Raw genomic sequence first — 112,892 nt, 5'->3', positions numbered from 1 at the left:
CGCCGGAATGACTTGCTTAGCGGCGGATCCTGCCAAAGAACCCAGCTGCGGCCCAACCGATTTCAACAACTCAGCCGCCTGAGTGCCGGCCTTCATCGCAGCTGGCGTGTCCTTCAACCCAAAAGTCTTCATCACATCACCAGATTGCCCGGACACAAATGCGTTCGCTGCGTCCCCAAACCCACTCGAAGCCTTCTCCAACACCGACGACATCGCCGGATTCATCCCCGTCGGGGCAAACCCGGGGACCCCCTTATTAATTGACTCCAATAAGGGCTTGAATCGCCCCGCTGAAGCGGCATTAACTACATACTCCCCATTCGACAAAAACGCTGGGATCATATCCCCGATCGAAGAACCAGCACCAAGAACCGGCCCTCCATCAGCAAACTTACTAGCCAACCATTTCTTGGCCTGACCACCAGCCTTTACCGCCTTGCCGACCCCTTTCGCCGCAGGATCCCACGCTTTGTCCACAAGCTTAGTAGCTCCCAGACCCACTGCGGCGCCTACAGCGGCGCCGGCAAGAGTGCCGACTACGGGAACAGGAATGAGCGTGCCGACCGCCGCACCCGCAGCAATCGATGCGCCAAGACCAACACCATTCTTCGTGACCGACTTCGCGACAGAATCACCTTTCTTGATATCTGAATTTATGGCAAACGCGGTCGTAACGGGAGCCAGGAGTCTTCCGCCAACCTTTCCCGCAGTTGAATTCATAACTTTCGATGCGGCTCCGCCAATCGATGAGTTAGAAGCCTTTGCGGCAATTGCGCCAACACTCTTGGAAAAACCAGAATTCTGAAGACGACCCGGAATATTTCCTATAGCCTTTGCCGCGTTCGACGCACCGCTAGCAACACGGGTGTGCGCCGAGCTTGGAGTGCGCCTTGCCAATTGATCGCGATGGGGAGTGCCCGGACCGAATCTCGGGTTGCTGCGAACGCTTGGACCTGAGGCACCAGTATTCAACTGCTTTTCTGGATTATCCAGATCGGAGACCTGTCCGTCGAGCCATGCCTTCGCTTGAGCTGCGGACTTTCTGACCCTGCCACGCTTGTCCACCGCCGGGCCAATATAGTCGTCGAAATTGGCAGCGGCGCCACGCAAAAGTTTCTCCGTAGGAACAATCTGAGTATTCCATCTGAAGACACGAACGCCAGCAACAGTATCACTATTCAATCCGCCAGTAGACAATGCCCTATTGACGTTGAGGGCCAAATCCGGGCTTAGGCTGGTATTCAGACCGAGATTCCCCATGCCATAACGTGCGTACCCCAGAAGCTGTCGCGGCCGCCAAGTTGCTGTATTGAATTTGTTCTCATTCAGAAATATATGCTTGTCTTTGCCGACAACGCCGTCGGGTTTAAATGGCGTTCCCGTATCGTTCGGAACTGGAATTCTGGCCCGCTCCCCACCGCCAAAATATGCCGCCCCGGTACGGGCATCGAATTCTCTCGTAAACGCGTCGCCAAGAAATCCTCGTGCTCCGCTTGTGAGCTTGACATTCTTTCTGGATCCATAATCCGCGCGCAGATCTGTTAGCTTGTTACTACCATCAACACTAACCCGCGCCATATACCTTGGATCAAGTTCTGGAGAGATCTCCCAGGGCTTCGGTATTCTGTGGCTACGAAAGAAGCTAACTGGAATATTCAAGCCACCCAGAGAGCCACTATTTTCATTAGACATTTTGGACCTCAATTTGGTATCTGTTATCAACAGCGTCGGGAAGCACAACTCGTGCCGCACCGAATTAAATGTCGTCAAATGGCTGGAGCATCCGCTACCGCCCGAACGGGTGTCGCCCGGCGACCCTGATGTACCGAAAGAATCACAGTCGAAATGGCCTACTGGGGATGCCGAATTCATACTGATGCCATGTTTGGCTACCATCAGGACTTAAACGTTCTGTGCGATCACGCGCCGAGTGAATTCGCACGCCATCAGCATTGCCAAATTTCGCGCGACGGAATCTGGCCGGAGGTGATTTTGATTTTTGATCTTGAGTGGCGTACTACAGATGGCCGTGGCATGTCAGAGCGGCAAGGTTTTTGTTGCTGCACCATCCAGTTCTTGAGCTGGACGAACGCCCGCCCGCCTTACCACCAGCCGAGCGGGCGCGCGGCATGCCCATTCTGCGGCCGGCTTGTCGCGTCCCTCAAAAGGATCTGCGCATTAATGCCACGGAATAGACGTCAGCCCAAGCAGAACTGGTGATCAGCCGCGAGGCAATCTACCGCGACAACGGGTGCTAACAGGGGTCAGGTCGCCAACCTGCTTCTCAGACTTAGGGCTAGCGAGGAAATACGGAGTCGAAATCGCAACGGTGGCACCGCAGGGTAGGACGGCATAGGAAGCCATCTGGATCGATACGGGTGGTCACTGACGAGTCGCTCATACCTGATCCGATTGAATCAGGGATGGGCGCTGCTCTATACTCGTCTGGCTGACATTTCTCATAGCGCTGCCGCATAATCGAATGTCGAAAGCAGTTCAAGTATTCGATAACTGCCTCGATCGCGGGATAAGCAGTATGAACACAAAAGTGAAGTGTCGACTGTTACCGACATGTCAATCAGTCAATAGTGAGTTCAGGAAATTCGCGCTTCAAACCTTTTGTAAACTCCGAGAACCGCTCTTTGGAGTCAAAGAAATTGTAGCTACTGCGATTCCGGTACCACATAATTAGCCTGTCTGCAGTAGCATAATCTCCACCAATCGCACAAAGTGCTACCGTGGCCCGAAATAGGCCCGGAACGATATTGTCTGGAGTTCCAGGCGAAGGCTCTTGAGCAATCTCAACTAGCCGAGCTAAGGAGTTTCTCTTCTGAAACCAGTCCGTCGCCGTTGAAGACACAAAGGTCTCGACCCATGTGACCGCCGCGCCTAATTCGTCTTTATTGAATATCTCTGGCCCGGATATGGCAGAATTTGAACCCGTAAGCGAGGCTGCGGGTTCAATACAAACAGTGGAGTAGTATTCACCTGAATCTGGTTCTCCGACAAGCCGTTTCAGCTTGGCATCGTCAGGAAGATCTCGGAGGATCACACCTACGTCACGGGAAATAATCTGAACCGTGCATAGTGTGCCAACGCTATCGAGCCGACCCGGCACAAATATAATGCGCACCGATTCCTCGAGGTCCATCGCTCCCGCTGATCGCGCGAACCAAAATTCTCCATCGGCACCAAGGTCAATACGACGCTCGAATCCTAGAGCAGATAGAGCCTCGGTGACTTTTTCGATGAACGTCTTCCTTAGTGCTCGCTTGGAGGTCATGATGTTCGCCATTCGCTTAGTCGAATCGAGTGTTTTCGTACCATACCAGAATACTTGCTCTAGAGCGTTGGTACTCGCAGCCAGCCTTATCCACATCCCTGCGGTCAGTTCGCTCATATGTCGGCCGGTAGTCGCTCCTTTCACAGCCTTTCCCCAGCCGTATATTTTGACTTCTCAAAGCTCCACGATTTCGCCCCGGGATGTCTTCCTACATCCGTCCCGACTTTTCGTTACTCATTATTCAGTCGCAACCTTCCTGGCGCATTGATTCAATACGAAAGATGTAGTGGCGCCGAGAATTTCTCGCCTACCCACATGCCGACGCCGCGAGGTTACCTACGGCCATGCGAAACGAAGCCGATTCCGCTTCGGCGATATCCTTCCGACATCGAACCAAAAGGCCCGAAGCAAGTTTGGGATGCCCGACTCGCCAGCAATCAACACCACGCCGCGCCGAGTAGTCCGCCAGCCCCTGCGGAATCGCCCAAGAGGGGGCTGCCATTTGCTTCAGAGGACATTTGCCTTCAATCCGTGATTGGTTCTTGCATCGGTCAGGACTTGTGTAGCACCGGCGGGACGATGCACACTGGAGTCGCCTGAGTGCGAAACTTTCGCAAACTCGTAACATCCGAGGTGAACGACATGTCCGTCAGACTCAGCCGCCTACGCCGGGCGACCGAAGCGAGGCTAACCGCAGCGCTTGCCGCGTATGGATTCGAGCGCCGCGCCGAGATGGACGCTACCGGCCTGTCATTCTCATTAGGTTCCGAGATTAGGAATACGACTCAGATCCTGACCGCGTACATACTGGATGATGAGAATTCTTCCGTAGCTACGACCGCAACGATCGCACTACATTCATCGGGCGTAGCACAGATCATAGGTGCGCTGCCAATCGGCGCCCGCATCAGCCCGATCCTCCTGCCACCCGACCTCCTTGGTGACGGGGAGGTCGATTTTCCATCAAATGTCGACGGCGCCGGAGACAGTTTCTTTCAGCCTGGTCTCTATATTTCTAGCGAGAACGACATCGACAGATATATAGAATGGTTCTCGAGAACTGTTGAATCTGATGTAATTCCATGGTTCGCCGCCCGCAATAATATAGAGGTCCTCGTGACAAACGTCATGACACCGGAACGATACTCATGGTTCGAGAAGAATATAAATCCAGGAAAAGTTCGCGCGACAGTCGCTCTATGTCTCGTGAACGAAGAGTGGGAACTCGCCGCGCAGATAATGAAATGGTATCTCAGGAAACCGCGGGGCTTCAATTCTGTCGACTCTATCGTGAAGGCCGGACATTTCGACAAGGCAATGCGAACAATGTTCGCAGACTACTCGGCACTGAGGAATTGATCGTGGGGAGCACCATCTACTACGACGAGCTTCTTTTTTGTAGACCTCGATAGAGTCGATACTCGATAAATTCCGCCTTCAAGTACTCGTCGAATTCCTTCGCGCGAGCTTTTGAATTCAAACCATTCATGCCGATGGGCTTTCGCATATACCAGTCAATCGTGGCTGAACGGGTTGATATCTTCCAGTGTGAACACCCAGTATGAGCACGGCGCGTAGGCGAGTTGGGCGTATGTTCCACAGCGCAAGTGACACTCGTTCTCTTCGCCGAGCGAGGGCGAGAAGATCGTCAAATCCGGCCCGCTCGAGAAACCAGGTCGTCCCATGCTCCTCGACAGCACACACGTTCAGACTGGCGATACCCGCCGGAACAACATCAGTGCAATTATGGGGTCGTTCTTCATTTCCATCTCGCTGCCCGAAGAATCGTCCATGCGAGCTCTGGAATACCCGATCCGAGAGAATTCTGATTCAATGTCAGCTATCAGTCGCGTCAAGTAATTATGGAGTCATGTTAGCGCGGTTCTACTTGCTTCTTGGTCCGGTAGCACGAGCCCATGAGTTAATCAGGGAAATCGCGACTGGATCGAGCTTTCGACAGATATCTAGTCAACTGAGATTCCCCGGACTGAATTGCGCAATCAATGATTCGAGGCCTCGACGTCGGCGTTCCTCGCGAAGTTCGTCCAGTGCTGTCGTCGGTCGGCTCAAAGGCACGACGGGCGGCGGATCGACGCCCGCTGCGGCGATGACGGCTGCTTGAACGGCTTGCAGGTTGTCTACGATCGTCATCAGCAGATAGGTGTCGACAGTGAACCCTCGGGCGTCCCCGTTGACTTCGTCAGCTTGGGTGTCTGTGCTTTCGTCGCGGATAAACAGCTCGGCTAGCGAACGGTCGGTCGACAGCGCTGTCTTGTAGTGGGATCCGAGCGGGAGTCGGTCTTTGAGACGCCAGATCGTGCGCCAATCGCGGGTCCGGATTTCACTGGGCCCGAAGCAGTCCCGGACGTCGACGCCGCGCTCGAACAGGTCATATTCGAGCGCGGCACCGAACCTGTCCCAGAACTCTACGAGCCCTGAGATCCCCCCGGCAGCTCCGCGGCGCCTTCGCCGAAGAAGTAGGCGTTCAGGTCCTCCTGAAAGGCGAGCCACTCGTCGACCGGTCGGTCGGCGAACAGTTCCTCTACAGCTTCGTAGTCCTGGCCGAGAACGATCGCCAGCTGTTTGTCCTCGTCCTGCTCGTCGCGGATCGCCCGCATCTGCCGACGCGTGATCGGCTGGATGAGGATCTCCTCGGTGAGCCGATAGGGGCCGCGGCGCTTGCTGCTGAGCTCCTGTTGGATCTCGAAGAAGCGGCCGGCATCTCGTCCGGACTGGTCGCGCTGGTCGGTGTTCTCGGTGGTGGCTGCCATAGGGGATCTCCGGTTCATCTATCGGACGGGAGCGATCCCGCCCATATGGGTTGTTACTGGTCGGACTTCAGCGACTGCTCGGCGGGTTCCGCCAGGCGGTGGCCCAGGCTGAAGACCGCGTTGATGTACTGGGTCGCGTCGTTGACGACGTACTCATTGGTTCCATCCGTCATGAAGACCGGGTACTCAGTGGGGGTCATTTGCTTCCTCGAATATCTCCTCCGGTACCAGTGCTGTACTGGGCTTGCGCACAGGCCGGAGGATCGCTGCGCACGCCCATCGTGGATTCCGCTGAGCCGATCAGGCTGTCGCGGTAGCGATCCCGGCCTTGGTCAGCAGCCGCTTCCAGCCCAGACCACCGAAACCGTGTGCGACGGCGTAGCCGGCGGTGTCGTCCTTGAAGGCGGTGAGGGTCACCTTCTGCGACATCAGGTTGGCCGAGGTCCACTGCTCGCCGCCGTACTTGCTGACCGCGACCTTGGGCATCACCTTGAACACGTAGACCGGGGCGGCGTCGTTGCCGTCCTTGGCGATGACGATTGCCGAGTAGTAGGTGATCTGCTCAGCAGTCGGCTGCGCGAAGAACACCTCACCGGACTGGGCGTTCGCCTTGGCCTGGTCGAGGTTGGCGTTGGTGGTCAGTGCGAGCGTCAGCGCGTTGGTCTGCTGCGGTTCGAACTCGATAGTGCTGATGTCGCTGGTGATGTCGTTGCGCGACGGCTGAAGCTCACCGTAGGACTCGATCGGGGACGCGGTGATGCCGCGGGCGAACGCGATGCCGGTCTTCTTGTCGATCAAACCGACCGACTTGTAGGCGGCGGGCAGGGTCTGCAGCACGCTGGACGCGTCGGTGAAGGCAGTCGGTACGGGGGTGTACCAGGGCGCCAGGAAGACCGCGGCATCGAGCGGCTTGATGAGCAGCTCGTGCTGAGCATCTTTGATCGCGGTCAGGTTGGTTGCGGGCATTTTCTCTCCGTTTCGTTGGTTTCTTTGTTCACTAGCTCTGGCGTCGGGCGTGGACTGTGAATCCGAGCTCTACGAGTTGACTGACTGGGTCGAGGTTCGGCAGGTCAGCCGCGCCCTGACTCCGAGCTAGCGTGGGCGGGAAGTACTTGACTTCTGCGGGCGTCATTTCTTCTGCCCAGTCGATGAGGACCCCGTTGACTGATTTGCCTGGCGCAGCGAGGATCTCCACACGTGCACGAGCAGCAGCAGCCTGTGCCGCGGCCCGGTCGGAGGCAGCGGCAGTTACTCGAACCTTCGCGGTATAGGTGATCTCGTTGATATCGGTGCTGCCACCGATCTGCCGGACCCAGAAGAACGGGAACTGTGCCACCACCAGCTCGCCCGTGGCGGGCAGGGTTGTCAGCGTGGTCTCGATCGGGGTGAGCAGGTCGACAAGAAACTGCTCGAAGTCGGGGAACTCCCCAGGTTTGGGATATAGCGAAGTCACTGCTTCACCTCGACTTCAACGGCCAGGATGCCGGCGCCGACGATGTCGTCCGCATCTTCTCCGGCGTCGGAAGGCGCCATCATCGTCTCCATATCTTGTGTCGGTTGTTCGTCAGAGGCCGAGTAGCGGCAGGACCACCGGCGCGAGCACGATGGCCAGCTGAAGCAGTTCGAGGAGGACAGGGAGCATGGAATTCACCTCCTTTCGCTGTGCGGCAGACGGCCGTGGCGCGTCAGATACGGGGTGATTCGAGGGCCTTCAGGCGGTCCAGGATGTCGGCCAGGGCGTCGACCACGGTCATGCCGTCGAGCTGGTCCCAGCCGGCGAACATGCCCGCGTCGCGCTGCTGGCTACCGCACAGCTGCTCGCGGATGTCCTTGACATCGGTGCCGATCGGGCCGCAGAACGCGGTGATGAAGTCTTGGATCTGGGTTACTTCGGATGCGCTCATCGGAGCGTCCTCTCCGTCGATGAATGCCTGTACGTCGCGACGGAACTCGTCCATGTCGATGCCGGCGGGGTCGATTTTTCCTTCGTGGGAGTACTCGCGGTGGGCCACGCAGTCCTCGGCGTCGCGGCCGATGCGGGCCAGGATGGCCGCGCAGCCGCGCTGGTAGGCATCGAGTTGTGCTGGGGTCCAGTCGGTTCCGTCGCCGCGGGAGACGGCTTCGATGCCGATCACGTGGTAGTTGGCGTTGTCGGTGGGCCAGCCGGGCCAGGACCCGCGGCCCGCGTGCCAGCAGACGCCTGCGGCGATCACGCGGAAGGTGCCGTCGCGTTCGAGGACCAGCTGGGCCAGCGGGCCGGGGAGGTCGGCGCGGCCGTCCTGGACGATGCGCCAGTCGTTCTTGCCGCCGCCCGCGGTGTGGTGGCACAGCACGCCGCGCAGGTCACGGAAGTCGCCGTGACCTCGGTCGCGCCAGCCCTCGTGTTCGATGACGTCCAGCCCGGCAGCGCGCAGCACATCGGCCAGCCATACCGGGTCTCCTGTCCAACCCATGGGTGTCTCCTTGTGTGAGTGAAAGTTCGGGGTCCCGCCCTCGTGGACGAGGGGAAGCGCCGAGGGCGGGACCGTCACTCCTGATGCAGCGGCGACGTCTACGACCGCAGACCACCTGCGGGAGACTCCGCGCTTCAGGAGCGCGGCATGCGGCGGGCTCGAATCCCGCACCGTATCGAGTGTTCTCCGGGGGCCGACCGCATGCAGTTCGGGAACGGCGCAGTCGCCGTCAGATTTCTTCTTGAAGGGTGGCGGGGATCTTGTAGTCCGCCACCGGGGGCTCCATACCCGGGACGTGCAGGCGCAGGAAGCCGAGCAGTTCGTCGATGTGTCGCTGCAGTGCGCGGATCAGCCGGATCGCATCACGGAATCGGAGGTGATCGTCGGCGGCCTGCTCCTCGAGCGCGACCACCCGCTCGCGCAACTTGGCGACTTCGCGGGCCTGCCATGCTGTCACCGCGCCGATGACGGTGGCGAGGGCCATGCCGGTCGCCTGCACGAATTCAGGGCTCAACCACGATGTCATCGGGTTCACCCGCCGATCCGGTCACCGGAGTAACGGCGGGCCTGATCAGTACGCCCGCGATCAGCGGTGTCGCCAATCCGTAAAGGGTGAGCAGTGTTTCGATCCACGCCGCGTCGATCTCGCGACCGAGAAGGTAGGCGAGGACACCCGTCACAGCGACGAGTACCGACCGGACCAGCGCGGGCTCTGGGGTTCTACTGATTCTCATGATGTGTTCCTTCCCACAGGCTTTCGCGGGTCTCAGATGCGCCCTTCGGCGACATCGCGGTTCAGTACCTGGGCGAGTGCGCGGGCGTGGCCGTAGCGGACGTAGTCACTGGTGTGCCTGCCGTCGAACAGGTAGCCGCGGGCGTAGGCGATAGCGCCGGTCCAATGACTCCAGTTCGAGGGAGACCACCAGCGCTGCAATTGGTTTCGGGTGGCGGTATCGAGCATCCGCTGTGCCCAGCGAACCGCCGAGTTCGCGCTGGCGAAGCTGAAGAAGGCACTCAGATCCGCGATGGTCCGCAAGGGGTTGCCCGCGGGCAGTGCGGTGATGGGATCGCCGGGCGCCGCGGCCCAATAGGCGGGCATACCGTCGATGGGCCGCTCGCCGACGACGCCGTAGCCGCCGGGGTCGGTGTCGCCGAGGTACTTGCCCGCCGGTCTGCGCGGATCGGCGATCAACGCGCAGGCGATCACCTCACGGCCCGGATGCTCACCGCGGCCGATCTCCGCCGCGAGGTCACCGGCAACCGCCGCACCCTGCGAATATCCTGCCAGTACAACAGGGTTCGGCGATCGGTCGATAGCGGCCAGGAGCGCCCGCTTACCTTCGGCGACACTCTCGGCATAGCTCACATGCGACCCGTAGTCGGCGGGATAGGGGACCATCCGAGGGGTGAACATCGACTTGTTCAGCGCGTCGGTGAAGGCACCGGTGACGCCGTCGCCGCCAGGATTCCAGGTTCCGCCGACCACGAGTACATCGATCGTGCGGGGCGATCCTTTCGGAGACCACAGTGACATGTTCGTACCTCTCTGGGACGTGAGTGGAGGTCCCGCTCCGACGGAGTGCTCCGTCGGAGCGGGACCGATGCGCCCCTGCGCTGCGACAACGCCTTTCGACCACAGCGAGCTGCGGGAGACGGGCGCGTCAGGGACGGGCATGCGGCGGCGGCAAGCGCCGACAACAAAGCCCCCGTGCCGTTTTCACGGAACGAGGGCTGAGGAAGACTGTGGCTACCGGTGGTGTCGGCCGGGTGCCAGCTGGCGAAGCATCTCGCCCGAGCTGGATGTCGGCCACAAGCACCGATAGGGGTATTCGGAGGGCATCCCGGGCAGCCAGCCCAGGCGGTTCAGCAGGTGCACCGGTATCACCGCGAACTCCTCGTTCGCCAGGTGTTGCAAACGCCAACCGAGCAGGAACTCGGTGACGCCGAGGAGCGCGGAAACATCGGTGAGGTTGTCGCCGACCTCCAGCGCATCACGCAGGTGGGAGACGGGGATGAGGCGTTGTGCCACCACATCGTGCACCTGCATCTCGATCCGGCCGCGCCATCGCTCGCCGTCGAGTGCTGCTGCCAGTTCGCGTGATTCGGCCATCTCGATGTGGGCAACAGCGTGTGCGATGACTTCGTTTCGTACATGACCGGACAGGTCGGCCTGGATGAGGACTGCGCGGTCGACTACCGACCAATACGACACGAAGTCGAAGACCACGGCCGAATCGACCCGGATTCCCTGGTTGAACGCAGATTCTTGGGCGTTGAACCCATTGCGCTGCACCGCGATATCTTGTCGGTCCGGCATCGAGGCATCCGACTCACCTTCATCACCCATGGCAATACACAACTCTCACAACTCGGAACTGACCACGACCCGTCGCATCATCACCACCCCGACGGTGTCAGATGCCGTGTGTCAGGTCACCGAGAGGTGGTACGCGTCACCGTGGTCGGCGCCCGGAGCGAACGCCAACGATCCACCGCACCGGCGACGACTTGGAGGTCTTCTACGCAGATGTCGGAGAGATCGACATGGCCGACACGGTTCCTTCGACCTGGTATCGAGTCGTCTACTCGATAGAGGGGCTCGCCGCCTTCGCGAGTAGGTCTCTCACCGGTCGGCTTACCGGATTCATCGGGAGTAAATGCATCGAATGCACCTGACACAAGTAGAACCTCACCCAGCAGCCGAAATGTCGAGACTCTCGGTCGAGAGCACGCGCCCATTCTAGCGTTGACATGAACCGAGTCCCGGTCAGGATCTGCGGGGTCAGCGCTCGCTGACATCGAATCGCAGTGTGCCGAAACGATTTTGGGCACGACGAATCCCGCTGGCACTAGTTTGCGTCATCGGCCACAACTTGTCAACACCGACTTTCACAAGATGCCAAATCCCAGGTGGACGTATGTATTCCGATACACGGAGACGACGAGATCGGTCCGAACTTCGTGCGGCCTAAGCACTTCGGGCACCGGAATCCAGCCGTGTCGGGTCCTCACAACGCCAGCGGGGCGCCGGCAACAATCTGCCGACGCCCCGCTGGGTCACTCTGTTCGCTATGCATCTTTCGCCCGGTGCCGCGCCGGAAGGGCACGGTGCGCATCCAAGACCTCACCCACGATGAAGAGCTCCGGCCAGTCCGGCGACCAGGGCCCCGGGACCGGGCTGATCAGACCGGCCTTGCGCAGTGTGCGCACTCGCCGAGCGGTGAGGTTGCGGAAACCGTCACCCAGCTCTTCGGCGAGTTTGCCGATCGCGGCCGCATGGAGGCGAACCGCCCTGGCCCGCAGGACCAGAGCCGCATCGGCGGGAGCGAGATCGACCGGCGGACACACCACCGCTTCCGCGGCCTCGATCGCGGCCGCGAACTCAGCGGGCGCGGCCTCCACGCCTTCCGTCATCGCCAGCGCGATGATGTTGCGCTGCAACCACTCCGCCATTCCGCTGGTGGTCGCGGCCCCGGTGTAGTCGATGCCGCGCTGTTCGCAGACCAACCGAACCCAGGCCACCAAAACCGCGTGGAGATGGTCGGCCGCGCGAGCAGCGGCGGGATTGAACGGAAGTCGTTGTTCCCGTGCGCCATTGCGCGTGCGGTAGTCCACCGCGCCGAAGCGGGTCTGGCGCGTACGCGCGTCCGACAGATCCTCGGCCAGGTCGGGGATGTCCCCGAGCATCCGGGCCAGATCCCGCGCGGCTTCTCGATCCAGGTACAGGTGGTTGTCATCGGCCCACCTGTCCAGTGGGGTCACGCCGCATGAATCCTCACGAATGCGGTTCGACGCCGTGACGGCATCGTATGGGCCCATGTACTTGCTCCTTCGGTCGATAGCGGGCCGGAGCCCCGGTCGTACCCTGCTACGCGGCCGAAATCGAATGGCGCGCCCCCGGGCGGTGTCCAGGAGTGGCTCCTACTGGGACCCACAATCGGACACTCGTTGTATGCAACGTTGTTGCCACGCGTCTGTCAAGCCGAGTCGGCAGAGTGCTGTACCCAGACACCTACCACCACAAACAAACTCGTCATCTGCTGTTACGGTCTACAGCCGATGGAGGATTTCGATTCGCAAATTCGCAACCGGTGACTACATACACTTCATGCATCAGTGCAAACAATCTGCTACCCTCGATGCATGGTGAGACAACGGAGCGCGGTGGTCCCCGCCGAGGTCAGCGCCACCCTGCGACTTGCTCGCAAGGAGCGCGAGATGTCGATGGACCGCGCCGCGAAGGCAGCACGGATCAGTACGAGCCTGTGGACGCAGGTCGAGAACGGGACCCAGTACAAGCGCGGCCAGAAGGTCCCCGCCAGTACCACGGCCGAGACCTTGCAGGCCATGGCGGCGGCGGTCGGCCTCGATGCCGAACCGCTGCTGACGCAGGCGGGGCTGGACCCGATCGAGTCGGAGCACGTTCGACCGCAATCCACCGAGGGAATCGTCGATCTCTCCGGGTTGTCCGAAGGTGATCTGCGGATTGTCGCCGCTTACGTCAACGGACTTCGCGCGGCCAGACACAACTGAGCCCAAACGACGAATGCCCCGCTCATCGCGGGGCATTCGTCGTTTACGTACTACGTCAGGCAGCCGGGGGCGTTTCCACCGGCGTCTCCTCCGCCGCCGCCGAGCCGCTGGTGAGCGCCTTCAGGATCGCCGCCAGGCTGTCGGCCGAACCGGTGGTTGCCTCTTCGCCCGTGCCGCCGGTGCCGGGTTCGGTGACAACCGGCGGGACCTCGTCCGCGGTGGCGATGCCCGTGCCGAACATGGCCATCCCGGCGGCGATGACGATGCCGAAGCTGAGCGTGCGAATCTTCTTCATGAAGTGAAACCCCTTGGTATTAACCATGATTGCCGACTTTGTTGCCGACTGAAAGTTTCTAACACGGTCGGCGATACCTCCCTAGCCCGCGACATCCGGGGCATTCGCCGAACCATTGCTGCGCGTTTGCCCGTTGAGCGCTTGACGGCAGGACTCGATTCGGGGATCTCATATCGATTGCTCGAAGACCCTCGTTCGGCATCGCGAACGGGCACTCGAACAAGATCATTGCCGCTGGACAATCGATCGATCGCACGAACCGCGGCGAGATCCCCGCAGCGAAGGGACGAGGCAGAGCATCGCGCTTGTGCCGAACCTTGCTGCTTACCCAGTTACTGATCGGCTTAGTCCACGATTGATATCACGATGAAAACCTGTAACAGGTTCTTATGTGTAAACGATTGGGGCGCGGCCATATTCATGTTTTCCCGCCGCGCGCAGCACCTGCCGGAATATGTGCTGCCAGTTTTCTGCCAGATAGCTGTTTTACTCGGGGCCGCATACCTTTTCGGGCATGCGGCCCCCACACGTGCGATCTCGACCGGATGGAACGGTCGCGCTACGACGGGCAGTTGACCGTGTACTCCCACTGGGTGTCATTCGGTCCTGTGACCCGAACACTCACCGTCGAGGACGACCCCGCGGGCAACGAAACGGCCCGAGATCCGGTGCCCTGGTTGGCATTGTCACCGACGTAGCCGGTGTCGAGCACCTGCCCGCCTTCGTAGAAGACCTGGATACGGTCGGGAATGTTGAGGGTTTCGTAGGTCAGGACGAACGAGGTCGGTCCGGTGACGCCGAGCTGATGCGTCGTGTTGGTGACGCCGGCCCCGCCGGACTTGGTCGAGCGGTTGCACGGCTGCACGCTCTCGGACGACCCACCGCTCGAGCTACCGCCGAGGATTCCACTGCCGGTATCGAGCAGATCTCCCAGAATCCCACTGCCCGTGTCGATTACCCCACTCCCGGTCTCACCGCTTCCGGTGTCCGCGCCTGCCGCGCCGGCGCTCGCGACCAGCGACAGCGCCGCCCCCACGGCAGCGACCGCCCGAAGAATCCCCCGATTCGAATGACTGATCTTGTTCACAACGCTTCCTCCACAACACTTCTCGCCACGGATCTGGATCAGGTGAACCGCCGACGCGACCGAACGATCGCTGGGCAAGAGAAGTTCTACCCTCGTTTCAGAGGAACCGGAATGCTCGAAATTCGGGCACCACAGTGTTCAGATGCCGAATAGTTGCCCGGTGGTGCGAGCGCGCGATATTGGCGGCCGGGCAACACTACAAAGTCAGCCCACCGTGCGCCGGGCAATTTCTTAGCACGCAGAAGAAAACACCGGACGGTAGACCAGAACGGGCAGAAATGTGCTCTACGGCAATTGCGTAGCGAACCGATTCAGGCTGATGAGTAAAGTCACAGCAATTGCCCGTAACGACAACTATCGGGATGACGATCGACGAAGTCCTCGAAAGCGTAAGGCCCCGAACACAATCCCCCGTGACGACCGATTCTCCGTGCCCTGAAGCCGGCAAGGGCCGCACACCCCCCTGGAGTGTGCGGCCCTTGCCGGTAGCGACTCAGCGCAAGGTTGCGGTGAGGTGTGGGTACCCCTTTTTGGGATGCAGGATGGAGAGATCCCAGCCGGATCCGACCTGGTCGGCGTAGATGTTCACCGAGGACGGAAGGAAGATCGGCTTGCCGAACTTGACCGCGTAAGTGGCCTTTTCGGGAACACGACCCTCGACGGTGCCGAGGATCGCGGCGGCCGACCACATGCCGTGGGCGATGGTCTGCGGGAAACCCATGGCCTTGGCGCCGATCCCGGAGACGTGGATCGGGTTGTGGTCGCCGGACGCGGCGGCGTAGCGGTTGATCATCTTCTGATCCACGCGCTGCACGCGCAGCGGGGGCGGAGGCACCTCGTCGGCGGGAGGCGCCGGCTTGGGGCCGCCCGACAGGGACGTGCGCTGCTGGTGCAGGAAGGTGGTCACCTGACGCCAAACGAGTTCACGACCGACACTGATCTCCGTGATCGCGTCCACCAGAAGACCTTTCGGGTGTTCGCGGAGGTTCTCGATATGGGTGGAGAAATCGAGGGGCTCAGCGACCGAGATCTCGCGGGTGCGTTCGATGACGTTCTCGAAGTGCACCGCACCGACCGCGCTGAACGGGAAGTCCCGTGCGACGACGAGTTGCATCGCCAGCGGGAAGCTGAGGATGAACGGGTACGTCAGCGGCAGGGTGTCGCTGAAACGCAGGCCGGTGGCGTGGCAGTAGGCGGCCAGGTGGTCGGGGTCGACCCGCACGCCTTCAACGACTACGCGCCGGTCGGGCAGGGTCGGCTTGCGACCCGACAGCGCGGCAGGCAGCGGGATGGCGCCCAGCGCCGCCTTGGCGTACAGGCCGCCGTTCTTGGGGACCTCGGTGAGGGTGATCGTCTGAGTCATCAGGCGCCGATCAGGCTCTGACCGCAGACGCGAACCACGTTGCCGCTCACCGCGTTCGACGCGGGGCTCGCGAAGTAGGCGATGGTCTCGGCGACGTCGACGGTCTGGCCACCCTGCAGCAGCGAGCTCATCAGGCGACCGGCCTCACGGGTGCCGACGGGGATGGCGGCGGTCATCGCGGTCTCGATGAAGCCGGGCGCCACCGCGTTGATGGTGATGCCCTTCTCGGCCAGCACCGGGGACTCGGCGTCGACCATGCCGATGACGCCCGCCTTGGACGCGCCGTAGTTGGTCTGGCCGCGGTTGCCCGCGATGCCCGCGATGGAGGACACGTCGATCACGCGGCCGCCTTCCTTGAGCACACCCTTGGCGACGAGGCCGGAGGTGATGCGGTGCGGGGCAGCGAGGTTGACGTTGATCACCGAGTTCCAGCGGCCCTCGTCCATGTTGGCGAGCAGCTTGTCGCGGGTGATACCGGCGTTGTGGACGACGATGTCGATGCCGCCGAAACGCTCGGTGGCGAAGTCGGCCAGACGCTCGGCGGCGTCGGGCGCGGTGACGTCGAGGGCCAGCGCGGTGGCGCCGATCTTGTTCGCGGTGTCCGACAGCGCCTCGCCCGCGGCGGGGATGTCGGCGACGATCACGGTGGCGCCGTCACGGGCGAACACCTCGGCGATGGTGGCGCCGATACCGCGCGCGGCGCCGGTCACGACGGCGACCTTGCCCGCGAGCGGCTTGTCCCACGAAGCCGGGGCGACCGAATCGGCGGAACCGACCCGGATGACCTGACCGTCGACGAAGGCCGACTTGCCCGAGAGCAGGAAGCGCAGGGTCGACTCGAGGCCGGTCGCGGCGGCGCCCGCCTCGGGGTGCACGTAGACGAGCTGACCGGTCGCGCCGCGCAGCAGCTCCTTGGCGACCGAACGGGTGAAGCCCTCGAGCGCGCGCTGGGCGATCTGCTCGTCGACCGAGCCGACCAGTTCGGGGGTGGTGCCCAGCACCACGACACGGCCCGACGGCGCGAGGCTGCGCATGGCGGGCTGGAAGAACTCGAACAGCTGCGCGAGCTTGTCGATCGAATCGATGCCGGTGGCGTCGAAGACCAGCGCGCCGTACTTGGTGCCCGAGTCGAGCGAATCCGCGACGGTGTAATCCGACAGCAGCGCGCGGACCGGCTCGGCCAGGCGACCCTTGCCGCCGAGCAGCACCGGGCCGGGCAGCGCGGGCTCGCCCGCCTTGTAGCGGCGCAGTTCGGCCGGCTGCGGGAGGCCCAGCTTGCTCGCGAGGAACGCGCCGGGGGCGGAGTGGATGAAAGATCCGTAGAGGTTCGGTGCACCCTTGCTCTTGGCTGCCACTGTTCCTACCTTCTCTGTGCTCGACGAGTGTGTGACCGTGCTCCGCCCAGTGTCCCCCGTGTGAGCGCACACTTGCGGGTACGGTGTCGACAACGAACTTACTCCGGAGTAAGTTTAATGTAAACCGATACGACGCCGCGACCGCACGGGGGCCAATTCCACCGGCCGGCGTTACCCGGAACCGACGAGACCATGGAGAACTCGAGTGACCAGCAAAGCCCGCTCGGCGACGGCCAAGGCCAGCACTGCTAAGACCAGCACTGCCAACGCCGCCAAGACCCAGCGCCCGGTCGCCATCGTTGGCGGCAACCGCATCCCGTTCGCGCGCTCCGACAAGGCCTACGCCAAGGCGTCCAATCAGGACATGTTCACCGCCGCCCTCGACGGACTGGTCAGCCGGTTCGGTCTGCAGGGCGAGCGCCTCGGCATGGTCGTGGGCGGCGCTGTGCTCAAGAAGGTCGGCGAGCACAGCCTGATCCGCGAGAGCGTGCTCGGCTCGAAGCTCTCGCCCTACACCCCGGCCCACGACCTGCAGCTCGCCTGTGGCACCGGCCTCCAGTCGATCGTCACCGTCGGCGACGCGATCGCACTGGGTCGCATCGAGTCCGGCGTCGGCGGTGGCGCCGACACCACCTCCGACGCGCCGATCGGCGTGAGCGAGGACATGCGCGAGTGGATGCTCACCGCCAACCGCGCCCGGACCACCAAGGACAAGGTCAAGCTGGTCGGCCAGCTGCGCCCCTCGATGCTCGGCATCGAGATCCCACGCAACGCCGAGCCGCGCACCGGCCTGTCGATGGGTGAGCACGCCGCCATCACCGCGAAGGAATTCGGCGTCGCCCGCGAAGCGCAGGACGAGCTGGCCTACCTCTCGCACAAGAACATGGCGGCCGCCTACGACCGTGGCTTCTTCGACGACCTGATCACCCCGTTCCTCGGGCTGACCCGCGACGACAACCTGCGTCCCGGCTCCACCGTGGAGAAGCTGTCGACCCTGAAGCCGGTCTTCGGCGTCAAGGCGGGCGATGCCACCATGACCGCGGGCAACTCGACCCCACTCACCGACGGCGCGTCCGCGGTGCTGCTGTCCACCGACGAGTGGGCCGCCGAGCGCAACCTCCCGGTGCTGGCCCACCTGGTCGACTCCGAGGTGGCCGCGGTGGACTACATCCACGGCCCCGACGGCCTGCTGATGGCGCCCACCTACGCGGTCGCGCGCCTGCTGGCCCGCAACGGCCTGACCCTGCAGGACTTCGACTACTACGAGATCCACGAGGCCTTCGCCTCCGTGGTGCTGGCCACCCTGGCCGCGTGGGAGTCCGACGCCTACTGCAAGGAGCGGCTCGGCCTCGACGGCGCGCTCGGTTCCATCGACCGCAGCAAGCTCAACGTCAACGGCTCCTCGCTCGCCGCGGGCCACCCGTTCGCCGCGACCGGCGGCCGCATCGTCGCCTCGACCGCGAAGATGCTGGCGGAGAAGGGGTCCGGCCGTGCGCTGGTCTCCATCTGCGCCGCGGGCGGCCAGGGCGTGGTGGCGATCATCGAGCGCTAGTCCGCGCTGATCACACACAGCGACGGCGGGTGGCCTCCGATTCTTCGGAGACCAACCCGCCGTTTCGTTGTCAGACCTCAGCGGCACGTCGGGTTCGGGTGCGGCTCCGAGGACGCCCACGGCCCGCAGAGAATGAGCTTGAGGAAGCCGAGTGGAATGTCAATCGCGGCGGACCCGGTTCCGGCGGAACCTGATTCGGCCACTACAGCCGGTTGCGCGGGGGCGGCGAGCGCTGCTGGCGCGCCTGCGGCGATACCGGCGACAGCCGCGGTGGCAACAAGGACTCGGATCATTCGACGGTGCATAACAAGCCTTTCAATGGAAAACTGAGCGAAGCTAATAACCACATCGGGTGCCTCGATACGAGCGTTATCTATAGCTTCCATGGGCTTGACACCTCGAATTATTCAGTGCTACAAGACATTCGAGTTGCACACCGCACTGTCAGTTCGCTTCGATAGCGGCGGCGAGAAGTGGCCAGGAGTTGTGCAGGTCTTGTTCCCAGTACCGCCAGGTATGGGTGCCGGCGGCGCGGAATTCGGTATGGGCGGGGATGTTCAGTTCCGCGAGGCGAGCGGCGAGGCGCTGCGTGCACTGGTTGGCGGCGGCTTCGATGGCGCCGCCGAGCAGGATCTGGTCGGTCATGCCGATGACCTTTCCTGGCGTCGCGCCGGGCGGGAGAGTTTCGGCGGGGCCGGGGAGTCCGTTCGCGCTGGAGAGGTAGATCGCCTTGCCGCGCAGGCGTTCCGCGTTGAGGTAGGCGTCGTTCGCGCGCCAGGCGGGGTCACCGGGCAGGCCCCACATGTTGGCGGGGTCGGCCCCACCGCGGGCGAGCACGAAATCGATGTAGGCGCGGCTGACGGGGTCGTCGACCGAGGCGCAGCCGCTGTAGGAGCCGACGGCGCGGTAGCGGTCGGGGGCGGCGATCGCCAGGTTGAGCACCGCGGTGGCCGACATCGACAGGCCCGCGATGGCATTCACGCCCGTGGTGTTCAAGGTGGCGTCGACGATCGGCGGGAGCTCCTCGGTGAGGAACGTCTGCCACTTGTTGCGGCCGAGCTTCGGATCGTCGCGCTGCCAATCGGTGTAGTACGAGAACGCGCCCGCCGCCGGCGTGACGACGTTGACGTTCTTGTCGGCGAAGAACTGCACGATGTCGGTCTGGTTGTACCAGTTCGCGATATCCTCGCCGCCGCCCGCGCCGTTGAGCAGATACAGCGTGGGACGTGGCGCGCTGGTGTCGTGCGGCGTGATGACCTGCAGCGGGATCACCCGGTCCATGGACGCGGAGTACACGTGCAGCGTCTGCTGCCGCTGGCCGGGCCGCTCGATCCGATCCAGCCGCGATCCGTCCGCACCTGCGGTCCCGATGGCGACGACCGACAGCGCGATGACGGCGAGCGCGGTCAGCACCGTCCGCTTACAGGGGAACACGAGTCCTCACAGAGTTCGAAAAAGAGGGCGCCACAAAAAGAATGGTTCGCCGGGACGGCAGCGCGAGACCGTCCCGGCGACCAGGTGCTACGCGATCAGCTACCGATCAGATCGCCCAGCACGTCGGAGATGATGTCGCTCAGCGAGCCGGTGGAGCTCAGCTGGCCATCATCGGAACCCAGGCCGTTGTCACCGAGGCTGCCGATCACCGTCTCGCCGGCGTTGGCGCCGCGCGCGGTGAAACAGGCGGTGAGACCGGGCATTTCATTGCTGACGCCCACGGTGCCCGCGACCCCGACGCCACCACTGGTGACCATCTGGCCCACCTTGACGCCGCTGGGCACCGGGTAGGTGATCGTCAAGGTGACCGGGTTGCCGGAGTTGACGAACCAGCCGGTGCTCGTCACCTTCCAGCCGCCGGCGTTGGGCTCGGCGGTGACGTCCTCGGTGACCTGACCGCCGACCGCGTGATAGGCGGTGATGGTGGCCTTGGTCGGTGCGCCGAAGCCGACCGGCGGGAAGTCGGTGATGGTGTTGACGTAGGGGTTGCCGATCCCGGTGGTTCCGACGATCACCTTGTAGGTGACCGAGGTGCCGACGCCGATCTGCTCGGCGCTGGCGATCTTGTCGTAGACGTGGGTGACACCGACGGTGCTCCAGTCCTGTTTGGTGTCGTGACTGCTCACCGCACAGCCGGCGGCGGCGGCGACGCCGGATCCAAGGCCGACACCGACACCGGCGACGACCAGGGCGGTGGTGGCGACGCCCGCGGCGATACGCGAAGTCCGGAACATGCTTTTCCTCCAAAGCCCCGGGCGAGACGACCGGGGCGAATTCCTCATCAGGTGGGCTTTCCCCCCTCTGACCACAAGGTATAGGTCCGACTGGACGCTTGTCCTGGAAAAGAAGAACGTGTTCTTATTTTGTGGAACATCGTTGTTTTACTCTCCGGTCCGGGTAGCATCCGAGGATTTTCGATCTACTCGATCCGACCCGGAAACGCGACAACCGACCTCCGTCTGGCGACGAAAGGCCGGTTGTGGGCGTCTAGGGGGCTATTTTTGCGGCAGCTCGTTGTGGCCGCCGAAGGCCTTTCGCATCGCCGAGAGCATCTTGTCGGCGTAGAGGGCCTGGCCGCGGGAGGAGAAGCGCTGGTAGAGAGCGGCGGAGAGGACCGGGACGGGGACCGCGGTGTCGATGGCGGCGTCGATGGTCCAGCGGCCTTCGCCGGAGTCGGAGACGCGGCCGCTGTAGGAGTCCAGGTCGGGGTCACTCACCAGGGCCGACGCGGTGAGATCGAGGAGCCAGGAGGCGACGACCGAACCGCGACGCCACACCTCGGTGATGGCCGGAATGTCCAGGTCGTACATGTAGTACTCGGGGTGCTCCATCGGCGTCTCCTCGGCGGAGTGCTCACCGTGCAGGTACTCCGAGCCCGCGTTGGCGTGCTTCAGGATGTTGAGCCCCTCGGCGTAGGCGCCCATCGCGCCGTACTCGATGCCGTTGTGCACCATCTTCACGAAGTGACCCGCACCGTGCGGACCGCACAGCAGGTAGCCCTTCTCGGCCTGCGACGGCTCACCGGTGCGGCCAGGGGTGCGCGGGGCCGACTCGTAGCCGGGGGCGATGGTCGCCAGCAGCGGCTCGAGGTAGTCGACCTGCGCCTTGTTTCCGCCGATCATCAGGCAGTAGCCGCGCTGTAGGCCGAACACACCGCCCGAGGTGCCGATGTCGAGGTAGTGAATACCCTTGGGCTCCAATGCCTTCGCGCGCTTGATGTCCTCGTGGTAGCGGCTGTTGCCGCCGTCGATGATGATGTCGCCCGGCTCGAGCAGCTCGGCGACGTCCTCGATCACCTTGCCGGTGGCACCGGCGGGAATCATCACCCACACCACACGGGGCACCTCGAGCATGCCGATGAACTCGGCCAGGTCGGTCGTGCCGCGGAACTTGTCGCCGAGCTCGGACTCCAGCTCGGGGATCGGCCCTGGGTGGCGCTCGTAGCCGACGGCGGTGTGCCCGTCACGCACGATCCGGCGCACGATGTTGGCACCCATCCGGCCGAGGCCGATCATTCCCAGCTGCATCAGTTCTCCTCGTTGTCCGGTCCGTGGTGTCGAGTCTCACCCCGATTGTCTCGCGCCGCCGCGTCGTCGGTCCTGGCGGCGTCAGCCCGCGCGCCGAAATTCTTCCGAATGGGCTGTAACGCCCCGCTCCGCGCCCCGATAAACAGATCGGCTCCGTGTAGTTGCCAGACCCCCGACCCGGCAACTACGCGGAGCCTTTCTGCTGCCCCCACCCGGTTGCCGAGCTGCCGAGCGCGCCGAAGCGCGTTACCCTCGGGCCGGACCCCGCAAACATTCGGGGCCAACCTAACGGAAGGACCTCCGTGCCCAGCGAGTCGACCGCCGGACAACCGGCCGACCGAAGGGGCGAGGTCGGATTACGCAAGCTGCTCGAATCAAATCGCACTTTCGATCCGGACACCACCGCCCTTACGCAGCCCTTGAACACCGTGACCCGCGATCGCTGGTCACCCACCCCCGGCCCGGCAGGCCCGCCCCCGCCGACCCCGCCGGGCAACCAGCAGCTGGTCAAGCGGATCGGGATCGCGGTCGGCGCCGTGCTGGCCGTCGGGACCGCCGCCTACCTGGCCGACCTCGCGTTGAGCACGGGTGAGGTGGCGCGCGGCGTCGTCGTCGCCGGTATCGACATCGGCGGGATGGACCAGGCCGAAGCCGACGCGCTGCTGCACACCGAACTCGGCCCCAAGGCCGAGCGACCCCTGCCCGTGCGGATCGGCGATGTGCAGGCGAGCATGGTGCCCGCCACAGCCGGTCTGTCGGTGGACTACGACCGCACCTGGGACGCCGTCGGCAGCCAGCCGCTGAACCCGGTGAGTCGACTGATCTCGCTCTTCGGCACTCGCGAGGTTCCGGTGTCGAGCACCGTCGACACCGCGGCCCTCGACGCACAGCTCGAGACCTTCCGCGTCCACGACAACCCGACCGTCGAAGGCACGGTGCGGTTCCAGAACGGCAAGCCGGTCGCGGTCGCGCCCGTGCCGGGCCGGGTGCTCGACACCGAGGCCGCGCGCACCACCATCACCGACCGCTGGGCCGCCAGCAGCCAACTGGATCTGCCCGTGGTGGCCGCGCCCGTCGCGGTACGCGCCGACGCCGTGCAGGCGGCGGTGCGCGATATCGCGACACCGGCCGTAGCGTCACCGATCACTGTGTCCGGCAAGGACGTTCAGGCCACGCTGACCACCGATCAGATCGCCGACGTGCTCGGTTTCGTGCCCGACGGCAACGGCGGGCTGGCGCCCCAGTTCAACAACGACGCCGTCATCGCCTTGCTCGCACCACAACTGGCGAAGTCCGAGGTGGAACCCAAGGACGCCACCTTCACCGTCGGCGCGGGCAAACCGACCGTGGTGCCCGCCGTGGTCGGCGAGAAGGTGGACTGGCCCAAGACGCTGGAGAAGCTGCCCACGCTGCTCACGCAGCCGGGTCCGCGCACCAGCCCGGTGGTGTATCAGCGCATCGAGCCCAAGCTCACCACCGAGGCCGCGAACGCGCTCGGGGTCAACGAGACGATCGGCCAGTTCACCACCGGCGGCTTCAGCGGCCCCTCCGGGGTGAATATCCGCACGGTCGCCGCCAAGGTCGACGGTGCGGTGGTCAAGCCGGGAGATACGTTCTCGCTCAACGAGTTCACCGGCCCGCGTACCGCGGCGGAGGGCTATGTGGAGTCCGGCATCATCGACAAGGGCAGGCCGAGCACCGCGGTCGGCGGCGGCATCAGCCAGTTCGCCACCACGCTCTACAACGCGGCCTACTTCGCCGGGATGGAAGACGGCGGACACACCGAGCACAGCTACTACATCTCGCGCTACCCGGCCGCGCGCGAGGCGACGGTGTTCGACGGTGCGATCGACCTGGCGTTCCGCAATACCGGCACGACCGGTGTCTACATTCAGGCGGTCGCCACCGGCTCCGAGATCACCGTGCGGCTGTGGGGCACCAAAACCGTGAACGTGGAATCGATTACGGGTGAGAAGTCGAAGCCGACCGAACCCAATGAGGTCGTGCTGCCCAAGGGCAAGGACTGCATCGCCTCCGAGGGTGCGCCCGGTTTCACCATCTCCGACACCAGGGTGATCACCGACGCCAAGTCCGGCGCCCAGGTGTCGCGGCATACGCGGACCGTGAAGTACGACCCCATCCCGATCGTCAAGTGCGAGTAGGGGTTCGATAGCAGAAGGCTCGCGCGGTCGGCGGATTCGCCACCGCGCGAGCCTTTTTCGTCAGCAGCCGCAATCGCAGCCGCAGTCACCGCAGCAGCAGTCCTCGCCGCAGCAATTGCCGCAGCACTCACCGCAATCGCAGCAACTGCCGCAGTCGCAGTTCTTGGCCCAGGCGTCCTTCTGCTCGCCGGTGCACGGGCTGGTGTGGTCGACACAGCAGGCCATGCCGGTGCAGTAGACGCCGAGCACGAGTCCGCTCGCCTTGAACGGCCCCGGCCTGCTCGGGCGCCGTCCGGGCGGGGACGGGAACTCGTACGGCGAATGCTGTTGCGCTGTAGCGGGAGTGCGGCAGGCATGGCCGACCGCGATGCCGAGCCCTCGGCCGAGGCTCCGCAGCAGGCTCGCCAGCGGATCGAGCAGCGCCCAGCGAACCGTCGGCAGCTGGTCGAGTTCGGCCTCGGACGCGGCCTGCCGGATGCGGGATTCGCTCTCGCGCAGCAGATCATAGGCGCGGGGCATATCCGTGCCGGTGGCCTCCAGCGGGTTGAACCGGCCACGGGCACGGTCGCGCTCGAGGTCTTCGATGGCGTCGGCCAGATGCGCGATGCGGCCGACGTGTCGACCGATCTCCTGAAGAGCCGCAACGTTTTCCGGGCGCCCTGCCAATGTCGCGGTGTGTCCGAAGAGGGTCGCGGCACAGAGTTGAGTCGGCCCGGTGAGTTCCTCGAGCGTGATCACCTCGACCGCCGCGCGCGACTCCATCGAGGACTGGGTGGCGATCGCGTTCAGCATGGGCCGCACATCGAGCCCGATCAGATGAGCCTGCTGCTGGGCTCGTGCGGCCCAGGCGTTCGACACCCGCCGCATCGGGCGACGGGCGAGGACGGAGGCGTCGCCGTCCTCGACGTGATCGCCGATCTTGGCCGCGCCCAACAGCAGTGAGGCCGTGGCGGCCAATCGCACACCGGGTGCGTCCGCGGCGACCACCGACGCGCGCTTCATCCCGCGCAGCGGACAGGGACCGGCGGTCGTGCGCGCACCCGCACCCGACTGCGCCTCGGTGAGCACACTGAGCACGATCGCGTCGGTGTTGGTTGCCGCGCGGGCCAACTGACCGTGCCCGTCCCGCAGACCCAGACACAGCCCGCACATGTGCGCCTGCCACTGCCCCGGATCGATGCCATATTTCGCCGCGCCGTGCGCACACGGCTTCAACACACCGAACACTGCCACCCCGTCTGTCGTGAAACGTCAACCGTGCACGATCGCAGCCGACGGGGCGGGGCGCAACCGCTAGTCGATCTTCTTCCGGCCGGCCAGACCGCGCCAGGCGAGATCGTCGAGCAGGTCGACCGCCTCGGCCACTTCGATCCGCCCGCTCGCGACCCGGTCGGCGATGGCCTCGCCCGCACCGATCACCGCCGCCGCGACGACCTCGAAATTGGTGCCGGGGTCGGCGTTCTTGGCACTGGATTCGAGCAGTTTCGCGGTGAGCTCGATGACGCGTTCACGAGCATTGTCGATTTCGGAGGCGAAAGTTTGCTGACCGATAGCCTGACGGTAGAGAACCTGCCAGGACTGCCGATTGCGATCGACGAAATCGAGGAAACCCTCGAGCGCGGTGCGGACCTGTTCGTGCGGGGTCAACTGCGGGTTGCCCGCGGGCGCGACGGCCTCGATGAAACGCAGACCCTCGCGCTGGATGCAGGCCCGGAACAGCTCATCCTTGGAGCCGTAGTACAGGTAGAGCATGGGTTTGGAGATCTTCGCCTCGGCGGCGATGGCATCCATCGACGTGTCGTGGAAGCCCTTGCGCGCGAATACCTCGACGGCGGCATCGAGCATCTGTTGCTCGCGAACTGCCCGGGGAAGTCGCTTGGTCCCGCCTGCCATCCACTCTCCTACCGCAGGGTGAACCACCTATCTTACTCCAAGGTAAGTTCACCCGCGCTCATTTGCCGCACAGTCGCCGAGTGCGATCAGCAGCCCAGCGCTACGCCCTTGTAGCGCGCCATCCGCAGTACGGACGTGTCGACCCGGTCGGCGGGCAGTTTGCCACTCGAGACCGACTGTTCCAAACGGTCGAGTACCTGCGGCACCGCATCGCTACTGATCCACAGCGCGTTGTCGGCGCCCGCGACGAGCGTGGCCTCGACCGCGTCGGCGATGGACATGCGGGCGGTGATGGCGGCCATGCCGCTGAGATCGTCGGTGAAGATCGGGCCGTCGTAGGGCGCGGCGCCGTAGCCCTTGCCCTCGCGCAGCAGCGTCATCGCGGCCGGGCTGATGCTGGCGGGCACATCGGGCTCGGTCAGGCCGGGCACATCGAGGTGGCCGACCATCACTGCCGCACCGGAGTTCACCAGCTCGCGGAACGGCACCAGGTCGGTGTTCTGCATCTGATCCAGCGGCGGGGTGGTCACGGCGCCGGTGTGCGAGTCACCGGAACCGGAACCGTGGCCGGGGAAGTGCTTGATCACCGAACCGAGGCCGACCTCGTTGGCCGCGCGGATGTAGGCGCCCGCGTATTCGGTGACGACCTTCGGGTCGTCGCTGTAGGAACGGTCGCCGATCACGCTGTCGTCGGGCTGGCTGCTCACATCGACGTCGGGAGCGAAATCGACGGTGATGCCCAGATCCTTCAGCGCCTTCGACCTGGTCAGCGAGAACTGGTAGTACTGCTCGGGGGTCTGGGTCTGCGCGATCTCTCGAGCCGACGGCGCGGCGCCGATCACGTTCTTCGCGCGCGAGACCCGCCCGCCCTCTTCGTCGATGGTCACCATCAGCGGGACCTTGGCCTGCGCTTTCACCGCGTCGAGCGCCGACTTGTCCAGCAGGCTCGGATCGGTCCAGCTGCCGACGAAGATGCCGCCCACCTGCTCCGAACTCACCACGTTCGACGCGTCCGCCGAACCGGTGATGCCGACGGTCAGCAGCTGGGCCAGCTTCTCGCGCTGTGAGAGCTTGGCGAGATAGTCTGCGCCGCAATTGCTTTGGATCGGAGTCGCCGACGCGGGCGAACTCGACTCTCCGGCGGCGGAGGGAGCGGCCACTCCGCTGCTACTCGCCGCGGGCGTCGTCTCGTTCGACGAACCTCCCGAACAGGCGGTGGCAACGGCGGCGAGGACTGCGAACACGACCACAGGCGATTTCCGCATGCGCTCCACGGTAGCCCGCTCCCGGCGCGAACCCCACCACGGTGGTCCGGATTGATACGGACATCCGGGGGTAATCTGAGGGAAAAGCCGCTCCGACCAGCGCAGGAGGTCGTCATGGCATGCGATCGGATGCTCATCGCCTACGACGGTTCCGAACACGCCAAACGAGCCATCGAGTACGCGGGGCGATTCCTGACCGCCGACCGCGCGATCCTGCTCACCGCATGGGAACCGATGGTGCGCCAGGCCGCGCGCATCTCCGGGCTCGCCGGGGTGATGCAGCCGGACTGGGTGCCCGACGAGGAGGTGGAGGACATCGCCTACTCCGACGCTCGCAAGATCAACGCCGAAGGCGTGCACCTGGCGAAGCTGGCCGGAATCGACGCCGAACCGCGCACCGCCGAGTGCACCACCACCATCTGGAACGCCATCGTGGACTGCGCCGATGAGCTCGACGTCGACATCATCGTCGCCGGTACGCGCGGTGCTACGGGGTTGCGCGCGCTGTTGCACAGCAGCGTCGCCGAGGCCGTTCTCAAGCACGGGCACCGGCCGGTCTTCCTGGTGCCACCGGAGCAGTAGCGGTTCGCCACACCGGATCTTCGTGGCGCCGTCGAGCGGTGAGAGTTCCGTCGCTCTCCCGGATCGGCGCCACATCGGCGGCGTTATGGTCGAAGCACCATGAACGAATTCCTGCTCGCTCGACCCGACGCGGTGTTGCGGACGTCAGGGGTGCACAAGACCTACTCCGACCCGCGGCAGGCAGTGGCGGCGCTGCGCGCGTGGCGGAGACAGCCCGACCACGTCGCGGGTTCGGCCGAGAAACGGCATGACTCGCCCGGCGCGGCACCGACATTGATCGTCGGAGCGCTCCCCTTCGATCCGCGCGAACCCGCGGCGCTCTGGCAACCGGAGTCGGTGCTGCACACCGCGGGACCGTGGCGGCCCGCGGCGCTCCCGGAACTACCCGGAGTACGCGTGGCCGTCGAAATACCCAGTGCGGCAGAGCATGTCGCGCGCGTGACGAAGCTGGTCGAGCAACTGGGCGACCCGGCGAACGAGCTGCGCAAGGTAGTGGCCGCACGGTCGATCGTGCTGGAGGCCGACGCGCCGCTGGATCCCGAAGTGCTGGCGGCACACCTGCTGACCAGGCATCCGAATGCCGCGGTGTACGCGGTCGACCTGTCCGCGGCGGGTCGATCCGGCGAGACGCTGATCGGGGCGACACCCGAGGTGCTGGTCGCGCGGCACGGCGACCGCGTCAGCCTGCATCCACTGGCGGGGACCCTTCCTCGCCGCGCCGATCCGGCCGATGACGCGGCCCAGGCGCGCGAACTGATGTCCAGCACGAAGAATCACGACGAGCATGCCTTCGTCATCGACTGGATCCGGCAGCAACTGGCCCCCGTCTGCGCGGAACTGCACATCCCCGACGCGCCCGAGCTTCTCGGCACCGAACAGGTCTGGCACCTGGCCACCCCCGTTCACGGCGTGCTGCGTGACCCGTCGACCACCGCACTCGACCTGGCCCTGCTGCTGCACCCGACCCCCGCCGTCAACGGCACCCCGTTCACCGCGGCCCTGGAAACGATCGCGACCGACGAACCGCGACGCGGTTTCTACGGCGGCGCGGTGGGCTGGTGCGGTGATGACGGCGACGGCGAATGGGTCGTGGCGATTCGCGGCGGCGAGCTCTCCGCCGATCAGCGGACGCTGCGGGCCAGCGCGGGCGGCGGGATCGTCGCGGCGTCGGATCCGCGCGCCGAGCTGGCCGAGACGACCGTCAAACTTCGCACCCTGCTGAGTGCCCTGCGTTGCGAGCTGCCCAACGACTGACCGAGCCCGGTAGACCTGCTAGGTTGGCCGGAGACAGGCCCCGACGTCGAGCGTATTGGAGTGCGCGATGAAGTTTGCTGTTCCGGCTGTTGCCAGCGCGGTCGGCGGCGCCCTGCTGAGCGCGATCGCCGTCTTCGCCATCACGGCGGCGGTGCAGCAGAACACGGCGCCCTCGATCGACCGCAGCGGTGACAAAGACTCGTCGCTGCTCAACGCCCCTGAATACGGCAGCCGCTGAGGCCGACGCCCGCGCGTCACGCCCCGCATCGGGGCAACCGGACAAGGCGCCACTGGGTTGGCGCTGGCTCGTCGGCTCGGTAGTAGCCGCCTTCGTACTGACCTTCGCGCAGGCGCCCGGCCTCACCGTTGCCGACACCAAATACGACCTCGCGCAGAACCCCCTCGGTTTCCTCGCGCGAGCGTCGCACCTGTGGAGCAGCCAAGCCCCGATGGGCCAGGTCCAGAACCAGGCCTACGGCTACTTCTTCCCGCACGGCGCGTTCTTCTCCGCGGGTCACCTGCTGCACCTGCCCGCGTGGGTCACCCAGCGCGTCTGGTGGGCGCTGCTGCTGCTCGCCGGGTTCTGGGGAATCGTCAAGCTGTGCGAAACGCTCGGCATCGGCTCGCGCGGGTCACGGGTGATCGCGGGCATCGCGTTCGCGTTGTCGCCGCGCGTGCTGACCACGCTCGGCTCGATCTCCTCGGAAACCTTGCCGATGATGCTGGCGCCGTGGGTGCTGCTCGCGCCCGCGGCACTGGGCACGGCGATCAAACGACGGCGCGGGGGCCCGCTCTCACCGGCGGGAAGCGCGCTGGCGCTGGCGTTGATGGGCTCGGTGAACGCCGTCGCGACCGTGGCGGCGTTCCTGCCCGCGGCACTGTGGTGGGCAACCTATCGGCCGAATCGGCAGTGGTGGCGGTTCACCCGAGCGTGGATTCCGCTGCTGGTCCTCGCCACCTTCTGGTGGGTGGTGCCGCTGCTGCTGCTCGGCAAGGTGAGTCCGCCGTTCCTCGACTTCATCGAGTCGTCGGGGGTGACGACGCAGTGGGCCGCGTTGAGCGAGGTGCTGCGCGGGACCGACAGCTGGACGCCGTTCGTCTCGCCCGAACGAATCGCCGGCGCGGTGCTGGTGACCCAGCCTGCCGCGGTGCTCGCGACCGGCTTGCTCGCGGCGGCGGGGATGGCCGGACTCGCCCGGTCGACGATGCCCTATCGGGGCAGGTTCGCCCTGATCCTGTGTGTGGGACTCGCGGGGATCTGCGCGGGGTATGTCGGGACACTCGGTGGGCCGTTCGCCGAATCGGTGCGGATCTTCCTCGACTCGGGCGGTGCGCCGCTGCGAAATGTGCACAAGCTCGAACCGCTGATCCGGCTGCCGCTGGTGGTGGGGCTGGCGCATCTGCTCGGCCGGGTCGCCCTGCCCGCCTCCGTGCCGATGCCGGTGTGGCGCAGCTCCTTCGCCCATCCCGAGCGCGACCGAATCGTCGCGGTCGCCGCGCTGGTGCTGGCCGCGCTCACCCTCGCGACCTCGCTGGCGTGGACCGGTCGGCTCGCCCCGCGCGGCGCCTATGACCGGGTGCCCGCCTACTGGAGCGACACCGCCGACTGGCTGGCGAACAACGCCGCCGACACCCGCGCGCTGGTGGTACCCGGTGCGCCGTTCGGCAGCCAGATCTGGGGACTCACCCGCGACGAACCACTGCAAGCCCTGGCGAGTACCCCATGGGCCGTGCGTGATTCGGTTCCCCTGAACCCGCCGGGCACGATTCGCGCGATGGACTCGGTGCAGCGGCTGATCGCCGACGGCAGGCCGTCGACCGGTCTCGCCGCCACCCTCGCCGACCAGGGCATCGGAATCCTGGTGTTGCGCAACGACCTCGACCCCGAGACATCGCGTTCGACGCGTCCGATGCTGGCGCACCGCGCGATCGAGGGCTCACCGGGCCTCACCAAGGTGACCTCGTTCGGCGCGAACATCGGGCCGCGCGCCGCGGATGCGGGGCTGGTGGTCGACAACGATCTCCAGCCCGCCTACCCGGCCGTCGAGATCTACCGGGTCGATGTACCGCCGCCCGGCACGCCCGTCGACGTGCGCAGCGGCACCGGCGCACCACCCGCGTTCCCCGGCGCGTACACCGTCCCGCTGGACTCGACACCCGTTGTCCAGGGTGGACCCGAAGTCCTGGAGCGTGTGCGCCGCGACAGCGAGAACCCGACTGCGCCAGTGCTTCTCGATGCCGACGCGCGACGCGCGGGGTTACCTCCGCGGCCTGTACTGCTGACCGACACCCCGATGGATCGCGAGTCCGATTTCGGTCGGGTCGACAACCACAACTCCGCGGTCCGCGCCGCCGACGACGCCCGGCGCACCCACAACCTGGTCCCCGACTACCCGGTCGAAGGCACCGAACTCGTGCAGGGCCAGTGGTCGGGCGCGAAGGTCACCGCGTCCAGCTCGGCCGCCGATGCCACCCAGATCGGCGGAGCGGCACCCGGCAGCTCCACCGCGGCCGCCGTGGACGGCGATCCGAGCACCGCGTGGATCAGCAATGGTTCCGAATTCGCTCTCGGGCAATGGATTCGGCTCGATCTCGACAAGCCGATCGCCAACGGCTCGCTGCGCTTCACCACCACGGCGGCGGCGCTGGGCGATCCGGTGAAGTGGGTCGAGGTGCGCACCTCGCGCGGGACGGTGTCGGCGCGGATCACCGAACCCGGCGAGCCCGTGTCCGTCGCGCTGCCCGCGGGCAAATCCGACTGGGTGATGATCAGTGCCGCTCGCACCGAAACCGGCACTCGTGGTGGGCAATTCGGGATCAGCGAACTCACGCTCGACGACTACTCCAACCGGGAAGCGCCGGAACGCGTGGATATCCGGCACCGGGTCGTGCTGCCCGATGTCGCCGCGGGGACCGTCGTCAGCGGGTGGGATCTCGGACAGGAATTCCCCGGTCGCGGTAACTGTTTCGACGGTCCCGACCGCGTGCACTGCAGCAAGGGACTCGGGCTGCCCGCCGAGGAGCCGGGCGTCTTCGGGCGCACTCTCTCGGTGCCGGAACCGCTCACCGTCGGCACCGACCTCACCGTGCGCACCCGACCCGGGCCCGCACTGGAGGCCTTGCTCACCGACCCGACCAGGCCGGTGGCGCGCGGTCAGGCCGATGTCGCCGATCTGCGCGGCGCGGCCTTCGCCGCTACGGATGGCGATCCGAAGACCACCTGGACCGCGCCGGAGTCCACGGTGCGTGAACCCGCGGGCGGCAGACCCACTCTGGTGCTGGAACTTCCGGAGCCGACGCTGGTGACCGGACTCGACATCACCACCGCACTCGGCGGCCTGCCCGCGACAGCGACCTCCGTCGCGGTGAACATGGGCAACGGCCCGCAGATTCGCGAGCTGCCCGAACGCGAACACGGCGAACCGGCCCGAATCTCGCTGTACCCCACCGAAACCGATCGCATCGAGATCAGCATCCAGAGCTGGAACGAGGTGCTCGACCGCACCGCGCTCGGCTTCGTCCTCACCCAGCCCGCGGGTCTGGCCGAGGTCGAAGTGCTCGGTCCCGAGTACCCCGCCCATGCCCCCGGCGACCGGCTCATCACCATCGGCTGTGAGGCGGGGCCGGTGATCGCCATCGGCGGACGCGCCGTGCACACCACGATCACCGCCACCGCCGACGAACTCCGTTCGGGTGCACCGGTTTCCGCGCGAGCCTGCCCCGAGGACGCAGCCGACATCGAGCTCCTCCCCGGCCATCCCGACCTCACCGTGGCCCCCACCGAACTCTTCACCGTCGACCGCCTCCGCCTCCCCCGCACCGACCCCTACCCCGGCGCGGACGAGACTTCGGGCAACCTCGACGAAACTGGCGAACCTGCACCTACTGACGCCGGGGACAACCCCGCCGCCCTGAAAGAGCAGGAGCCCGGCACTCAACTGCTGGTCCTTCCGCTCAGCACCAACGTCGGCTGGCAGGCGCACACCGCCGACGGACGGGAACTGTCGCCGCTCGTGGTCGACGGCTGGCAGCAGGCATGGCTCGTTCCGCCGGGGACCAGCGGCGAGATCACGGTGTCGTTCCCGGCGGACCGCTGGTACCGGCTGGCGATCTTCGGTGGGCTGTTGCTGCTGATTCCCCTGGTGCTGCTCGCCGTTCCGCGCCGACGTGCGGTTCCCGACGCCGGGCCCGCACCGGGCACCTGGGGTGTCGGCTGGGTCGCGGCGATCGGGCTGACCGGCGTGATCGCGGTGATCTCCGGGCCGTTCGGTGCCGCGTTCACGCTGATCACCTTGGGCTGTAACTATTTCCGGCCCGCGCTGACGGAGCGGACCCTGCCCTGGCTCGCCGGCCTCGGGACGCTGATCTCGGCGGCGGCCCTGTCGACCGGGACCTGGCGCTCCGGCACCGAATACATGGGCGGCTCGCTGTTGGCCCAGGCGCCGGCCGTCATCGCGGTCGTCGCCGTCGGGGTGGCGGCGCTCCCCCGCCGCCGCTGAGCGCGACTCAGCGCACCGCCGGACGCTGCGCTGATTCCGGCCCGTGTTGTTCGACTCGCGCGGACCCGGCCCGCCGATCCCAGCGGGCCGCCCAGCGGCGGGCCGGTTCCTCGATCAGGGCGAAGCTCGCGGCGGCCAACGGGAGCGTGAGCGCGGTGGTCAGGGTGATCACGAAGAGGAAGTCACCGTTGAACGGCATGATGCCGAAGACCGGGAAGACCACGGTGAGCACCACCAGGTGCCACAGGAAGATGCCGTAGGACCAGCGGCCGAGGATCGCGGCGGTGCGCGATTCCAGCCAGCGGTGCGGGGCGCCGGATCGACGCAGCACCAGGGGTGCGAGCAGGCAGAACCCGAGGATCATGCCCAGCACCATCTTCATCGCGTACTGCCACGGGTGCGCGCGTTCCAGACCGGCCGGGCCGCCGAACTCGGTCGCCGAGAGCAGGAACGCCGCGAGCGCCACCGCCCACATCAGCGGCTGACTCGACAGAGCTCGCACCCACCGGACATCGGGTCGCGCGAGGTGGATCAGTTCCGCCAGGAGCATGCCCGCCGCGAACCACGGCAGATAGGCGGGCAGCCAGTTGTCGGAGTGAATCGCGTCCGGCGTCGGGATCGGCCACAGATTCCAGGTCAGACACACCGCGACCAGCCCGCACAGCACCGGCACCCGCCACCGCGCCGCAGGGCCGCGCAGTCGCACGACCAGCCAGGCCAGCACCGGCAGCACCAGGTAGAAAGCCATCTCCACCGACAGGCTCCACATCTGGGTGAGGCCATCGGTCAAGGTCAACGGCACGAACACCTGCAGCAGGAACAGATTCGACACCCACACCCGCAGGTTCGCCGAATGCGCCGCGCCGGGCAGCAACACCAGCACGAACACCACCACGACCCAGTACGCGGGCATCACCCTGGCCACCCGGTGCAACAGGTAGCGAGAGGTCCGCGGCGCGCGGCCGAGCCCGTGCGCGGCCGCCGCGTGCGGGCGCCACAGCAGGAAACCCGACAGCGCGAAGAACACCGCGACCGCCATATCGAAGCGTTCCAGGATCGGGCCGAGCACCGGTATCCGGCTGGTTCCGGTCTGGAACGCGACATGCGTGACCAGCACTCCGAGCGCCGCCATCCCGCGCATCCCTTCGAGGGCGGGAATGAAGGCGCGCGGGGGCGGAACGGGGGCGGTGGCGGTCGTCATCGAGGTCCAGTCTGCCGTGTCGGCGATTTCCACGGCACAGCACCGCACCTTCGGGGCCTGGGCTGTTAGTGTCGGGGCTCACGAGTGCCTGTGGTGCAATACCAGACCACCGGGCCATCCGTGTTCGAACGACGAGGAGAGTTTGCATGGCACTGAGTGCCGGTACCAGAAGAACGGTCGCCTGCGTGCTCGTGGGTCTGGGCGCGGCGTTACTCGTCGCCGCGCTGATGATCCCCACCTACACGGTGAGCAAAGTCGCCAAGACTCCACTCGATCTCGAGATCACAACGATCGCGGAGAACCAGAAGGGCGAGGAGAGCCTCGTCCTCGACTCCAAGTCGTTGACCTCCGGTGACGGTGCCGCTGTGGTGAACAAGGATGTGCCGCTGGTCTCCCAGCGTTTCGTCACCGTCGAGGAGCCCTCCGACGCCGACGAGATGACGCTGCAGGCAGGTCAGACACTGCGGCGCACCGACGTGCAAGGCGATACCGGCCTGCTCACCGCCGTTATCGACCGCGTCACCATCTCGCGCACCACCGGCATGCCGGTGGACACCGACCCCAACGGGTCGATCGCGGTGACCGTGAACAAGGACGGCAGCGTCATGGAGCCGGTGCAGCACACCGGCATCGGCTACCGCTTCCCGATCGGCACCGAGAAGAAGACCTACCCGTACTTCGACATCAACGTGCGCAAGTCCTTCGACGCGAACTTCATCGAAGAGACCGAGATCAACAACATGAAGGTGTACCGCTTCCAGATGGAGGCGCCGGTCACCAGCACCTGGGACGTCGTGCAGTCACCGACCAACCGGCTCACCCTGCCCGCCGCCAAGTGGGGCGTGGAGGGTGGCGACACCCCCGTCACCATGACGCGCTACTACACCAACGTCCGTGACCTGTGGGTCGAGCCGCAGACCGGCACCGTGATCAAGGGTGGGGAATCGATCCACCTGTTCTACGCGCGGTCCGGGGACAAGCCCGAGGTGACCGCGCTGAAGTCGCACCTGGTGTTCGACGAGGCGACCGTCGAGTCGCAGATCGCCATCGCCAAGGAGAACACCGACAAGCTCTCGCTGTTCGGGCGTGTGGTGCCGATCGTGTTCGGCGTGCTCGGTGTGCTGGCGCTGCTGGCGGGGTTGTTCCTCGGACTGCGTGGCGGTGGCACTGCGGCTCATGCGAGTCCGCGGCGATCGCGTCCGACGCCCGCGCCCACCGCCGCTCCGGATGACACCGCGGCTTCTCGATGGGACGGCGACGACGCGCCGACTACGCAGTTCCCCCGCGGGGACTATGACGCTCCTACCGAGCAGATCGACATCGACAAGCGTCCCTAGGCGGACACGCTCTACAACAGCCCCGGTCTTCGGCCGGGGCTGTTGTGTTTCCTGGACACCTCGGGCGAAACCCGGGTTCGGTCAGTGCAGGACCGGGTTCGCGGGCGCCGGGTGGGTGCGGGCCGCGCGCAGAACCACGGCGGCGACGATCGTGGTGGTGACGGCGGCTACGGAGACGGCCGTGCCGATCAGGGATTCGATCGTGCGGGCGAAGGCGAGCATCAGGGTCACCTCGATGGCCAGGCCGATCCAGGTGACGGCGGCCAAGGCGGTGCGTTCGACCGCGATGGCCGAGAGCAGAGCGCCCTGGAGAACCGCCAGGATCGCTCCGTGCAGGGCGAACAGCCACAGCAGGCCCTGAATGGGGGCGTAGTCGGCGCCGGCGAACAAGGGGGCCAACGGGGCGGCCAGCGCGGCGCCCAGCACCGCGACGACGCCGATCACCGAGAGCACCGAGAGGGCGTCGCGGATCGCACGCGCGGAATGGGTGGGCTGGGCCATCCGGGGATACAGCACGACGCCGACCGCCTGCGGCAGCCAGAACGCGATCTTGGTGGCGATGGTGCCCAGCGAATAGCGGCTCGCGTCGACCTCGTCGAGGACGATGCGGACCACGATCAGGTCGACCGAGGACAGCGCCATCAGCGCCGCCTGCACCTGCACGGCACGCAATACCGGCAGGACGCCGACGGTCGTCGTCGCCGGTTCTCGACTGTCTCCGGCACCGCCACTGTCATCGGTCGGCGGATCCGCCGACCCGGTCGTCGAGCGCGCGATGCGACCGGCCACGATCGCCGCGCCGACGATGCCCGCCGCCCCCGCCCACAGCGCACCGGCAGCGCCGCCGCCCACGGCCAGCGCGAGCAGCGCGGGCGCCACCCGCGCCGTACCCGCCATCGCGAGCACGGTGGCGAGCGCGCGGAAGTGATTGCCGCCCTGCAGGATTCCCTGCTCACCCGAGAGAATCACCAACGCGGGCGCCGCGCCGAGTGCGGCGGCGGCGGCCCACACGCCCACGTCGAGCACCACGGCCACCACCGGAATCAGCACCACCGCGACGGCGGCGACCAACGCGGCGCACCGCCACATCATCGCCCGCACCGCGCGCAGCGACGCCCCGCGCACCACCTCCCTGGCCACCACGTTCTGCATGGCAAGGGCGGGGACCGCGCACAGCAACTGCACCGCGAGCAGACTCGCGAACTCGCTGTATCCCTCGACTCCCAACCAGCTCGCCGCCATCAATTGCAGCAGGTACCCGGCGACGTTGGCGGTCATGGCGCCAGCCGTCACCCAGGTCAGGTCGGCAACGACAGGCGGGCGGCGGACTGAGGACACGCTTCATGGTCGCATTTCACTGTGTTCGCCATCACGCCAACCCCGAAAATGTGAGTCCGAGCGGACTCACCTTTGCGCGATTCGCCCCCGAACAGCGCCTATTCGACCCCGGCCACGCCGCAGCCCGACGGGACGTAAGGTGCGTGGACGTGACGAGTAGCGGGCGAGCAAGGGCCTTGGTGGCCGGGTACTGCGCTCTGCTCACGATGATCATCGTCGGACCGCTCGCCGGATCGGGCTACCTGCTGCTGCGCGACGCGGTGAGCACCCCGCGTTCCTTCCTCACCGATTCGGCACTCGGCGTGGGCGCGGCCGCACCCCGCGCCGTTCCGCAGGACGCCGTGCTCGCCGTGCTCTCGCCGGTGATCGACGGCGGAATTCTCGTGAAGGCGATCCTGATCGTCGCGCTGTGGTCGGCCGGATACGGCGCGGCGATGCTCGCGCGGCAGTTCGCCTCCGCTTCTACCGGAGCACAATTGGTCGCCGCGACCCTCGCGTTGTGGAATCCCTATGTCGCGGAACGACTTCTCCAAGGCCACTGGAGCCTGCTCGCCGGTTACGCCGCCCTCCCGTGGACCGCGCTCGCCGCCGCGCGCATCCGAACAGCCACCAGCAGAACCGAATCCGGCGACGATGCGGGGGCGGACAGCCGATTCGGATTCGTCGCGTCGCTCGGCGGGTGGGCGGCGCTCACCGCGAGTTTCGCCGCTGCCGGGTTGACGCCGACCGGCTCGTTGCTGGCCGCGGTGATCGGGCTCGCGCTGGTCGGGCGGCGGGCCTTTCTCCCCGCCGTCGCGCTGTGGATCGTGACCTGCGCTCCCTGGCTGACCGCGACCGCGCTCGGGTCGGGGGCCGAGCCGTCGGACCCGGCCGGGGTCGCGGCGTTCGCGGCCCGTGCCGAACCGTGGCTCGGCACGCTCGGCAGCCTCGCCGGCCTGGGCGGGATCTGGAACGGCGAAGCGGTCCCCGCGAGCCGGACGACCCCGCTCGCCCTGGTCGGCACGCTCCTGCTGCTCGGCATCGTCGCGTGCGGGGTGCGGGCGGTCTGGGCGCTCGGACGTGACGGGCGCGCGCTGCTGGTGATCGCGGCGGTGGCGATCGTGCTGCCCGCCCTCGGCGCGACCAGCTGGGGGCTGGCCACCGGGGAATGGCTGGTGGTGCACGTTCCCGGCGCCGGACTGCTGCGGGATACGCAGAAGTACGTGGCGTTGGCGATGCCCGCCTACGTGCTGTGCGCGGCGGCCGCGTGCCGAACCGTCACGGTGGCAGCCCGCCGGCTACTGGCGCACGACCCGGAAGCTTCTGCCGCCCACCCGGAAATTCGCGATGACCGGACCGGATTTCGCCCCGCCGCAATCCTTTTCATTCTTCTGCTCACCCTCCCGCTGGCCGACCTCGCCTGGGGAGTCGGCGGCGCCGTGCGCCCCGTCCACTACCCCGCGGGCTGGCAACAGGTGGTCGACCACATCGACGCTCCCGGCGACACAGCGGTACTTCCCGCCGGGATGTTCCGCCGATTCCCTTACAGCGGAACAGCTCCCGTCCTCGACCCGGCTCCCCGAATCCTCCCCAACGATGTCCTGCAGACCGGCGAACTCCGAGTCCGCGGCTACGCGGTGACCGGCGAGGGCAACCGCGCCCGCACCGTCGAGCAGGCGCTCCTCGAAGGTGCCCCGGCCACCGAACTAGCGGCCCTCGGCGTCGGCTGGATCCTGATCGAACGCACCACCCCCGGCCCGCTCGGCGCCGCCGAGAAAACTCTCACCACGGCCGAACTGAAGTACCAGGACAAAGACCTGGCCCTCTACCGCGTGCCTTCCCCCACCCTTCTCGACATCGCCACCCCGGCCCAGCGCCGAACCTCCGCCGCGGCCCACCTGCTCTGGGCGGCCCTGCTGCTCACCGGACTGATCGCCGCGGCCGTGCGCCCGGACCGGACGGGCGCCCGGCGAGCAGATCGAGCGGCAGCAGGGAACCGAGTCGACTAGACCCGGGTCGGGGAGACCAATCCGCTGACGGTGCGACCGCGCGCGGCGGCGGCGAGGACCTCGTAGACACCGGCGCCGGTCTGTTCCCAGGAGAACTCGTTGGCACGGGCTCTGGCCTTCTCACCCATCACCAGACGGGTCTCCGGGTCGGCCAGGAGGTCACCGGCGGCAGCGGCCAGGGCGGGGGCGTCGTCGACCAGCAGGCCGGTGACGCCGTCGACGATGGAGTCGGTGAGGCCTCGGGAACTGCGGTAGCCGATGGTGGGAACGCCGTGCTGGGCGGCTTCGATGACGGCCAGGCCCCAGCCTTCCTTGCGCGAGGGCATCACGTGGACCCAGGCCGTCGAGAGGATCTCGTGTTTGCGGCGTTCGTCGACATGGCCGTGGAAGGTAACGGCGTCGGCGATGCCGAGGGCGTCGGCGCAGGCACGCAGGTTGGGCGCCCACCAGCCGTCGCCGATGACGTCGAGGCGCACATCGGGGAAGCGTGCGCGCAGGTGGGCGACCGCGGTGAGGGCGTCTTCGATCTGCTTGTGCGGAACGAGGCGCGACAGGACCGCGATGCGCGGGTGGGTGGCGCGGGTGGCGTCGTCGCCGGGGACGACCTCGGCCGGGACCGGTTCGGCACCGTTGCGGACCACGGCGATGCGCTCACGGTCCACCCCGAGCACCGACAGCTCCTCGGCCGACGGCAGCGACACGGTGAGGTACTGGTTGTCGCGGTGCACGCGCGGGGACAGCGTGGATTCGATCCACCAGCCGATCCGTCCGACCAGGCGACCGGCGACCGGCCACTGCTCACGGTGTCCGTGGTGCACCAGCACCACCGAGGGCACACCCGTCGCGGTGGCGAAGAAGGGAATGCCGTTCTGGGTGTCGATCACGACGTCGGGGCGCAGACCACGCAGCGGGCCGATACCGAGCCGACCGGCCACGATGGCGGCGAGCGCGCGGGGGTACACGGTGAAGCGACCGCCCGCGCGACTGATGTCGATGCCGTCGATCCGCTCACGCTTGGGTGCACCCGGGTAACCCGCCGTACGCAGGGTGACCTTGATGCCACGCGCGGCCAGCTGGGCGCCTACCTGCTCCAGATACCGTTCGCTGCCGCCACCCTGTGGGTGCCCGGTGTCACGCCAGCAGAGTAGGAGGACTTCACGCACGGTCGGGGCTCGCATTCGGTTCGGTGGCAGACAAACGTCGGCCCCCACACTAGCGGGTGTGCTCCACGCAACACGGCTGTATCGACCCCGCCCGCCCAGATCAGCCCGTCGCACCCGAGCTGACCCCGTGAAGACGAACCCGGCGTAATCACCCAATCGAACCCCGTCCAGTCAGTTTTTCCGACTCCACAACGCCGAAACAGGTGATTGCGCCAAGACCCCACCAATCTCCACCCCCACCAATCTCCACCCCCACCAATCTCCACCCCCACCAATCTCCACCCCCACCACCCAACGCCCCCACCACCAGCCGCGACCGAAGGGTCTGCCCATAAACTCCTGCCCGTGCCGATCGCCACCCAGCCGACAACCGAGCAGCCCGTCCATCGACGCGACCGATCGAGGTTCGCGCGCCGGGCCACTCTGCGCCGCTCGCTGCGCCTGCTCACCAGCTTCCGCTTCGAGCAGTCCGACCCGGCCCGCTTCTACGGCGGCATCGCCACCGACAGCGCCGAGCTGATCGGCGACTTCTACGCCGACATCACCGGCCGCGATCTCACCGGCACCGTGGTCCTCGACGTGGGCGGCGGCCCCGGCTACTTCGCCGACGAGTTCACCGCGGTGGGCGCGCGCTACGTCTCGGTGGAGCCCGACCCGTCGGAGATGCACGCGGCCGGGCTGCGGGTGTCGGGTTCGGTGCGCGGATCGGGGATGGCGCTGCCTTTCCTCGACAACTCTTTCGACGTCTGCTTCTCCTCCAACGTCGCCGAGCACGTGCCGCAGCCGTGGCTGATGGCGGACGAGATGGTGCGGGTGACCAAGCCCGGCGGCCTCATCGTGTACTCGTACACGGTGTGGCACGGACCGTTCGGTGGGCACGAGACCGGCCTCTGGCACTACCTCGGTGGCGAGTACGCGGCCCGCCGATACCGGCGCAAGAACGGACGCGAACCGAAGAACAGGTTCGGCCGGTCACTGTTCGCGGTGACGGCAGCGGATGGGTTGCACTGGGCAGCAACGACTTCAGCCGACGTGCGGACTATTTTTCCGCGTTATCACCCACACTGGGCCTGGTGGCTCGTCCGAGTTCCGGTCATTCGCGAGCTACTGGTCAGCAACCTGGTAGTGGTGGCTACCAAAGCATGATCACGCCAGCCAGCTCAAGCGCCGCGACCTCCGCATCGGCTCGGGTAACACCCTGACCCACGGCGACTCCTGAATCGCCAGGCCTACGGTCTCCAACGTGGTCAGGCCGACCTGATCGGCCAGCGCGCCGACCATCGCGACCGCCTCAGCGGCCTGGATAGCGGCAGTCGCCTGCTCGATCGTGAGTGTGCGGCCGGGCAGGAATGAGACAACCCATCCGCCACTGCCCACACTTTTCGCTTGATGGTCGGTCTGGTCGCTGGTCATCAACGATCGGCCGATCACTTGCACAGCCATGAGTCGGTCTCCCCAATTCGCTGTTAATGTCCGATGAATCGAGCGAGCTGATCAGTAGCTAAAGCATCCCCTTTTCACCAGCGGAACGCAATAGTGCGTTTCCCCGAAAAGCGAACCGACAGGTTGGAATTCGCAATCTTCACAGTCGTTGCGCCGCAGCGAATTAGAACAGGTTGCAGACAATTCGCCCGCAAAACTGTAACGTGTTCTCATGCACTACGACAGTCTGTTCATCGGCGGGAAGTGGACCACCCCGGCCGGTAGTGACCGCATTTCGGTGGTCTCCCCTGCAACGGAGGAGACCGTCGGCAGCGTGCCGGCGGTAACGAACGCCGATGTCGACGCCGCGGTCGCCGCGGCGCGCGACGCGTTCGACAGCGGGCCGTGGCCATCCACACCTCCACTGGAACGAGCGGAGGTACTCACCAAGGTTGCGCGGCTGATCGAGCAGCGTTCGCCGGAATTGCTCGCCGCGCTCACCGCGGAGATGGGCGCGCCGACGTTAGCCGCCTTGACACTCAACCAGATTCCCGCCGTCGCGGCACTCGACGCACTCACCGAGCTCGCGAAGACGTTCGCCTGGAACGAGACTCGAGTCGGCCTGTTCGGAACCTCGCGTGTCTCACGGGAACCCCGCGGTGTCGTCGCCGCGATCACCGCCTGGAATGTCCCGTTGTTCCTCGCCGCGAACAAGCTCGGACCCGCTCTGCTGGCCGGCTGCACCGTGGTACTCAAGCCGTCGCCGCTCACTCCGCTGACCGCCAACATCCTCGCCGACCTCTTCACCGAGGCCGGCCTGCCCGACGGCGTGCTCTCGGTACTGCCCGCCGACGCCGAGGCCAGTGAATACCTCGCCGGCCACCCCGGCGTCGACAAGGTGACCTTCACCGGCAGCACCCCGGTCGGCAGGAAGCTGGCCGCACTGGCCGGTGCGCAGCTCAAGACCGTGTCGCTGGAGCTCGGCGGCAAGTCGGCCGCCATCGTGCTGCCCGACGTCGACCTCGCCGCGAGCATTCCCGTGCTCGCGTTCTCCGGACTGATGAACAGCGGGCAGGGCTGCGTCGCGCAGACCCGAATCCTCGCGCCGCGCAGTCGCTACGACGAGATCGTCGAGGCGCTGGTCGCGCACGTCAAGACCATGCAGACCGGTGATCCGACCGATCCCGCCACCCAGCTCGGCCCGCTGATCAGCGAAAAGCAGCGTGACCGCGTGGAGGGCTACATCGCCAAGGGCAAGGCCGAGGGCGCGCGACTGGTGCTCGGCGGCGGCAGGCCCGCCGGCGTGGACCGCGGCTGGTTCGTCGAGCCGACGATCTTCGCCGACGTCGACAACTCGAGCACCATCGCCCAGGAGGAGATCTTCGGCCCGGTGCTCTCGGTGATTCCGTACGAGACCGAGGACGAGGCCATCGCCATCGCCAACGACTCCGACTACGGTCTCGCCGGTTCGGTGTGGACCACCGATATCGAGCACGGCGTCGAGGTCGCGGCCCGGATCCGTACCGGCACCTTCGCGATCAACTGGTACGCCTTCGACCCGACCGCACCGTTCGGTGGCTACAAGAACTCGGGCATCGGCCGCGAGAACGGCCCCGAGGGCCTCGACGCGTTCTGTGAGCAGAAGTCGGTCCTGATGCCCATGGGCTGGACCGACTCCGCCTCCTAGTTCTCCGGCATATGGACCCGGAGCACCGGCTGCGCGGCCACATCACCGCGGGCTGGTAGGTCGACGACCTCGACCCGCCAGCCCGGGGGCAGGACCCGCTCCAGTCGGCCCGCCACGCGCTGCATGGGCGTGCTCGAATAGGTGTCGGACTCGAATCCGGTCACCAGATCGGTCATGCGTCAAACCACCTCTCAGCGTCGATCTCGTCGTTGACCGCGTGGCGGTGCAGGAGTCTCGCAGGGGTTTCAGCTCGAGAGGAAATATAAGCGACAGTTACGCTGACACCACCAGCGACTCTCTGACATAGCCAGATGTACCCATAACGAGTTCGCGGAAATCATCGGACGAACTGCGCACAAGCAGAACCGCCCGTACCGAAACGGTACGGGCGGTTCTGTGTTCGGGGGGATCAGCCCAGGCGCTCCTTGAGTGCCTCGAACTCGTCACGCACGCCCGAAGGCAGCTTGTCGCCGACGAACTCGAACCATTCCTCGATCGACGGGATCTCCTTGCGCCACTCGTCGGCGTTCACCGCGAGTGCCTCGTCGACGTCGGCGGCGACCACGTCGAGGCCGTCCAGGTCGAGATCGGCTGCGGACGGCACGTTTCCGACCGCGGTGGCCGTGGCGCCCGAGCGGCCCTCGATGCGGCCGACGATCCATTCCAGCACGCGGGAGTTCTCACCGAATCCGGGCCACAGGAAGCGGCCGTCGTCGCCACGACGGAACCAGTTGACGTAGAAGATCTTCGGCAGCTTGTTCGAATCGGCGTTCTTGCCGAGGTCGATCCAGTGGTTGAGGTAGTCGCCCACGTGGTAGCCGAGGAACGGCAACATCGCCATCGGGTCGCGACGGACGGTGCCGACCTTGCCCTCGGCGGCGGCGGTCTGCTCCGAGCCCATGGTGGCGCCCATGAACACGCCGTGCTCCCAGCCGAACGACTCGGTCACCAGCGGAACGGTGGTCTTGCGGCGACCGCCGAACAGGATGGCCGAGATCGGCACGCCCTGCGGGTCGTCCCACTCCGGCGCCAGGGTCGGGCACTGCGACATCGGGGTGCAGTAGCGCGAGTTCGGGTGCGCGGCGTGGCCCTCCGACTCGGGGGTCCAGTCGTTGCCCTTCCAGTCGATCAGGTGCTGCGGGTCGCCTTCGAGACCCTCCCACCACACATCGTTGTCGTCGGTCTGGGCGACGTTGGTGTACACGGTGTTGCCCGCGTCGATGGTGGCCATCGCGTTGGGGTTGGAGCTGTGGTTGGTGCCCGGCGCGACGCCGAAGAAACCGAACTCCGGGTTCACGGCGTAGAGCTGACCGTCCTTGCCGAAACGCATCCAGGCGATGTCGTCGCCCAGGGTCTCCGCGCGCCAGCCCGGGATGGTCGGCTGGATCATCGCGAGGTTGGTCTTGCCACAGGCGCTCGGGAACGCGGCGGCGACGTAGTAGTTCTTGTTCTCGGGCGAGATCAGCTTGAGGATCAGCATGTGCTCGGCCAGCCAGCCCTCGTCGTGGGCCATCGCCGAGGCGATACGCAGCGAGTAGCACTTCTTGCCCAGCAGCGCGTTGCCGCCGTAGCCCGAACCGAAGGACCAGATCTCACGGTCCTCGGGGAAGTGGGTGATGTACTTGGTGTCGCTGCACGGCCACGGCACGTCGGCCTGACCCTCGGCCAGCGGCGCGCCCACGGAGTGCAGCGCCTTCACGAACGGCTTGTCGGCGCCCAGCTTGTCGAGCGCGGCCTGGCCCATGCGGGTCATCACGCGCATCGAGACGACCACGTACTCGGAGTCGGTGATCTCCACGCCCAGCTTGGGGTCCTCGGCGCCGAGCGGGCCCATGCAGAACGGCACCACGTACATGGTGCGGCCCTTCATCGAGCCGCGGTACAGCTCGGTCATGGTGGCGCGCATCTCGGCGGGGTCGACCCAGTTGTTGGTCGGACCGGCGTCGGCCTCGGTGGCGGAACAGATGTAGGTGCGCGATTCGACGCGGGCCACATCGGAGGGATCGGACAGTGCGAGGAAGGAGTTGGGCTTCTTCTTCTCGTCGAGCTGCTTGAAGGTGCCTGCCTCGACCAGCTGAGTGGTCAGGCGATCCCATTCCGCGTCGGAGCCGTCGGCCCAGACCACGCGATCGGGCTGAGTGAGCTCTGCGACTTCCTGTACCCAGGCGAGCAGTTCACTGTGCTCGGTCGGCGCCGTGCCGTCGGATCCACGAAGACCAGGAATGGTCGCTGAGGTCATGAAAACTCTCCTGAGATGGGCGGTTGTTCGATCCATCGATCGCCACCATGGGCGGGTAAGGCGTCCGCAGTGACCAACCGTCGCACAACCCCGATAGACGGCTAGGAAGGCCGTACACGGACGGTGGCCGCGCATCGACTGGCAAGAGCGGACGCCCAGGTTCCTGCCTCAAGGTTAACGCGATATGACGACCGATATGGCATCGGGCTCCCTAACAGGTACCCACAGGTGTATCGGTCAATCCCGCGCTCACAGTCGATCGAGCGTGGCGATGTCACGCTCACAGGCCGTCAGCTGTGCGGGACGCTCCGCGACGAGCCTGCGCGCGAGCGCGTCGAGTTCGGTGACACGCCGATCCACGGCCACCGCCCGCGCGGTCGATTCCCGCACCACGTGCTCGGCCAGTTCGGCCTCGATGTCCACCAGCACTCCCGCGACACGCTGTTCGAGCTGGGCTTTGACATTCACCAATGCCTCGGAGACCCACTGGGCCATGTGGTTGCGTTCGGCGAGTTGGCCGCGGGCGCGCACGACCCAGTAGGCCGCGCCCGCGCCCAGCAGCAGCGTCACCGGAACGCTCGCCACGTCGAGTGTCGGAACCAGCGACAGCGGCGCCACGATCAATCGGCCGAGGCCGACACCGGCCGACGCGCCGAGCGCGATCATGAGGTGATCTTCGACACCTCGGTGTCTCTTGTCGGGATCCGGACCGACCCGCGGCGCCGGATCGCGTCGACGGGCGGTCGGCGCGGCGGTGCCGATCCGGCGGGCCGCTTCGATGACCCGTTCGTCGATGACGGCGTCGACCGAGACCGACAGTTCACCAGCCGCCTGCTGCACACGCTGGGGGTAGGCGCGCAGTTCGGCGCGGTCGCAGCGGTCGAGTTCGGCACGCGACCGGGTATGCAGTGCGCGCACCATCGCGCCGAGCTCGGTGGTCAGGTCGACGCGGGCGAGCTGCACCTGGCTGCGCACCGCGGCGAGGCCGGTCTGGCGACCGCCGTCGCGCTCGGCGACCAGTCCGACGCGTTCCTCTCTGATCCGGGCGGTGTCCGTGCCGGAGCGCAGTGCGGTGATCTGTTCGTCGATTCTCGCTCTGGTGTCGGCGAGTACCCGGGTGCGGACGGCGGTGCGGCGCTGGGCGCCGTCGGCCGGTCCTTTCGCGGTGGCCGCGGCGAGGGTGGCGTGCAGTCCGGCCACGCCGGAGCGATCGAGCAGGGCCGAGTCGTCGGTGGTGCGGGCGGCGGCGGCCAGCCGGGCCGAGACGGCGACGATGTCGAGGTCGGTGATGCCGCGCGCGGCGAGCAGTTCGAGGTTGCGGTCGCGGGTCGCACGCCAGTCCTGATAGGCGTGAAAGCCGTTCATGGCGAGCAGGATTCGCTGATCGGCGGCGCGCAGACGGTCGATCAGGGCGAACATGTCGGCGCCGAGGACACTGCCCGCGTCGAAGAGGATGAGCGCCGCGGCCGGGTCGTTGCCGGCGGCCGGCTCGGCCAGATCGATATGGGGTTCGAAGCGAGCGAGTTCGGTGCGCAGCAGGGTGGTGTTGGCGTCGTCGGGGGCGTAGAAGTCGACGCTGCTGCCCTCCCCCGCGGCGGCCATCGCCCGCAGCAGGGCGCCGCCCTGCGGATTCCACCGGTCGATCACCGCGTCCACCGCCTCGGGTAGGGCACCCGAGTCGTCGGCGCCCGGGTCGCCGCTTGCGTCCACGGCCGATCGTTGGTCGGACGGGACCTCAGAGGCCGGCACTGGACATCCGCTCCCAGGCTCTGACATAGCCGTTGTGCACGCGCAGCGCGGCCCGCCTGGCAGCGGGGGGCATGTCGCTGGACACGACGGCACGCCAGCGGGTGGCACGGGCGAGCGCTTCGTCGGCGTCGCCGGGCGCGGGTGACGGGTAGCCCGCGGCCAGGTGCGAGACCTGCGGGCAGGCCAATCCCGCGCACAGACCGGCCCAGAGCGCTTCGTCCCCGGTGAGATAGTGCTCGATCAGCTCGCGGGCGCGGCCACCGTCGCCGGGGACCGCACGGGCCGCCAGCCGGGTCAGCTCGTCGAGCAGTTCGCCGCCACGCATCGCTTCCACCTGCTCGTATCGGCGGTGGACCAGCTTGTGCAGCGGATCGATCCCGCTCGCGGAGTGCAGGACCTGGATGATCGCCGACGAGGGCAGATCGGGATCGGCGCGCAGGGCCGACAGCGCGCAGTCCACGCCGTAGAGATCCCAGTTGGCGATCAGCCGCCTGCGCGCTTGCTGGTCGGAGCCGACGCCGATGAACAGATCGGCCGCCAGCACCGACGGCACATCGGGGCCGACCGCGAGCCTGCGCAGGTCGCTCAGATCCTCGGCGCTCACCGCTCCCGCCCTGGTCCTGGCGGCGACCGAAGCGACGACCGGCACGATCGGCAGACCGAGTTCCTGCGCGTGCCGCTGCGCCGCGGCCACGGCCTCGCCCCAGCGCGCGCCCACCGCGTCGGCCTTGTTGAGCACCACCACACCACGCCCCTGCGGCACGGTCGCGAGCAGGCGGTAATCGGCGGCCTGCGGCGCACCGGCCAGCACGTAGATCACCAGATCGCCGTCGAGGACCGGGTCGGGCAACTCGGGTTGATCGACCGGCGCGGTCTCCTGCGCCGACAACAAAGCCAGTGCGGCCATCACGGTGGTCCGCCCGCTGAGCGCACGCCCGGTGATCTGGATGTGCAGCGGACGACGACGGCGCGCGGCCGCCGCGGCGAGCTGTTCGGCGATCCCCGGATCACCCCCGCGACCTGCACCTAGAACCGAGATCAGCGCGTCGAGCTGGTCCGCGGGTCGTGTCTGTGCGAATTCAGCAGCTGTCGGCATTGCGCACACCCCCTTTTCGGAGGGCATTGTGTCAGATCCTGGCCGAGCCGGGGCCGGGCGAACCTTCTGCCGACCTGGGCGGATCAGCGGTCCCCCGAACTCGCCTGCGACGCAACTGCGCGCATGCTGGACAATGGACGACGTGAACGACGCCGCCAACCACGCCGAGCCGACCAGCCACAAGCTGTCGGAGATGCCGAACGACGCGGGCAGGCGCTCGCTCACCGGCTCCCGGCTGTACCCGCGCGTCACGAGCTTCCGCTCGCGGCGGGGCGCGCTGACGCCGAATCAGCAGACCTCATGGGACCGCACCTGGCCGGTGATCGGGCGCGATGTGTCCAACGATCCGGTCGAGGCCGACGCCTGGTTCGGGCGCGAGGCGCCGCTGGTGATCGAGATCGGCACCGGCACCGGCACGGCGACGGCCGCCATGGCGAAGGCCGAACCGCACCTGAATCTCATCGGCATCGAGGTGTATCAGCCCGGACTGGCCCAGCTGGTCCAGCAGATCGAGCGCGAAGAGATCGAGAACATCCGGTTGCTGCGCGGCGACGCCGTCGACGTCTTGGAGAACATGGTTGCCCCGGAGTCGCTGATCGGTGTTCGGGTGTTCTTCCCCGACCCGTGGCCGAAGGCCCGCCACCACAAGCGCAGGCTGCTCCAGGCGCCGACTTTCGCCCTGATCGCCAGCAGACTCAAGCCCGGCGGCGTGCTGCACGTGGCCACCGACCACGCGGATTACGCCGAACACATTCTCGAAGTAGGCTCCAAGGAACCGCTGTTCACCGGCCTGAACGACACCACCGGCGGCGACAGCGCCGCCAACCGCACTACCGCGCCGATCGGTTTCGAACGGCCCGTCACCAAGTTCGAAGGCAAAGGCCTGCGTGCCGGTAGCGCCATCAACGAGTTCATATGGGGGAAGATCGACAGATGAGCGTGAGTGAGATCGCCCCCGAGATGCCGGTGCCCACCCAGGCAGGCTCCGGTTCCGAGGCGTTGAGCGGTTCCGAGGTTCGACGCGTCCTGCTGGTCTGGGACGCGCCGAACCTCGACATGGGGCTCGGCGCCATCCTCGGTGGACGTCCCACAGCCGCTTATCGCCCCCGCTTCGACGCCCTCGGCCGCTGGCTGCTGGCCCGCACCGCCGAGATCTCGGTCGCCTCCAAGGGGCGCATCGAGGCCGAGGCCACCGTTTTCACCAATATCGCGCCCGGCACCGCCGACGTGGTCCGCCCGTGGGTGGAAGCGCTGCGCAATGTCGGTTTCGCGGTGTTCGCCAAGCCCAAGATCGACGAAGACTCCGATGTCGACGCCGATATGCTCGCGCACATCGCGGCCCGTCAACGCGACGGTGGTTTAGCCGGCATCATGGTCGCCTCGGCCGACGGCCAAGCCTTCCGTGAACCTCTGGAAGCCATCGCGGCCAAGGGAATCCCAGCTCAGGTGCTCGGATTCCGTGAGCACGCGAGTTGGGCGGTCACTTCGGATACCCTCGGGTTCGTCGACCTCGAGGACATCCCCGGCGTGTTCCGCGAACCGCTACCGCGGGTGAGTCTCGAGTCGCTGCCCGACGAGGGCGCTTGGCTGCAGCCGTTCCGGCCGCTGTCTGCGCTACTCACTTCTCGCCCTGGTCAAGGAGTCGCTTAAGTGTTCACCCGCTGGGGCGATCTGGTCTACCGTTTCCGCTTCGCCGTCATCGTTGTCGTCGGTGCGGCGATGTTGGCGCTGGGCGCCTACGGCATGGGGCTCGGCCCTCGACTGAGCCAGAGTGGCTGGTTCGATCCTGGCTCGGAGTCGGTGCAGGGCGCGCAGATCGCCGACGGGTCATACGGGCGCGACCACTTGGCGGACGTGATCGTCATGTACAACGCTCCTGAGGGCAAGACGATCGATGATCCGGAGTTCTCGAAGAAGGTTGTCGACAGCCTGGCCGGGGTCGTCGCCAAATACCCCGATCAGATCGCCAAGATCAACGCCACCTATTGGAAGGTGGGCGACGCGCAGGCCGTGCCATCTGCGTTCGGGTCCAAGGACAAGAAGCACGCGTTCGCGTCGATCGCCATCGCCGGTGACAACGACACCACCATGATGGCCAATTACCGCACCGTGGCGGACGTCTTCTACATCCCCGGCGTCGACGTGGAGGTCTCGGGCCTGCAGGCCATCGCGGTCACGCTCAACGACACCATCACGCACGACTCCAAGCGGATGGAAGTGCTGGCCATTCCCGCGGTGGCGATCCTGCTGTTCTTCATCTTCGGCGGCATCGTCGCGGCCGCCCTGCCACTGATCATCGGTGGTCTGACCATCCTCGGCGCAACCGGCCTTGTCATGGTGCTGACCAACTTCACCGAGGTCAACTCCTTTGTCACCGGTGTCGTCTCGATGATCGGTCTCGGTCTCGCGATCGACTACGGCCTGTTCATCGTCAGCCGTTTCCGTGAAGAAATAGCCGAGGGCTACAGCACGCGCGCCGCCGTTCGGCGATCGGTGATGACCGCTGGGCGAACAGTCGTGTTCTCCGCGACGATGATTATCGCCAGCCTCGGCGGCATCCTGATCTTCCCGCAGGGCTTCCTGCGGTCCGTCGCCTACGGCACCATCGCCACCGTCTCCCTCGCGGCACTGACGGCGGTGACGATCCTGCCCGCGATGCTGGCCGTGCTCGGCCCGCGCGTCGACATGCTCGGTCTCAAGCGCTTCCGCAAGACCAAGACCGCCGAGCAGGTCGAGAACGGCTTCTGGGGCAACATGACCCGCTGGGTCATGCGGCATCCACTCAAGATCGCCATCCCGATCACGATCGGCCTGCTCCTGCTGATCATCCCGGTCAAGGATCTGTCGTTCGGCGGTATCAACGAGAAGTACCTCCCGCCGGACAATCCGACCCGGTCCGCACTCGAGCACTTCTACGAAGTCTTCCCGCAGAAGAAGACCGACCCGATCCAGCTGGTCTTCGTCTCGGACAACACCAACGCGATCGGCAAGGTCTGGAAGGAAGCCAACCAAGCGCCCGGGCTGGTCGGCCCCTTCGAGGTGCCGACAAAGTCGCCGACCAACCCCGAGGTGTTCCGCACCTCGGCGACCCTGCTCGATCCCACCAACAACGCCGAGCCGACGATCGACTACCTGCGCTCGATCGCGGTACCCGACGGCGTCACGATGTACGTCACCGGTCAGCCCGCACTGATGGCCGACAGTATCGATACGCTGCTGGCCCTGATGCCGTGGATGATCTTGCTCGTCTTGGTCACCACCACGATCCTGATGTTCTTGACGTTCGGTTCGTTGGTACTGCCGATCAAGGCCGCGTTGATGAGCGCGCTCGGTCTCGGTGCGACTCTCGGCATCCTCACGTGGATCTTCGTCGACGGCAACGGCGCCACACTTCTGAACTTCACACCACAGCCGATCAGCGCACCGGTCTTGATGTTGATCATCGCGATCATCTACGGCTTGTCGACCGACTATGAGGTCTTCCTGCTCTCCCGCATGGTGGAGGCACGTGCCCAAGGCGCGTCGACCACCGAAGCCGTGCGGATCGGCACCGCCCAAACCGGCAGGATCATCACCGCTGCCGCCCTGATTCTGCTGGTGGTGACCGGCGCGTTCGCGTTCTCCGACATGGTGATGATGCAGTACATCGCCTACGGCATGATCGCGGCGCTGTTCATCGACGCCACCATTCTGCGCATGCTGCTCGTCCCGGCGATCATGAAGCTGCTCGGCGACGACTGCTGGTGGGCGCCGAAGTGGATGAAGCGCATCCAGGAGAAGATCGGCCTAGGCGAACCCATCCTCGACGACGAGCGCCCGGAACACGGTGGCGTGGTCGACCTGGTGAAGACAACCCCGATCACCGACCCGCCGACCATGCAGATGACGGCCGTCCCCGACTCCAAGCTGGCCCGCACCCCGCGCAGGCCGCGCACGGTCGCCGAGATCGAGGCCGAGGCCCCGACCCAGCGCATCGACAAGATCACCGACGCCGAACCCTCAGAGCCCACTCGTCCGCGCCAGCCGATGTCACCCGATCCGACGCGCCCCCGCGCCTCGATGCTGTCCTCGGGTGAGCCGACGCGGGAGTTGCCGGTCGTCAAGCCGGGTACGCCCGCGAAAGCCGATCAGGAAGAGCCCGCGAAGCAGGAGGACTCCGGTCCCGACCTGCCGATGTACGTGTCCGGCGAGCCGACCCAGGTGCTTCCGATCGTGAAGCCGAATACGCCGAATCCCGTTCAGGGACATGACGATTCGACCCCGGATACCGCCGAGGACGAAGACCGTGGCTATTCGGGGCCGAGCTTCGGCATACCCCCCGTACCTCTCGCCGACCTCGGCGATCCCCGAACCGGCCCCGGCGGCGCCGTTCGCCCCACCAACGGGCGCGGGCACACGAACGGCACCGCCGAAACCCCCGGTGGCCCTTCGATCTCCCGTCCCGAACCGGTCGACAACGGGTCCGGCCTCGATCTGCCCGGCATCGTCACCGGTGTTCCGCCGCGTGGCTCCGAACGCGTACAGCCGCCGTCGGGGTACACCTCCGGCGTGATCGGCGAGACTCCGCCGGTGCCTCGGGTGTCGACACCCAACGAGACCGGCGATGGAAACGGATTCGGCACTCCCCCAGCCGATTCGCCGCCGCGGCCGAGCATCGTGCCGCCGGCCAGGCCGAACACCGCGACCCCGCCGCCCCGGGGGATCGTCCCGCCGTCGGCGCCGAGGATCGTCAACACGCCGCCGACCGCGGCGCCGCAGACGCCTCATCCGAGCGAGACCCCGTCGAGCGGCACCTTCAACGGATTCAGCCCGGTGACCGCGTCGAATCTCAGGCCGGTCGCGCCCGACTCCCCCGCACCCGATCCGGGCACTCCGGCCGAGCCGAGCCGTCCGGCCGACCAGGCCGATCCCGCAGTGCGCGAGACGGATTCGCGCCCGCGTGAAGCCGAGCCCGCGGGCCCCGACTTCACGGCGGCCCCCGGCGCGCATCGCGCCGAGCCGTACCCGGGTACCGCGGCTCGCGCGGAAACGGAACCCGATTCGCCGATTCCGCCGCAGAGCGTCTTCGGCACCGCGGTACCGGTCGAACCGCAGCCGAGCGCCCCGTGGAACAACGGTATGACGGGCCCCGGCACGCCACGCGGTTTCAACCCGTCCGATCAGGACAGCGGGCCTCGCTTCTCGCCGGTCACGCCGTCCTCGGCCGAGGACGTGAGCCGTGATCGCCCTGTCGTGGATACCTCCGGCGACCGGCCGGATTCGGCTCGACCGGCAGACGTGGTGCGCCCGCAGGTGGCACCGCCCGGATTCACCGAGGTCCAGCGCGAGACCGCGCCTTCGCCCCGGCAGCCGAATTCGACAACCGGCGAAACATCGGCCACCGGTGGGGAACCGGTCGACGAGGCACCGGCGGCCGACCAGATCGGCACCCCCGGTCAGTGGCAGGCGCCTTCCGGTTTCACCGCTGTTCCGACGTCTGCCGCGTCACCTTCGGAGCCTTCGAACGAAGAATCGCCGGAATCCGCCACCGCTGACACTGGTTCCACCGGATCGGAATCCCCCGAGGACACCCGCAACGAGATCGAGAACTGGATGGCTCAGCTGCGCTCGTCCCGCCGCGGAACGGCTGCGGATGAGGGTCGCCACCACGGCAGTGAGGGCCGGACGGTCAGCGTGAACGAACTGCTGCGCCGGCGCGAGGACGACTGAGGTTCGCCGCGCTGATGCGCACGGGAACCGGCGGGGCCTTCGAGCCCCGCCGGTTCGCCGTTTCTAGGAGGCTCGGGGCGGTGGTGCGGCCTCGGCGAAGGCACGTGCGTAGCGGGTTCCGGTGAGCAGCAACAGGATTCCGACTGCCAGGAACGCGGTGACGCGGACCAGGCCGGACAGAGTCGCCAGATCGAACAGGAACAATTTCGCCAGTGCGGCCGCGGCGACCAGTAGGCCGGACACCAGGCAGACTTTCGCCACGGCGGGCGAACTGGCGAGACGACGCAAACCGTAGAACAGTGAGCCGGTGGCCACCACCATCCACACGATGGTCGCGAGGCTGTGCCCGATGATGAAACCATCAGCGCCGCCGAGAGATACGCCGAGGGACACCGCGGCGACCAGCACGTAGTACAACCCCGCGATACTCACCGCGATCCACACTCCGGTGACGAGCGCCGGATCGTCGCACCGCGGCAACCGTGGCACGGTCCACGCCACCATCGCCGCCGCACCCAGCCCCACCACGGCCGCCACTGCCGTCGCGACATCGAGTTCCCGCACCGCAAGCCCTTGCAGTGCCAGCGTTTCCGGCGTAGCGATCGCCAGCATCACCAGCCCACCGAGCAACGCGAAGGCGAGACCGAGCCCGGCGGCCACCCGGGTGCGACTGGCGGCCGCCACCGCGAGGAACGCGAGACCGACCGCGAACAGCAGGGTCGGAAGCAGCCGAGGGTGACCGCCCGCCGCCATGGCGCAGGTCTGCAACAGGGCGACCGCACCGGTCAGCCCCGCCACCAGCGCCGTGTGCCGCGCGATCCGCAACACTGCGACAGGCCGAACATCCTCGGCATCGGGAGCATTCGCGGGGCGGGGAGGCGTCGCGGCGGGGCCCACTCCCGTTAGGCGCGGAATCAGCGCGGTGGCCGCGAGGCCGAGCAGGACAGCGGCCAGAACCGCGGTGATCGCGGCGCTCACCATTCGGTCGAACAGTACGGCGACGGCGAGCACCGGAAGTGCGGTCAGCGCGATCGTGATGCTCGCGGTGATGTCATCGTGCCTGCGCCGCACGGCGAGCAGCGTGCCGACCAGTCCGACCACCGCACAGGCGATCGCGGCAACCAGCAGACCCTGCCGCTGCTGCGCCTCCGAGCCGGAGATCGCCCCTTCGATCCCGCTGAACGCCACCATCCCCAGCACGGCGAGCACCACCGGCACAGTGCGCGCCACGTGTAGCACCGGCCAATCCCTGCGCATCTGCACCGGAACCCCGGCCGCCTGCAACACCACCAGGAACCCGAGCAGCATCAACTCGGTGGTCAACGCGGGCGACAGCACCGCGGCCCCCACCACAACCCCCACGGCCAACGGCTGCGACTGCCACCGCATCGCGATTCCCACCCCGATCAACGCCACCACCAGCGCCACCGCGAGCCCCACCCCACCTGGAACCCACCGGTAATACCCGGTCACCGCAACAACATCCAGGTACAACCCGGCGATACCGGTGGCCACCAACGCGATTCCACCGACCCGACCACCAGGCCGACCGAAAACGCGCCACCCGAGCCCGACCAGGACCACCGAAAGAGCGGCCCCAGCGACGACTCTCGCTATCGGACCGAAGAACCCCGCCTGCGCGGCCAACACCAACAGCATCAGCACGCCGACCAAGGTCACCCCGACCCCGGCCACCGCCAGCACCCGCGAAATCACCCCTTCCCGCTGCCACCACGGCACCCGAGGCTCGCGCGCCGGACCCCGCATCGGCATCGGCATCGGCATCGGCATCGGCGCGAAGGGTCGACCAGCCGGATAAGTTCCCTGCCCCCACCCGGACCCAACCTGACGCCCCTGCCCCTCGCCCACGGGCACAGCCGTTCCCGGCGCCGGCGCGTAGGTCGCTGTGTGGCCACCACCTGCCCACCCCGCCCGACCGAGGTCAGCGCCCCGAGGCGGACCGCCGTGACCAGGCCCGAAGCCCGCAACAGTCGGCGGGCCCGCAACGGGCGCAGGCCCCACAGCAGGCGCCCCCGCAACAGATGCAGGCCCCGCAACAGGCCCAGGCCCCACAGCAGCCGCACTCGACGTCGGGGGCACCACCTCGCCTTCGCGCAGCGCTTCTTCGGCCCGCAACTGCGCGGAAAGCACGTCCAGATCGCCCCCTAGCTGACCCATCCGGGCGCCCAGCGCGGTGAACTCCCCCGAGAGCCGCGCTACGAGCGCGGGATCAATAGCGGTACTCATATCCCCATCGTCGGCGCCCGACACCCGCCGAACATGAGTAGAAACCCCCGTCAGCCCCCGGTTCCTACCCGAATCAGCCCGGGTAGCCCTCTATGTCTCCCCGACTACCCGGGGTCATGACCCCAGAAACCGTCGCCACTGCACCATCAACGGATACTTCGCCGTCACCGACCCGAACCGGATACGTCCGTGCACGACAAGGTGCAGAGGTCCGATCGGCGGCCCCGTACGGACTTTGTTGTTGGCCGAGGACCCCACCAGATCGAGACCGTTGAGGTCGACGGTGGCCGCCGCGGGGACCAGCAAGGTGAGGCTCGTGCAGTAGTCGTCGACCTGGATTTCCACGATCTGCGTCTGCATCACCGCCTCGGTGAAGTCCAGGGTCACACCGGACATCAGGTTGTTGAGATGCAGCACCGGCGGCACCTGCCACGGCCCGCGTCGATGAACCCCCGACAACCGGCTGCGGATCGCACTCGGATTCGACCCACCGGCCGGAACCGGGATGTGTCGTGGACGCGGCATAGCGGCGGGCTGCGGTGTGCCCGCCACCCGCATACCGGGCAGGTCTACCAGCACGGCGTTGAGTTCACCGCGGGTCTTGGCGGCCAGCGCGGTATCCATCCGTTCGGTGAACTCCCCGAGCGACAACATGCCGAGCCCGACGGCACGCTGCAGCAGCTGACCGACATGCTCACGTTCGGCATCGGAAACACGCAGCTCACGGTCACCGACGGGACCAGCCGTCGCGGCGCCGGGTACGAAGAGGGATTCAGGACCGCCCATGTCATCGAGGGTAACCAGACACCCCCGCCGAGCACATCAGGGCAAACCCCTAATCACTGTGGCTACTCGAGTCCCTGCTCGATCGCGTAGCGGGTGAGCTCGACCCGATTCGCGAGCTGCAACTTGCGCAACGTCGCCTGCACGTGGTTCTCCACGGTCCGGTGCGAGAGATTCAATCGAGTAGCGATCTGCTTGGCCGACAACCCCTTGGCCACCATCCGCAGCACTTCGGTCTCCCGCTCGGTCAACGACGGCCGATGCGGCTGATCAGCGGCCGGCGGTGCGGTCGCCATGCGCCGATACTCCCCGAGCACCAACCCGGCCAGGCCGGGCGTGAACACCGGCTGACCAGCGGCAGTGGCCTTGACAGCGTCGATCAGCTCGGCGGCTGACGCGCTCTTCACCAGGTACCCGCTGGCCCCGGCCTTGATCGCGTCGAGCACATCGTCACGCTCGGCCGAGGCCGACAGCACCAGCACCCGGCTGTGCGGCGACACCCGCAGCACTTCGGCGGTCGCCGCGGCCCCGTTCCCGTCGGTGAGCTGCATATCCATCAACACCACGTCCGGCTGCACGGCCGCGGCCCGGCGGGAAGCCGTGCCGACACCGTCCGCGGTGGCAGGCACCTCGAAACCGGCTTCGGCGAGATCGCGAGAAACGCCCTCACGCCACATCGGATGGTCGTCGACCACCATCACCGTAATCACCGGCATCGCCCAACTCCTCTTTTCAGCGCGCCGGGTGGCGCGGAATCCGGAATTCCCACTCGGTACCGAGGTCCTCACCCTCGGTCAACAACTCGGCACTACCGCCCAGCGACTCGATCCGGCCGATGATCGACCGCGAAACCCCCATCCGCCCTTCGGCTTCGGCCGCTTCCAGCCGTCCCGTCGCGATGCCGACGCCGTCGTCACGCACGCTCACCACCAATCCGTCACCGGTGTCTTCCAGCAGCACATAGGCTTTCGCGTCGGGGCCGGCGTGCAACGAGACATTCGACAGCGCGGTGTTCACCGCCGCTGCGATCTCCTGGGCGACTACCCGTCCTACGAGCACCGGATCGCCCGGCGTGGCCACCGATACCTTCGGTGTGGCGTGCGCGGTCAGCAGTGGCCGCAGATCCACTTCGCCCGAACCCGAGTCGGGCAGCTCCGCCTGCTCGGACAACAGCACCCGCAACGCCACCTCCTGTTCCCCGGCCCGTCGCGCGAGTTCCTGTGCGGGCCCGCCTATCTCGTCACCACGCCGTTTGATGAACGCGAGCACCTGCAACACCCCGTCGTGCACCTCGCGAGCCAACCGCTCCCGCTCCTGCGCCGCCGCCGTGATCCGCAATGCCCGCTCGAGCTGCCCCTGTGCCCGTCGAGCGGTATTGGCCGCCAATCCGAGCGCCAACCCGACCGAAACGAGTACCGGTGCGGTCGCGTCGCCCCAGACGTCCTGTCCCCACTGATCCCGTACGGTCACCACGACCGCCGACATGGCGAGTCCCGCGACAACACCCGCGACAGGTCCGCGCAGAATCGCCATCGAGATCACCGAGTTCGCGATCCACAACGTCGTCGGCAGGGTCTGATGTCCGTGGTACCAATCGTAGTCCGCGACAAGCCGAGTCGAGGCGATCAGCGCGATCGTCACCACCTGGTCGCCGAACACCACCCAGCCGCGGATCTTCCTGGTCGCCTCGGGGAAGTACCACTGCGACAGCAGCAGCGCCGAACTGCCCGACCAGATCGCCATCACCGCGATCAGCATCCAGCTCAGTCGCGGATGCTCGTAGTACGACACCGACGCGATCTGCTGACCGATCGCGTACAGCAGCGTGACCAGACGAAACGCCTGCGCGGCCCGCCACAGTGGCGCGGTCGCGGCGTCGGCCGAGCTCAGCTCAGCGGTGTGGGTCCGCATCGCCGGACTCGGCTTCTTCCATGCGCAGCCGCTTCGCCACGTCGAAGCGGCCCGGCGGCTCCGGTTTGTCGGGTTCGGCGGTGAACCGTTTTCGCTCCTCGGTGGCGACCAGCTCGCCGAAGGCCTCCTCCGGGCTGTCGGCGAGCAGATAGCGAATCGCCGTGTTACCCACCGCGATCAACGGCACGGCGAGCAGTGCCCCCGCGATCCCGCCGACGACCAAGCCCGCGGTGATGGCCAGCACCACGGCCAGCGGGTGGATGCTCACGGCCCGCCCGAGCAGCAGTGGTTGCAGCACATGGCCTTCCAGCTGCATCACCGCGATGATGATGCCGAGCACGATCAGCGCGGTCACCAGACCCTTGGTGACCAGCGCGATGAACACCGCGACGAACCCGGCGAAGAACGCGCCGATGATCGGGATGAACGCGCTGATGAACACCAGCGAGGCCAGCGGCAAGGCCAGCGGCACATGCAGAATCGCGAGCCCGGCCCCTATGCCGATGGCGTCGACCGCGGCCACCACCACGGTGGCGCGCACGAAACCGACCAGCGTCCCGAAGCCCAATTCACCGGCGGTGCGAACCTTTTCGCGGTGCACGGTGGGGATGATCCGGGTGATGAAGTTCCAGATCTGATCTCCGCCGTAGAGGAAGAAGATGAGGATGAACAGGATCAGGAACGCGCCGGTGAGGATATGTCCGATGGCGGTGGCGGTGGTCAGCGCGCCGCTGGTCAGGCTCTCGCGGTTGTCCTGAATGGTGCGCACGATGGTGTCGCCCGCGCTGCGGATCTGCTGATCGCTCAGATGCGGCGGACCGTTGATCAACCAGTCCTGCACTTTGTGCACGCTGTTGGTGACCTCGTTGGACAGCCCCGGCACACCGTCGACGAACTGTTCGACGACAAAGGTCAGCACCCCCGCCAGCAGACCGATCGACCCCAGCAGCGCGACGAACACGCCGAGCGAGCGCGGAATCCCCACCCGTTGCATCCAATCGACCATCGGCGCGAGCAGCGCGGCGGCGAGCAACGCGATGGCCAGCGGGATCACCACCGTGGCGAACTTCTGCACGAGCATTCCGACCGCGAGCAACGCGCCGAAGATGATCAGCAGCCGCCAACTCCATGCCGCGGCTTTACGGACCAGGGGATGAACTGCCTCGGCGTCCGAGCGCCACGGCGTTGACGCGGTCCCGGAATCTACCTTCTGGTCGGTCACTCGAGAGAGCCTATCGGTCCGAACGCTGGATCGGTGCTCGTGCGGCGCCTCGGGAAGAGGTTCTGACCACAGTTCTCCCCTACAGGCGAACGCCCGGTCGAGGGGACCGGGCGTTCGCCTGCCTATCGACAGACCCGCATGTCAGTGTCCGGCCAAGCCCGGAACGGTGTAGCTCGGCGGTGTGCCTTCCGGCGGCCCGACAGCCTCCGGGGAGGTGCCGCTGGGCTTGGCACTACCGCTGTTCAGCGCCGGGAAGATGCTCTCGGCCGAGCCGGTGCTCGTGGCATCGGCAGCGGAAGCGAGGCCGCCACCAGCGAATATCAGGCCGGCTGCCGCCGCGACAACACCCAGAACGCGCAGAGTGCGCATGGAATCTCCCCAAGTAGATAGATATGCAGCGGATTCGCCCGCCGACGGTCCACTGTTTAGCACACGGTTCACCGGCCACGCAATTGCATGATTCGGCGAATTATGTTGTCAGTCAGCATCTTTCACACATAGCAAGAGTGAATTACTGTGAAATGGCGACGGGGCTTCCTCGATTTCCACCCGGTAATGGGCGAATGTCGGTGCGATAATGCCCACCCTGTCGCCTGTCCTGATCACCTGGCTAGGTGGTCAGATAGATTGGCAGGCGTGTCGGCGCCCCTGGAAGCGGTCAAACAGACCATGCGAACGCGCTGGCCGCTGTATCTGACGTCTGTGCTGCTGGCGAACGCCTTCGGCGCGGTGCTGGTGTGGGCCTTCATCCAATACGGCCTGCCGGTTCCGGAGGGCGATCCGGGTGGGGTGCGCCAGACCGGTCTGCTCGCGCCGCTGCTCGTTTTCGGGGTCGCCGCGGTGCTGAGCATCTTCGCCGCCGCCCTCATGCTGCGGCCGGTGATGCGCTGGCAGATGCGCGGCGGTCCACCGAGCAGACGCGAGCAGATGGCGGCCCTGCACGTGCCGCTGCGGCAGTCGATCGTGCACCTGGTGCTGTGGATCATCGGCGGCGGGATCCTGGCCGCGCTGATCATCACCGAATCGCCCGAGCTGGCGGGTGCGGTGATCGTCACCGAATGTATGGCCGCCACCATCGTGTTCGGCTTCACCTACATGCTGGGCGAACGCATCCTGCGCCCGGTCGCCGCGGAGGCGCTGACCGAGGGCACCTTCGACCACACGCTGACCCCCGGCGTCGGCACCCGGATGGCGATGACCTGGGGCATGGGCACCTTCGCGCCGACCATCGCGATCGTGCTGCTGTGCGTCACCCAGATCTCCTCGGACGTGAAGTTCTCGGCGAAGTCGCTCGCGATCTCGATCCTGCTGCTGTGTGGCGTGGTGATCCTGCAGGCGCTGGCGCTGTCGATGCTGACCGGTTCCTCGATCTCCGACCCGGTGCGGCAGTTGTCCCAAGCCATCAACAGGGTGCAGGCCGGCTCGCGTGACGTGCAGGTGGAGGTCTACGACGGCAGCGAGATCGGGCTGTTGCAGGTCGGCTTCAACCGGATGATGGACGAGGCGGCCAAGCGCCGCAAGCTGCAGGAACTGTTCGGCCAGCACGTCGGCGAGGACGTGGCGCAGCGGGCACTGGACTACGGCACCGAACTCGGTGGTGAGACCCGATTCGTCGCGGTGCTGTTCGTGGACATGGTGGGCTCCACCGCCGCCGCGGCAGAACGCCCGCCGACCGAGGTGGTGAGCCTGCTCAACGAGTTCTTCCGGGTGGTGGTCGATGTGATCGACAGCCACCACGGTTTCGTCAACAAGTTCGTCGGCGACGCGGCGCTCGCCATCTTCGGCGCCCCGCTGGATCGCCCCGACGCGCCGAGTGCCGCCCTCGCCGCGGCCCGCGATCTGCGCGAGGCCCTGCGTGAGGTGACCAGCCTCGACATCGGCATCGGCGTCTCGGCGGGCCTGGCAGTGGCCGGAAACATCGGCGCCGCAAATCGTTTCGAATACACCGTGATCGGCGACCCCGTCAACGAGGCGTCACGACTCACCGAATTGGCCAAAGATCATCCCGGCCGCGTTCTCGCTTCGGGCAGCGCGCTCTACTTCGCCGACGAAAGCGAGCAAGAACATTGGATAACCGGAGACGAGGTCCAATTGCGCGGCAGACGCAGAAAAACCCGCCTGGCCTGGCCGAAGTCAGCGATCGCCGCGCCGCGCGGGGACGAGGAAGAACAGATGCGTTCGTTAGGCTGAGACCGTGACGGCCGACGGCGACCTAGCAGGGGCACCGGCCGAGCGCCGCCGCCGCTTTCGGTGGGTCAAGTGGGTGCTCGGCGCGGTGATCCTCGCGCTGCTCGTCGGCGAAGGCGTGTATCTGTGGCCCCGCCTGCACGAATCCTGGCGCACGCTCACCGAGATCCACTGGGGCTGGCTGTTGCTGTGCATCGTGTTGCAGGCGATGTCGATGAGCGGATTCGGGCGGGTGCAGAAACAGCTGCTGCACGCGGGCGGGGTGGACGTCAGCCAGGGGAAATCGGTATCGGTGGTCTACGGCGCGACCGCGATGTCGCTGACGCTGCCCGCGGGCCAGGTCTTCTCCACCGCGTTCACCTACCGCCAGACCCGGCGCTGGGGCGCGAGCCCGATCGTCGCCTCCTGGCAGCTGGTCTTCTCCGGCGTGGTCGCCGCCGCCGGGCTGGCGCTGCTCGGGATCGCCGGCGCCGCGCTGGTCGGACAGGGGATCGGCTTCAAATTCGTCGTCTCGCTGGTGGTCCTCGCCCTGGTCCTGTTCGTCGGCAACTATCTCGCCCGCCATCCCGGCACGCTCGAGGCCATGCTGCGGCGGGTGCTCGCGCTGGTCAATCGGCTGCGGAAGAAGCCCGCTGATCACGGCATCGCCAAGCTGGCCGAGATCCGGGCGCAGCTCGAGTCGGTCGATCTGGGGAAGAAGGACGCGGCGCTGGTCGGGGTGTGGGCGCTGGTGCACCGGTTCGCCGACGTGGCCTGTCTGGGCACCGCCTGTTACGCGATCGGCGCCGATCCCAAGTTGTCCGGGCTGCTCATCGCGTTCGCGGCGGGCAAGGCGGTGGGGTCGATTCCGTTCGCGCCGGGCGGCATCGTCTACGTGGACGCGACGCTGATCTACAGTCTCACCGCGGCCGCGGGACTGCCAGCCGCGCAGGCCGTCGCGGCCGCGTTCGTGTACCGGCTGGTCAGCTTCATCCTGGTCGCCGTGGTCGGCTGGATCGTCTTCGCGTTCCTGTTCCGCACACCACAGGCCGACGACGAAGAGTACGAGCAGGAATTCTATTCCGCCTCTCCGCGTATTCAAGCCAGACGCAGGCGCGGGGAATCCGGGGACGCGGCCGACGGAACAATGGAGTCGGGTTAGCCCGTACCCGGTGAGTTACCCATGTGCTCACCATCGATCGGTGTCACCGCAGCGCGCGTATCGCGGCGCGCCAGCCCAAGAGAAACAGCGCGAGGACGCAGGCCGCGACGATCATGAAACTCAGTGCGACGCCCTGACCGCTGATGGCGCGCAGCACCATCCCGCCGACGAGCGTGCTCGCCCAGATCAGGATTCCGGTGGGCCACAACGCCGTTGCGTCGAACCGCGTATCCCGTGCGAGGTAGATCGCAAGGACCCAGCCGAGGATCAGCCCTAACCCGAAGGGCCACACCGTTTTCAGCAGACCGGCGATGACGGCTTCGTCGTGACTGCGCCTCCCGATCGCGCAGAAGACGATCACCAATAGAGCATCGATACCGAACGGCGCGTATCTCTTCACGGACGTAGCCTAACCGGTCAAGATCGACTTCGAGACCGGGTTCATAGCCACTGAGCAGTGATAACTCTCGCTCTACGGCTCCGGCGTCGCCAGCGATTTCAGCAGCACGGCCGCGAGTCGTGAAGTGGCGTCACCACTGTCGACATCGGCGATGTGCACCGCGAAGACCAGATCGCCCATCGTCGCCAGCAGCCAGCCGTCGGCGCCGCCCCTCGCGGCGAAGGCGGTGATATCGCGGAATCCGCGCAGTGCGGCGGTTTCGGGCTTGCCGATGCCCTCGTTCATCAGTGCGCGCAGCCGGTCGACCGCGGGCTGGGGCAGCGCGGGAACCGGGGTATCGGTGGTGCCCGGCTTGCCCGCCTCGATCATCGGCGCCACCACCGACCCACGGGAAATGGCCGCCGCGGCGATCGCCATCCCGAAGGGGCTCACCTGCACCGCGTCGGCGCCCGCGCCCTGACGCACCTGCTCGGTGCTGCGTCCGGGCATGCTGATCCGACCGGTCACCTCGTCGAGCCCGGCCACCTTGAAGTCGACGCCGACGCCGAGCGCGGTGGCCGCCTCGGCCGCCTCCTGCACGGTGACGTCCTGCGGGGGCTTGTTCTTGGTCGCCGCGGCCACGGTGCGGAACAGGTCCATCGTGCCGCCCGCCGGGAACAGTCCGGTGAAGGCGATCGGGCCCTTCTCCGTCGCGTACGAGTTCTGCGCCACCGCGACGACCGCGCCGGTCGAGGGTTGAATGGCCACGACCGTCGCCGCGGTCCCGGCGCTCACCACGGCGTCTTCGGCGGCGCGCTGTAGTCGCTGATCCATCGTCGCGGCGATGTCCGGCCCGGCCGGTCCCTGGTATCCGGCCACCTGGTTGACGAACCTGCCGTCGGCCTCGAAGATCTGCACACCCCAGCCCGCGGTGGCCTCGAGGCTGTCCTGCCACACCTCGCGCAGCGCGTCGAGCATCGGCGAGCGCGTGCGCCGGTCCGCCGAGATCAGTTTGGGCTGCTTCTCCATCACCACACCCGGCACCCTGGCCATCCGTGGTTCCAGGATCGCGAAATCCCCGTCGCGCAGGTTCACCGCGATGATCGGCTTACCCTGCGAGCCTGCCAGCTGCTGCATCAGCGACGGCCCGGTGATCAGGGGCGCGACCGGTTCGATGGCGTCGGCGAGCGCGTTGGTGGTGCCGACGAGGTCGCCGGTGCGGCTCGGGTCGATCTTGATGACATTGAGCGTCTGCTCGGTCATCAGCGTTTCGCCCGGTAGGTCGACAACCTTGGGCGGCGGCTTCGCGGTGGTGCGCACGAGCTTGACGGTGCGGTTGTTCGTCAGCTGCGGCATGACCACCGCGGGCTCCCAGGAGATCCGCCAGCCGATGGCGAGCTTGCGGACGGTGCCCTGCAGTGTGTAGGTCCAGTCCTTCTTCTCGCCGAAGTTCCAGGCGACTTCCATGCTGAAGATCGCCGACTGCTTGTCGAGATCGATGACCTGCGACGCCTCATAGTCGACGGTGCCCGATTGCAGGCCCTCGAACATTTGCTTCATGGTTGCCGAAGCGGCAGCGGGGTACGAGGTCAGGTCCGCGGCTTTGCCGTAGTCCTGATCGTCGAGGTATTCGGTGAACCGCTGGACCACCGTCTCCGACTCGCTCGTCTTCCCACCCACTCCGCACGAGCACAGCGCGATGGCGAGGGTCGCAACCCCCGCGATCGCCATTGCGCCCCGGACGCGAAAGCGGCGGGATCCCCACACATCCATATCGCCCACTCTTCACTCTTGCCACTCCGGTAACAAATCCACCGTACCGGAAGTTGACCCGTCTCCAATGCCCCGGCCAGTCGGGATACTCCCCGACCTCGACACCTCGATTGTGCCGGAAATCTCGCCCCGATGAGGGTCCGTTTTCCAACCTCGCCCAGTAAGCGGCAACAACTGCTGTGTCAACCGTACCGACAGCCGCGCCAGGTGGTGCGGATCTCGCATTTGTCCGGCGATTCAACGCGAGGGTACCCAGGCAGTCTCCCTCCAACCGCACGGCGTCACCTTTACCGAGTCGATACGCACCGGTTCACGCACAGCGGAATTCATCGCGCCGATAACGGCGTAATCTTGTAATCAACGCAACGTGCGCAAGACAGATAGCAGGTGATCTCCATGCGGAACGACCGACGCGAGCGCGGATTCGGCCGACCCGGCGGTTGGCAGCAAGCCGACCTTCCCGATCCCGCCGACGCCCCCGACTGGTTCGCCGGACGATTGCCCGCCGACTGGTTCACCGGGCCGGTGGACATCGAGATCGACCGCGACGAGATCGTCGTGGTCGGCGAACTACCCGTCCCCGGTGACTCGAGCACCCCGACCGCCACGAAAGAAGGCGCGCTCGCCCGCTTCCGCGAGTCGACCCGCCCGGCCCGCATGCAGATCGCCGACGAGGCCCAGCGGCGTTACGGCCGCAGCGTCGCCTGGGGCGTGCGGGTGGACGGTGAACGGATCCTGTTCACCCACTTGGCCGTCCCCGTGATGACCCGTCTACGTCAGCCCGAACGCCAGGTCCTCGACACCCTGATCGACGCGGGCGTCGCCCGCTCCCGCGCCGACGCCCTGGCCTGGACGGTCAAACTCGCAGGCAAACACGCCGAAACCTGGCTGGCCGAACTCCGCGAAGCCATGCGCAAGGTCGACGACCTGCGCTCGGAGGGCCCGACCGGCTTGTAATTTCCGGCGGGGCCCGCCCTGATCTGGACTGAGTGGAGGGTGCGACGAAGGAGTGCCCGGAGGGAGGGAAGATCAGGGGCCCGAAGGGACCCGCCTCGAGCGCGCCAGCGCTCCAATAGAGTGGCCTGCATGGGAGATTCCGTGCAGGCCACCGGTCCGATCCTCGTCATCAACGGACCGAACCTGAACATGCTCGGTACCCGTCAGCCCGAGATCTACGGCGCCGACACCCTCGACGATGTCGTCGCACTGTGCGAGCGGACCGCCGCCCGATTCGAACGCAAGGTCATCGCGTTCCAGTCCAACCACGAAGGCGCGCTGATCGACCGGATCCACCAGGCCCGCGGCGAGGTGTCGGCCATCGTCATCAACCCTGGCGGCCTCACCCATACGTCGGTGGCCCTGCGCGACGCCCTGGTGATCCCGGAGGTGCCGATCGTCGAGGTGCACATCAGCAATGTGCACGCGCGCGAGGAGTTCCGGCACCATTCGTTCGTCTCCCCGATCGCGACCGCGGTCATCGCCGGCCTCGGTATCCGAGGCTATGCCGCCGCGATCGAATACTTGAGCAAGCCCTAGCTGAGCCGGAAGACGGGGAAACCCGGTGCGATAGCGATCAATTCGGCATCGGAGGCGTCTTTGGTGAGGCCCTCGAAGAACTTGCCGACCTCCCAGCCCCACTTCTCCAGGTACAGCCGAAGCAGCGGCACCTTGTCGGCGTCGGCGACCTCGGTGGCGGTGAACCGCTCGGTCTTGCGGCCGAGGCGCAGTTCGCCGTCGCCCGCCACGCGTAGATTGCGCACCCACTGGACGTGCCCACGCGGCGCGACCAGGTAGCGCTCGCCGTCGGCGGCCGTCATCACGTTGACCATGGTGGTGCGCCATTCACCGCTCTTGCGGCCGCGCACGGCCAGCAGCCGCGACCCCATGATGCTGATCCCCAGCTTGGGCAGCAGGTTGGCGATCTTGTTGACGATCGGGTCGATGCCGGTCGGGGGGAGGTGGCGGGTCGCGTTGTCCATGTCGATCACTCCTAAAACCGTGAGCACTGCTCTCTGTTGAGTACAAGCATGAGCGTTCCGCGAACCGAAGTCAAGAGCAGTGCTCACAGTTTCCGAAATGCCCAATTTCGGCGAAGCATTGCCGCAATGAAATGTAGTACGTATGCTACATATCATCGAAGGTCGATGACTGGGAGGACTCATGGCTTCGAAAAACAACGCTGTTCTCGATGTCGCGCGACTACGGATGCGGTACGACGAGACCGACGTCCTGCACGATGTGACATTCCACGCCGAGCGCGGGGAAGTGCTCGTCATGCTCGGGCCCAACGGCGCGGGCAAAACCACCACGATCGAGATCCTCGAGGGGTTCCGCAGAAGGTCGGCCGGCAAGGTCGACGTGCTGGGGGCCGATCCCGAACACGGTGACGAACTCTGGCGCGCCCGCATCGGCGTGGTGCTCCAATCCTGGCGTGACCACGCGAAATGGCGAGTGGCCGAACTACTCGGCCATCTGGGTGGGTACTACAGCCCCTATTCAACGGCCCGCGTGACAAGACCGTGGGACGCCGATGAACTCATCGAGTTGGTCGGGCTCACCGAACAGCGCGATGCGAAGATCGCCACCCTGTCCGGTGGCCAGCGACGCAGACTCGATGTGGCGATCGGCATCGTCGGCCGACCGGAACTGCTCTTCATGGACGAGCCGACCGCGGGCTTCGATCCCGCTGCCCGGCGCGACTTCCACGATCTGGTCCATCGATTGGCCGATCTCGACGAGACCACCGTCCTGCTCACCACCCACGACCTGGACGAAGCCGCGAAACTGGCGGACCGGATCCTGATCCTGGCCGGTGGCCGGATCATCGCCGACGGTTCCCCGGAGGAACTCAGCGCCGCCACCGCGGGCGAGGCCGAGGTGCGCTGGACCCGCGACGGCCAACGGTTCGTCCACACCACGACCGAGTCGACCAAATATGTCCACGAACTGTTCAAGCAGCACGGCGAACTGATCGAGGACCTCGAGGTGCACCGCGCGTCGCTGGAGGACACCTACATGGCACTGGTCCGCCGTTTCGAATCCGACGCGACCGCCGAACCCGTTCGTTCACTGCAGGAGGTCACGCGATGAATCCCACGCTGGTAGCGGTCAGGGGCGGCCTGGCGGCGATGTGGATCGAACTGCGGCAGCTGTACACCAACGGGGCGAGCCTGATGGCCCAGTTCCTCACTCCCACCCTGTTCCTGATCGCGATCTTCTTCCTGCGCGACCGGACCTACCAGGACACCGAGCTGTCACTCGGTGAACTCGCGGTGCCCGGCCTGCTCGGCGGCATCATCGCGTTCAACGGTCTGTACGGCATCGCCGAAGTCCTCGCTCTCGACCGTGAGGACGGCACCTTGTTGCGCGCCAAGACGATTCCGAACGGCATTCTCGGCTACTTCATCGGCAAGATCGGCACGACCGCGGCCGCGGTACTCGTCCAGCTGGTGGTGGTGCTGACCATCGGCGCCGTGATCGTCGGCGGATTCTCGATGCCCGGTGGCGGGCTGGTCACGCTGGCGTGGGTGATCGTGCTCGGCCTGCTGGCCACCCTGCCGATCGGCGCCATCCTGGGCGGATTGATCGTCGGCGCCCGCGACATCTTCCTGCTGACGCTGCCGCTGATGGGACTGATCGCCATTTCCGGCATCTGGTACCCGATCACCGCGCTCCCCGGCTGGGTGCAGGGCCTGGCACAGCTGTTCCCGATGTATTGGCTCGGCCTCGGCATGCGCTCCGGCCTCCTCCCCGCCGAGGCGGCGGCCATCGAGATCGACGGGTCGTGGCGGCACCTCGAGACCGCCGCGGTACTCGGCGTATGGTCGATCGTCGGGTTGTTGCTCGCGCCGATCGTGCTGCGGCGAGCGGCCCGCCATGAGTCGGGATCCAGCGTGGCCGTCCGCCGCGAGAAAGCGATGCAGCGTGCCTTCTGAGGTCATCTACAACCGCATCGCGATGTTGCGCGCCGAGCGCGGCATCTCGCGGCGGGACCTGGCCGAAGCGCTCGGCGTGCACTACCAAACCGTCGGCTACCTCGAACGCGGCGAATACAGCCCGAGCCTGCACCTGGCCCTGCGGCTCGCGGCCTATTTCGAGGTAGCGGTGGAAGTGGTGTTCTCCACCGAGCCGTTCCCGAGATTGGGATCGGGCGCCGAGACCGCGTGAACACCTGAAACCGTTCGGCACCACCGTGCCGAACGGTTTCAGCGTGTCATCCGCGAAATACCTGGAACGTCGATTCGGACGTACCGGCAGCTCGCTCCCGATACGACGAAACCGATTCGGCCAGGACGGTATCCAGCCGACCGCGGCACCGGTCGCCACCACGTGTCGCGCGCCTGCCGCCATCATCCGCAGGTACGCCGGATCGGCCGAACCCCCGTCCTCGGCAATTCCGGCCCACGCGGCGTACAGCTCGCCGACACTGCCCAGTGACCGCTGGGCGTAGGGCATGAACCGAGCGATCTCGGAACCGGACCGGTCGACGATCGCCAGCGCCTGCTCGTAGCCGAGCAGCAGAGGCAGGAACAGGGCGAGCATCGCCTGGTAGAAGACCTGGGCCGCGCCGTCATCCGCACCCAGATATTCCATTGCCGCCAGGGGCCGCAACAACTCTCGTTGTGCTTCGAATACCGCCGGTCGGCCGCTGTAGAAGATGTACGCCGCTGGCCCGGCCAGCTCTTGCGGCTGCGCCATCACCCCACCGGCGAGAAACTCGCCACCGCGAGCCCGGACGAACTCCGCCCCCTGCCGAGTCCGCTGCGGCGAGTCCGAGGACAGGTTGACCACAACCTTGCCGGTCAGATCGACGCGGCCGAGAATCTCGTCCATCGCGTCGTAGTGGGTCAGGCTGAGCACGATGAGCTCAGCCGCCGCCACCGCGTCGGCGACCGTCTCGGCGCGATGGGCACCCAGACCGTCGGCCTTGCCAGGGGTACGGTTCCAGACCGTCACCACGAAACCCGCGGCGCGGTAGGTGCGCACGATCTGCTGCCCCATCGGGCCGAGGCCGATAACGGTGACCGCCTCGGCCGCTCGGCCCGAAGCCGACATCAGGACGCCTCGCCGCGGAACAACGCGTACGGCGAGATCTGCTTGCCTGTCGCCTCGGACGCGGTCACGGCCTTGCGCCAGAACGACTGGGCGAGGTGGGACAAGCTCGCGTCGACGCCTGCTTCTTCGCTGGCGTCGATGATGTGCTGGGCGCCCGCGTCCATCATCTTCAGGTGCGAGAGCTCCGCGAAGCCGCCTGCCTTGTTCGCCTCGGCGAACTGTTCGATGAAGAACGGGTAGGCCCCGGCGGAGCGAACGGCGAACGGTACGAACTGGTCGATGCTGTGGCCGGAGTTCGCGATCATCGCCGACGCCTGGTCGAACGCCAGCAACCACGGGTGGAAGGTGATGAGCAGGGCCTGGTAGAAGATCTGGGCCAAGCCGTCGTCCGTGCCCAGGTATTCCTGCGGGCTGAGCGGGCGCAGCAGCTCGGCGTGCGCGTCGAAGACCGCCTTCGGGCCGCTGTAGAAGATGTAGGACGAGGGATGGACGATGTTGTCGCCCGCCGACATCACGCCGCCGGAGAGGAATTCGGCGCCGCGCTCACGAACCCACTTCGCGCCCGCCCGTGCCTTGTCCGGTGAATCGGAGGACAGGTTGGCGATCACCTTGCCGGGCAAGTGGTCGATCGCCTGGCCGAGCACGTCGTACATGGCGTCGTAGTGGGTGAGGCTGAGCACCGAGACCTCGTTGGCCTCCAGGGCCTCGGCGACGGTGTCGGCGCGCTTGGCGCCCAGCGCCACCATGGCATCGACCTTGGCGGTGCTGCGATTCCACACCGTCACCTCGACACCCGCTTCGAGGAAGGCCCTGACCATGGCCTGGCCCATCGGGCCGAGGCCGAGAACGGAAACGGAACGGGGAGCGGTCTGCTCGGACATGGTGTGGCCCTTCGATTCTCGATACTGGTTGGTTCGGCGCCGCTTTCCATGGTGGTCGGCGCGAGTATCGTCGGGAAGACCGAACGTTCGGGTGTGGTTGCTTACCCAGAGGTTCGAAATACGGTCAGAAGGGTGTGGCGACGTTGAGTAGTGACGCAGATCACGATGTGTGCGGTATGAGCCTGGCCATCGACGTCGTCGGCGGCAAATGGAAGTTGCACCTGATGTGGGTGCTCGGCGCCGGGCCGCAGCGATTCGGTCAGATCCGGCGGCTGCTCGAGGGCGTGAGCGAGAAGGTGCTCGCCGAAAACCTGCGACACCTGGAGAGCACCGGCGTGGTGCACCGCGAGATCTTCCCCGAGATCCCGCCGCGGGTGGAGTATTCGCTCACCCCGCTGGGTGAAGCCCTTCGCCTCGCACTGGAACCGCTCGAGACCTGGGGCGACGAGAACCGCGAGGCGTTGGCCACCGCTACCCGGCCGTCCGGCCCGCAGCCTTCGCCCGCCCGAATCGCGCTGTAACCGTCAGCGTGTCCTGCACAAGTGCTCGATGGCGATTCGTTCGCCGATGCGTTCGAGCAGGTCCGCCGCCGCGATGATCGAGCGCGCGGGATCGGGCTCGAGGTCGCTGAGCGGATAGCAGGCGGCGAACCCAGCGGCTCGAATCTCCCCTGGCGACAACAGGGTTCGGCCCACCGCCGCGATCACCGGCACGCCAGCCTTCTTCGCCGCCGCGGCGACCCCGACCGGCGCCTTCCCGTGCATGCTCTGGTGATCCAGCGAGCCCTCACCGGTGACCACCAGCCTGGCCCCGTCGATCAGCGCGTTGAATTCCAGCAGCTCGAGCAATACATCGATCCCGCTGCGAACCTGCGCGCCCAGCACCGCGAGCGCGCCGAAGCCGGTGCCGCCCGCCGCGCCCGCACCACCGATCTCGGCATATCCGGTGCCCAGCACGGCCGCCCAGTTGGTAAGCCCCGCTTCGAGTTTCACCATCTGCCGAGCACTGGCGCCCTTCTGCGGCGCGTACACCGCTACCGCACCGGCCGGCCCGAGCAACGGATTGTCCACATCGCAGGCCAGCGTGAACAGCGTCGTCGCGACCGCCGGATGCAACCCACCTCGATCCACCGAGACAACCTGCTCGAGTATCGCGGCCACATCCCCGCGGCCCGCCAGTTCCCGGCCCTCCTGATCGAGCAACCGCAACCCGAGCGCCCGCAACAACCCCGACCCGCCGTCGGTCGAAGCGCTTCCGCCGAGCCCGACTACGATCTCCCTCGCCCCGCCGTCGAGCGCGTGCGCGATGGCGACCCCCAACCCGTACGTGTCGGCCCGCAGCGGATCCAGCCGCCCACCGGGCAACTTCACCAGCCCCACGGCAGCCGCCAACTCCACCACCGCGGTATCGCCCCGCACCGCGTACACCGCCGTCGAGGCCTCTCCCGTAGGCCCGGGCGCGGCGACCTCGACCCGCTTCCACCCCGACGCCACGAAAGCGTCGACCATCCCGTCACCACCGTCGGCCACCGGCACACACCGCACCTGTGCCTTCGGCGCACGCCGAGCGATTCCCCTGGCCAGAGCCCTGGCAACCTCCGGTGCGGTCAACGACCCCTTGAACTTGTCGGGAGCGAGCACGACAAGCGGTTCGCCGGCCATCTGTTCCGCCTCTCCGTGTATTCATAGTGTCGTTTCCGAGCTCGACCGTTCGCTCTCGGCCTTTCGTCAGGCGCGCAACGGCTCGGAGGTGGTCGGGGAGTGACCCATGTTCTCATTTGCTCAGTGGGTTGTCCTCCCGAACACGGTAGCGTCGACCTATGGCGACCGAGGTCCGCAACAACACCGCGCTCGAGCGGTTCGAACTCACCGCCGACGGTCAACCCGCCGGCTACATCGAATACCAGGACACCGGGGACGAACGCGCCCTCGTGCACACCGAGATCTACCCCCGATTCGAAGGCCGAGGACTGGCGAACACGCTGGTCGAAGCCGCGCTGGACGCCAGCAGAGACCAGGGTTTCAGCGTCTTGCCGATGTGCCCGGTCGTCCTGCATTTCATCACCACCCATCCCGACTACATCGCCTACGTCCCGCAGCGAGCCAGGGAGTTGTTCGGTCTACCTCAGTAGTGCGCGACGGCCCCGTCGACAGCCAGTTGCAGCTCGTCTTTGACGAGCCTGGCGATGTCGGCGGGCCGCTGCGGCAACTCGAGAATCGGCGCCCGGAAGTAGGCGAGCCCCGACACCACCTCGGCCGCGGTCGGTTCGACACCGGCCGCATAGGACCCGTAGTTCATCCCCATGGCGACCAGCGCGGGCGCGGCGTCCAGTTTGGCCGCCCGGAACGCGATGTGCCCGATTCCGCTGCCGACCGCCTGCACTTTGGTGTGATCTACCTCATTGCACGTCCCCTCGGGGAAGATCGCCAGGTGATCACCGGCGGCCAACCGCTGCGCGCACACATCCATCATTCGCTGACCTGCGGCATTGACCGCGCGAATGCCGTGATCCTTGCCGCGGAACACCGGGATCCCGCCCATCATGTCCACCTTGCGCCGCTGCTCGGGATCGAGGAAGAGCTCGTCCTTCGCCAGCACCCGCACCCGCCCGATCTTCGAGCGCAGCGGTGAGCGCCACGCCGTCGCCGCGACCGTGTACGGGTCGCTGGTCGAGAGGTGGTTGATCGCGTAGATCACCGGCCGACCGCTGCGGATCAGGGCCTTCAACTGTTGTTTCGCGCCCTCGGCGAACATCACGCGCGGCCGGAACCGCCGGGCCAGCACGGCATACGAGGCCAGCGCCTTCCACCTGTTCTGCTGATGCCGCAGGTAGTAGTCGTACACAGCGTCGTTGTCGTCGAGCAGGACTTCGGGCGAGTGCATAGCGCGACACTACCGGGCGATCGAGGGGTCCACGCACGAAGAAATTCCGGTTTCGATCCGCTCCGCGGGAAGCGCGCACCGCCGCTCCAATGCGATGATGGCTCGGTGGCAGGCGGAGACGACCCGGACGAGCGCCGGACTCGCGACGGGCACGGCGACGACCGGCGGCGTGGGCAGCCCGCGGTGAACGTCCGCGCGGGCAACCTGCTGGTGTCCGCGACAGACCTGGTGGAACCTACTTTCCGGCGCACCGTCGTGTATGTGATCGAGCACAACGACGCGGGCAGCCTCGGCGTGGTGCTGAACCGGCCGAGCGAGACCCCGGTCGTGGATGTGCTGCCCGCCTGGGCGGACTTGGCGGCCGCCCCGACCGATCTCTACATCGGCGGCCCGGTCAAACGCGATGCGGCGCTGTGCCTGGCGGTGCTGCGCGCCGGCGTCGACATCTCCGAGATCCGCGGCCTGCGCCGGGTCGACGGCCGGGTGGTGCTGGTCGATCTGGACGCCGACCCCGCCGAGATCGGCCCGCTCGTCGAGAAGATCCGGATCTTCGCCGGCTACGCGGGCTGGTCGATGGGCCAGCTCGACGGCGAACTCGACAACGACGATTGGATCGTGGTCTCGGCGCTGCCGTCGGATCCGATCGCCACCGATCGCCACGATCTGTGGTCCGCGGTCTTGCGCCGTCAACCGTTGCCGCTGGCCCTGCTGGCGACCCACCCGATTGAACTCGAACGCAACTGATCCCGTTACTCCTTCACACGAGCAGGAGTGACATATGAATTACGACGAGCAGTGACCAGGGCCGCCGATGAACGATGGTCGCGACGAACTGATGCGCGCGCTCTACGCCGAGCACGCACCCGCGCTGTGGCGTTTCACCCTCGGCTTGGTGCGCGATCCCGGCCGGGCCGAGGACATCGTGCAGGAGACCCTGCTGCGCGCCTGGCAACGCCCGGCCGTGCTGGAGCAGACCGAAACCTCGCCGCGCGCATGGTTGTTCACCGTGGCTCGTAATCTCGCGGTCGACGAGCATCGCAGCGCCAGGCACCGCCGCGAGTTCGGCACCGACAACCCACCGGAGCAGGTGAGCCCCGACCAGTCGGATCGGGCGCTCGACGGCTGGCTGGTCGCCGACGCGCTGAGCACGCTGAGCCCGGACCATCGCGAGGTGATCGTGCGGGCCTACTATCGCGGCCTCGGCATGGCCCAGATCGCCGACGAACTGGGCATTCCGCCGGGGACCGTGAAGTCGCGCTTGCACTACGGCATGCGCGCCATGCGACTGGCGCTACAGGAGATGGGGGTGACGAACCGATGACCGATCTCGCCGACGAGTACAGCACCTGGGACGCGGCCTATGTCCTCGGTTCGCTCGGCGCCGCCGAGCGGCGTGAATACGAGGCGCACCTGCTCGACTGCGCGCACTGCCGGCAGGCCGTCGCCGAGCTGTCCGGGATGCCGGGCATGCTCGCCCTGGTCGACCGCGATACCGCGCTGTCGATGATCGCCTCGCCCGAGCCGGTTCCGGCACAGGTCCCCGATATGCTCCCGTCGCTGGCCGCGGCGGCCGAACGGCGCAGACGGCGGCGGCGCTGGGTGAATGTCGGCAGCGCGGTGGCGGCTGCCGCGGCGGCGGTGGCGATCGCGATTCCGGTGACCTTCACCGTGGCGCGCTCGGAGACGCCGACCGAGCAGATCGTCGCGGCGCAGCAGATGCAGGCGGTGGAGCAGACGCCGGTGAGCGCGCAGGTGAAGCTGGTGCGCGACGGTGACCGCACGCGCCTGGTGATGACCTGCCGCTACGCACCGAGCGCCTACGGCTCCAGCTACACCCGCACGTACGGGCTGGTGGTGACCGCGGGTGAGCAGCGCTTCGAACTCGACCGGTGGCCCGCGGGCCCCGGCACCGAGCTGACGGTGGATCGCACTATCGACGCCCCGCCGGATTCGATCAGCACAGTGGAGATCACGTCGGTCGATTCCGGCCGGACCGTCTTGGTCGCCCAGGTCTGAACGCGAAACGGTCCGGTCTCCGCGGGGGAGACCGGACCGTTTGCGCGACAGGCTACTTCGCTTGCTTGCGGAAGATCGACTTCGACCACAGGAAGCCGCCGCCCGCGATGACCGCGCACCAGACCAGCGAGACCCAGCCGTTGGCGCCGATCTCGGTACCCATCAGCAGTCCGCGCAGCGTCTCGGTGATCGGGGTGAAGGGCTGGTATTCGGCGAACTGACGCATGCCGACCGGCATCGTGTCGGTAGCGACCAGACCACTGCCGAGGAAGGGCAGCAGCACGATGGGAAACGGTGCGTTGCTGGCACTTTCAGGGGTGGGCGAGAGCAGGCCCAGCGCGATGGCGAGCCAGGTGAAGGCGAAGGTCACCAGGGCGAGCAGCCCGAAAGCGCCGACCCACTCCACGAGGTTCGCGTTCGGCCGGAAGCCGACCAGCATCGCGACGGCGGTCATCGCGACAACGCCCGCCATCGCCTGGATGAGCGCGCCGAGCACATGCCCGGTGAGCACCGACGACTGCGAGATCGCCATCACCCGAAAGCGATTCACGATGCCCTTGCTCGCGTCGGTGGCGATCGAGACCGCTACCGACACCGTCAGGTAGGCGGGCAACAGCAGCATCATGCCCGGCGCCAGATAGTCGATATAGCTGCCGCCCGAGGACTTCTCGAGCGCCCCGCCGAAGACGTACTTGAACACGAGCATCAGCACGATCGGCATGATGATGATGCTGAACGTCATGCTGGGGTAGCGCTTGACGTGAATCATGTTGCGCCGCAGCATCGTCATCGTGTCGGCGACGGCGTAGGACTTGGATTTGGTCTGAGTGGTCATCGCAGAGACTCCTGCTCGATGGTGGCGCGGCCGGTGAGGGTGAGGAAGACGTCGTCGAGGTTGGGGGTGTGCACGGAAATGCCGCCCGCTTCGATGTTCTCGGCATCCAGGAGGTCGAGGACGGCACGCAGTGAACGCACGCCGCCGGCGCTGGGCACGGCGAGGGTCAGCCCGTCGGTGCCCTCGACCACTTTCGCCGTCGAGCCGAACGCACGCTGGGCGGCGTCCACATCGGGCTGATCGGTGAAATCGATGCGGATGTGGCCGCCGGGGATCAGTCGCTTCAGTTCTGCCGCAGTGCCTTCCGCGACGATCCGGCCGTTGTCGAGCACCGCGATGCGATCGGCCAGCTGGTCGGCCTCCTCGAGGTACTGCGTGGTGAGGAAGACGGTGACGCCGAGATCGTCGACCAGGCCGCGGATGATCTCCCAGATGGAGCGGCGACTGCGCGGATCGAGGCCGGTGGTCGGTTCGTCGAGGAAGATCACCCGCGGGTTGCCGACCAGCGTCATCGCCAGATCGAGCCTGCGGGTCATGCCGCCGGAATAGGTGCTCGCGGGCTTGTCGGCCGCCTCGACCAGGTCGAAGCGTTCCAGCAATTCGTCGGCCAGAGTGCGGGTTTCGCGGCGCGGTAGATGGTTCAGATCCCCCATCATGTGCAGGTTCTCCCGGCCGGTCAGCAACTCGTCGACCGCGGCGAACTGCCCGGTGACGCCGATCAGCTCACGCACCCCGCCCCGGTCGGTCGCCACATCATGGCCGCCCACGGTGCATTCGCCGCCGTCGGCGGCGATCAGTGTGGTGAGGATCTGCACGGTGGTGGTCTTGCCCGCGCCGTTGGGGCCGAGCAACGAGAAGACGGTGCCCTCGGCGACGGTGATGTCGATGCCGTCGAGAACTGTTTTGTCGCCGTAGGCCTTGTGGAGACCGCGTGCGGTGATGGCCGAGTTGACCATGATCGTCCCTTTCCAGAGGATTGCATTCATTGCTGCGAATATGTGCATGGGTTATCGACACAGCCCCCAGGGGCTGCGGTTGGTGTGTGCGGTGTGTGGTTGTTCGCCCGAGGGCGGAGCTAGATGTCGAGTTCCTCGATCTGCGGGTGCGCGGTGATGTCTTCGACCTTGCGATAGAGCTTGTCGGGCACGCGATCCTTCAGATCTTTCAGATCGTCGAGGATCTCGTACTCGTAGTCGCCCCAGTCCCACGGCCGGTCACCGATGCCGAACATGCGGCGCCAGTATTTCCAGTCCTTCATGTCGCCCGCGGCATCCCCGGTCGGGTATTCCGACCACAGCGCCGAGTGCGTGTGGAGCACGAGCTTGCCCTTGCGGCTGCGGAAGACCTGCTGGTGCAGCACCCGCTTGTCGCCGACATCGCGCCATTCACCCAGCAGCACGCCCTGGAAGCGCACCTGCCGGACACCGTCGCGACCCACCTGCAGGACAACCTCCTCGAAGCCGGCCTCACGACCTTCCTCCAGTTCGATGAGCCTGCGCAGCGCGCTGACCACGGTGCTGGAGAGGTTTCCGCCCACGAGCTCTTGCGCCCGCTGGAACACGGGGAGATCGTCGTCGGCTACGTAGATCGTCTTGTTGGGCATGAACCCACTATACGTATATGTGTACGTACACACAAGGGGTGGTTTTCACCCACCCTCTGAACTCTCCCTCGGCGCGCCTCGTAACCCCATCAGACGCGGTGCACTGCGGCGTCACATTTTCGTCGCGGAGAAGGAGGGCCGATGCCGGACAGAGTCGTGGACTACCTGGTACGAACGGTAGCCGACCGGGGAATCACCCAGATCTTCGGCGTCGACGGCGCCAATATCGAGGACCTCTACGACGCGATCTTCGACGCGGGCGGTTCACCGGCCGGCATCGTCGCCAAGCACGAGTTCTCCGCGGCGACCATGGCCGACGGGTATGCGCGCAGCACCGGCGGGCTGGGCGTCGTGGCCGCCACGTCCGGCGGTGGAGCGGTGAATCTCGTTGCCGGACTGGCCGAATCATTCACCTCACGGGTTCCGGTGCTGGCGTTGATCGGACAGCCGCCGACCAGCCTGGAAGGTCTCGGCGCGTTCCAGGATTCGAGCGGCCTGTCCGAATCCATCGACGCGGCAGCGTTGTTCGCGACGATCAGCAAGTACTGCGCTCGGGTGACCGATCCGCTCGAACTGCCCGCACAGCTCGCCGCGGCGATCGCAGCGGCGGAGAGTGGTGGACCTGCGGTGCTGTTGATCCCGAAAGATGTTCAGCAGCAATCGATGCCCGTCCCCTCACAACAGTTCGACGCCGTTACCGATGGAGTACAGCTGGATCGCGCCTCCCCGATTTCCCCGGAAGCGGCTTCCCCGCACACCATCGCCACCGAACTCACCTGCGCCCGGCGCACCGGGAAGGTCGTGATCATCGCCGGTGATCAGGTCGCCCGCGACGACGCCCGCGCCGAGCTCGCCGAACTGGTCGCCACGCTCGACGCCGCCATCGGCTTGGCCCCCGATGCCAAGGACGTGTACTCCAACACCGGCCCCGGCTACTGCGGTGTCGCGGGCAGCATGGGTCATGCCGAGCTGGCCGAAGCCCTGTCGGCGGCGAGCGCCTGCCTGCTCGTCGGCACCCGTCTGCCGGTCACTGCCCGCGCCGGGCTCGACGCGGCCCTCGCCGACCTGCCGGTGCTCAGCATCGGCGCGCACGCTCCGTACCTCGCCGCGACCCACGCCACCAGCACGGACCTCGCGGAAACCATCGCCACGCTGCTGGCCGACATCGGGGCAGGCGCGACAACAAGCCGCAGCTCCGCCGAGCTCACGCCGATGTCCGTCCCCGCAGCGGCAGGCCCTGGCCTGCGCTATCGCACTGTCATCGAGGCGATTCAGCGCGCGCTGCCCGACGGCGCCGATGTTTTCGCCGATGCGGGTAACACCGGCGCCTCGGTGGTGCATTACCTACGGGTACCCGAGCGCGGACGTTTCACGGTCGCACTCGGGATGGGCGGCATGGGGTACGCGTTCGGTGCGGGTATCGGATCCGCGTTCGCCCGCCGCGCCGCGCCCGACGGCCCGCACCGCACCGTCGTCATCGCCGGTGACGGCTCGTTCTTCATGCACGGCATGGAGATTCACACCGCGATCGAACACGACCTGCCCATCACCTTCGTGGTGTTCAACAACAACGCGCACGCCATGTGCGTCACCCGAGAACAGCTCTACTACCGGGATCGCTACAGCTTCAACCGTTTTCAACCGTCACATCTGGGAGCGGGCCTCGCGGCCATGTTCCCCGGGCTGTCCGCCCGCACCGTCTCCGACGCCACCCGGTTGTCCGACGCACTGGACCTCAGCTTCGCCGCCACCGGGCCGTCGTTCCTCGAAATCCTCTGCGACCCCGACGAAGTCCCACCGTTTCTCCCCTTCCTGTCAGCCCTCGAATCATCCAGGAGCACCCCGTGACCATCAGCGCCCTGCCGGCCCTGTCCGACATCCCCGAGGAGGTGGTGCCCGGCGTCATCCGCATCGAGAACTCCGACCGGGAGACCACAACGCCGATCATCATGGACATGCTGCGGTCGGTGTATCCGCACGATCAGATCTTCGGCGACTACTGCCCCGTGCAGACCTACGTCGCGGCCCCACCGCGCGAGGTCTACGAATACCTCGCCGACACCCGCTCGCTCGAGGAATGGACCTACAGCCTGCGCGGATTCACCGAAACCGAGGAGCCCGGCCTGTGGCTGTCCTACGACCGTCTCGGTGACGCGACCAAGTGTTTCACCCGCACCGTCGCCCATCCCGACGCGATGACCGTCGACTATCACTGCGCGTGGGACCAGTCCGAGCACCTCTGGATGATCTACCTGATGCGGGTGGTCGACGCCCAGGTGGTGTTCAACAAACCCGGCTCGGTGGTGACGTGGGTCAACTGCAAGCACCCCTTCTACGACGAGAACGGCTATCCCGAAACCGCGCCGCCGAAGCGCCCCGTCTGGGTCGGCGACTTCTGGGAGATGTTCTCCGCCGGACACCAGCTCGAGCTGGACAACCTCAAAGCCATTTGTGAATACCGCGCGGCCAACGGGCTGCCGATCAAGCCGGAGTGGATGCAGTGAACATGCCGCAGGTGAGTCTGGTCGACGTCGCGAGCTATCTGCCCGGCGACCCCGTCCCGACCGACTACTTCACCCAGTTCTCCCGCTCGGAGCGGATGGCCAAGAACGTGATGTTCCGCTCGCCGACCGGCCGTCATCACATCGGCCGCGACGAAACCGCCGTCGACATGGCCGAGCAGGCCTTCGCCGTGCTGCGTGAACGTCACGGCGCCGATCTCGCGTCCGAGATCGACATCATCATCACCCACACCCAACTGCCCGACAATCCGGTGCTCGGCGCGGGCCCCGAACTGGCTCGCCGGCTGGGCGCTCGACCGTCGCAGGTACTCGATGTGCACAACAGCGGCTGCGCGGCGTTCGTCCAGATGATGTCGATGGCCCGGATGATGATGGCCACCAGCGAGGCGAAGACCGCGCTGATCGTCGCCGCGCAGAATTGCGCGGGCCCGGTGTTCACCCAGCCCGATATCCGGAAATTGGCGCAGGCGCCGGTGCCCGGTGACGGTTGCGGAATCGGCTTGCTGCGCAAGGATGATTCGGGCCCGATCCTCGATATCGAAACCCGCACCTATCCCGAATTCGCCGGTGACATGGACTTCTCCACGAACGGTCCGCGCAAGTACTGGGAACCGGGCGAGGGTCAGGGCTGCGTGAGCTTCTCCGAATCCAAGATCACCAAGGTGTTCGCGCGCGGCAATCGGCTGGTGCCCGAGGTGGCGCTGGAGGTCTGCAAGCGGATCGGCGTGAAGAGCAGCGATATCGACACCTTCGTCACCAACCAGCCGAACCGGCTGTTCCTGCGCAACTGGCACGACGCGCTGGAGCTGCCCGCCGAACGTCATCCCGATACCTTCGATCAGTGCGGAAACCTGTTCGCCGCGGGCATTCCCGTCACTCTCGATGCGGAGAATCGAGCAGGTCGGTTGCGCAACGGGTCGGTGGTGTTGCTGTCGGCGTTCGCGCACGCGGGCGACTTCGCCGGTGCGGCGGCTGTTCGCTGGGGCGCCGCGCGATGACTGTGCAGCTGGTGGAACCGACGATCCCCTCCCGTCGGTTCCACACCACGGCGACACCCACGCTGTTCGACCTCGGTCTCAGCGAGAACCCCTTTCCCCCACTGCCTTCCGTGCTGGCGGCGGTGACTTCCGTACTCACCCAGGCCAACCGGTATCCGGAGTTCCTGCCGGAGGAACTGCCACGGGTCATCGCCGATCACCTCGGGGTCTCGCCCGACGACGTGGTGGTCGGCGCGGGGGCCACCGGTGTCGCTATGCAGGTGATACGGACGCTCGGCAGCGGTGAACTTCTCACCAGCACACCTACTTTCGACGGTTACCCGATCATGGCCGAGATGGCCGGGATGACCCTTGTCCCGATCCCCCTCGATCCCGGCGGCAATCAGGACCTGGCGGCCATGCGCCGCTCGGTGAACCGGCGCACCTCCCTGGCGGTGCTGTGCCGCCCGCACAATCCCACCGGCACCGTCCTCGACGCGGCGGCGGTGCGCTCCTTCCTCGCCGCGATCCCGCACCGCGTACCGGTTCTCCTCGACGAGGCCTACGTCGAATTCCTCGATCCGGCAGACCGTCTCGATATCCACACCCTGCTGCACCGTCACCCGAATCTGTTGATCCTGCGCACCTTCTCGAAGGCGTACGGACTGGCCGGGCTGCGGATCGGCTACTGCGTGGGCCGCGGAAAACTGATCGAACGAATCCGCCACCAGCAGTTGCCCTTCGGCACACCCACCGCGTCCATCGCCGCCGTGCGCGCCGCTTACGCGGCAGGCACGGAACTGCGCGACCGGGTCGACCACATCAACCGCGAACGAGATCTGCTCCGAATGACCCTGCGTGCCTGCGGAATCGAAGTCCCTCGCAGCCACGCGAATTTCCTCTACCTACCCGGTCCCGGCGTGGCCACCGCCCTGCGCCGCGCCGGAATCAAAGCAAAGGCCTACCCGGACGGTAGCGCCCGCATCACGGTCGGCGACCCCGCCGCGGGGCACGCCGTCCACGCTGCCCTCGCCGACCTGCGGTAACCCCTTCGACAACGGAACCCGACCCGGCCACTGGCCGGGTCACCCCGACCGGGACCCGGCCCCTCCACCAGGTCCCGGTCATCCGCGGTTCAGCACCCGCCGCCACCACCACAACCGCCCCCGCCGCCGCACCCACTCCCGCCGCCGCAGCTACCCCCGCTGCCGCCGTCACCACTACCGCCGTCACCGGTCCCGGCGAACCAGGCACCGGCACTACCCGCGGCAAGCCATCCCGACCTGCGCGCCGTGCCGCCCGCACGCCGCTTCGGCCCCAGCACGATCCTGGTGACGCCCATGATGAAGAACACCAGCGAGCCGAACAGGATCGCCGCCGTGAACATCCATCCGTAGGCCGCGGAGATCAGCCCGACAACCAGCAGCACCACCGCCCCGGCGATGTATTCCCTGCTCCCCCGCAGGTCAGAACGCATAGCAGCCATCGGAAACCTCCTGCGAATGTCGAACTCGTGGTGCGACCGGGTATGTCTGGGTCGACCGTAAACGCTGGTCCTTGCAATTCGCTTTCAGCCGGCCAGCGCCGATGGCGCGCCACAGCTGCTCCTCGCGCCGACGCGACAACCGGTCCTCAGTCCCCGCCGCCGCCACCGAAACCGCCGCCGTAGGTCTCGTTCAGCGAGTCCGCGTCGTCGATCCCGCGTCGACCTGCCTTGCCGCCGGTGTCGATCCGCAGACGTTGGTATTTCGACCGCAAGCGGCGCGAATCCCGAACACTCAGCACACCGCCGATCATCAGCAGTGTCACCGCGAAGCCGAGCAGGCCGAGGCCGACCAGCAGAGAATGGCTGGTGGCGATCACCCCGACCAGCGCTACCAGAATTCCCGCACCGTAGATCATCAAGATTGTCCGTTCAGATGTCAGCAGCTACTGCTGCCGCCGCCACAACTGCTGCTACTTCCCCCACCGCAGCTGCTGCTGCTGGATCCGGAGTCGCAGCTGCTGCTGCTGGATCCGGAGTCGCTGCTCCCCGACCAGGCGCTGCCGCTGGACCAGCTGCTGTCAGTGGAGCTCCAACTACTCGAGCCCGAGCGCCTTGCCCGCGTGTGCGTACGCGCCCGCTGTAGATTCGCGGCCCGCTGCGCGCGCCTGATCCTGTCGGCCGGGGTATCGGTCGCCCGAATGATCGCCCCGATGATCACCACCGGCCCTGCGATGAGCAGTACGACAAATACCGCGACTACGACGATCGCGAACAGTGTGGCGATCACATCGATGACGTTCACGGGACCCCCTACTTGGATCGGTATGTCGAGACCGACCGTAACCGCGCGTTCTTGCAATCCCCTTGTGGCCGACTAACGGTGAGATGCCCGGCTGGACACAACCGATCGCGATGAAGCCCACCGAGACCGAAATCGGCACACCGAGCACCGGTTCGGAATGCGCCGATGAACAACCGTCAATCGCCACTGGTCGACGAATAGTCACCGCTCGACGAATCACGGCGACCATTTCCACTCGACCACGCCGACCCTCGCCGACTCTTCGCCTGCCCCGACGTCGCGCGCCGACGCGCCCGGCGAACCGCGGCCGCATCCCGTTCGGTTCTGGCTTCCGGTGTGGCACTGAGCATGACGAGCCCGAACAGCACCAGCACGATCATGGTCGCCAGCAGCACTGTTCCGGTACCACCGCCGAGCAACAGCCCGACTACAGCGACGATGAACGCCACGACAAAGACCATGGTTCCTCCCCCGAGATGAGCGTCGCCGCGGACCGACGACACCGAATTACCTAGGCCACGACTCCCACGGCCAGCGACTACTCGCCGCCGCCACCCCCACAGCCGCCGCCTCCGCAGCCACCACTGCAGCCGCCGCCACCGTGCCCACCGCTGCCGCTGTTTCCCCCACCGCCGCCGTGCGACTGCCCGCCACCGTCACCGAACCAGCTGACCCCGCCCGCGGACGACCCCGCAGCCCACCACCGCTTCGACTTCCGCGATCCCCCGGGATCACGAAAGGCGAGAACGCAACCGACCACGACACCGACCGCCCCGATGACAATCAGAACGATCCCCGCGATCGCCGAGTAACCGGTAGTGATCGCCCCGATCAACGCAAGAACAAGCCCAGCCCCGACAACCTTCACATTTCCCCCCGATCAAAGGTCCTGCTCCCGTTGTACCGGAACGCAGGACCCTGCCGCTAGAGGGTTAGTTGGCGGGGGCGCAGGTGTCGCGGAGGGAGCAGCCGCCGCAGGAGGAGCCGCAGCCGCCGGCGGGGGCCGGCGGGAGGAGGGGTTCTACTGTGCGGGCGGCGGCGTTGGCGCCTGCGCCGAGGGTGAAGATGGCGATGACCGCGACGAGTGCGGCTACGCCGACGCTCGCGAGACCACCGGCGACCAGCACGACCAGTCCGCCGGCGAACAGCAGGGCGCCCGCGCCGACGGAGGTGGGGGCGGCGATGCGGTTGGCGAGACGGAAATTGTCGTCACTGTGCAGCGCGGCTTCCGTGGTGACACCGAGGAAGCGGTTGCGGGGCAGTTTGCCGAGCAGTCCGAGCACGCCGGTCACAATCGCGACCGCGGCCAGCGCGAACAACAGGAGAGCGACGACGACCATTCATGCAGGCTAGCGCACCCGTAAAGACCCGAAATCAGGGCTCCCCGCCGAGCGTGACCGGCCACACACCGCCGGTGCGCGCTGTCGCGGACGCGCGGCATGTTCTCGGCCCTTGGGAAATCGCCTCGCGTCAACGTTCTACGCTGTTAGACGATGTTTACCGGGGATCGGCGAGAACAAGAAGGCAGGACCGTGCAGGACACTCGTGCAACCGAGACTGACGTACCTCAGCACCGGTACAACGCCGAGCTGGCTGGGCGGATCGAACGCCGCTGGCAGCAGAACTGGACCGAGCGCGGCACCTTCAACGCGCCCAACCCGGTCGGGCCGCTCGCCGGGGAGACCCCGCCCGACAAGCTGTTCATCCAGGACATGTTCCCGTTCCCCTCGGGCGCGGGCCTGCACGTCGGCCACCCGCTGGGCTATATCGCCACCGACGTCTTCGGCCGCTACCACCGCATGCGTGGACGCAACGTGCTGCACGCGCTCGGCTACGACGCCTTCGGTCTGCCCGCCGAGCAGTACGCCGTGCAGACCGGCGCGCATCCCCGGGTGACCACCGAGGCCAACATCGCGACCATGCAGCGGCAGCTGGACCGGCTGGGCCTCGGCCACGACCCGCGGCGTTCGTTCGCCACCACCGACCCCGAGTACTACCGGTGGACGCAGTGGATCTTCCTGCGCATCTACAACGCCTGGTACGACCAGGAAGCCGGTCGGGCCCGGCCGATCGCGGAGCTGGAAGAGCAGTTCGTCACCGGCGCGCGTCCGGTTCCCGAGGGTGCCTGGAACACCATGTCGACCGCTGAGCGCGGCGCGCTGATCGACTCGTATCGCCTGGTGTACCAGTCGGATTCGATCGTCAACTGGTGCCCGGGGCTGGGCACGGTGCTGTCGAACGAAGAGGTCACCACCGACGGGCGCAGCGAGCGCGGGAACTTCCCCGTGTTCCGTAAGCGCATGTGGCAGTGGATGATGCGCATCACCTCCTACTCCGACCGGCTGGTCGACGACCTGGACACCCTGGACTGGCCGGACAACGTGAAGTCCATGCAGCGCAACTGGATCGGGCGCTCGCGTGGCGCTCAGGTGCGGTTCGACGCGGACGGCGAGACCATCGAGGTGTTCACCACCCGTCCCGACACGCTGTTCGGCGCGACGTATGTGGTGCTGGCCCCCGAGCACGAGCTGGTCGACAAGCTGACCGCCGCCGCCTGGCCCGACAGCACGGATGCCCGCTGGACCAACGACAGCGCCACCCCGGCGGAAGCTGTTGCCGCATACCGCAAGTCGATCGCGGCGAAGTCGGATCTGGAACGTCAGGAGAACAAGGAGAAGACCGGCGTCTTCCTCGGCTCCTACGCCACCAACCCGGCCGACGGCACGCAGGTGCCGATCTTCATCGCCGACTACGTGCTGAGCGGTTACGGAACCGGCGCCATCATGGCGGTGCCCGGCCACGACGGCCGCGACTGGGATTTCGCGACCACGCTGGGCCTGCCCATCGTCGAGGTGATCGCGGGGGGCGACGTCAGCGAGGCCGCTTACTCCGGCGACGGCGCACTGGTGAATTCCGGCTTCCTGAACGGACTTCCGGTCGACGAGGCCAAGGCGACCATGATCGGTCACCTCGAAGCCGAGGGCCACGGCACCGGCACCGTCCAGTACAAGCTGCGCGACTGGCTGTTCGCGCGTCAGCGGTACTGGGGCGAGCCGTTCCCGATCGTCTACGACGCCGACGGCGTGGCCCACGCGCTGCCGGAATCCATGCTGCCCGTGGAACTTCCGGAGATGGAAGACTTCGCGCCGGTCACCTTCGACGCCGACGACGCCGATTCCGAGCCGTCCCCGCCGCTGGCCAAGGCCACCGACTGGGTGAACGTCGAGCTGGATCTGGGCGACGGGCCCAAGCAGTACCGCCGCGACACCAATGTGATGCCCAACTGGGCCGGATCGTCGTGGTACCAGCTGCGCTACGCCGACCCGACCAACGCCGAGACGTTCTGCGCCGAGGAGAACGAGAAGTACTGGCTGGGCCCGCGCACGGCCGAGCACGGTCCGAACGACCCGGGCGGTGTCGACCTGTACGTAGGCGGTGTGGAGCACGCGGTGCTGCACCTGCTGTATGCGCGGTTCTGGCAGAAAGTGCTCTTCGACCTGGGGGATGTGTCGGGCAGCGAGCCCTACCGCCGCCTGTACAACCAGGGCTATGTGCAGGGCTACGCGTACACCGACGAGCGGGGCGCGTATGTGCCCGCCGCCGAGGTCGTCGAGCGTGACGCGAAGTTCTTCTGGACCGGGGCCGACGGCGTCGAGATCGAGGTCGCCCAGGAGTACGGCAAGATCGGCAAGTCGCTGAAGAACGCCATCTCGCCCGACGAGATGTGCGACCTCTACGGCGCCGACACCTTCCGCTTCTACGAGATGTCGATGGGTCCGCTCGACACCTCGCGCCCGTGGGCGACCAAGGACGTCGTGGGCGCGCACCGGTTCCTGCAGCGCGTCTGGCGCCTGGTGGTCGACGAGGAAACCGGCACGGTGAAGGCCACCGACGCCGCGCCGTCGGACGAGACCCTGCGCCTGGTGCACCGCACCATCGCCGGCGTCGACGAGGACCTGGCCGCGCTGCGCGACAACACCGCGGGCGCCAAGCTGATCGAGCTGACCAACCACCTCACCAAGAACTACCCCGCCGGCGCCCCCCGCGCCGCCGTGGATCCCCTGGTGCTGATGCTCGCTCCGCTGGCTCCCCACATCGCCGAAGAACTGTGGGAACGCCTGGGCCACACCGCATCCCTGGCCCACGGCCCCTTCCCCGCCGCCGATCCCGCACTGCTGGTGGCGGACTCGGTGGAATACCCGATCCAGGTGAAGGGCAAGGTCCGCAGCCGAATCCAGGTCCCCGCCGCCGCCGACCCCGCGTCGATCGAGGCCGCCGCCCTGGCCGACGAGAAGGTCATCGCCCTGCTCGACGGTCAGGCGCCCCGCAAGATCATCGTGGTGCCGGGGAAGATGGTCAACATCGTGCCGTAGCCGCCTCCCCGGGTCTTTTGGCCAGACCCGGGTACGGGGAGAGTTGGGGACGCGGCAAGCTTTGTGAGGTGGGCGGGTTGGCTCGTGCCCGGTGAGTTACCCATGTTCTTGCGAGATCAGCTTCGTACTTCCAGGACGTCGTTCAGCGTGACCAGCGACAGGTTGCGCTCGCGGATGATGTCGACCAGCTGGCCGTAGCAGTGGGTGACCGGGGGGAAGTTGGCGTGGCCGATGACGATCGACTGGGCGGCGAAGTATTTGTGGGCGCACTCGATCAGGTATTCCTCGGTGATGAGGCCCGAGTCGGACAGGGAGCCGTACCACATGGTGGGGACGGTGTAGCCGAGGTCGGCGGCCACCTTGTCGACGGTGGCGTTGTGATATCCGAACGGCGGGCGATAGAACGGGGTGCCGTCGACGCCGAAGTTGTTGCGCAGGAACGTTTTCGTGCGACCGAGCTGGTCGGCCACCTCGGTGGTGCCGATCTTGGTCAGGGCGGCGTGGTCCCAGGTGTGGTTGCCGAGCTGGATCTGACCCGACTCCACCAGCGGGCGCATCGCGTCGCGGTGGATGGTCCAGGAGTCGTAGTAGCCGGTGACGAAGAAGGTGAAACGGGCGCCGGTGTCCTTCGCCCATTTCACGTACGCGCCGACGACTTCGGCGCTGGCGCCGTCGTCGACCGTCAGTGCCATGGTGAGCCCTTGACCGGGCAGCGCGGTGATGGGCTTCGGGGGAATGATCGACTTCGGACCACCCGGCGGGGGCGGGAGCAGGGGCTGGACGGGGGTCGGAACTGGCGGCGGCGGCGTGGGGATCTCGCCGCCGGAACCCGCCTCGACGGTCTCGCCCTCGGCGGTCGCGCAGCCGGTCAGCGCCACGGCGGTACCCGCGGCCAGCATCGCCAGCATTCGACGTCTATCCACTTACGAAACCCCTACTCGAGCCGGGTGCACCTCGCGACGAGCCAGGGCACTGATCAAATCAGCGGGACGGTACCCACCGAATCCATCGAGCGCCTGAACCAGCGGATACCTCTGTGCGAATTCCAGCGCCGACCCCCTGGACGCAGCTATCGGCGACCATACCGAATCACCTCGTCGCGGTCAGCGCGGCCGCAATACGATCTCGGTCGGATGCCCGTCGCGTGGGGTGTCGACGGCCGTTCGTACGGCGCCGGCCACCGTCTCGGCGGTGAGGAACTCCTCCGGCCGGTACTCGCGACCCTCGTCGGCGACGATCGCCCGCTGCATATCGGTGTCGATGCGACCGGGGAACAGCGAGGTCACCCGCAGCGAGGGCTCCTCCTGACGCAGCGCGTCGGCGAAGGCGCGCAGCCCGAACTTGCTGGCCGCATAGGAGCCCCAGCCGGGATGCGCGCGCAATCCCGCGCCCGAATTGATGAGCACCACGTGCCCGTTCGCGGCGCGCAGTGCGGGCAGCAACACCCTCGTCAGCTCGACGACCGCGATCAGATTGACCTCGAGGGTTTCGCGCCACTGCTCGACCGAGGACTCGGCGACCGTTCCCAGGTCGGCGATGCCCGCGTTGTGCACGAGGACATCGAGTCGCGAGATCTGTTCGGCGGCCGCGGCCACCGCGGGGTAGTCGGTGAGCGCGACCGGCCAGCCCGTCGCCGCGGGCAGCTCGGTGAGAATCGGCTTCAGCGCGTCGGCGGATCTGGCACCGAGCAGCAGGTCGTGGGTGGGCGCGAGTTCGCGGGCGATCGCGGCACCGAGTCCACGGCTCGCGCCGGTGATGAGAGCGGTCTGGGCGGGAGTACTGGTCACCGTCATACATCCCACGCTAGCGGGCACGCAGATCTCGACACCCTCGCCGTTTCCGCGCGCGGATGACAGCACCGACTAGTACCGTCGGACTATGACCGATCCCCGGTACAACTACGGACCAGCGGACCCGCAGTACCCCCAGCACCAGGGCCAGCCTCAGTACGGCCAGGGCCAGCCCCACTATCCCCAGGGCGAACCGGAGCCCAAGGTCAATGTGGGCAAGCTGTGGGCAGGCGGTATCGGCACGGCCGTCGTGGCCGCGTTGCTGGTGGTCGTCGCGATCATGCTGATCCGAGGGGTGCTCGGTATCGCGATCCTCTCGCCCGAGGGCGCGGGTGCGTACGGCACCGTCTCCACCACCTCCTACGCCATCGCCGCCGCGGGTGCCGCGTTGCTGGCCACGGCGCTGTTGATGGTGCTGTTGCTGGCGATGCCGAGCCCGCTCACCTTCTTCACCTGGATCTGCCTGCTCCTGACAGCCGTCGCGGTGATTCTGCCGTTCACGCTGGTCGCCGACCTGGACGCCAAGATCGCGACCGCGGCGATCAACCTGCTGGTCGGGCTGTGCATCACCACCATGCTCAGCTCGGTCGGGTCGGCGGCGCAGAACACGCCGCGTCAAGCCGGGTACTGATCGTCACAGTGCCGTCGAGATGCCATAGGGCCTGCTCCACCGCAGAATAGATAGATGACCGACCCAGGTTTCACCTCGACGCAGCTCGCGGCCCGCGCCGCCTACCTCCTGCGGGGCAACGACCTGGGCACGATGACCAGCGCCGCGCCCCGCCTCTACCCGCACATGTGGAGCTGGGACGCGGCGTTCGTCGCGGTGGGGCTGGCGCCGTTGAGCGTGGAGCGGGCGGTGGTCGAGCTCGACACGCTGCTGTCGGCGCAGTGGAAGAACGGGATGATCCCGCACATCGTGTTCGCCAACGGTGTCGACGGATACTTTCCCGGGCCCGCGCGGTGGGAATGTCGCAAGCTGGCGAGCAACGCCCCCGACGGCCCCGACACCTCCGGCATCACCCAGCCGCCGGTGCACGCCATCGCCGTGCAGCGCATCCTCGACCATTCCCGCAGGCACGGCCGCTCCACCCGCGCGGTCGCCGAGGAATTCCTGAACCGCCGCTGGCCCGATCTGGTGCGCTGGCACCGCTGGCTCGCCCATGCCCGCGACCCCAAGGAAACCGGGCGCATCACGCTGTACCACGGCTGGGAATCCGGCATGGACAACTCGCCGCGCTGGGACCGCGCCTACGCCAATGTCGTTCCGGGGACCGACCTTCCGCCGTACCGCCGCGCGGACACCTCGATCGTCTCCGACCCCACCCAGCGGCCGAGCGACCGTGAGTACGACCGCTACCTGTGGCTGGTCGAGCAGATGCGCCGCGCGAACTACGACGATTTCCAGCTCACCTCGGTGATGAGTTTCGCCGTGGAGGACGTGTTCGTGTCGGCGATCTTCGCACTGGCCTGCGAGGTGCTGGCCGATATCGGCGAGGAGTACAAACAACCGCACGCCGACGTCCGCGAACTGCACGGCTGGGCCGAACGTTTCCGCGCGGGCGTGGTCGCCACCACCGACGAACGGACCGGTGCGGCAAAGGATTACGACGTCCGCCTGCAACGCTGGATCAGTACCGAAACCCTCGCCATGTTCGCCCCGCTGATCTCGGGCGGCCTGCCCCGCCACGCCGAGCGCGCCCTGCTCAACACCTTCGAAGGCCCACGCTTCTGCGGCCACCCCGACCTGCGCTACGCCCTGCCACCCTCGACCTCCCCGGTCTCCAAGGACTTCCGGCCACGCGAATACTGGCGCGGCCCCGTCTGGCCGGTGATGAGCTGGCTGTTCTCCTGGGCCTTCGCCCGCCGAGGCTGGGCGGAGCGCTCCTACATGCTGCGCGCCGAAGGACTGCGCCAGGCCAGCGACGGCAGCTTCGCCGAGTACTACGAGCCGTACACCGGCGCTCCGCTGGGGAGCATGCAGCAATCCTGGACTGCCGCTTCGGTTCTCGATTGGCTCGGTTAGTTCTCCGAGATGTCGGCGTGCCATTCGACGGTGATGCCGAGTTCGCGCGCGAGAGTCGACGCCAGTCCCTCCGGGTCGCCGCCGTTGATGGTGGCACCGCGCAGGGCGGTGATGCCGTAGATGCCGGTGAGGTCGCAGTCTTCGAAGCGCAGGTTCTGCTGGATGCGGGCGCCGGTGAAGCGGGCGCCGACGAGGTTGCAGCGTTCGAAGCGGACGTTGCGGAACTCGGCGCTCTGGAAGTCGGCTTGACGTAGATCGCAGTCGCGAAACACCACTGTGCGCAGGCGGGATTGGGCGAAGGAGGACAGGTCGGCGCGCGTGGAGTCGATCAGGACGTCGCGGAGAACGCCTGCGGTCCACGACAATCCGGTGAGCCGACCGTGCTCGATCAGGGATTCGATCATCGAGGAGTCATCGGCCTGAACGTTGGCCAGATCGCAGACGCGCAGCGTGGATTCGGCGACGGTGCTGTGCCGCAGGGTGCTCGGAAACCGAACGCTGTCGAACACGCAGGCCTCGACGCTGATACCGGAGACGTGACGCTCGGCGAAATCCGCGTCCCGATATTCGACGTCGGTGACGGTCAGTTCGTCGATCGGATCGTCGCCGGGCGAGACCGCGGCTCGCAGCGCCCCCGGCTTCGCGACCGCCGGTTCGAACCGCACCTCACGCTTGCGCGCCATGCCCACCACTTTCTGTCAGCCGATGTCCGCACCAAGATACGGGCACGGGCCGACAGGCTTTCCGTAACTATTCACAGACACTCACCAACACCACTGGTCACACAGGCAACAAGCCACTACGGTCGACGGCCATGGACACCAAGCGCTGGAGTTCGACGGTTCGTGGTTGTGTTGCGCTCATCGCCCTGGCCTGCGTGCTACCCGCTACCGCGCAGGCGGAGCCCAGCGGCCCGGATGTGTCGTCCTGGCAGCATGTCGACGGCCGGATGATCGACTGGCACGCGGTGCGCGCGGCCGGACATCAGTTCGCGATGGTGAAGGCCACCGAGGGCCTGCACTACATCAATCCGTTCTTCGTGCAGGACAGCATTCTCATGCGCACCGCCGGGGTGGCGCGCGGCACCTACCATTTCGCACGCCCCGAACTGCCGCCCGAACCGCAGGCCGCGATGTACGCGGCGACGGTCCTCGGCCAGAACGGGCCCCTCGACCTGCCCCCGGTGCTCGACCTGGAGACCGCGGGTGGCCTGGCCCCCGCCGCCCTCATCGACTGGACCCACCGCTACCTCAACGCGCTGCAGACCCTCACCGGCCGCACGCCCATCATCTACACCTATCCCCACTTCTGGAAGACCGCGATGGCCGACACCAGCGCCTTCACCCGATACCCCCTCTGGATCGCCGACTACAGCGGCAACGACCAGCCCGAAGTCCCCGGCAACTGGCCCACCTGGACCTTCTGGCAAACCACCGACCGCGGCGCCGTGCCCGGCATCCACGGCGGCACCGACGTCAACATCTACAGCGGCGCGCAAGGCGACCTCGCCCGCTTCGCCAACATGTCGGGAATGTTCGGCAGCAGCTGAGGACAGATATGACAAAACCGCCACTCGCCCAGCCGAGTAGCGGTTTCGTCAGCGGATCGGGGGTCGGCTAGACGCCGATTCGTCCGCCGTTCTTCTTCCAGACGACCGCCACGGCGGGACGCGGCTGGGAGGTGCCGCCGTCGGGCCAGTGGGACTGCGGGTTGTCGGGGGTGGCGTCGTCGGCCTCGCCGGGGTGCTGGACCGACACGATGACGTGGGATTCGGTGACGATCGGGCCACAGGTCTCGGCGCCCTTGGGCACGGTGAGGAACTGCTTGGTCTCACCGCGGTTGGGGCCGTCGAGGATCACCGAGAACAGGCCGTCGTTGGTCTTGAGGGCGTTGCCGTCGGTGGAGATCCACAGGTTGCCGTACGGGTCGAAGGCCAGGTTGTCCGGGCAGGAGATCGGGCTGACCTTGGTCTTGTCGAAGCCGGCGAAGTAGGTGTCGGCGGCGGCGGGGTCACCGCAGACCAGGAGCAGCGACCAGGTGAAGTCGGTGCCGGTGTGGTTGTCGGTGAGCTCGAGGACCTGGCCGTTCTTGTTCAGCTTGCGCGGGTTGGCCTCGTCGACACCCGGCTTGTCGTCCTTGGCGCGGTTGTCGTTGTTGGTCAGCGCCACGTAGACCTTGCCGGTGAACGGGTTGGCCTCGAAGTCCTCGGGGCGGTCCATCTTGGTGGCGCCGACCTTGTCGGCGGCCAGGCGGGTGAACACCGCCACCTCGGCGGCGGACATGCCGTCGACCAGGGACTTGCCCTTGCCGTCGTCACCGGTCTCGAGCAGTGGAATCCACTGGCCCTTGCCGGTGAAGCCCTTGTCGGAGGGAACCGCGCCGCTGCCGTCGATCTTGTCGGCGTGGTCGCCGGTGAGCTTGGCGACGTAGAGGGTGCCCGCGTCGAGGATGGTCAGGTTGTGCCGCATCGCGGAAGCGCCGGTGCCCGACTGGATCTTGCGCGAGGACACGAACTTGTACATGTAGTCGAACTTCTCGTCGTCGCCGGTGTAGGAGACGACATCACCGGAGTCGGTGACGTAGATCGACGCGCCCTCGTGCTTGAGGCGACCCATCGCGGAGTGCTTGATCGGCGTGGAGGAGGCATCCCACGGGTTGACCTCGACGACGTAACCGAAACGGTTGGCCTCGTTGGGTTCCTGGCTCAGGTCGAAGCGCTTGTCGGTGCGCTCCCACTGGTTCGGTGTGCCGCCCTTGGGGAAGCCGTAGCGCTTGACGCGGCCCTGCGGGTCGGAGGCCTTGTCGCCGTTGGCGAAGTAGCCGTTGAAGTTCTCTTCACCGGAAAGCACCGTGCCCCAAGGGGTCACGCCGCCGGCGCAGTTGGCGAAGGTGCCGAGCACCTTCTTGCCGGACGGGTCGGCACCGGTGACGGTGAACGCGCTGCCCGCGGCGGGGCCGGTGAGGAGGAACTCGCTGTCGGCGGTGATGCGGCGGTTGTACTTGCCGAATACCGGGGTGAGCTTGCCGGAGCCCGCTTCGCCCTTGACCTCGACCACGGCCATGCCGTGGGCGGCCTTGGTGATCGCGATCTGCTCGTCGGTCGGGGCGTCTTTGTTGTACCCGCGGAACATCATCGGGCCGGTGGTGTACTCGTGGTTGACCACGAGCAGGTAGCTGTTGGCCTGGCCCTCGATCGGCATCAGCGCGGCGAAGTCGTTGTTGTAGCCGAACTGCTTCAGCTGCGCCGCGGCGGTCTGCTTGTCGAAGTCGAACGCGGGGGCGTCGGCGAAGATCGGGTCACCCCAGCGGATGACGACCTGCTGGTCGTAGCCCTCCGGAATGGTCAGCGCGTCTTCCTTGTTCGGCGCCACCGCGGTGAACGTCGTTCCGGTGCCGGGTGTTCCAGCCGGAGTCGGGGCCGGGGTCTTCGCGGCCTCGGAGTCGTCACCACAGGCGGCCAGCGCACTCGCGGCGCCGACAGCCAGCACCGCGGCCGCGCCGCCCTTGATCAGGCCACGGCGGTTGAGGCCGCTGACGATGTCACCGAAGTAGGCACCCTCCGAGGTGTTCGGGGGCTCGTGAAAGCAGGCGTTGCCGCACTTGTATTCACAGGTCAGGGCGGCGCGTGCCGACTGACCGTCATGCTTGACGAACAGGGCGAGCGGTTTCGGACTCACGGTGACTCCTGAGTAGAACGGACTCCGGGCACCGTAAGCAGCCCAAGCGAGCCATCGGGAACGCGTAGATGAACGGACGACCAAAACTCGGCGCGCGCTGTGACCGATCACGGATGGATCAGCCACAGCGCGCGCCGAGTGCGCAGGGAGTTGTCATCAGGCGTTGACCGGAAGGGAGATCACCACTTCCTGCTCGTTACCCGGGAGATAGTGCACCTGCACGATCCGTCCGACCTGCACGTGTCCGACCGCGGTGGGCGGCAGGTACTTCTCGGCGCGGGTCTCGAATGTGGTGCCGTCCGGGCGGGTGACCACCAGGCCGAGCGCGATCTCGGTGTAGCCGCCGCGGATGCGGCCGGGGACGTCCAGGCTGCGGACCACGGCCTGGGCGGCCAGCCCGCGTTCGGCGATGTCGAGCTTGCCCCGGGTGGTGATGCCCTTGCGGATGAGTGATTCGTTCATCGCGCGCTGGGCGGCGCCGTTGTCGCCGGAGCGGTCGACCTCGACCTTGTCGGTGCGGCCCGGCAGATACCGGACCGGCAGGACGACGCCCGGCTGCAGCAGGGCCAGTTCGGTGAGCGGCACGATCATCTTGGCGTGCGAGTCGAAGACCTTTCCGTCGGACCCCTCGACCCGGAAAGCGATCTTGACCTGTGGCTGGTCGTTCACCGAGACGCCGGTCTGCCGGAACGAGGTGATGGTGCCGATACCGACGGCAGCGTCGCGGAACTCGCTGCTGTTGCGGCCGGTGAAGGCTTCGAGGATGCCGTCGCCGGTGAAGGCGAAGACGATCGGGACGATGGTGAGCGCGATGATCGGCAGGGCCATCTGGGGACCGACCCAGCCGAGCATCGCGCCGGTGTATTCGTCGGGGGTGTAGGTGAGGCCGTAGAAGAGGTAGTAGCCGATGGCGAGGATTCCGAAGGCGACCGCGGCCGCACGCAGCTTGGATTTCATGATTTCTCCTTGGATGGATGCGACCGGGTCGCGAAGGATCAGGCGCCGACGATGGTCGAGCAGGCGAAGGTGATGTCGAACTTCACCGTCGACGGGCCCGCCAGCGGGTTGGTCATGTCGGCGCTGATGCCCTCGCCGGTGATGCGGTAGGTGTTGCCGTCCTTGGCCAGGGTCGCGGACCCGCCGGGCTGGCCGTTGCCGTAGCCGACGGCGTAGGGCAGGCCGTTGGCGCCGCCCTGGCTACCGCCGATGGCGACCGCCTGGACCTTCTCGCCTTCGATCGACGCGCTGACCGAGAGGCTGCCGTAGGTGGCGTTGGCCGTATCGGTGAGCGCCAGCGCGAGGGTGCCTGCCTGCTTGGCGCAGGTGGTGTCGAACTTCGCGGTGAATTCCTTGCCGTCGACAGTGGCGGTGGACTTGCCCGCGGCCGGTGCCGGAGCGGCCGATCCGGCGGTGCTCGGGGAGGTGGTGCCGGCATCGTCGCTGCAACCGGTGACGAACAGCGCGGTGGCGGCGGCGGAAGCGGCGAGGGCGGCGATCAGCTTGGTGTTCATGGTGGTTTCCGTTTCTCTCGGTGTGACCGGGCTGGTAACCCGTTGAGAGAAAGGTAGAAATCTTTCCCCGCCTACCGATCCCAACTTTCGTGCGTGGCAACCGCCGCACCGGCCGCCGAAAATACCTATAACCTGGTCGGATGCGGAGACCGCGCGCCATGGTGCTCGATGAGGTGTGGCGGGGGCTCGACGGTGTCGACGCGCTGAGCGGGGCCGACGGTGGGCCGCTGCGGCGGACGGTGAAGTTGATCCTCGATCCGCTGGTGCTGCGGCCGATGCAGCATCCCGGGCTCGCGTCGAGCATGCTCGACGAGGACGGGATCGCGCTGCTCACAGCACTGGTACACGCCCAGTCCGATGCGTTACGGGCGTGTGCGGCGTGGTTCGTTGTGCTGAAGCAGGTGCGGCGCCGGCTGCGGATCACCGAGGGGAACGCCCAGGATCTGTACTTCCAGCGCTGCTTCGAGCTGGCGACCGTCGCCGGTGCGCCCGAGGGCGACCGCGCGCACGCGAGGGCCGAGGCGATGCTGCGGGAAGTCCATGACAGCACCGGCGGGCGCACCACCGCCGCGCTGAAACGCCATGTGACCGACCCGGCTCGAGCGGCCGAGCTGGCCGAACTGCTGGACATCGCGTGGGCCCGCCGCCCGCTCGCCCCGTACGGCGCCCGGGATCTGGCGGCCGAACTGACCGAGCTGCTCGAAGCCTGCACGCTCGCCCGCTCGGGGGACCCGGCCGATGCGGGGCCGCTGTTCGACGACATCGTCGACAGCGGTGCGGGCACCCGACGCGGGATCGCCCTGTGGCTCGCGCATCCCGACGCGGGCGCCGACGATCTGGGGCTCACCACCTGTTCCAGCCCACAGCGACCCGAGCTCGGCGCGTCGGCGTCGACCGCGAGTCTCGGTCTGCCCTTCGACCGGACCGTCTACGAGCGGGTCTTCACGGTGTTGCAGGGCAGCATCGATCGGACCGACCTCCCCGAGATTCCGGAGCTGGTCACCCGGGAGATCTCGCGCAGTTGTTCGCCATGGGGACTGCTCGACGAATCGCTGCGGGTCGCCGCGGCGGCGGGTTCCGAACTGGCGCTGGGTCTCTCACCGATCGGAACCCCGGCGGCCGGGATCGACCCGGCTGTCTCGTCGCGTGCGCACGACGTGGTCAACGGTCGCTGGCGGCGGGAAGGGTATGTGCTGCAGGCGCGGCGGTACGCGGTGCACGTGGTCGACGGGCAGACGGGACCACTCGCGGCGGTGGCGGCCGAACTGCGCGCGCCGTGGCGGCCGTATTCGCGCAGGTTATGGGTGCGGTTGCACGGTCGGGATGTGCGCGAGCTGCCGGTGTTCGATCCCGGTGAGCTGTGGGATCTGCTCGACGGTGTGGCCCGGTCGGTGATCCTGGATCACCGCACGCGGGTCAAACAGGCGTTGACCGCCGACACCGTGGCCGATGTGGAAGCGAGGGCCAGCTGATGACAGTCGTCCACCTTCGCCATCCCGAACCGGGCCTGCTCGTGATCGCTCCGGAGCGGGCGCCACTGGTCACCGATGCCGCGCCGGGGCTCGATGTGCTGGTCCTCGAGGTGACTGGGGGGCATCTGAGTTGGAGCCTGTTCGACGACGAATCGGTTCCCGCGGCGGTGCTCGATGATGTCGAGGCGGCGCAGGACTGGGTGTGGGCGGTATACGGCGAGGAGGTCGCCTCAGCTGTCGCGGACAACCATCCCCGAACGCTCACAGCCGCGCCCGCTCGGCGAGAGTCGGCCGCTGCCCTGCGACGACTTGCTTATGCGCACTGGGCAATTCGGTGGTGGCCGGCGTCGACTGTCGACGGGATTCCCGCCCTGGATCCGCGGCTGCTGGCCGAGGAAATCGAGGCGCTCACCGAGCAGTGCGAGATGATGTTCGACGGAGATATCGATGAGCGGTCCAGTGAGCTGGATGCCTACGCGAGCCTCGGCACGGAGGAGACCCCCGACGGCGGTGGCGCATCGATCGGTCGATCACTCGGTCGTGCTGAGGATTACGCGCTGGCGGCCGGTGGTACGGATTCGCCCGACGGGCTGATCGTCGCGCGCGGCAGTGGTGGCTGGGACTGGCGGCGTTGCCCGCCCGGCATTCTCGACGCGGGCCAGCACGCGGTGTCGTGGCAGGTGCAGCGGGCGGCCGGGGTATCGACGGTGCTGGTCAGCGTGGTCGCCTCGCCCGACTGCCGGGGCGTGGTCCCGGAACATCTGCGGCCGTACGCGTGGGTTCGCTCGGCCGGCGCGGAATTCACGACACCCCTGCATCGGCGGGGTGACGCCTGGACCGGCTCGGTTCGAATCCCCGGCACACCGGAAAGCTCACCGGAGATCACCATTTTCGTGCCCGGCGTCGGTCCTGCCGATCCGCCGGAAGACGAGTCGGCCGCCCGGGATCGGATCCGCCGATTCGCCCGCACCCGGCTCACCGAACACACCGGCGACCAGCGCCTGACCGCCGAAACTGCGGCCGCCGAAACAGACGAGGACTTCTGATGGCAGCCACGGGTAGGACATCCGATCGCGACGACGCCCAGCTCACCGCGGGGTACGCGGCCTATCAGCGTGGCGATGTGGTCGCGGCACTGGAGATCTTCGAGCAGGCGGCCGACGGTGCGGCGCCGCGATTGCGCAGTGCCGCGCTGATCAATGCCGCGAGCATGGCCGACGAGCTCGGGGAGCATCGGCGGTCGGTGGTGCTGTTCCGAACGGCTCTGGCGGAGATGCCCGACGATGCCGCACATCAGCGACCTGCGGCATTGGTGAATCTGTCGCAGGCCTTCCAGCATCTGGGCGAGTTCGATGCCGCACAGGACGTGCTCGAGGAGGCGCGTGCGCTGCTCGCCGACAGCACCGATCAGGGGCTGCTGCGAGTGGCGTGCCTGTTGTCGCTGACGGCGGTCGCGCTGCACCGGCAGCAGTGGGCGCGCGCCGGGGAGCTGGCGGTCGAATCTCTGGGTGTGACAGAACGTTTCGCGCCGGAACTGGCCGGTCACCCGTTGATGAACCTGGCGGCCTGCTCGTTCGAGACCGGTCGCTGGGAACTGGCTATCGACTTCGCGCGCCAGGGTGTGGCCGCTTTCGCCGCGGCGGGCGAGGCTGCCTCGGTCGCGGAGTCGCAGCAGAATCTGGCCACCATGCTGGTGCGGGCCGGGCATTTCGACGAGGCCGAGGAGCCGTTGCTGGCCAGTCAGGGGTTCTTCGAGGCCGGTGAACTGGGCCACTGGTCCGGGATCGGGTCCAAGACGATGGGCTTTCTCGCCGAACGCCGGAATGACTTCGCCACGGCGCGTGCGTATTACGAGCGGGCGCTCGATCGGTTCGACTCCACCGGCGCGGTGGTGGACGCGGCGGACGTTCGGCTGCGCCTCGCCACCGTCTCTTGTGCCGAAGGCGATCTCGCTGCCGCCGAAGAACTACTGGACGCGTCGTTCACGGCCTACGCCGCCCAAGGACTCGGGATGCACTGCGCCCAGCTCGACTACTGGCACGCCGAACTCCTCCATGCCTCGATCGAGCAAGCGGCACAACCGGATCCGGACCTGTTGGCCCGCGCGGTATCCCTGGCGGTCCCCGCCGCCCTCGCCATCGACGCCGTTCGCCACACCCTCCCCAACGGCAATCAGCGTGAACACTGGCACCGCACCGTCGCCGAACCCGCCATGCGCGTCGCCTTCCGATGCGCCGCCCTCGCCGGAAACGGTCAACTGGTGAGCGACCTGATCGAGACACAATGTGCTGGAACCACTCTCGATACCACCGCATACTCCGACGTCACCGCACCTACCCTCGAATTCCAGCTGTTCGATCCCGAGCCCGCCGAGCAGATCACCACACCGGCCCTGCAACTCGGCGCCGCACTGGCCGACGTGGCCGCTGCCGCGGGCATCCCCGTCGCGCCACCACCTCGCCTGGTCGACCACGGCCGCATAGTCCTGGCGGACTTCATCTCCCACGCCGAGCAACGCTACGGACGCCCCGTACGCGACACCCGGGTGATCGCGCTGTGAACGAGTCGGCAGCGGCAACGCCTTCGGCAGCCGAACTCGGCAGTGTGCCGACAGCGTTCATCAGGCTGGCCGACGCGGGTGATGTGTACGTGTCGTGGCGGTGGGCCGACGACGCGTTGGCACGTGGCGTAGCGGTGCTGCCCCGAGACCAAGTGCGCGAGACACTGCGACTGCTGACCGACGCGGTACCCGATCCCGCGCGACCCGACGACCTGCGGCGGGTCATGACCGCGGGGGCACTGGCCGATCCCGAGGCGGAAAGTGCGCTGGCGCAGGCTTTGTCACGCACCTTGCTGCCCTATGGGCTCGCCGTGCAGCTCTATGAGCTGTCGCAGCGGGGGATTCGACCGCATCTGCGGATCCAGCCCTCGCCCAGGCTGGCTCAGGTGCCGTGGGAGATCCTCGCCCCCGATGCGGGGATCCGGCTGCTGGACATCGCCGATGTCAGCCTGCTCGCGCCGGTCTCGGTGGTGCACGCGCCGGATCGAATCGTGCACCGCTGGAACGACACTCGCGAGCTACCCGTGGTCGCGGTGCTCGATCCGCGCGTGCCGGGGTTTCGCGCCGACTCCGAACTCGGCTCGGTACTCGGCAGACCGTCGGCGGAAACCCTGGCGGCACAACACTTCGGCCGCTACGGAGCTCGCGTGGTCCCCCGGGTCGACGACGCGGTCGAACTCTTCCGGCGCGCCGACACCGACCGAGACTGGTTGTCCGAGGTCCTGCGGGCGGGCGCGAGCCGACTCGTCTACGTCGGCCATGTCACCGCTCCCGCACCGGAATCGGGCCGGAGCGAACACGCCGAGCTCCACCTGAGCTGCACCGCCGACACCCGGGGCTTCGCGGCGACGAACCGCACCCACCGCCCGCTCTCGGCGAAGGACCTCCTCCTCGGCACCCATACGCTCGACTCCGCCCCCGTCTCCGGACGTGACCGGTGGCCGATGCCGAGCCGCGTCGCCCTCATCGCCTGCGAAAGCGGCGGCGACCTGCGTTTCACCGAGGCCCTCGGCCTCACCACCGCGGCCCTCTCGGCGGGCGCCGAACTCGTCACCGCCACCCGCTGGCCGCTGCCCACCGACCACGCCTTCCACACCTTCACCCCCACCACGGGCCACCCGCTGCAAGCCGCGATCTGCGCCGTGGACACCGCTCACGATTCCTCCACACCCGTCCCCACCCTGCTGACCTGGCAGCGGTCACAGTTGTCCGCATGGCGGGACGCTCCGGCGGCCGAGAACTCGCCCCTGCTCTGGGCCGCCTTCGCCACCGTCACCGACTGACCGGCTATTCGGGCAGTCCCAAACCCGCGGCCAGCACCGGCCACGACCGATAGAAGGCATCACGCCAATAGCCCCAGGAGTGCGTGCCGCTCGCTTGACGATCGAAGGTGGCGGGAATCCCCAACTCGTCCAGCCGGGACTCGAGGTTGCGGGTGCACCAGTTGACCGCGGCCTCGATGACCCCGCCGACGACGACCTGGTTGGCCAGGCCGAACGGCGTCGGATTCATCATGTACGGGTCGTCGATGCGGTCGTGCGGGCCCGGCAGGCCGGAGGCATCCGAGACGAACAGCCGTGTGCCACGCAGTTTCTCGGCGTGGACGACCGGGTCGTTGGCAACCCAGGCCGGGTCGTCGTCGGCACCGTACATATTGCCGACGTCGCCACCGCCGTAGGTCTCCACGACCAGCTTGGTGAACTGCTTGCCGATCGGATCCGAGATCTGCGCGCAGCCGCTGTAGCCGGCGACGGACTGGTAGAAGCCCGGCTTGGCCTCCGCCAATTGCAGGACGGCCGTCGCGGTCATCGAGTTGGCCGCGATGGCGTTGACGCCGTTGGTGCCCAGTGCCGCGTCGACCAGGGGTGGGAGTTCGTCGAGGAGGAAGGTGCGCCATTTGTTGCGGCCGAGCGCGGGGTCGTCTTGCTGCCAGTCGGTGTAGTACGCCCAGGCGCCGCCGATCGGCATCACCACATTGACGTCCTTGGTGGCGAGGAAATCGCCGACGTCGGTGTTCTGCCACCAGGTCGCGCGGTCCTCGCCGCCCCCGGCGCCGTTGAGCAGGTAGAGCGCCGGGCGCGGCACAGAGGCGTCTTTCGGACGCTGCACCTTCACGGTGATGGGCTTGTTCATCGCGGCGGAGAAGACCAGCATGGTCAGATTTCGATCATCGACCCTGCTCGAGATGATGTTCGAGCCGTTCGCGGTGGTCGGCGTCGCGAGGAGCTTCTTGGCTTCGACAATCGGATCGCGCCCGTCGGCCAGGCCGTTGCCCGCACCGAAGGTGGCGGCGCATGCGGCCAGCACGCTGCCGACGACGCCGAAAGCCATTGTGCGCCTGATTGTTCTGCCCATCGACCGAGAATCCCCATCCGTGAATCGGCAGGCATGACGCAGGCCGCAGGCACAGACAGTATCCGGGGAACCGATCGATCGTCGAGCCAGAGGTAATACGGGCAGCCGACCCCACCGGGGCGGGGTCGGGCCTAGTGGTCAGTGATCGTCGTAATGGCCCGCGTGGGCGGCGTGGCGGTGGCCGTCGTGGATGTAGTCGACGTGGTCGCCGTGCGGGACGGCGACATGACCACAGCCGGGGCCGTGCTCGTGGGCGTGGGCGGTGTGCTCGACGTGTGCTGTGGTCTCGCACTCGTCGAAATGGCCGTCGTGTTCGCGGTGCAGGTGACCGTCGTGGACGTAGTCGACGTGGTCCTCGTGCGGAACGGCGACATGGCCGCAGGTGGGGCCGTGGACATGGGTGTGCTGCGGGTGTTCGGCGTGCGTGGTGGTCATCGGCTCTCTCTTCCCGGTTTCCCGGAACTCGGTCCGGTACTGATCGAATGGAGCTGAAGCACTTCCGACATTAGCAGTTGCGCATGCGTTGCTGCGAGGCCCCTTACCTGGTCAGAGGACCTGATCGAGGAAGCGGCGCAGGCGCGGGGTCTCGGCGTCGTCGAACAGGGCGTCGGGGGTACCGGTCTCCACGACGACACCCTGATCCATGAACACCACGCTGTCGGAGACCTCGCGGGCGAACCCCATCTCGTGGGTCACCACGATCATCGACATGCCGCCCGAGGCGAGGTCGGCCATCAGCGCCAGCACGCCTTTCACCAGCTCGGGGTCCAGCGCCGACGTGGCCTCGTCGAAGAACATCAGCTCCGGTTTCATGGCCAGCGCGCGGGCGATGGCGACGCGCTGCTGCTGGCCGCCCGACAGCGAAGCAGGCCTGGCGTCGGCCTTGTCGGCCAGACCGACGATCTCGAGCTGTTCGATCGCCAGCGCGCGGGCCTCGTCGGCGGACAGGCCGCGCAGTTTGCGCGGGCCGAGCACGATGTTGTCGGCGACGGTCTTGTGGGGGAACAGGTTGAACTGCTGGAAGACCATGCCGATGCGCTGGCGCAGCTTGTCGGGGTTGTCCTTCAGCACCGACTTGCCGTCGAGGAGCACGTCGCCGGAATCGGGTTCGTGCAGGCGGTTGAGGACGCGCAGCAGCGTCGACTTACCCGAGCCGGACGGGCCGATGACGGTGGTGGCGTGGCCTGCCTCGACGTGGATGTCGACACCGCGCAGGATGTGGTTGTTGCCGAGCGTCAGGTTGAGCCCGGTGCCGGTCAACGATGCACTCATGCTGGTCCGCCGCTCGCTACGCTCGCTCATGCGCCTCGCCCTTCTGTGATGACCGCCTGCTCGATCGGGTCGGCGGGGGTGGGTCTGCCGGTGCGCATGCGCTGGTCGATGTAGTTGACCAGGTGGGTGAGCGGGATGGTGAGCACCAGATACATCAGGCCCGCCGCGACCAGCGGGGACAGGTTGCCGGTCTGGGCGTTGAGGTCGCGTCCGACGGCGAACAGCTCGCGCTGTGAGGCGAGCAGGCCGAGGAAATAGATCAGCGACGAGTCCTTGATCAGCGCGATGAACTGGTTCATCAGCGCGGGCAGCACCCGGCGCACACCCTGCGGGATCACCACCAGCGTCATCGACTGGCGGTATCCGAAGCCGATCGCGCGCGCGGCTTCGAGCTGACCGGGCTCCACCGACTGGATACCGGAGCGGAAGATCTCGCCGATATAGGCCGACGAGAGCAGAGCCAGCGCCACCGCGCCGAGCCAGTACGGGTTGCCGCCGGTGATATTGCGGACCACCGGGCCGATGCCGAGCCCGATCAGCAAGATGATCACGACGGCGGGCAGGCCGCGGAAGATATCGGTGTAGACGCGGGCGGGCCAGCGCAACCAGCGGGTGCGGGAAATGCCCATCACCGCGAGCAACATGCCGATCACGGTGCCGAGGACACCCGAAACCAACGCCAGAATCAGGGTATTCGGCAGGCCGACCTTGATCAGGTCGGGGAAAGCCTTGCGGTACAACGACCAGTCGAAGAAGGTGTCCTTCAACTGCTGCAGGGTCGACTTCTGCGCGACCTGTTCGGTCTCCCCCGGCTGATTCTCGGCGGCGAGTGCCTTGAAGTCCGGAAGTTGTGGTGCGGGTGCGGCTTTGGAGCCCGGCTTCCAGCCCGGCGGGAGTTCGCGTGGCACCCAGTCGGCGTAGAGGCGGGCGTAGGTACCGTCGGCGATCACCGCGTCGAGGCCGGAGTTGAGCGCGTCGATCAGCGGCTGGTTGTTCTTCGCCACCGCGTAGCCGACGAAGTTGTCGAGGCTGAAGGTGTTCTGTGAGATCACCATTCCGTTGCCGGGCTTGATCGCGCCCTCGGCCTGGGCCGACGGCGCCACCCAGGCGTCGACCTGGCCGGACTTCAGATTCGCGTAGGCGGTGTTGTAGTCGGGGAATTTCACCGGATCCAGCTTCAGCTGGTTCACCACGAATTCGTCCTGCACGGTGCCCTGCACCACCGCGATGCGCGAGCTCTGGTTGAGATCGCCGAAGCCCTTCACCGCGCTGCCCTGCGGAACGACAAGGGAGAAGTAGCCGAAGTCGTAGCCGTTGGTGAAGCCGACGAGTTCGCGGCGGGCATCGGTGGTGGTGATGTTGGACGAGCCGACATCGAAGCGCTTGCCCGACACCTGGGCGAGCAGGCCGGCGAACTCGGTGCCGGAGAACTCCACGCGCAAACCGAGTTTCGCGGCGATCGCGGCGAGGAGTTCGTTGTCGAAGCCGGTGAACGCGCCCTCGCTGTTGACGCAGATGCTCGGCGGGGCGTCGGACAACGTGCCGACGCTCAGGGTGCCCGGATTGAGCAGGCCGAGTTTCGCGGTGTCGATCGAGTCGACCGGCGCCGTTGTCGCGGTGGTGTAGCGATCGGCGCCCGCGGTCTCGCCCGCGGCCAAGTTGGTCGGCGCGGCGGCGGCAGCCGATGGCCCCGGCGGGGAACAGAGATCGCCCACGCTGCTGGTGTCCGAGCCACCGCAACCGGTCGCCGCGACGCCGACGAGGAGCAAGAGGGCAGCGATCCGCGCCCGAGTTCGTACACCTGCCATGCCGATAGACCCTAGTCGCAACCTTGCACACCGAGGGTTACGCACGCGGGGCGTAACCGCTGCCGACCGTGCAACGTGGCAATACGGCGGCTACATCGGGTCGCCGCGCCGGACTCAGGCGAGACCTTCGAGCACCTCGGGGTTCACCTCATCGCGCCATTCGATCGCGCGAAGCACTTCGGTCAGGTCGTAAGCGGGACCGGAGACGCCCACGGTGAACAGAGTCACACCCGCGTCGTGCAGCGCCTTCGCGTTGTCGCGGCCCTGCCACTGCACCGAGCGTTCGATCCGCGACTCGTCGGTGCCGACCGCCGCCGCATGCTCTGCCAGCACCTTGTTCTTGTGCGCCAATGTCGACACGTCGGCGAAGGAGTGCCAGATGTCGGCGTACTCGGCGACCAAGCGCAGGGTCTTGCGCTCCCCGCCACCGCCGATGAGAATCGGAATCTCCCGCACCGGCGGCGGGTTCAGCTTCGCCAGCCGGGACGTGAGGCGAGACATACTGTCCTTCAACAAATTCAGCCTGCTGCCCGGCGTGCCGAACTCGTAGCCGTATTCGTCGTAGTCACGCTCGAACCAGCCCGCGCCGATGCCGAGGATCAGCCTGCCGCCGCTGATGTTGTCGACCGTGCGCGCCATATCGGCGAGCAGGTCGGGATTGCGGTAGCCGCCACCGGTGACCAGCGCGCCGAACTCGACCCGCTCGGTCTGCTCCGCCCACGCGCCGAGCATCGTCCAGCATTCGAAATGCGCGCCCGCGGGGTCGCCGGTGAGCGGATAGAAGTGGTCCCAGTTGAAGACGATGTCGACCCCGGCGTCCTCTGCCCGCAACACCGCGTCGCGGATGAGCCCGTAATCGGGCGCGTGCTGCGGTTGAAGCTGGACTCCGATACGGACCGGACGACTCATCTCGCTGGCTCCTCGATGGCTCGGGTTGGCACCGCGACCGAGGCTACCCGGCTCCGTTGTGGGCCGCTACGATCCCCAGCGACCCACTACTCGGATCGTCCGGCACGTTCCTGCCGGGATGGGATGTTGATCTACGCATGGCTACCGTGACTTTCGACCGCGCCACCCGGCTCTACGCCGGCGCCACCAAGCCCGCGGTCGACGCACTCGACCTGGAGATCGCCGACGGCGAATTCCTGGTGCTCGTCGGACCCTCCGGGTGTGGCAAATCGACCTCGCTGCGGATGCTGGCCGGCCTCGAAGAGGTCAACGGCGGGTGCATCCGGATCGGCGACAAGGACGTGACCAACGCCGAACCCAAGGATCGCGATATCGCGATGGTGTTCCAGAACTACGCGCTCTACCCGCACATGTCGGTCGCGGAGAACATGGGTTTCGCGCTGAAGCTGGCCAAGGTGTCCAAGGCCGAGCGCGACGAGCGGGTGCTCGAGGCGGCCAAGCTCCTCGACCTCGAGCAGTACCTCGACCGCAAGCCGAAGGCGCTGTCGGGCGGGCAGCGCCAGCGCGTGGCGATGGGCCGCGCGATCGTGCGGCAGCCGCGGGTGTTCCTGATGGACGAGCCGCTGTCGAACCTCGACGCCAAGCTGCGCGTGCAGACCCGTACCCAGATCGCGCAGTTGCAGCGGCGGCTCGGGACCACCACGGTCTACGTCACCCACGACCAGGTCGAGGCGATGACGATGGGCGACCGGGTCGCTGTCCTCAAGGACGGTCTGCTCCAGCAGTGCGCGTCGCCGCGCGACCTCTACCGCGATCCGGCGAACATGTTCGTGGCCGGGTTCATGGGTTCGCCCGCGATGAACCTGTTCACGCTGCCCGTCGACAACGGAACCGTCACCATCGGCGGGTATCCCGTCCGGGTGCCGCGTGCGGTGTCCGACGCGGGTGAGGGCTTCGTGGTGCTCGGCATCCGCCCCGAACACCTCGAGGTGGGCGACGGCGGCCTCGAGATGGAGGTCGACGTGGTGGAGGAACTCGGCTCCGACGCCTACGTGTACGGGCGCGCGCTCTCCACCGGAGTCAGCGGCCAGACCGGCGAAACCATTGTGGCGCGCGTGGATTGGCGCAACCCGCCGCGCAGGGGCGATCGCCTCCGCCTCACCACCGACTCCGAACACGTGTACTTCTTCAGCGTCGACGGCCGCCGGCTGCGCTGATTCGGATGCGCGGGCGGCTCGTCGATCGAGTCGCCCGCGCCCGATTGCGCTGTGCGCGTAGACGCTCGGCTCGATGCCTGGTCCGGCTCTATGCTGATGCTCACCGCCGGTGATCGCCGGGCAGGTCTGTCGACATGAGGTAGTGACATGCGCATAGCAGTACTCGGCACCGGCCAGGTCGGTCGACGGCTGGCGAGCAAGCTGGTCGAGGTCGGGCACGCGGTGACGATGGGGTCGCGAACCGCCGACAATGCCGACGCGGCAGCCTGGGCCGCCGAAACCGGGGGAACACACGGCACTTTCGCCGATGCGGCGGGCGCTGCCGAGCTGATCGTGAATGCCACGTCGGGCACGGTCTCGGTGGCCGCGCTCACCGCCGCGGGGGCGGACAATCTCGCGGGCAAGATCATCGTCGATGTCTCCAACGCACTCGACTTCTCGCAGGGCTTCCCGCCGAAACTCGTTGTCCCCGACGCGGGCAGCGTCGCCGAGGAAATCCAGCAGGCCTTCCCCGCCACCCGCGTGGTGAAGACGCTCAACACCACCAACAACCAGGTGATGGTCGACCCGACCCGGATTCCCGGACAGCACACCATCTTCCTCAGCGGTGACGACGCCGATGCCAAGGAGCAGGTGGCGCGGCTGCTGAACTCCTTCGGCTGGGCCGACGAACAGCTGATCGACCTCGGCGCCCTCAACACGGCCCGCAGCACCGAACCGGTGGTCCTGCTGTGGGTCAGCCTGTTCCAGGCGCTGGGCACCGAGGACGTGACGATCGGCGTGTTCAGCGCCTAGCTGTCCGGGTTCTTCTTTCGGCGCTCGGCGCGGTCGCGGAGGTAGTCCTCGTTGACCCGGACCGCCAAGCGTTCGAGGGGGATCTCGGTGCCGCTGGAGGTGCGGAGGTCGACGCGGACCGGTTCGCCGGTTTCCGCGTCTACCCGAAGCAGGGGTGGGGGCCCCGGCTGGAGGTAGGCGTCGCCCCATTGCCAGAGGGCCACGACCGCGGGAAGGAGGTCTCGGCCCATTTGGGTGAGGGCGTATTCGTGCCGGGTGCGCTTGCCTTCTTCCTGGTACGGGCGTTTTTCCAGGAGGCCGGCGGCGGTGAGTTTGCGGAGTTGGGCCGCTGCGGCGGCGTCGGTGATGCCCACGCGGCGGGCGAAGCCGTCGAAGCGGCGGGTGCCGTAGTAGGCCTCGCGCAGGATGAGCATCGCGGAGCGGGTGCCGATGAGGTCCATGGCCCTGGCGATGGAACAGCCCGCCGTTTCCCATTTACTGAGATCGGCCAGGGGTCCTTCCATCACGGCTGCCATGAGAGACATCATAGCCAATCTGACTTGAGTCGATGATAGTTAGGATCTAAGCTGGCTATTGTCAGATAGAGCCAGCGTTGGCGAAAGAGGACTTCCATGCGAGACGCGGTCATCGTCGAAGCGGTACGCACCCCGATCGGGCGGGGCAAGCCGAACGGCGCACTTCACGACGTTCATCCGGTCGATCTGCTGGCGCACAGCCTGCGGGCGGTGGTCGAGCGCAGCGGGATCGATCCGGCGCTCATCGACGATGTGATCGGCGGCATCGTCACCCAGGTCGGGGAACAAGGGTCGAACATGACCCGGCGGGCCGCGCTGGCCGCCGGATATCCGGAATCAGTGCCTGCCACGACAGTGGACCGGCAGTGCGGCAGCAGTCAGCAGGCGATTCACTTTGCCGCACAGGGAGTTATCGCGGGGGCGTACGACATCGTGGTCGCCGCCGGGGTGGAATCGATGGGGCGAGTCCCCATGGGCGCCAACCTGGTCGGCGCCACCGACCTGTCGGGCATCGCGTTCTCGCAGCGCTATCCCGACGACCTCGTCCCGCAGGGAATCAGCGCCGAACTGATCGCCGCGAAGTGGGGTCTGACGCGGACCCAGCTCGACGAATTCGCCCTCGGCAGTCATGAAAAGGCCGCTCGGGCAACAAAAGATGGACTCTTCGCCGAGGAACTCGCACCGATCAACGGGCTGAACACGGACGAGGGAATCCGGGTCGGCAGCACCATCGATACCCTCGCGAAACTGAAGCCCGCCTACTACGACCCCGCGATGGCGGCGCGGTTCCCGCAGATCGGCTGGGAGATCACCGCCGCCTCGGCCAGCCAGGTCAGCGACGGGAGTTCCGCCGTTCTGATCATGTCCGGCGAACGCGCCGAGCAGCTCGGCCTGCGGCCGCTGGCTCGCCTGCACAGCTTCTCGGTCGCGGGCGACGACCCGTTGCTGATGCTCACCGCGGTCATTCCGGCCACCGAGAAGGTGCTGCGCCGGGCCGGTCTGGACATCGGCGACATCGACCTGTTCGAGATCAACGAGGCGTTTTCGCCGGTCGTGCTGGCGTGGGCGAAAGAGACCGGTGTGGACATGAGCCGGGTCAACGTCAACGGTGG

Annotated in this window: 104 protein-coding genes and 1 pseudogene (2 of these 105 cut by a window edge); 42 read left to right on the top strand and 63 right to left on the bottom strand. The window is 66.9% G+C overall.

Going from position 1 to position 112,892, the window contains the following annotated elements; all coding sequences use genetic code 11:
* Nucleotides 1-1,692, bottom strand: the 5' portion of a protein-coding gene (locus ACFVJ5_RS22010) for a hypothetical protein (protein ID WP_379222598.1). It extends 150 nt beyond the left edge of the window; 1,692 of the gene's 1,842 nt are visible here — the first part of the coding sequence; it begins with the start codon at nt 1,690-1,692; its stop codon lies beyond the left edge, outside the window.
* A gap of 886 nt (nt 1,693-2,578) precedes the next feature.
* On the bottom strand, nt 2,579-3,400 hold the full coding sequence (locus ACFVJ5_RS22005; RefSeq protein ID WP_378635144.1) for a hypothetical protein: 822 nt from the start codon (nt 3,398-3,400) through the stop codon (nt 2,579-2,581).
* Nucleotides 3,401-3,925: 525 nt separating this feature from the next.
* Between ACFVJ5_RS22005 and ACFVJ5_RS22000 the strand changes: the two genes are divergently transcribed.
* Nucleotides 3,926-4,642, top strand: coding sequence for a hypothetical protein (locus tag ACFVJ5_RS22000; RefSeq protein WP_379222596.1), 717 nt, complete (start codon nt 3,926-3,928; stop codon nt 4,640-4,642).
* 609 nt (nt 4,643-5,251) lie between these two features.
* Here the strand turns inward: ACFVJ5_RS22000 and ACFVJ5_RS21995 are convergent.
* The 11 genes from ACFVJ5_RS21995 to ACFVJ5_RS21945 all read right to left on the bottom strand — a co-directional run bounded on the left by ACFVJ5_RS21995 (nt 5,252) and on the right by ACFVJ5_RS21945 (nt 12,269).
* The gene (locus tag ACFVJ5_RS21995) at nt 5,252-5,434 is read right to left on the bottom strand and encodes a hypothetical protein (RefSeq protein ID WP_378635139.1); all 183 of its coding nucleotides are present in this window, start codon (nt 5,432-5,434) and stop codon (nt 5,252-5,254) included.
* Between the two features lie 275 nt (nt 5,435-5,709).
* Nucleotides 5,710-6,054 carry a hypothetical protein gene (locus tag ACFVJ5_RS21990; RefSeq protein WP_379222594.1) on the bottom strand — a complete coding sequence of 115 codons (345 nt, stop codon included), beginning with the start codon at nt 6,052-6,054 and terminating at the stop codon, nt 5,710-5,712.
* Between the two features lie 53 nt (nt 6,055-6,107).
* A complete protein-coding gene (locus ACFVJ5_RS21985; RefSeq protein ID WP_378635134.1) occupies nt 6,108-6,254 on the bottom strand; it encodes a hypothetical protein in 147 nt (48 codons plus the stop codon).
* A 100-nt stretch (nt 6,255-6,354) separates the two neighbouring features.
* Nucleotides 6,355-7,020 (bottom strand): hypothetical protein, encoded by a 666-nt coding sequence (locus tag ACFVJ5_RS21980; RefSeq protein WP_378635131.1) that lies wholly within the window; start codon nt 7,018-7,020, stop codon nt 6,355-6,357.
* A 31-nt stretch (nt 7,021-7,051) separates the two neighbouring features.
* Complete coding sequence (locus tag ACFVJ5_RS21975; protein WP_379222592.1) at nt 7,052-7,507, bottom strand: hypothetical protein; 456 nt, start codon at nt 7,505-7,507, stop codon at nt 7,052-7,054.
* A 232-nt stretch (nt 7,508-7,739) separates the two neighbouring features.
* On the bottom strand, nt 7,740-8,507 hold the full coding sequence (locus ACFVJ5_RS21970) for an N-acetylmuramoyl-L-alanine amidase (protein ID WP_379222591.1): 768 nt from the start codon (nt 8,505-8,507) through the stop codon (nt 7,740-7,742).
* Between the two features lie 229 nt (nt 8,508-8,736).
* Entirely contained in the window at nt 8,737-9,033 is a 297-nt protein-coding gene (locus ACFVJ5_RS21965) for a hypothetical protein (RefSeq protein ID WP_378635123.1), read from the bottom strand.
* The gene (locus ACFVJ5_RS21960) at nt 9,011-9,241 is read right to left on the bottom strand and encodes a hypothetical protein (protein WP_379222589.1); all 231 of its coding nucleotides are present in this window, start codon (nt 9,239-9,241) and stop codon (nt 9,011-9,013) included. The genes ACFVJ5_RS21965 and ACFVJ5_RS21960 overlap by 23 nt, the downstream gene beginning before the upstream one ends.
* 32 nt (nt 9,242-9,273) lie before the next feature.
* Entirely contained in the window at nt 9,274-10,041 is a 768-nt protein-coding gene (locus tag ACFVJ5_RS21955) for an alpha/beta fold hydrolase (protein WP_379222587.1), read from the bottom strand.
* A gap of 213 nt (nt 10,042-10,254) precedes the next feature.
* On the bottom strand, nt 10,255-10,824 hold the full coding sequence (locus ACFVJ5_RS21950) for an ImmA/IrrE family metallo-endopeptidase (RefSeq protein WP_378635117.1): 570 nt from the start codon (nt 10,822-10,824) through the stop codon (nt 10,255-10,257).
* A gap of 752 nt (nt 10,825-11,576) precedes the next feature.
* Nucleotides 11,577-12,269: a hypothetical protein gene (locus ACFVJ5_RS21945; protein WP_379222585.1), complete on the bottom strand. Its 693-nt coding sequence runs from the start codon at nt 12,267-12,269 to the stop codon at nt 11,577-11,579.
* A 381-nt stretch (nt 12,270-12,650) separates the two neighbouring features.
* On the opposite strand from ACFVJ5_RS21945, the gene ACFVJ5_RS21940 reads away from it, so the two are divergent.
* Entirely contained in the window at nt 12,651-13,040 is a 390-nt protein-coding gene (locus ACFVJ5_RS21940; protein WP_379222583.1) for a helix-turn-helix domain-containing protein, read from the top strand.
* A gap of 55 nt (nt 13,041-13,095) precedes the next feature.
* Here the strand turns inward: ACFVJ5_RS21940 and ACFVJ5_RS21935 are convergent, their stop codons facing one another.
* The 4 genes from ACFVJ5_RS21935 to ACFVJ5_RS21920 all read right to left on the bottom strand — a co-directional run bounded on the left by ACFVJ5_RS21935 (nt 13,096) and on the right by ACFVJ5_RS21920 (nt 17,140).
* Nucleotides 13,096-13,335, bottom strand: a complete 240-nt coding sequence (locus ACFVJ5_RS21935; RefSeq protein WP_379222581.1) for a hypothetical protein — start codon at nt 13,333-13,335, stop codon at nt 13,096-13,098.
* 559 nt (nt 13,336-13,894) lie between these two features.
* The gene (locus ACFVJ5_RS21930; protein WP_379222580.1) at nt 13,895-14,422 is read right to left on the bottom strand and encodes a hypothetical protein; all 528 of its coding nucleotides are present in this window, start codon (nt 14,420-14,422) and stop codon (nt 13,895-13,897) included.
* A 493-nt stretch (nt 14,423-14,915) separates the two neighbouring features.
* Nucleotides 14,916-15,785 carry a MaoC family dehydratase gene (locus ACFVJ5_RS21925; RefSeq protein ID WP_379222578.1) on the bottom strand — a complete coding sequence of 290 codons (870 nt, stop codon included), beginning with the start codon at nt 15,783-15,785 and terminating at the stop codon, nt 14,916-14,918.
* On the bottom strand, nt 15,785-17,140 hold the full coding sequence (locus ACFVJ5_RS21920; protein ID WP_379222577.1) for a 3-oxoacyl-ACP reductase: 1,356 nt from the start codon (nt 17,138-17,140) through the stop codon (nt 15,785-15,787). Before ACFVJ5_RS21920 ends, ACFVJ5_RS21925 begins: the two co-directional genes overlap by 1 nt.
* Before the next feature lie 205 nt (nt 17,141-17,345).
* Here ACFVJ5_RS21920 and ACFVJ5_RS21915 point away from each other — a divergent pair, with 205 nt between their 5' ends.
* Nucleotides 17,346-18,692 carry an acetyl-CoA C-acetyltransferase gene (locus ACFVJ5_RS21915; RefSeq protein WP_379222575.1) on the top strand — a complete coding sequence of 449 codons (1,347 nt, stop codon included), beginning with the start codon at nt 17,346-17,348 and terminating at the stop codon, nt 18,690-18,692.
* Nucleotides 18,693-19,136: 444 nt separating this feature from the next.
* On the opposite strand, the gene ACFVJ5_RS21910 is transcribed toward ACFVJ5_RS21915, so the two are convergent.
* From ACFVJ5_RS21910 to gnd, 3 genes are all read right to left on the bottom strand, one after another.
* On the bottom strand, nt 19,137-20,105 hold the full coding sequence (locus ACFVJ5_RS21910) for an alpha/beta hydrolase (protein WP_379222705.1): 969 nt from the start codon (nt 20,103-20,105) through the stop codon (nt 19,137-19,139).
* A 116-nt stretch (nt 20,106-20,221) separates the two neighbouring features.
* Nucleotides 20,222-20,920: a hypothetical protein gene (locus ACFVJ5_RS21905; RefSeq protein ID WP_379222573.1), complete on the bottom strand. Its 699-nt coding sequence runs from the start codon at nt 20,918-20,920 to the stop codon at nt 20,222-20,224.
* Between the two features lie 261 nt (nt 20,921-21,181).
* Nucleotides 21,182-22,213, bottom strand: a complete 1,032-nt coding sequence (gnd, locus tag ACFVJ5_RS21900; protein ID WP_379222571.1) for a phosphogluconate dehydrogenase (NAD(+)-dependent, decarboxylating) — start codon at nt 22,211-22,213, stop codon at nt 21,182-21,184.
* Between the two features lie 302 nt (nt 22,214-22,515).
* Between gnd and ACFVJ5_RS21895 the strand changes: the two genes are divergently transcribed.
* The gene (locus ACFVJ5_RS21895; protein ID WP_379222570.1) at nt 22,516-24,375 is read left to right on the top strand and encodes a VanW family protein; all 1,860 of its coding nucleotides are present in this window, start codon (nt 22,516-22,518) and stop codon (nt 24,373-24,375) included.
* 60 nt (nt 24,376-24,435) lie between these two features.
* Here ACFVJ5_RS21895 and ACFVJ5_RS21890 read toward each other — a convergent pair whose 3' ends face one another.
* The 3 genes from ACFVJ5_RS21890 to ACFVJ5_RS21880 form a co-directional block, all read right to left on the bottom strand.
* A complete protein-coding gene (locus ACFVJ5_RS21890) occupies nt 24,436-25,593 on the bottom strand; it encodes a DUF5685 family protein (protein WP_379222568.1) in 1,158 nt (385 codons plus the stop codon).
* A gap of 75 nt (nt 25,594-25,668) precedes the next feature.
* Nucleotides 25,669-26,268: a TetR/AcrR family transcriptional regulator gene (locus tag ACFVJ5_RS21885; RefSeq protein ID WP_378920415.1), complete on the bottom strand. Its 600-nt coding sequence runs from the start codon at nt 26,266-26,268 to the stop codon at nt 25,669-25,671.
* An 86-nt stretch (nt 26,269-26,354) separates the two neighbouring features.
* Nucleotides 26,355-27,533: a glycoside hydrolase family 3 N-terminal domain-containing protein gene (locus ACFVJ5_RS21880; protein WP_379222566.1), complete on the bottom strand. Its 1,179-nt coding sequence runs from the start codon at nt 27,531-27,533 to the stop codon at nt 26,355-26,357.
* 114 nt (nt 27,534-27,647) lie between these two features.
* On the opposite strand from ACFVJ5_RS21880, the gene ACFVJ5_RS21875 reads away from it, so the two are divergent.
* The 4 genes from ACFVJ5_RS21875 (at nt 27,648) to ACFVJ5_RS21860 (ending at nt 33,868) form a co-directional block, all read left to right on the top strand.
* Complete coding sequence (locus tag ACFVJ5_RS21875) at nt 27,648-28,115, top strand: universal stress protein (protein ID WP_378635072.1); 468 nt, start codon at nt 27,648-27,650, stop codon at nt 28,113-28,115.
* 99 nt (nt 28,116-28,214) lie between these two features.
* Nucleotides 28,215-29,369, top strand: coding sequence for an isochorismate synthase MenF (locus ACFVJ5_RS21870; protein WP_379222564.1), 1,155 nt, complete (start codon nt 28,215-28,217; stop codon nt 29,367-29,369).
* Between the two features lie 67 nt (nt 29,370-29,436).
* Complete coding sequence (locus ACFVJ5_RS21865; protein ID WP_022566695.1) at nt 29,437-29,607, top strand: DUF2613 domain-containing protein; 171 nt, start codon at nt 29,437-29,439, stop codon at nt 29,605-29,607.
* Nucleotides 29,558-33,868: an alpha-(1->3)-arabinofuranosyltransferase gene (locus ACFVJ5_RS21860; RefSeq protein ID WP_379222562.1), complete on the top strand. Its 4,311-nt coding sequence runs from the start codon at nt 29,558-29,560 to the stop codon at nt 33,866-33,868. The genes ACFVJ5_RS21865 and ACFVJ5_RS21860 overlap by 50 nt, the downstream gene beginning before the upstream one ends.
* 7 nt (nt 33,869-33,875) lie before the next feature.
* Here ACFVJ5_RS21860 and ACFVJ5_RS21855 read toward each other — a convergent pair whose 3' ends face one another.
* Complete coding sequence (locus tag ACFVJ5_RS21855) at nt 33,876-35,069, bottom strand: acyltransferase family protein (RefSeq protein ID WP_379222560.1); 1,194 nt, start codon at nt 35,067-35,069, stop codon at nt 33,876-33,878.
* Nucleotides 35,070-35,215: 146 nt separating this feature from the next.
* Between ACFVJ5_RS21855 and ACFVJ5_RS21850 the strand changes: the two genes are divergently transcribed.
* A complete protein-coding gene (locus ACFVJ5_RS21850; RefSeq protein WP_379222558.1) occupies nt 35,216-36,406 on the top strand; it encodes a DUF3068 domain-containing protein in 1,191 nt (396 codons plus the stop codon).
* Between the two features lie 81 nt (nt 36,407-36,487).
* On the opposite strand, the gene ACFVJ5_RS21845 is transcribed toward ACFVJ5_RS21850, so the two are convergent.
* Nucleotides 36,488-37,684, bottom strand: coding sequence for a polysaccharide biosynthesis protein (locus tag ACFVJ5_RS21845; RefSeq protein WP_379222556.1), 1,197 nt, complete (start codon nt 37,682-37,684; stop codon nt 36,488-36,490).
* A gap of 209 nt (nt 37,685-37,893) precedes the next feature.
* Here ACFVJ5_RS21845 and ACFVJ5_RS21840 point away from each other — a divergent pair, with 209 nt between their 5' ends.
* On the top strand, nt 37,894-39,732 hold the full coding sequence (locus tag ACFVJ5_RS21840) for a hypothetical protein (RefSeq protein WP_379222555.1): 1,839 nt from the start codon (nt 37,894-37,896) through the stop codon (nt 39,730-39,732).
* On the opposite strand, the gene ACFVJ5_RS21835 is transcribed toward ACFVJ5_RS21840, so the two are convergent.
* A complete protein-coding gene (locus ACFVJ5_RS21835) occupies nt 39,729-40,895 on the bottom strand; it encodes a glycosyltransferase family 4 protein (protein WP_379222553.1) in 1,167 nt (388 codons plus the stop codon). The two genes, ACFVJ5_RS21840 and ACFVJ5_RS21835, sit on opposite strands and share 4 nt — an antisense overlap.
* A 345-nt stretch (nt 40,896-41,240) precedes the next feature.
* Here ACFVJ5_RS21835 and ACFVJ5_RS21830 point away from each other — a divergent pair, with 345 nt between their 5' ends.
* Nucleotides 41,241-42,041, top strand: coding sequence for a methyltransferase domain-containing protein (locus ACFVJ5_RS21830; RefSeq protein ID WP_379222551.1), 801 nt, complete (start codon nt 41,241-41,243; stop codon nt 42,039-42,041).
* On the opposite strand, the gene ACFVJ5_RS21825 is transcribed toward ACFVJ5_RS21830, so the two are convergent.
* A complete protein-coding gene (locus ACFVJ5_RS21825) occupies nt 42,042-42,338 on the bottom strand; it encodes a hypothetical protein (RefSeq protein WP_056823697.1) in 297 nt (98 codons plus the stop codon).
* A 211-nt stretch (nt 42,339-42,549) separates the two neighbouring features.
* Here ACFVJ5_RS21825 and ACFVJ5_RS21820 point away from each other — a divergent pair, with 211 nt between their 5' ends.
* Nucleotides 42,550-44,004, top strand: coding sequence for an aldehyde dehydrogenase (locus tag ACFVJ5_RS21820; protein ID WP_379222549.1), 1,455 nt, complete (start codon nt 42,550-42,552; stop codon nt 44,002-44,004).
* Here ACFVJ5_RS21820 and ACFVJ5_RS21815 read toward each other — a convergent pair.
* The 4 genes from ACFVJ5_RS21815 to ACFVJ5_RS21800 all read right to left on the bottom strand — a co-directional run bounded on the left by ACFVJ5_RS21815 (nt 44,001) and on the right by ACFVJ5_RS21800 (nt 49,088).
* Nucleotides 44,001-44,180 carry a hypothetical protein gene (locus ACFVJ5_RS21815; RefSeq protein ID WP_378635048.1) on the bottom strand — a complete coding sequence of 60 codons (180 nt, stop codon included), beginning with the start codon at nt 44,178-44,180 and terminating at the stop codon, nt 44,001-44,003. The two genes, ACFVJ5_RS21820 and ACFVJ5_RS21815, sit on opposite strands and share 4 nt — an antisense overlap.
* 233 nt (nt 44,181-44,413) lie before the next feature.
* On the bottom strand, nt 44,414-46,243 hold the full coding sequence (locus ACFVJ5_RS21810) for a phosphoenolpyruvate carboxykinase (GTP) (RefSeq protein WP_379222547.1): 1,830 nt from the start codon (nt 46,241-46,243) through the stop codon (nt 44,414-44,416).
* Nucleotides 46,244-46,492: 249 nt separating this feature from the next.
* Nucleotides 46,493-47,953, bottom strand: coding sequence for a hypothetical protein (locus ACFVJ5_RS21805; RefSeq protein ID WP_379222546.1), 1,461 nt, complete (start codon nt 47,951-47,953; stop codon nt 46,493-46,495).
* Between the two features lie 25 nt (nt 47,954-47,978).
* Nucleotides 47,979-49,088 (bottom strand): hypothetical protein, encoded by a 1,110-nt coding sequence (locus ACFVJ5_RS21800; protein ID WP_379222544.1) that lies wholly within the window; start codon nt 49,086-49,088, stop codon nt 47,979-47,981.
* 133 nt (nt 49,089-49,221) lie between these two features.
* Here ACFVJ5_RS21800 and trmB point away from each other — a divergent pair, with 133 nt between their 5' ends.
* The 3 genes from trmB to ACFVJ5_RS21785 are packed head-to-tail and all read left to right on the top strand — an operon-like array spanning nt 49,222 to nt 54,797.
* Nucleotides 49,222-50,025, top strand: coding sequence for a tRNA (guanosine(46)-N7)-methyltransferase TrmB (trmB, locus tag ACFVJ5_RS21795; protein ID WP_378635039.1), 804 nt, complete (start codon nt 49,222-49,224; stop codon nt 50,023-50,025).
* Entirely contained in the window at nt 50,022-50,738 is a 717-nt protein-coding gene (locus ACFVJ5_RS21790) for an NYN domain-containing protein (protein ID WP_379222542.1), read from the top strand. Before trmB ends, ACFVJ5_RS21790 begins: the two co-directional genes overlap by 4 nt.
* Nucleotides 50,739-54,797, top strand: a complete 4,059-nt coding sequence (locus tag ACFVJ5_RS21785) for an MMPL family transporter (RefSeq protein WP_379222540.1) — start codon at nt 50,739-50,741, stop codon at nt 54,795-54,797.
* Between the two features lie 63 nt (nt 54,798-54,860).
* Here ACFVJ5_RS21785 and ACFVJ5_RS21780 read toward each other — a convergent pair whose 3' ends face one another.
* The 6 genes from ACFVJ5_RS21780 to ACFVJ5_RS21755 all read right to left on the bottom strand — a co-directional run bounded on the left by ACFVJ5_RS21780 (nt 54,861) and on the right by ACFVJ5_RS21755 (nt 61,329).
* On the bottom strand, nt 54,861-56,588 hold the full coding sequence (locus tag ACFVJ5_RS21780) for a DUF2339 domain-containing protein (RefSeq protein WP_379222538.1): 1,728 nt from the start codon (nt 56,586-56,588) through the stop codon (nt 54,861-54,863).
* A 570-nt stretch (nt 56,589-57,158) separates the two neighbouring features.
* Complete coding sequence (locus ACFVJ5_RS21775; protein ID WP_378653837.1) at nt 57,159-57,830, bottom strand: DUF1707 domain-containing protein; 672 nt, start codon at nt 57,828-57,830, stop codon at nt 57,159-57,161.
* A gap of 62 nt (nt 57,831-57,892) precedes the next feature.
* Nucleotides 57,893-58,543 carry a response regulator gene (locus ACFVJ5_RS21770; protein ID WP_379222536.1) on the bottom strand — a complete coding sequence of 217 codons (651 nt, stop codon included), beginning with the start codon at nt 58,541-58,543 and terminating at the stop codon, nt 57,893-57,895.
* 16 nt (nt 58,544-58,559) lie between these two features.
* Nucleotides 58,560-59,738 (bottom strand): MacS family sensor histidine kinase, encoded by a 1,179-nt coding sequence (gene macS / locus ACFVJ5_RS21765; protein ID WP_379222534.1) that lies wholly within the window; start codon nt 59,736-59,738, stop codon nt 58,560-58,562.
* Nucleotides 59,719-60,960: an AI-2E family transporter gene (locus ACFVJ5_RS21760; RefSeq protein WP_379222532.1), complete on the bottom strand. Its 1,242-nt coding sequence runs from the start codon at nt 60,958-60,960 to the stop codon at nt 59,719-59,721. The genes macS and ACFVJ5_RS21760 overlap by 20 nt, the downstream gene beginning before the upstream one ends.
* Nucleotides 60,961-61,101: 141 nt before the next feature.
* Nucleotides 61,102-61,329 carry a hypothetical protein gene (locus tag ACFVJ5_RS21755; protein ID WP_379222530.1) on the bottom strand — a complete coding sequence of 76 codons (228 nt, stop codon included), beginning with the start codon at nt 61,327-61,329 and terminating at the stop codon, nt 61,102-61,104.
* Nucleotides 61,330-61,629: 300 nt separating this feature from the next.
* On the opposite strand from ACFVJ5_RS21755, the gene ACFVJ5_RS21750 reads away from it, so the two are divergent.
* Nucleotides 61,630-63,150, top strand: a complete 1,521-nt coding sequence (locus ACFVJ5_RS21750) for an adenylate/guanylate cyclase domain-containing protein (protein WP_378635281.1) — start codon at nt 61,630-61,632, stop codon at nt 63,148-63,150.
* A gap of 4 nt (nt 63,151-63,154) precedes the next feature.
* Entirely contained in the window at nt 63,155-64,288 is a 1,134-nt protein-coding gene (locus ACFVJ5_RS21745) for a YbhN family protein (protein ID WP_379222528.1), read from the top strand.
* A gap of 43 nt (nt 64,289-64,331) precedes the next feature.
* Here the strand turns inward: ACFVJ5_RS21745 and ACFVJ5_RS21740 are convergent, their stop codons facing one another.
* Together ACFVJ5_RS21740 and ACFVJ5_RS21735 are read right to left on the bottom strand one after the other, a co-directional pair.
* A complete protein-coding gene (locus ACFVJ5_RS21740; protein WP_379222526.1) occupies nt 64,332-64,688 on the bottom strand; it encodes a DUF3054 domain-containing protein in 357 nt (118 codons plus the stop codon).
* Nucleotides 64,689-64,760: 72 nt separating this feature from the next.
* A complete protein-coding gene (locus ACFVJ5_RS21735) occupies nt 64,761-66,440 on the bottom strand; it encodes an NTF2-like N-terminal transpeptidase domain-containing protein (RefSeq protein ID WP_379222524.1) in 1,680 nt (559 codons plus the stop codon).
* A 396-nt stretch (nt 66,441-66,836) separates the two neighbouring features.
* On the opposite strand from ACFVJ5_RS21735, the gene ACFVJ5_RS21730 reads away from it, so the two are divergent.
* The gene (locus tag ACFVJ5_RS21730; protein WP_379222522.1) at nt 66,837-67,397 is read left to right on the top strand and encodes a hypothetical protein; all 561 of its coding nucleotides are present in this window, start codon (nt 66,837-66,839) and stop codon (nt 67,395-67,397) included.
* Between the two features lie 129 nt (nt 67,398-67,526).
* Nucleotides 67,527-67,976, top strand: a complete 450-nt coding sequence (aroQ, locus tag ACFVJ5_RS21725) for a type II 3-dehydroquinate dehydratase (protein ID WP_379222521.1) — start codon at nt 67,527-67,529, stop codon at nt 67,974-67,976.
* Here aroQ and ACFVJ5_RS21720 read toward each other — a convergent pair.
* The gene (locus tag ACFVJ5_RS21720) at nt 67,973-68,419 is read right to left on the bottom strand and encodes a nitroreductase/quinone reductase family protein (RefSeq protein ID WP_379222519.1); all 447 of its coding nucleotides are present in this window, start codon (nt 68,417-68,419) and stop codon (nt 67,973-67,975) included. The genes aroQ and ACFVJ5_RS21720 overlap by 4 nt on opposite strands.
* Nucleotides 68,420-68,600: 181 nt before the next feature.
* Between ACFVJ5_RS21720 and ACFVJ5_RS21715 the strand changes: the two genes are divergently transcribed.
* From ACFVJ5_RS21715 to ACFVJ5_RS21705, 3 genes are read left to right on the top strand one after another with little or no spacing between them, the layout of a single operon-like run.
* Complete coding sequence (locus ACFVJ5_RS21715) at nt 68,601-69,530, top strand: ABC transporter ATP-binding protein (protein ID WP_379222517.1); 930 nt, start codon at nt 68,601-68,603, stop codon at nt 69,528-69,530.
* Complete coding sequence (locus tag ACFVJ5_RS21710; RefSeq protein ID WP_379222515.1) at nt 69,527-70,375, top strand: ABC transporter permease; 849 nt, start codon at nt 69,527-69,529, stop codon at nt 70,373-70,375. The genes ACFVJ5_RS21715 and ACFVJ5_RS21710 overlap by 4 nt, the downstream gene beginning before the upstream one ends.
* Nucleotides 70,365-70,607 carry a helix-turn-helix transcriptional regulator gene (locus ACFVJ5_RS21705; RefSeq protein ID WP_056823747.1) on the top strand — a complete coding sequence of 81 codons (243 nt, stop codon included), beginning with the start codon at nt 70,365-70,367 and terminating at the stop codon, nt 70,605-70,607. The genes ACFVJ5_RS21710 and ACFVJ5_RS21705 overlap by 11 nt, the downstream gene beginning before the upstream one ends.
* 195 nt (nt 70,608-70,802) lie before the next feature.
* Here the strand turns inward: ACFVJ5_RS21705 and ACFVJ5_RS21700 are convergent.
* Nucleotides 70,803-71,441 (bottom strand): annotated as a pseudogene (locus ACFVJ5_RS21700) (NAD(P)-binding domain-containing protein); the annotation flags it as partial.
* Nucleotides 71,442-71,494: 53 nt separating this feature from the next.
* Nucleotides 71,495-72,496 (bottom strand): NAD(P)-dependent oxidoreductase, encoded by a 1,002-nt coding sequence (locus ACFVJ5_RS21695; RefSeq protein WP_379222703.1) that lies wholly within the window; start codon nt 72,494-72,496, stop codon nt 71,495-71,497.
* Nucleotides 72,497-72,552: 56 nt separating this feature from the next.
* Between ACFVJ5_RS21695 and ACFVJ5_RS21690 the strand changes: the two genes are divergently transcribed.
* The gene (locus tag ACFVJ5_RS21690) at nt 72,553-72,897 is read left to right on the top strand and encodes a winged helix-turn-helix transcriptional regulator (protein ID WP_379222702.1); all 345 of its coding nucleotides are present in this window, start codon (nt 72,553-72,555) and stop codon (nt 72,895-72,897) included.
* Between the two features lie 3 nt (nt 72,898-72,900).
* On the opposite strand, the gene ACFVJ5_RS21685 is transcribed toward ACFVJ5_RS21690, so the two are convergent.
* A complete protein-coding gene (locus ACFVJ5_RS21685; RefSeq protein WP_379222513.1) occupies nt 72,901-74,037 on the bottom strand; it encodes a glycerate kinase in 1,137 nt (378 codons plus the stop codon).
* A gap of 158 nt (nt 74,038-74,195) precedes the next feature.
* On the opposite strand from ACFVJ5_RS21685, the gene ACFVJ5_RS21680 reads away from it, so the two are divergent.
* Complete coding sequence (locus ACFVJ5_RS21680; protein WP_379222511.1) at nt 74,196-74,507, top strand: GNAT family N-acetyltransferase; 312 nt, start codon at nt 74,196-74,198, stop codon at nt 74,505-74,507.
* Here ACFVJ5_RS21680 and ACFVJ5_RS21675 read toward each other — a convergent pair.
* Nucleotides 74,501-75,259 (bottom strand): lysophospholipid acyltransferase family protein, encoded by a 759-nt coding sequence (locus ACFVJ5_RS21675; protein WP_379222510.1) that lies wholly within the window; start codon nt 75,257-75,259, stop codon nt 74,501-74,503. The two genes, ACFVJ5_RS21680 and ACFVJ5_RS21675, sit on opposite strands and share 7 nt — an antisense overlap.
* Nucleotides 75,260-75,364: 105 nt before the next feature.
* Here ACFVJ5_RS21675 and ACFVJ5_RS21670 point away from each other — a divergent pair, with 105 nt between their 5' ends.
* From ACFVJ5_RS21670 to ACFVJ5_RS21660, 3 genes are all read left to right on the top strand, one after another.
* On the top strand, nt 75,365-76,003 hold the full coding sequence (locus ACFVJ5_RS21670) for a YqgE/AlgH family protein (RefSeq protein ID WP_379222508.1): 639 nt from the start codon (nt 75,365-75,367) through the stop codon (nt 76,001-76,003).
* Between the two features lie 67 nt (nt 76,004-76,070).
* Nucleotides 76,071-76,580 carry a sigma-70 family RNA polymerase sigma factor gene (locus ACFVJ5_RS21665; protein ID WP_067455024.1) on the top strand — a complete coding sequence of 170 codons (510 nt, stop codon included), beginning with the start codon at nt 76,071-76,073 and terminating at the stop codon, nt 76,578-76,580.
* Entirely contained in the window at nt 76,577-77,275 is a 699-nt protein-coding gene (locus ACFVJ5_RS21660) for a zf-HC2 domain-containing protein (RefSeq protein ID WP_379222506.1), read from the top strand. The genes ACFVJ5_RS21665 and ACFVJ5_RS21660 overlap by 4 nt, the downstream gene beginning before the upstream one ends.
* Before the next feature lie 52 nt (nt 77,276-77,327).
* On the opposite strand, the gene ACFVJ5_RS21655 is transcribed toward ACFVJ5_RS21660, so the two are convergent.
* The 3 genes from ACFVJ5_RS21655 to ACFVJ5_RS21645 form a co-directional block, all read right to left on the bottom strand.
* A complete protein-coding gene (locus ACFVJ5_RS21655) occupies nt 77,328-78,110 on the bottom strand; it encodes an ABC transporter permease (RefSeq protein ID WP_379222504.1) in 783 nt (260 codons plus the stop codon).
* Nucleotides 78,107-79,096, bottom strand: coding sequence for an ATP-binding cassette domain-containing protein (locus ACFVJ5_RS21650; protein ID WP_379222502.1), 990 nt, complete (start codon nt 79,094-79,096; stop codon nt 78,107-78,109). The genes ACFVJ5_RS21655 and ACFVJ5_RS21650 overlap by 4 nt, the downstream gene beginning before the upstream one ends.
* An 89-nt stretch (nt 79,097-79,185) precedes the next feature.
* Nucleotides 79,186-79,713, bottom strand: a complete 528-nt coding sequence (locus ACFVJ5_RS21645; RefSeq protein ID WP_379222501.1) for an EXLDI protein — start codon at nt 79,711-79,713, stop codon at nt 79,186-79,188.
* A gap of 141 nt (nt 79,714-79,854) precedes the next feature.
* Between ACFVJ5_RS21645 and ACFVJ5_RS21640 the strand changes: the two genes are divergently transcribed.
* From ACFVJ5_RS21640 to ACFVJ5_RS21625, 4 genes are read left to right on the top strand one after another with little or no spacing between them, the layout of a single operon-like run.
* Nucleotides 79,855-81,561, top strand: a complete 1,707-nt coding sequence (locus ACFVJ5_RS21640) for a thiamine pyrophosphate-binding protein (protein WP_379222499.1) — start codon at nt 79,855-79,857, stop codon at nt 81,559-81,561.
* On the top strand, nt 81,558-82,217 hold the full coding sequence (locus ACFVJ5_RS21635) for an SRPBCC family protein (protein WP_379222497.1): 660 nt from the start codon (nt 81,558-81,560) through the stop codon (nt 82,215-82,217). The genes ACFVJ5_RS21640 and ACFVJ5_RS21635 overlap by 4 nt, the downstream gene beginning before the upstream one ends.
* Before the next feature lie 2 nt (nt 82,218-82,219).
* The gene (locus ACFVJ5_RS21630; RefSeq protein WP_379222700.1) at nt 82,220-83,233 is read left to right on the top strand and encodes a 3-oxoacyl-ACP synthase III family protein; all 1,014 of its coding nucleotides are present in this window, start codon (nt 82,220-82,222) and stop codon (nt 83,231-83,233) included.
* On the top strand, nt 83,230-84,258 hold the full coding sequence (locus tag ACFVJ5_RS21625; RefSeq protein WP_379222495.1) for a pyridoxal phosphate-dependent aminotransferase: 1,029 nt from the start codon (nt 83,230-83,232) through the stop codon (nt 84,256-84,258). Before ACFVJ5_RS21630 ends, ACFVJ5_RS21625 begins: the two co-directional genes overlap by 4 nt.
* 89 nt (nt 84,259-84,347) lie before the next feature.
* Here the strand turns inward: ACFVJ5_RS21625 and ACFVJ5_RS21620 are convergent, their stop codons facing one another.
* The 4 genes from ACFVJ5_RS21620 to ACFVJ5_RS21605 all read right to left on the bottom strand — a co-directional run bounded on the left by ACFVJ5_RS21620 (nt 84,348) and on the right by ACFVJ5_RS21605 (nt 86,840).
* Nucleotides 84,348-84,689 carry a hypothetical protein gene (locus ACFVJ5_RS21620; RefSeq protein WP_379222494.1) on the bottom strand — a complete coding sequence of 114 codons (342 nt, stop codon included), beginning with the start codon at nt 84,687-84,689 and terminating at the stop codon, nt 84,348-84,350.
* A 155-nt stretch (nt 84,690-84,844) separates the two neighbouring features.
* The gene (locus ACFVJ5_RS21615) at nt 84,845-85,114 is read right to left on the bottom strand and encodes a hypothetical protein (protein ID WP_378894324.1); all 270 of its coding nucleotides are present in this window, start codon (nt 85,112-85,114) and stop codon (nt 84,845-84,847) included.
* A gap of 562 nt (nt 85,115-85,676) precedes the next feature.
* Nucleotides 85,677-85,961 carry a hypothetical protein gene (locus tag ACFVJ5_RS21610; RefSeq protein WP_379222492.1) on the bottom strand — a complete coding sequence of 95 codons (285 nt, stop codon included), beginning with the start codon at nt 85,959-85,961 and terminating at the stop codon, nt 85,677-85,679.
* Nucleotides 85,962-86,432: 471 nt separating this feature from the next.
* Nucleotides 86,433-86,840 carry an SdpI family protein gene (locus ACFVJ5_RS21605; RefSeq protein WP_379222490.1) on the bottom strand — a complete coding sequence of 136 codons (408 nt, stop codon included), beginning with the start codon at nt 86,838-86,840 and terminating at the stop codon, nt 86,433-86,435.
* A 192-nt stretch (nt 86,841-87,032) separates the two neighbouring features.
* Here ACFVJ5_RS21605 and leuS point away from each other — a divergent pair, with 192 nt between their 5' ends.
* Nucleotides 87,033-89,873 carry a leucine--tRNA ligase gene (gene leuS, locus ACFVJ5_RS21600; protein WP_379222488.1) on the top strand — a complete coding sequence of 947 codons (2,841 nt, stop codon included), beginning with the start codon at nt 87,033-87,035 and terminating at the stop codon, nt 89,871-89,873.
* A gap of 116 nt (nt 89,874-89,989) precedes the next feature.
* Here leuS and ACFVJ5_RS21595 read toward each other — a convergent pair whose 3' ends face one another.
* On the bottom strand, nt 89,990-90,781 hold the full coding sequence (locus ACFVJ5_RS21595; protein WP_379222698.1) for a polysaccharide deacetylase family protein: 792 nt from the start codon (nt 90,779-90,781) through the stop codon (nt 89,990-89,992).
* Between the two features lie 195 nt (nt 90,782-90,976).
* Nucleotides 90,977-91,666 carry an SDR family oxidoreductase gene (locus ACFVJ5_RS21590; protein ID WP_379222486.1) on the bottom strand — a complete coding sequence of 230 codons (690 nt, stop codon included), beginning with the start codon at nt 91,664-91,666 and terminating at the stop codon, nt 90,977-90,979.
* Between the two features lie 85 nt (nt 91,667-91,751).
* Here ACFVJ5_RS21590 and ACFVJ5_RS21585 point away from each other — a divergent pair, with 85 nt between their 5' ends.
* The gene (locus ACFVJ5_RS21585) at nt 91,752-92,294 is read left to right on the top strand and encodes a DUF6069 family protein (protein WP_379222484.1); all 543 of its coding nucleotides are present in this window, start codon (nt 91,752-91,754) and stop codon (nt 92,292-92,294) included.
* Between the two features lie 54 nt (nt 92,295-92,348).
* Nucleotides 92,349-93,689, top strand: coding sequence for an amylo-alpha-1,6-glucosidase (locus ACFVJ5_RS21580; protein ID WP_379222483.1), 1,341 nt, complete (start codon nt 92,349-92,351; stop codon nt 93,687-93,689).
* On the opposite strand, the gene ACFVJ5_RS21575 is transcribed toward ACFVJ5_RS21580, so the two are convergent.
* Nucleotides 93,686-94,372 carry a pentapeptide repeat-containing protein gene (locus ACFVJ5_RS21575; protein ID WP_379222481.1) on the bottom strand — a complete coding sequence of 229 codons (687 nt, stop codon included), beginning with the start codon at nt 94,370-94,372 and terminating at the stop codon, nt 93,686-93,688. The two genes, ACFVJ5_RS21580 and ACFVJ5_RS21575, sit on opposite strands and share 4 nt — an antisense overlap.
* A gap of 131 nt (nt 94,373-94,503) precedes the next feature.
* Between ACFVJ5_RS21575 and ACFVJ5_RS21570 the strand changes: the two genes are divergently transcribed.
* The gene (locus tag ACFVJ5_RS21570) at nt 94,504-95,238 is read left to right on the top strand and encodes a glycoside hydrolase family 25 protein (RefSeq protein ID WP_379222479.1); all 735 of its coding nucleotides are present in this window, start codon (nt 94,504-94,506) and stop codon (nt 95,236-95,238) included.
* Between the two features lie 67 nt (nt 95,239-95,305).
* On the opposite strand, the gene ACFVJ5_RS21565 is transcribed toward ACFVJ5_RS21570, so the two are convergent.
* The 3 genes from ACFVJ5_RS21565 to ACFVJ5_RS21555 form a co-directional block, all read right to left on the bottom strand.
* Nucleotides 95,306-97,366, bottom strand: coding sequence for a PhoX family protein (locus tag ACFVJ5_RS21565; protein ID WP_379222477.1), 2,061 nt, complete (start codon nt 97,364-97,366; stop codon nt 95,306-95,308).
* Between the two features lie 156 nt (nt 97,367-97,522).
* On the bottom strand, nt 97,523-98,323 hold the full coding sequence (locus ACFVJ5_RS21560) for a hypothetical protein (RefSeq protein WP_378634940.1): 801 nt from the start codon (nt 98,321-98,323) through the stop codon (nt 97,523-97,525).
* A 38-nt stretch (nt 98,324-98,361) separates the two neighbouring features.
* Nucleotides 98,362-98,877: a lipoprotein LpqH gene (locus ACFVJ5_RS21555; protein ID WP_379222475.1), complete on the bottom strand. Its 516-nt coding sequence runs from the start codon at nt 98,875-98,877 to the stop codon at nt 98,362-98,364.
* Nucleotides 98,878-99,035: 158 nt separating this feature from the next.
* Here ACFVJ5_RS21555 and ACFVJ5_RS21550 point away from each other — a divergent pair, with 158 nt between their 5' ends.
* Genes ACFVJ5_RS21550 through ACFVJ5_RS21535 form a run of 4 tightly spaced genes read left to right on the top strand, consistent with a single transcriptional unit; the run spans nt 99,036 to nt 104,192 of the window.
* The gene (locus tag ACFVJ5_RS21550) at nt 99,036-100,349 is read left to right on the top strand and encodes a hypothetical protein (protein WP_379222696.1); all 1,314 of its coding nucleotides are present in this window, start codon (nt 99,036-99,038) and stop codon (nt 100,347-100,349) included.
* Nucleotides 100,349-101,395 carry a hypothetical protein gene (locus tag ACFVJ5_RS21545; protein ID WP_379222473.1) on the top strand — a complete coding sequence of 349 codons (1,047 nt, stop codon included), beginning with the start codon at nt 100,349-100,351 and terminating at the stop codon, nt 101,393-101,395. The genes ACFVJ5_RS21550 and ACFVJ5_RS21545 overlap by 1 nt, the downstream gene beginning before the upstream one ends.
* Nucleotides 101,395-102,909: a tetratricopeptide repeat protein gene (locus ACFVJ5_RS21540; protein WP_379222472.1), complete on the top strand. Its 1,515-nt coding sequence runs from the start codon at nt 101,395-101,397 to the stop codon at nt 102,907-102,909. The genes ACFVJ5_RS21545 and ACFVJ5_RS21540 overlap by 1 nt, the downstream gene beginning before the upstream one ends.
* Nucleotides 102,906-104,192, top strand: a complete 1,287-nt coding sequence (locus tag ACFVJ5_RS21535; protein WP_379222470.1) for a CHAT domain-containing protein — start codon at nt 102,906-102,908, stop codon at nt 104,190-104,192. The genes ACFVJ5_RS21540 and ACFVJ5_RS21535 overlap by 4 nt, the downstream gene beginning before the upstream one ends.
* A 4-nt stretch (nt 104,193-104,196) precedes the next feature.
* On the opposite strand, the gene ACFVJ5_RS21530 is transcribed toward ACFVJ5_RS21535, so the two are convergent.
* The 5 genes from ACFVJ5_RS21530 to ACFVJ5_RS21510 form a co-directional block, all read right to left on the bottom strand.
* Complete coding sequence (locus tag ACFVJ5_RS21530; RefSeq protein ID WP_379222468.1) at nt 104,197-105,264, bottom strand: alpha/beta hydrolase; 1,068 nt, start codon at nt 105,262-105,264, stop codon at nt 104,197-104,199.
* A 138-nt stretch (nt 105,265-105,402) separates the two neighbouring features.
* Nucleotides 105,403-105,699: a hypothetical protein gene (locus ACFVJ5_RS21525; RefSeq protein ID WP_379222466.1), complete on the bottom strand. Its 297-nt coding sequence runs from the start codon at nt 105,697-105,699 to the stop codon at nt 105,403-105,405.
* 111 nt (nt 105,700-105,810) lie between these two features.
* Nucleotides 105,811-106,536, bottom strand: a complete 726-nt coding sequence (locus ACFVJ5_RS21520; protein WP_056823853.1) for an amino acid ABC transporter ATP-binding protein — start codon at nt 106,534-106,536, stop codon at nt 105,811-105,813.
* A gap of 26 nt (nt 106,537-106,562) precedes the next feature.
* Nucleotides 106,563-108,344, bottom strand: coding sequence for an ABC transporter substrate-binding protein/permease (locus ACFVJ5_RS21515; protein ID WP_379222464.1), 1,782 nt, complete (start codon nt 108,342-108,344; stop codon nt 106,563-106,565).
* A 114-nt stretch (nt 108,345-108,458) separates the two neighbouring features.
* Nucleotides 108,459-109,253: an LLM class F420-dependent oxidoreductase gene (locus ACFVJ5_RS21510; protein ID WP_378709368.1), complete on the bottom strand. Its 795-nt coding sequence runs from the start codon at nt 109,251-109,253 to the stop codon at nt 108,459-108,461.
* 137 nt (nt 109,254-109,390) lie between these two features.
* Between ACFVJ5_RS21510 and ACFVJ5_RS21505 the strand changes: the two genes are divergently transcribed.
* Complete coding sequence (locus ACFVJ5_RS21505; RefSeq protein ID WP_379222462.1) at nt 109,391-110,470, top strand: ABC transporter ATP-binding protein; 1,080 nt, start codon at nt 109,391-109,393, stop codon at nt 110,468-110,470.
* 147 nt (nt 110,471-110,617) lie between these two features.
* Complete coding sequence (locus tag ACFVJ5_RS21500; protein WP_379222460.1) at nt 110,618-111,265, top strand: NADPH-dependent F420 reductase; 648 nt, start codon at nt 110,618-110,620, stop codon at nt 111,263-111,265.
* On the opposite strand, the gene ACFVJ5_RS21495 is transcribed toward ACFVJ5_RS21500, so the two are convergent.
* Nucleotides 111,262-111,792: a winged helix-turn-helix transcriptional regulator gene (locus tag ACFVJ5_RS21495; RefSeq protein WP_379222458.1), complete on the bottom strand. Its 531-nt coding sequence runs from the start codon at nt 111,790-111,792 to the stop codon at nt 111,262-111,264. The two genes, ACFVJ5_RS21500 and ACFVJ5_RS21495, sit on opposite strands and share 4 nt — an antisense overlap.
* Before the next feature lie 84 nt (nt 111,793-111,876).
* Between ACFVJ5_RS21495 and ACFVJ5_RS21490 the strand changes: the two genes are divergently transcribed.
* On the top strand, nt 111,877-112,892 hold the 5' portion of the coding sequence (locus ACFVJ5_RS21490) for a thiolase family protein (protein WP_379222456.1). It continues 154 nt past the right edge of the window; only the first 1,016 of its 1,170 coding nucleotides appear in the window; the start codon lies at nt 111,877-111,879; its stop codon lies off the right edge, out of view.

It is taken from the genome of Nocardia sp. NPDC127606 (genome assembly GCF_042671725.1).
Classification (GTDB): domain Bacteria; phylum Actinomycetota; class Actinomycetes; order Mycobacteriales; family Mycobacteriaceae; genus Nocardia.
Note: the sequence above shows the minus strand (reverse complement) of the source record. Positions and strands in the feature narration are given on the sequence as shown.

What these genes read in the sequence shown, in the direction of transcription:
- ACFVJ5_RS22005 (WP_378635144.1), bottom strand. Translation starts at nt 3,400, where the DNA reads ATGAGCGAACTGACCGCAGGGATGTGGATAAGGCTGGCTGCGAGTACC.
- ACFVJ5_RS22000 (WP_379222596.1), top strand. Translation starts at nt 3,926, where the DNA reads ATGTCCGTCAGACTCAGCCGCCTACGCCGGGCGACCGAAGCGAGGCTA.
- ACFVJ5_RS21995 (WP_378635139.1), bottom strand. Translation starts at nt 5,434, where the DNA reads ATGACGATCGTAGACAACCTGCAAGCCGTTCAAGCAGCCGTCATCGCC.
- ACFVJ5_RS21990 (WP_379222594.1), bottom strand. Translation starts at nt 6,054, where the DNA reads ATGGCAGCCACCACCGAGAACACCGACCAGCGCGACCAGTCCGGACGA.
- ACFVJ5_RS21985 (WP_378635134.1), bottom strand. Translation starts at nt 6,254, where the DNA reads ATGACCCCCACTGAGTACCCGGTCTTCATGACGGATGGAACCAATGAG.
- ACFVJ5_RS21980 (WP_378635131.1), bottom strand. Translation starts at nt 7,020, where the DNA reads ATGCCCGCAACCAACCTGACCGCGATCAAAGATGCTCAGCACGAGCTG.
- ACFVJ5_RS21970 (WP_379222591.1), bottom strand. Translation starts at nt 8,507, where the DNA reads ATGGGTTGGACAGGAGACCCGGTATGGCTGGCCGATGTGCTGCGCGCT.
- ACFVJ5_RS21965 (WP_378635123.1), bottom strand. Translation starts at nt 9,033, where the DNA reads ATGACATCGTGGTTGAGCCCTGAATTCGTGCAGGCGACCGGCATGGCC.
- ACFVJ5_RS21960 (WP_379222589.1), bottom strand. Translation starts at nt 9,241, where the DNA reads ATGAGAATCAGTAGAACCCCAGAGCCCGCGCTGGTCCGGTCGGTACTC.
- ACFVJ5_RS21955 (WP_379222587.1), bottom strand. Translation starts at nt 10,041, where the DNA reads ATGTCACTGTGGTCTCCGAAAGGATCGCCCCGCACGATCGATGTACTC.
- ACFVJ5_RS21950 (WP_378635117.1), bottom strand. Translation starts at nt 10,824, where the DNA reads ATGCCGGACCGACAAGATATCGCGGTGCAGCGCAATGGGTTCAACGCC.
- ACFVJ5_RS21940 (WP_379222583.1), top strand. Translation starts at nt 12,651, where the DNA reads ATGGTGAGACAACGGAGCGCGGTGGTCCCCGCCGAGGTCAGCGCCACC.
- ACFVJ5_RS21935 (WP_379222581.1), bottom strand. Translation starts at nt 13,335, where the DNA reads ATGAAGAAGATTCGCACGCTCAGCTTCGGCATCGTCATCGCCGCCGGG.
- ACFVJ5_RS21925 (WP_379222578.1), bottom strand. Translation starts at nt 15,785, where the DNA reads ATGACTCAGACGATCACCCTCACCGAGGTCCCCAAGAACGGCGGCCTG.
- ACFVJ5_RS21905 (WP_379222573.1), bottom strand. Translation starts at nt 20,920, where the DNA reads ATGTTCCGGACTTCGCGTATCGCCGCGGGCGTCGCCACCACCGCCCTG.
- gnd (WP_379222571.1), bottom strand. Translation starts at nt 22,213, where the DNA reads ATGCAGCTGGGAATGATCGGCCTCGGCCGGATGGGTGCCAACATCGTG.
- ACFVJ5_RS21885 (WP_378920415.1), bottom strand. Translation starts at nt 26,268, where the DNA reads ATGGCAGGCGGGACCAAGCGACTTCCCCGGGCAGTTCGCGAGCAACAG.
- ACFVJ5_RS21880 (WP_379222566.1), bottom strand. Translation starts at nt 27,533, where the DNA reads ATGCGGAAATCGCCTGTGGTCGTGTTCGCAGTCCTCGCCGCCGTTGCC.
- ACFVJ5_RS21875 (WP_378635072.1), top strand. Translation starts at nt 27,648, where the DNA reads ATGGCATGCGATCGGATGCTCATCGCCTACGACGGTTCCGAACACGCC.
- ACFVJ5_RS21870 (WP_379222564.1), top strand. Translation starts at nt 28,215, where the DNA reads ATGAACGAATTCCTGCTCGCTCGACCCGACGCGGTGTTGCGGACGTCA.
- ACFVJ5_RS21865 (WP_022566695.1), top strand. Translation starts at nt 29,437, where the DNA reads ATGAAGTTTGCTGTTCCGGCTGTTGCCAGCGCGGTCGGCGGCGCCCTG.
- ACFVJ5_RS21855 (WP_379222560.1), bottom strand. Translation starts at nt 35,069, where the DNA reads ATGACGACCGCCACCGCCCCCGTTCCGCCCCCGCGCGCCTTCATTCCC.
- ACFVJ5_RS21850 (WP_379222558.1), top strand. Translation starts at nt 35,216, where the DNA reads ATGGCACTGAGTGCCGGTACCAGAAGAACGGTCGCCTGCGTGCTCGTG.
- ACFVJ5_RS21845 (WP_379222556.1), bottom strand. Translation starts at nt 37,684, where the DNA reads ATGACCGCCAACGTCGCCGGGTACCTGCTGCAATTGATGGCGGCGAGC.
- ACFVJ5_RS21825 (WP_056823697.1), bottom strand. Translation starts at nt 42,338, where the DNA reads ATGGCTGTGCAAGTGATCGGCCGATCGTTGATGACCAGCGACCAGACC.
- ACFVJ5_RS21820 (WP_379222549.1), top strand. Translation starts at nt 42,550, where the DNA reads ATGCACTACGACAGTCTGTTCATCGGCGGGAAGTGGACCACCCCGGCC.
- ACFVJ5_RS21815 (WP_378635048.1), bottom strand. Translation starts at nt 44,180, where the DNA reads ATGACCGATCTGGTGACCGGATTCGAGTCCGACACCTATTCGAGCACG.
- ACFVJ5_RS21810 (WP_379222547.1), bottom strand. Translation starts at nt 46,243, where the DNA reads ATGACCTCAGCGACCATTCCTGGTCTTCGTGGATCCGACGGCACGGCG.
- ACFVJ5_RS21800 (WP_379222544.1), bottom strand. Translation starts at nt 49,088, where the DNA reads ATGCCGACAGCTGCTGAATTCGCACAGACACGACCCGCGGACCAGCTC.
- trmB (WP_378635039.1), top strand. Translation starts at nt 49,222, where the DNA reads ATGGACGACGTGAACGACGCCGCCAACCACGCCGAGCCGACCAGCCAC.
- ACFVJ5_RS21790 (WP_379222542.1), top strand. Translation starts at nt 50,022, where the DNA reads ATGAGCGTGAGTGAGATCGCCCCCGAGATGCCGGTGCCCACCCAGGCA.
- ACFVJ5_RS21780 (WP_379222538.1), bottom strand. Translation starts at nt 56,588, where the DNA reads ATGCCGATGCCGATGCCGATGCCGATGCGGGGTCCGGCGCGCGAGCCT.
- ACFVJ5_RS21775 (WP_378653837.1), bottom strand. Translation starts at nt 57,830, where the DNA reads ATGGGCGGTCCTGAATCCCTCTTCGTACCCGGCGCCGCGACGGCTGGT.
- ACFVJ5_RS21770 (WP_379222536.1), bottom strand. Translation starts at nt 58,543, where the DNA reads ATGCCGGTGATTACGGTGATGGTGGTCGACGACCATCCGATGTGGCGT.
- macS (WP_379222534.1), bottom strand. Translation starts at nt 59,738, where the DNA reads ATGCGGACCCACACCGCTGAGCTGAGCTCGGCCGACGCCGCGACCGCG.
- ACFVJ5_RS21755 (WP_379222530.1), bottom strand. Translation starts at nt 61,329, where the DNA reads ATGCGCACTCTGCGCGTTCTGGGTGTTGTCGCGGCGGCAGCCGGCCTG.
- ACFVJ5_RS21750 (WP_378635281.1), top strand. Translation starts at nt 61,630, where the DNA reads ATGCGAACGCGCTGGCCGCTGTATCTGACGTCTGTGCTGCTGGCGAAC.
- ACFVJ5_RS21735 (WP_379222524.1), bottom strand. Translation starts at nt 66,440, where the DNA reads ATGGATGTGTGGGGATCCCGCCGCTTTCGCGTCCGGGGCGCAATGGCG.
- ACFVJ5_RS21730 (WP_379222522.1), top strand. Translation starts at nt 66,837, where the DNA reads ATGCGGAACGACCGACGCGAGCGCGGATTCGGCCGACCCGGCGGTTGG.
- aroQ (WP_379222521.1), top strand. Translation starts at nt 67,527, where the DNA reads ATGGGAGATTCCGTGCAGGCCACCGGTCCGATCCTCGTCATCAACGGA.
- ACFVJ5_RS21720 (WP_379222519.1), bottom strand. Translation starts at nt 68,419, where the DNA reads ATGGACAACGCGACCCGCCACCTCCCCCCGACCGGCATCGACCCGATC.
- ACFVJ5_RS21715 (WP_379222517.1), top strand. Translation starts at nt 68,601, where the DNA reads ATGGCTTCGAAAAACAACGCTGTTCTCGATGTCGCGCGACTACGGATG.
- ACFVJ5_RS21710 (WP_379222515.1), top strand. Translation starts at nt 69,527, where the DNA reads ATGAATCCCACGCTGGTAGCGGTCAGGGGCGGCCTGGCGGCGATGTGG.
- ACFVJ5_RS21690 (WP_379222702.1), top strand. Translation starts at nt 72,553, where the DNA reads ATGAGCCTGGCCATCGACGTCGTCGGCGGCAAATGGAAGTTGCACCTG.
- ACFVJ5_RS21685 (WP_379222513.1), bottom strand. Translation starts at nt 74,037, where the DNA reads ATGGCCGGCGAACCGCTTGTCGTGCTCGCTCCCGACAAGTTCAAGGGG.
- ACFVJ5_RS21680 (WP_379222511.1), top strand. Translation starts at nt 74,196, where the DNA reads ATGGCGACCGAGGTCCGCAACAACACCGCGCTCGAGCGGTTCGAACTC.
- ACFVJ5_RS21675 (WP_379222510.1), bottom strand. Translation starts at nt 75,259, where the DNA reads ATGCACTCGCCCGAAGTCCTGCTCGACGACAACGACGCTGTGTACGAC.
- ACFVJ5_RS21665 (WP_067455024.1), top strand. Translation starts at nt 76,071, where the DNA reads ATGAACGATGGTCGCGACGAACTGATGCGCGCGCTCTACGCCGAGCAC.
- ACFVJ5_RS21660 (WP_379222506.1), top strand. Translation starts at nt 76,577, where the DNA reads ATGACCGATCTCGCCGACGAGTACAGCACCTGGGACGCGGCCTATGTC.
- ACFVJ5_RS21655 (WP_379222504.1), bottom strand. Translation starts at nt 78,110, where the DNA reads ATGACCACTCAGACCAAATCCAAGTCCTACGCCGTCGCCGACACGATG.
- ACFVJ5_RS21650 (WP_379222502.1), bottom strand. Translation starts at nt 79,096, where the DNA reads ATGAATGCAATCCTCTGGAAAGGGACGATCATGGTCAACTCGGCCATC.
- ACFVJ5_RS21645 (WP_379222501.1), bottom strand. Translation starts at nt 79,713, where the DNA reads ATGCCCAACAAGACGATCTACGTAGCCGACGACGATCTCCCCGTGTTC.
- ACFVJ5_RS21640 (WP_379222499.1), top strand. Translation starts at nt 79,855, where the DNA reads ATGCCGGACAGAGTCGTGGACTACCTGGTACGAACGGTAGCCGACCGG.
- ACFVJ5_RS21630 (WP_379222700.1), top strand. Translation starts at nt 82,220, where the DNA reads ATGCCGCAGGTGAGTCTGGTCGACGTCGCGAGCTATCTGCCCGGCGAC.
- ACFVJ5_RS21625 (WP_379222495.1), top strand. Translation starts at nt 83,230, where the DNA reads ATGACTGTGCAGCTGGTGGAACCGACGATCCCCTCCCGTCGGTTCCAC.
- ACFVJ5_RS21620 (WP_379222494.1), bottom strand. Translation starts at nt 84,689, where the DNA reads ATGCGTTCTGACCTGCGGGGGAGCAGGGAATACATCGCCGGGGCGGTG.
- ACFVJ5_RS21615 (WP_378894324.1), bottom strand. Translation starts at nt 85,114, where the DNA reads ATGATCTACGGTGCGGGAATTCTGGTAGCGCTGGTCGGGGTGATCGCC.
- ACFVJ5_RS21610 (WP_379222492.1), bottom strand. Translation starts at nt 85,961, where the DNA reads ATGGTCTTTGTCGTGGCGTTCATCGTCGCTGTAGTCGGGCTGTTGCTC.
- ACFVJ5_RS21605 (WP_379222490.1), bottom strand. Translation starts at nt 86,840, where the DNA reads ATGGTCGTCGTCGCTCTCCTGTTGTTCGCGCTGGCCGCGGTCGCGATT.
- ACFVJ5_RS21595 (WP_379222698.1), bottom strand. Translation starts at nt 90,781, where the DNA reads ATGCTGGCGATGCTGGCCGCGGGTACCGCCGTGGCGCTGACCGGCTGC.
- ACFVJ5_RS21590 (WP_379222486.1), bottom strand. Translation starts at nt 91,666, where the DNA reads ATGACGGTGACCAGTACTCCCGCCCAGACCGCTCTCATCACCGGCGCG.
- ACFVJ5_RS21585 (WP_379222484.1), top strand. Translation starts at nt 91,752, where the DNA reads ATGACCGATCCCCGGTACAACTACGGACCAGCGGACCCGCAGTACCCC.
- ACFVJ5_RS21580 (WP_379222483.1), top strand. Translation starts at nt 92,349, where the DNA reads ATGACCGACCCAGGTTTCACCTCGACGCAGCTCGCGGCCCGCGCCGCC.
- ACFVJ5_RS21575 (WP_379222481.1), bottom strand. Translation starts at nt 94,372, where the DNA reads ATGGCGCGCAAGCGTGAGGTGCGGTTCGAACCGGCGGTCGCGAAGCCG.
- ACFVJ5_RS21570 (WP_379222479.1), top strand. Translation starts at nt 94,504, where the DNA reads ATGGACACCAAGCGCTGGAGTTCGACGGTTCGTGGTTGTGTTGCGCTC.
- ACFVJ5_RS21560 (WP_378634940.1), bottom strand. Translation starts at nt 98,323, where the DNA reads ATGAAATCCAAGCTGCGTGCGGCCGCGGTCGCCTTCGGAATCCTCGCC.
- ACFVJ5_RS21555 (WP_379222475.1), bottom strand. Translation starts at nt 98,877, where the DNA reads ATGAACACCAAGCTGATCGCCGCCCTCGCCGCTTCCGCCGCCGCCACC.
- ACFVJ5_RS21550 (WP_379222696.1), top strand. Translation starts at nt 99,036, where the DNA reads ATGGTGCTCGATGAGGTGTGGCGGGGGCTCGACGGTGTCGACGCGCTG.
- ACFVJ5_RS21545 (WP_379222473.1), top strand. Translation starts at nt 100,349, where the DNA reads ATGACAGTCGTCCACCTTCGCCATCCCGAACCGGGCCTGCTCGTGATC.
- ACFVJ5_RS21540 (WP_379222472.1), top strand. Translation starts at nt 101,395, where the DNA reads ATGGCAGCCACGGGTAGGACATCCGATCGCGACGACGCCCAGCTCACC.
- ACFVJ5_RS21530 (WP_379222468.1), bottom strand. Translation starts at nt 105,264, where the DNA reads ATGGGCAGAACAATCAGGCGCACAATGGCTTTCGGCGTCGTCGGCAGC.
- ACFVJ5_RS21525 (WP_379222466.1), bottom strand. Translation starts at nt 105,699, where the DNA reads ATGACCACCACGCACGCCGAACACCCGCAGCACACCCATGTCCACGGC.
- ACFVJ5_RS21520 (WP_056823853.1), bottom strand. Translation starts at nt 106,536, where the DNA reads ATGAGTGCATCGTTGACCGGCACCGGGCTCAACCTGACGCTCGGCAAC.
- ACFVJ5_RS21515 (WP_379222464.1), bottom strand. Translation starts at nt 108,344, where the DNA reads ATGGCAGGTGTACGAACTCGGGCGCGGATCGCTGCCCTCTTGCTCCTC.
- ACFVJ5_RS21510 (WP_378709368.1), bottom strand. Translation starts at nt 109,253, where the DNA reads ATGAGTCGTCCGGTCCGTATCGGAGTCCAGCTTCAACCGCAGCACGCG.
- ACFVJ5_RS21505 (WP_379222462.1), top strand. Translation starts at nt 109,391, where the DNA reads ATGGCTACCGTGACTTTCGACCGCGCCACCCGGCTCTACGCCGGCGCC.
- ACFVJ5_RS21500 (WP_379222460.1), top strand. Translation starts at nt 110,618, where the DNA reads ATGCGCATAGCAGTACTCGGCACCGGCCAGGTCGGTCGACGGCTGGCG.
- ACFVJ5_RS21495 (WP_379222458.1), bottom strand. Translation starts at nt 111,792, where the DNA reads ATGATGTCTCTCATGGCAGCCGTGATGGAAGGACCCCTGGCCGATCTC.